General features: G+C 62.5%; 107 protein-coding genes (1 of these 107 running past the window's edge). 63 read left to right on the top strand and 44 right to left on the bottom strand.

Annotated features, from left to right (window positions below; translation table 11 throughout):
* Nucleotides 1-153: 153 nt before the first annotated feature.
* On the bottom strand, nt 154-1,482 hold the full coding sequence (locus AC0L2Y_RS22975; RefSeq protein WP_473559660.1) for a DNA polymerase IV: 1,329 nt from the start codon (nt 1,480-1,482) through the stop codon (nt 154-156).
* 68 nt (nt 1,483-1,550) lie between these two features.
* Here AC0L2Y_RS22975 and AC0L2Y_RS22980 point away from each other — a divergent pair, with 68 nt between their 5' ends.
* Nucleotides 1,551-2,126 (top strand): GNAT family N-acetyltransferase, encoded by a 576-nt coding sequence (locus tag AC0L2Y_RS22980; RefSeq protein WP_473559662.1) that lies wholly within the window; start codon nt 1,551-1,553, stop codon nt 2,124-2,126.
* Between the two features lie 104 nt (nt 2,127-2,230).
* A complete protein-coding gene (locus AC0L2Y_RS22985) occupies nt 2,231-3,715 on the top strand; it encodes a hypothetical protein (RefSeq protein ID WP_473559663.1) in 1,485 nt (494 codons plus the stop codon).
* Between the two features lie 66 nt (nt 3,716-3,781).
* Here AC0L2Y_RS22985 and AC0L2Y_RS22990 read toward each other — a convergent pair whose 3' ends face one another.
* On the bottom strand, nt 3,782-4,081 hold the full coding sequence (locus AC0L2Y_RS22990) for a DUF3572 domain-containing protein (RefSeq protein ID WP_473559665.1): 300 nt from the start codon (nt 4,079-4,081) through the stop codon (nt 3,782-3,784).
* Between the two features lie 172 nt (nt 4,082-4,253).
* Here AC0L2Y_RS22990 and AC0L2Y_RS22995 point away from each other — a divergent pair, with 172 nt between their 5' ends.
* The 8 genes from AC0L2Y_RS22995 to AC0L2Y_RS23030 all read left to right on the top strand — a co-directional run bounded on the left by AC0L2Y_RS22995 (nt 4,254) and on the right by AC0L2Y_RS23030 (nt 12,811).
* A complete protein-coding gene (locus AC0L2Y_RS22995; protein WP_473559806.1) occupies nt 4,254-4,670 on the top strand; it encodes a response regulator in 417 nt (138 codons plus the stop codon).
* Between the two features lie 33 nt (nt 4,671-4,703).
* Nucleotides 4,704-6,077: a PleD family two-component system response regulator gene (locus tag AC0L2Y_RS23000; protein WP_473559666.1), complete on the top strand. Its 1,374-nt coding sequence runs from the start codon at nt 4,704-4,706 to the stop codon at nt 6,075-6,077.
* Between the two features lie 462 nt (nt 6,078-6,539).
* Nucleotides 6,540-7,274, top strand: coding sequence for a FadR/GntR family transcriptional regulator (locus tag AC0L2Y_RS23005; protein ID WP_473559667.1), 735 nt, complete (start codon nt 6,540-6,542; stop codon nt 7,272-7,274).
* A complete protein-coding gene (locus AC0L2Y_RS23010) occupies nt 7,271-8,458 on the top strand; it encodes a PLP-dependent transferase (RefSeq protein ID WP_473559669.1) in 1,188 nt (395 codons plus the stop codon). Before AC0L2Y_RS23005 ends, AC0L2Y_RS23010 begins: the two co-directional genes overlap by 4 nt.
* 29 nt (nt 8,459-8,487) lie before the next feature.
* Nucleotides 8,488-9,765 (top strand): ABC transporter substrate-binding protein, encoded by a 1,278-nt coding sequence (locus AC0L2Y_RS23015; RefSeq protein ID WP_031212851.1) that lies wholly within the window; start codon nt 8,488-8,490, stop codon nt 9,763-9,765.
* Nucleotides 9,766-9,967: 202 nt separating this feature from the next.
* Nucleotides 9,968-10,891: a carbohydrate ABC transporter permease gene (locus tag AC0L2Y_RS23020; RefSeq protein WP_473559671.1), complete on the top strand. Its 924-nt coding sequence runs from the start codon at nt 9,968-9,970 to the stop codon at nt 10,889-10,891.
* On the top strand, nt 10,891-11,739 hold the full coding sequence (locus AC0L2Y_RS23025; RefSeq protein WP_473559673.1) for a carbohydrate ABC transporter permease: 849 nt from the start codon (nt 10,891-10,893) through the stop codon (nt 11,737-11,739). The genes AC0L2Y_RS23020 and AC0L2Y_RS23025 overlap by 1 nt, the downstream gene beginning before the upstream one ends.
* A gap of 4 nt (nt 11,740-11,743) precedes the next feature.
* Entirely contained in the window at nt 11,744-12,811 is a 1,068-nt protein-coding gene (locus tag AC0L2Y_RS23030) for an ABC transporter ATP-binding protein (protein WP_473559675.1), read from the top strand.
* A 68-nt stretch (nt 12,812-12,879) separates the two neighbouring features.
* Here AC0L2Y_RS23030 and rpmG read toward each other — a convergent pair whose 3' ends face one another.
* The gene (gene rpmG, locus AC0L2Y_RS23035; RefSeq protein ID WP_006201775.1) at nt 12,880-13,047 is read right to left on the bottom strand and encodes a 50S ribosomal protein L33; all 168 of its coding nucleotides are present in this window, start codon (nt 13,045-13,047) and stop codon (nt 12,880-12,882) included.
* A 230-nt stretch (nt 13,048-13,277) separates the two neighbouring features.
* Here rpmG and AC0L2Y_RS23040 point away from each other — a divergent pair, with 230 nt between their 5' ends.
* Nucleotides 13,278-13,502 (top strand): DUF559 domain-containing protein, encoded by a 225-nt coding sequence (locus AC0L2Y_RS23040; RefSeq protein ID WP_473559677.1) that lies wholly within the window; start codon nt 13,278-13,280, stop codon nt 13,500-13,502.
* 212 nt (nt 13,503-13,714) lie between these two features.
* Here the strand turns inward: AC0L2Y_RS23040 and AC0L2Y_RS23045 are convergent, their stop codons facing one another.
* From AC0L2Y_RS23045 to topA, 6 genes are all read right to left on the bottom strand, one after another.
* Complete coding sequence (locus AC0L2Y_RS23045; RefSeq protein ID WP_473559679.1) at nt 13,715-14,170, bottom strand: YqfO family protein; 456 nt, start codon at nt 14,168-14,170, stop codon at nt 13,715-13,717.
* Nucleotides 14,171-14,280: 110 nt separating this feature from the next.
* On the bottom strand, nt 14,281-15,456 hold the full coding sequence (locus AC0L2Y_RS23050; protein WP_352667885.1) for an MFS transporter: 1,176 nt from the start codon (nt 15,454-15,456) through the stop codon (nt 14,281-14,283).
* 16 nt (nt 15,457-15,472) lie between these two features.
* On the bottom strand, nt 15,473-16,207 hold the full coding sequence (locus AC0L2Y_RS23055; protein WP_473559680.1) for an NUDIX hydrolase: 735 nt from the start codon (nt 16,205-16,207) through the stop codon (nt 15,473-15,475).
* Nucleotides 16,208-16,280: 73 nt separating this feature from the next.
* Nucleotides 16,281-16,733 carry a DUF983 domain-containing protein gene (locus tag AC0L2Y_RS23060; RefSeq protein WP_352667881.1) on the bottom strand — a complete coding sequence of 151 codons (453 nt, stop codon included), beginning with the start codon at nt 16,731-16,733 and terminating at the stop codon, nt 16,281-16,283.
* Entirely contained in the window at nt 16,733-19,039 is a 2,307-nt protein-coding gene (rnr, locus tag AC0L2Y_RS23065) for a ribonuclease R (protein WP_473559681.1), read from the bottom strand. The genes AC0L2Y_RS23060 and rnr overlap by 1 nt, the downstream gene beginning before the upstream one ends.
* Nucleotides 19,040-19,045: 6 nt before the next feature.
* Nucleotides 19,046-21,661 (bottom strand): type I DNA topoisomerase, encoded by a 2,616-nt coding sequence (topA, locus tag AC0L2Y_RS23070; protein ID WP_473559682.1) that lies wholly within the window; start codon nt 21,659-21,661, stop codon nt 19,046-19,048.
* Between the two features lie 76 nt (nt 21,662-21,737).
* On the opposite strand from topA, the gene AC0L2Y_RS23075 reads away from it, so the two are divergent.
* Nucleotides 21,738-21,965, top strand: a complete 228-nt coding sequence (locus AC0L2Y_RS23075) for a hypothetical protein (protein ID WP_473559684.1) — start codon at nt 21,738-21,740, stop codon at nt 21,963-21,965.
* Nucleotides 21,966-22,108: 143 nt separating this feature from the next.
* Here the strand turns inward: AC0L2Y_RS23075 and AC0L2Y_RS23080 are convergent, their stop codons facing one another.
* Nucleotides 22,109-22,486 carry a COG4315 family predicted lipoprotein gene (locus tag AC0L2Y_RS23080; RefSeq protein ID WP_473559686.1) on the bottom strand — a complete coding sequence of 126 codons (378 nt, stop codon included), beginning with the start codon at nt 22,484-22,486 and terminating at the stop codon, nt 22,109-22,111.
* Nucleotides 22,487-22,696: 210 nt separating this feature from the next.
* Here AC0L2Y_RS23080 and AC0L2Y_RS23085 point away from each other — a divergent pair, with 210 nt between their 5' ends.
* Nucleotides 22,697-23,443, top strand: a complete 747-nt coding sequence (locus tag AC0L2Y_RS23085; protein WP_352493140.1) for a cytochrome c biogenesis CcdA family protein — start codon at nt 22,697-22,699, stop codon at nt 23,441-23,443.
* Between the two features lie 65 nt (nt 23,444-23,508).
* Here AC0L2Y_RS23085 and AC0L2Y_RS23090 read toward each other — a convergent pair whose 3' ends face one another.
* Complete coding sequence (locus AC0L2Y_RS23090; protein WP_473559807.1) at nt 23,509-24,402, bottom strand: SDR family oxidoreductase; 894 nt, start codon at nt 24,400-24,402, stop codon at nt 23,509-23,511.
* 129 nt (nt 24,403-24,531) lie between these two features.
* Here AC0L2Y_RS23090 and AC0L2Y_RS23095 point away from each other — a divergent pair, with 129 nt between their 5' ends.
* Nucleotides 24,532-25,479 (top strand): AraC family transcriptional regulator, encoded by a 948-nt coding sequence (locus tag AC0L2Y_RS23095; protein WP_473559687.1) that lies wholly within the window; start codon nt 24,532-24,534, stop codon nt 25,477-25,479.
* Between the two features lie 130 nt (nt 25,480-25,609).
* The gene (gene glmU / locus AC0L2Y_RS23100) at nt 25,610-26,971 is read left to right on the top strand and encodes a bifunctional UDP-N-acetylglucosamine diphosphorylase/glucosamine-1-phosphate N-acetyltransferase GlmU (protein ID WP_473559689.1); all 1,362 of its coding nucleotides are present in this window, start codon (nt 25,610-25,612) and stop codon (nt 26,969-26,971) included.
* Nucleotide 26,972: 1 nt separating this feature from the next.
* Here glmU and AC0L2Y_RS23105 read toward each other — a convergent pair whose 3' ends face one another.
* Nucleotides 26,973-27,326: an ADP-ribosylation/crystallin J1 gene (locus tag AC0L2Y_RS23105; protein WP_473559691.1), complete on the bottom strand. Its 354-nt coding sequence runs from the start codon at nt 27,324-27,326 to the stop codon at nt 26,973-26,975.
* 227 nt (nt 27,327-27,553) lie between these two features.
* Between AC0L2Y_RS23105 and glmS the strand changes: the two genes are divergently transcribed.
* A complete protein-coding gene (gene glmS, locus AC0L2Y_RS23110; protein WP_352565329.1) occupies nt 27,554-29,377 on the top strand; it encodes a glutamine--fructose-6-phosphate transaminase (isomerizing) in 1,824 nt (607 codons plus the stop codon).
* 80 nt (nt 29,378-29,457) lie between these two features.
* Nucleotides 29,458-30,210, top strand: a complete 753-nt coding sequence (locus AC0L2Y_RS23115) for a DUF502 domain-containing protein (protein WP_352491637.1) — start codon at nt 29,458-29,460, stop codon at nt 30,208-30,210.
* On the opposite strand, the gene recG is transcribed toward AC0L2Y_RS23115, so the two are convergent.
* Nucleotides 30,162-32,270, bottom strand: a complete 2,109-nt coding sequence (gene recG / locus AC0L2Y_RS23120) for an ATP-dependent DNA helicase RecG (protein WP_473559693.1) — start codon at nt 32,268-32,270, stop codon at nt 30,162-30,164. The two genes, AC0L2Y_RS23115 and recG, sit on opposite strands and share 49 nt — an antisense overlap.
* A 91-nt stretch (nt 32,271-32,361) precedes the next feature.
* Here recG and AC0L2Y_RS23125 point away from each other — a divergent pair, with 91 nt between their 5' ends.
* The 6 genes from AC0L2Y_RS23125 to AC0L2Y_RS23150 all read left to right on the top strand — a co-directional run bounded on the left by AC0L2Y_RS23125 (nt 32,362) and on the right by AC0L2Y_RS23150 (nt 39,408).
* Nucleotides 32,362-32,649, top strand: coding sequence for an FAD assembly factor SdhE (locus tag AC0L2Y_RS23125; RefSeq protein WP_473559695.1), 288 nt, complete (start codon nt 32,362-32,364; stop codon nt 32,647-32,649).
* Between the two features lie 13 nt (nt 32,650-32,662).
* Complete coding sequence (mfd, locus tag AC0L2Y_RS23130; RefSeq protein ID WP_473559696.1) at nt 32,663-36,160, top strand: transcription-repair coupling factor; 3,498 nt, start codon at nt 32,663-32,665, stop codon at nt 36,158-36,160.
* Nucleotides 36,161-36,339: 179 nt separating this feature from the next.
* Entirely contained in the window at nt 36,340-37,713 is a 1,374-nt protein-coding gene (locus AC0L2Y_RS23135; protein WP_473559698.1) for a class II 3-deoxy-7-phosphoheptulonate synthase, read from the top strand.
* A 149-nt stretch (nt 37,714-37,862) separates the two neighbouring features.
* Entirely contained in the window at nt 37,863-38,282 is a 420-nt protein-coding gene (locus AC0L2Y_RS23140) for a GFA family protein (RefSeq protein ID WP_473559699.1), read from the top strand.
* A 77-nt stretch (nt 38,283-38,359) separates the two neighbouring features.
* Nucleotides 38,360-38,719 (top strand): diacylglycerol kinase, encoded by a 360-nt coding sequence (locus tag AC0L2Y_RS23145; RefSeq protein WP_473559701.1) that lies wholly within the window; start codon nt 38,360-38,362, stop codon nt 38,717-38,719.
* A 101-nt stretch (nt 38,720-38,820) separates the two neighbouring features.
* The gene (locus tag AC0L2Y_RS23150; RefSeq protein ID WP_473559703.1) at nt 38,821-39,408 is read left to right on the top strand and encodes a hemerythrin domain-containing protein; all 588 of its coding nucleotides are present in this window, start codon (nt 38,821-38,823) and stop codon (nt 39,406-39,408) included.
* 3 nt (nt 39,409-39,411) lie between these two features.
* On the opposite strand, the gene AC0L2Y_RS23155 is transcribed toward AC0L2Y_RS23150, so the two are convergent.
* Together AC0L2Y_RS23155 and AC0L2Y_RS23160 are read right to left on the bottom strand one after the other, a co-directional pair.
* A complete protein-coding gene (locus AC0L2Y_RS23155; protein WP_376704302.1) occupies nt 39,412-39,999 on the bottom strand; it encodes a DedA family protein in 588 nt (195 codons plus the stop codon).
* Nucleotides 39,996-40,559 (bottom strand): DUF1003 domain-containing protein, encoded by a 564-nt coding sequence (locus AC0L2Y_RS23160; protein WP_473559705.1) that lies wholly within the window; start codon nt 40,557-40,559, stop codon nt 39,996-39,998. The genes AC0L2Y_RS23155 and AC0L2Y_RS23160 overlap by 4 nt, the downstream gene beginning before the upstream one ends.
* Nucleotides 40,560-40,642: 83 nt before the next feature.
* Here AC0L2Y_RS23160 and AC0L2Y_RS23165 point away from each other — a divergent pair, with 83 nt between their 5' ends.
* The 5 genes from AC0L2Y_RS23165 to gltX all read left to right on the top strand — a co-directional run bounded on the left by AC0L2Y_RS23165 (nt 40,643) and on the right by gltX (nt 47,241).
* Entirely contained in the window at nt 40,643-41,356 is a 714-nt protein-coding gene (locus tag AC0L2Y_RS23165) for a DNA-3-methyladenine glycosylase I (protein WP_473559707.1), read from the top strand.
* Between the two features lie 65 nt (nt 41,357-41,421).
* A complete protein-coding gene (locus tag AC0L2Y_RS23170; RefSeq protein WP_473559709.1) occupies nt 41,422-43,104 on the top strand; it encodes an NAD+ synthase in 1,683 nt (560 codons plus the stop codon).
* 27 nt (nt 43,105-43,131) lie between these two features.
* On the top strand, nt 43,132-43,545 hold the full coding sequence (locus AC0L2Y_RS23175) for a GNAT family N-acetyltransferase (RefSeq protein ID WP_473559711.1): 414 nt from the start codon (nt 43,132-43,134) through the stop codon (nt 43,543-43,545).
* 383 nt (nt 43,546-43,928) lie between these two features.
* Nucleotides 43,929-45,734, top strand: coding sequence for an ABC transporter ATP-binding protein (locus AC0L2Y_RS23180; RefSeq protein WP_473559712.1), 1,806 nt, complete (start codon nt 43,929-43,931; stop codon nt 45,732-45,734).
* A 133-nt stretch (nt 45,735-45,867) separates the two neighbouring features.
* A complete protein-coding gene (gene gltX, locus AC0L2Y_RS23185) occupies nt 45,868-47,241 on the top strand; it encodes a glutamate--tRNA ligase (RefSeq protein WP_473559714.1) in 1,374 nt (457 codons plus the stop codon).
* On the opposite strand, the gene AC0L2Y_RS23190 is transcribed toward gltX, so the two are convergent.
* On the bottom strand, nt 47,159-48,352 hold the full coding sequence (locus AC0L2Y_RS23190) for a DUF2865 domain-containing protein (RefSeq protein ID WP_473559716.1): 1,194 nt from the start codon (nt 48,350-48,352) through the stop codon (nt 47,159-47,161). The genes gltX and AC0L2Y_RS23190 overlap by 83 nt on opposite strands.
* A 27-nt stretch (nt 48,353-48,379) precedes the next feature.
* Entirely contained in the window at nt 48,380-48,619 is a 240-nt protein-coding gene (locus tag AC0L2Y_RS23195) for a hypothetical protein (protein ID WP_352491621.1), read from the bottom strand.
* Here AC0L2Y_RS23195 and AC0L2Y_RS23200 point away from each other — a divergent pair.
* Nucleotides 48,618-49,238, top strand: a complete 621-nt coding sequence (locus AC0L2Y_RS23200) for a DUF1287 domain-containing protein (RefSeq protein WP_473559718.1) — start codon at nt 48,618-48,620, stop codon at nt 49,236-49,238. The two genes, AC0L2Y_RS23195 and AC0L2Y_RS23200, sit on opposite strands and share 2 nt — an antisense overlap.
* Nucleotides 49,239-49,250: 12 nt before the next feature.
* On the opposite strand, the gene AC0L2Y_RS23205 is transcribed toward AC0L2Y_RS23200, so the two are convergent.
* The 3 genes from AC0L2Y_RS23205 to AC0L2Y_RS23215 all read right to left on the bottom strand — a co-directional run bounded on the left by AC0L2Y_RS23205 (nt 49,251) and on the right by AC0L2Y_RS23215 (nt 52,953).
* On the bottom strand, nt 49,251-51,575 hold the full coding sequence (locus tag AC0L2Y_RS23205) for an NADP-dependent malic enzyme (protein ID WP_473559720.1): 2,325 nt from the start codon (nt 51,573-51,575) through the stop codon (nt 49,251-49,253).
* A gap of 200 nt (nt 51,576-51,775) precedes the next feature.
* The gene (locus tag AC0L2Y_RS23210) at nt 51,776-52,153 is read right to left on the bottom strand and encodes a hypothetical protein (RefSeq protein ID WP_473559722.1); all 378 of its coding nucleotides are present in this window, start codon (nt 52,151-52,153) and stop codon (nt 51,776-51,778) included.
* 20 nt (nt 52,154-52,173) lie between these two features.
* On the bottom strand, nt 52,174-52,953 hold the full coding sequence (locus AC0L2Y_RS23215) for an SDR family oxidoreductase (protein WP_473559724.1): 780 nt from the start codon (nt 52,951-52,953) through the stop codon (nt 52,174-52,176).
* Nucleotides 52,954-53,072: 119 nt separating this feature from the next.
* Between AC0L2Y_RS23215 and AC0L2Y_RS23220 the strand changes: the two genes are divergently transcribed.
* Nucleotides 53,073-53,894, top strand: coding sequence for a UDP-2,3-diacylglucosamine diphosphatase (locus AC0L2Y_RS23220; protein ID WP_473559725.1), 822 nt, complete (start codon nt 53,073-53,075; stop codon nt 53,892-53,894).
* A gap of 127 nt (nt 53,895-54,021) precedes the next feature.
* Nucleotides 54,022-55,239, top strand: a complete 1,218-nt coding sequence (locus AC0L2Y_RS23225; protein WP_473559727.1) for an MFS transporter — start codon at nt 54,022-54,024, stop codon at nt 55,237-55,239.
* Here AC0L2Y_RS23225 and dgcA read toward each other — a convergent pair.
* Nucleotides 55,210-56,193: an N-acetyl-D-Glu racemase DgcA gene (gene dgcA / locus AC0L2Y_RS23230; protein ID WP_473559729.1), complete on the bottom strand. Its 984-nt coding sequence runs from the start codon at nt 56,191-56,193 to the stop codon at nt 55,210-55,212. The two genes, AC0L2Y_RS23225 and dgcA, sit on opposite strands and share 30 nt — an antisense overlap.
* 78 nt (nt 56,194-56,271) lie before the next feature.
* On the opposite strand from dgcA, the gene AC0L2Y_RS23235 reads away from it, so the two are divergent.
* From AC0L2Y_RS23235 to AC0L2Y_RS23255, 5 genes are all read left to right on the top strand, one after another.
* Nucleotides 56,272-57,456, top strand: coding sequence for an ABC transporter permease (locus AC0L2Y_RS23235; protein WP_473559730.1), 1,185 nt, complete (start codon nt 56,272-56,274; stop codon nt 57,454-57,456).
* Between the two features lies 1 nt (nt 57,457).
* Nucleotides 57,458-58,276, top strand: coding sequence for an ABC transporter ATP-binding protein (locus tag AC0L2Y_RS23240; protein WP_292660913.1), 819 nt, complete (start codon nt 57,458-57,460; stop codon nt 58,274-58,276).
* 13 nt (nt 58,277-58,289) lie between these two features.
* Entirely contained in the window at nt 58,290-59,663 is a 1,374-nt protein-coding gene (locus AC0L2Y_RS23245) for an MlaD family protein (RefSeq protein WP_473559733.1), read from the top strand.
* Between the two features lie 37 nt (nt 59,664-59,700).
* A complete protein-coding gene (locus tag AC0L2Y_RS23250; protein WP_473559735.1) occupies nt 59,701-60,357 on the top strand; it encodes an ABC-type transport auxiliary lipoprotein family protein in 657 nt (218 codons plus the stop codon).
* A gap of 337 nt (nt 60,358-60,694) precedes the next feature.
* Nucleotides 60,695-61,222 (top strand): c-type cytochrome, encoded by a 528-nt coding sequence (locus tag AC0L2Y_RS23255; protein WP_473559737.1) that lies wholly within the window; start codon nt 60,695-60,697, stop codon nt 61,220-61,222.
* Between the two features lie 317 nt (nt 61,223-61,539).
* Here AC0L2Y_RS23255 and AC0L2Y_RS23260 read toward each other — a convergent pair whose 3' ends face one another.
* Nucleotides 61,540-68,121 carry an apolipoprotein A-IV repeat region-like domain-containing protein gene (locus AC0L2Y_RS23260; protein ID WP_473559738.1) on the bottom strand — a complete coding sequence of 2,194 codons (6,582 nt, stop codon included), beginning with the start codon at nt 68,119-68,121 and terminating at the stop codon, nt 61,540-61,542.
* 285 nt (nt 68,122-68,406) lie between these two features.
* On the opposite strand from AC0L2Y_RS23260, the gene AC0L2Y_RS23265 reads away from it, so the two are divergent.
* The 3 genes from AC0L2Y_RS23265 (at nt 68,407) to AC0L2Y_RS23275 (ending at nt 70,303) form a co-directional block, all read left to right on the top strand.
* Complete coding sequence (locus AC0L2Y_RS23265) at nt 68,407-68,775, top strand: Hpt domain-containing protein (RefSeq protein ID WP_292660938.1); 369 nt, start codon at nt 68,407-68,409, stop codon at nt 68,773-68,775.
* Nucleotides 68,776-68,872: 97 nt separating this feature from the next.
* Nucleotides 68,873-69,193: a 2Fe-2S iron-sulfur cluster-binding protein gene (locus AC0L2Y_RS23270; protein WP_352491609.1), complete on the top strand. Its 321-nt coding sequence runs from the start codon at nt 68,873-68,875 to the stop codon at nt 69,191-69,193.
* An 81-nt stretch (nt 69,194-69,274) separates the two neighbouring features.
* Complete coding sequence (locus tag AC0L2Y_RS23275) at nt 69,275-70,303, top strand: NAD(P)/FAD-dependent oxidoreductase (protein WP_352491608.1); 1,029 nt, start codon at nt 69,275-69,277, stop codon at nt 70,301-70,303.
* 27 nt (nt 70,304-70,330) lie between these two features.
* On the opposite strand, the gene AC0L2Y_RS23280 is transcribed toward AC0L2Y_RS23275, so the two are convergent.
* A complete protein-coding gene (locus AC0L2Y_RS23280; RefSeq protein ID WP_352491607.1) occupies nt 70,331-71,812 on the bottom strand; it encodes an MDR family MFS transporter in 1,482 nt (493 codons plus the stop codon).
* A gap of 201 nt (nt 71,813-72,013) precedes the next feature.
* The gene (locus AC0L2Y_RS23285; RefSeq protein ID WP_352491606.1) at nt 72,014-72,631 is read right to left on the bottom strand and encodes a DUF922 domain-containing Zn-dependent protease; all 618 of its coding nucleotides are present in this window, start codon (nt 72,629-72,631) and stop codon (nt 72,014-72,016) included.
* A gap of 96 nt (nt 72,632-72,727) precedes the next feature.
* Here AC0L2Y_RS23285 and folP point away from each other — a divergent pair, with 96 nt between their 5' ends.
* Genes folP through folK form a run of 3 tightly spaced genes read left to right on the top strand, consistent with a single transcriptional unit; the run spans nt 72,728 to nt 74,444 of the window.
* On the top strand, nt 72,728-73,573 hold the full coding sequence (gene folP / locus AC0L2Y_RS23290; RefSeq protein ID WP_352565337.1) for a dihydropteroate synthase: 846 nt from the start codon (nt 72,728-72,730) through the stop codon (nt 73,571-73,573).
* A 3-nt stretch (nt 73,574-73,576) separates the two neighbouring features.
* Nucleotides 73,577-73,936, top strand: coding sequence for a dihydroneopterin aldolase (folB, locus tag AC0L2Y_RS23295; protein WP_023674838.1), 360 nt, complete (start codon nt 73,577-73,579; stop codon nt 73,934-73,936).
* Nucleotides 73,920-74,444 carry a 2-amino-4-hydroxy-6-hydroxymethyldihydropteridine diphosphokinase gene (folK, locus tag AC0L2Y_RS23300; protein WP_473559741.1) on the top strand — a complete coding sequence of 175 codons (525 nt, stop codon included), beginning with the start codon at nt 73,920-73,922 and terminating at the stop codon, nt 74,442-74,444. Before folB ends, folK begins: the two co-directional genes overlap by 17 nt.
* A 24-nt stretch (nt 74,445-74,468) precedes the next feature.
* Here folK and AC0L2Y_RS23305 read toward each other — a convergent pair whose 3' ends face one another.
* On the bottom strand, nt 74,469-75,017 hold the full coding sequence (locus AC0L2Y_RS23305) for a DUF924 family protein (protein WP_352491641.1): 549 nt from the start codon (nt 75,015-75,017) through the stop codon (nt 74,469-74,471).
* Nucleotides 75,018-75,037: 20 nt separating this feature from the next.
* Nucleotides 75,038-76,873, bottom strand: a complete 1,836-nt coding sequence (locus AC0L2Y_RS23310; protein ID WP_473559810.1) for a monovalent cation:proton antiporter-2 (CPA2) family protein — start codon at nt 76,871-76,873, stop codon at nt 75,038-75,040.
* Between the two features lie 229 nt (nt 76,874-77,102).
* Between AC0L2Y_RS23310 and AC0L2Y_RS23315 the strand changes: the two genes are divergently transcribed.
* On the top strand, nt 77,103-77,369 hold the full coding sequence (locus tag AC0L2Y_RS23315) for a hypothetical protein (RefSeq protein ID WP_473559742.1): 267 nt from the start codon (nt 77,103-77,105) through the stop codon (nt 77,367-77,369).
* 62 nt (nt 77,370-77,431) lie between these two features.
* Here AC0L2Y_RS23315 and AC0L2Y_RS23320 read toward each other — a convergent pair whose 3' ends face one another.
* The 4 genes from AC0L2Y_RS23320 to AC0L2Y_RS23335 form a co-directional block, all read right to left on the bottom strand.
* Nucleotides 77,432-77,986 carry a hypothetical protein gene (locus AC0L2Y_RS23320; protein WP_023674843.1) on the bottom strand — a complete coding sequence of 185 codons (555 nt, stop codon included), beginning with the start codon at nt 77,984-77,986 and terminating at the stop codon, nt 77,432-77,434.
* A gap of 87 nt (nt 77,987-78,073) precedes the next feature.
* Nucleotides 78,074-79,168, bottom strand: a complete 1,095-nt coding sequence (locus tag AC0L2Y_RS23325) for a YcjF family protein (RefSeq protein ID WP_473559744.1) — start codon at nt 79,166-79,168, stop codon at nt 78,074-78,076.
* Nucleotides 79,165-80,643 carry a YcjX family GTP-binding protein gene (locus tag AC0L2Y_RS23330; protein WP_473559746.1) on the bottom strand — a complete coding sequence of 493 codons (1,479 nt, stop codon included), beginning with the start codon at nt 80,641-80,643 and terminating at the stop codon, nt 79,165-79,167. Before AC0L2Y_RS23330 ends, AC0L2Y_RS23325 begins: the two co-directional genes overlap by 4 nt.
* 63 nt (nt 80,644-80,706) lie before the next feature.
* Nucleotides 80,707-81,210 (bottom strand): SixA phosphatase family protein, encoded by a 504-nt coding sequence (locus AC0L2Y_RS23335; RefSeq protein WP_352491600.1) that lies wholly within the window; start codon nt 81,208-81,210, stop codon nt 80,707-80,709.
* A 260-nt stretch (nt 81,211-81,470) separates the two neighbouring features.
* On the opposite strand from AC0L2Y_RS23335, the gene dksA reads away from it, so the two are divergent.
* Complete coding sequence (gene dksA, locus AC0L2Y_RS23340) at nt 81,471-81,887, top strand: RNA polymerase-binding protein DksA (protein ID WP_023674847.1); 417 nt, start codon at nt 81,471-81,473, stop codon at nt 81,885-81,887.
* Nucleotides 81,888-81,970: 83 nt separating this feature from the next.
* On the opposite strand, the gene AC0L2Y_RS23345 is transcribed toward dksA, so the two are convergent.
* A complete protein-coding gene (locus AC0L2Y_RS23345) occupies nt 81,971-82,723 on the bottom strand; it encodes a hypothetical protein (protein WP_473559748.1) in 753 nt (250 codons plus the stop codon).
* Nucleotides 82,724-82,926: 203 nt separating this feature from the next.
* Here AC0L2Y_RS23345 and cckA point away from each other — a divergent pair, with 203 nt between their 5' ends.
* Nucleotides 82,927-85,500: a cell cycle histidine kinase CckA gene (cckA, locus tag AC0L2Y_RS23350; protein ID WP_473559750.1), complete on the top strand. Its 2,574-nt coding sequence runs from the start codon at nt 82,927-82,929 to the stop codon at nt 85,498-85,500.
* A gap of 82 nt (nt 85,501-85,582) precedes the next feature.
* Nucleotides 85,583-86,293 (top strand): purine-nucleoside phosphorylase, encoded by a 711-nt coding sequence (locus AC0L2Y_RS23355; protein ID WP_352491597.1) that lies wholly within the window; start codon nt 85,583-85,585, stop codon nt 86,291-86,293.
* 47 nt (nt 86,294-86,340) lie between these two features.
* Here AC0L2Y_RS23355 and AC0L2Y_RS23360 read toward each other — a convergent pair whose 3' ends face one another.
* Nucleotides 86,341-86,736: a hypothetical protein gene (locus AC0L2Y_RS23360; protein ID WP_473559752.1), complete on the bottom strand. Its 396-nt coding sequence runs from the start codon at nt 86,734-86,736 to the stop codon at nt 86,341-86,343.
* Between the two features lie 301 nt (nt 86,737-87,037).
* On the opposite strand from AC0L2Y_RS23360, the gene urtA reads away from it, so the two are divergent.
* The 6 genes from urtA (at nt 87,038) to AC0L2Y_RS23390 (ending at nt 93,232) form a co-directional block, all read left to right on the top strand.
* Complete coding sequence (gene urtA, locus AC0L2Y_RS23365; protein WP_473559754.1) at nt 87,038-88,348, top strand: urea ABC transporter substrate-binding protein; 1,311 nt, start codon at nt 87,038-87,040, stop codon at nt 88,346-88,348.
* A 100-nt stretch (nt 88,349-88,448) separates the two neighbouring features.
* Nucleotides 88,449-90,065 carry an urea ABC transporter permease subunit UrtB gene (urtB, locus tag AC0L2Y_RS23370; RefSeq protein ID WP_473559756.1) on the top strand — a complete coding sequence of 539 codons (1,617 nt, stop codon included), beginning with the start codon at nt 88,449-88,451 and terminating at the stop codon, nt 90,063-90,065.
* A complete protein-coding gene (gene urtC / locus AC0L2Y_RS23375; protein ID WP_473559757.1) occupies nt 90,062-91,294 on the top strand; it encodes an urea ABC transporter permease subunit UrtC in 1,233 nt (410 codons plus the stop codon). Before urtB ends, urtC begins: the two co-directional genes overlap by 4 nt.
* A gap of 7 nt (nt 91,295-91,301) precedes the next feature.
* Nucleotides 91,302-92,048: an urea ABC transporter ATP-binding protein UrtD gene (gene urtD / locus AC0L2Y_RS23380; protein WP_473559759.1), complete on the top strand. Its 747-nt coding sequence runs from the start codon at nt 91,302-91,304 to the stop codon at nt 92,046-92,048.
* A gap of 70 nt (nt 92,049-92,118) precedes the next feature.
* Nucleotides 92,119-92,814, top strand: coding sequence for an urea ABC transporter ATP-binding subunit UrtE (gene urtE / locus AC0L2Y_RS23385; protein ID WP_352491592.1), 696 nt, complete (start codon nt 92,119-92,121; stop codon nt 92,812-92,814).
* A 217-nt stretch (nt 92,815-93,031) separates the two neighbouring features.
* On the top strand, nt 93,032-93,232 hold the full coding sequence (locus tag AC0L2Y_RS23390) for a hypothetical protein (RefSeq protein WP_352491591.1): 201 nt from the start codon (nt 93,032-93,034) through the stop codon (nt 93,230-93,232).
* A 45-nt stretch (nt 93,233-93,277) separates the two neighbouring features.
* Here AC0L2Y_RS23390 and AC0L2Y_RS23395 read toward each other — a convergent pair whose 3' ends face one another.
* The 9 genes from AC0L2Y_RS23395 to AC0L2Y_RS23435 all read right to left on the bottom strand — a co-directional run bounded on the left by AC0L2Y_RS23395 (nt 93,278) and on the right by AC0L2Y_RS23435 (nt 100,929).
* A complete protein-coding gene (locus AC0L2Y_RS23395) occupies nt 93,278-94,084 on the bottom strand; it encodes a DUF72 domain-containing protein (protein WP_473559761.1) in 807 nt (268 codons plus the stop codon).
* A 28-nt stretch (nt 94,085-94,112) separates the two neighbouring features.
* Entirely contained in the window at nt 94,113-94,583 is a 471-nt protein-coding gene (locus tag AC0L2Y_RS23400) for a GNAT family N-acetyltransferase (protein ID WP_473559763.1), read from the bottom strand.
* Nucleotides 94,580-94,990, bottom strand: coding sequence for a DUF302 domain-containing protein (locus AC0L2Y_RS23405; protein WP_473559765.1), 411 nt, complete (start codon nt 94,988-94,990; stop codon nt 94,580-94,582). The genes AC0L2Y_RS23400 and AC0L2Y_RS23405 overlap by 4 nt, the downstream gene beginning before the upstream one ends.
* Nucleotides 94,990-97,911, bottom strand: a complete 2,922-nt coding sequence (gene uvrA / locus AC0L2Y_RS23410) for an excinuclease ABC subunit UvrA (RefSeq protein WP_473559766.1) — start codon at nt 97,909-97,911, stop codon at nt 94,990-94,992. The genes AC0L2Y_RS23405 and uvrA overlap by 1 nt, the downstream gene beginning before the upstream one ends.
* A 694-nt stretch (nt 97,912-98,605) precedes the next feature.
* Nucleotides 98,606-98,899, bottom strand: a complete 294-nt coding sequence (locus AC0L2Y_RS23415) for a hypothetical protein (RefSeq protein WP_352491586.1) — start codon at nt 98,897-98,899, stop codon at nt 98,606-98,608.
* A gap of 93 nt (nt 98,900-98,992) precedes the next feature.
* Complete coding sequence (locus tag AC0L2Y_RS23420) at nt 98,993-99,598, bottom strand: ATP-dependent Clp protease proteolytic subunit (protein ID WP_254817374.1); 606 nt, start codon at nt 99,596-99,598, stop codon at nt 98,993-98,995.
* Nucleotides 99,599-99,624: 26 nt separating this feature from the next.
* Entirely contained in the window at nt 99,625-100,149 is a 525-nt protein-coding gene (locus tag AC0L2Y_RS23425) for an SRPBCC family protein (protein ID WP_473559768.1), read from the bottom strand.
* The gene (locus tag AC0L2Y_RS23430) at nt 100,146-100,460 is read right to left on the bottom strand and encodes an ArsR/SmtB family transcription factor (protein ID WP_352491584.1); all 315 of its coding nucleotides are present in this window, start codon (nt 100,458-100,460) and stop codon (nt 100,146-100,148) included. Before AC0L2Y_RS23430 ends, AC0L2Y_RS23425 begins: the two co-directional genes overlap by 4 nt.
* Before the next feature lie 79 nt (nt 100,461-100,539).
* Complete coding sequence (locus AC0L2Y_RS23435) at nt 100,540-100,929, bottom strand: cupin domain-containing protein (RefSeq protein WP_473559771.1); 390 nt, start codon at nt 100,927-100,929, stop codon at nt 100,540-100,542.
* A 209-nt stretch (nt 100,930-101,138) separates the two neighbouring features.
* Here AC0L2Y_RS23435 and AC0L2Y_RS23440 point away from each other — a divergent pair, with 209 nt between their 5' ends.
* On the top strand, nt 101,139-101,651 hold the full coding sequence (locus AC0L2Y_RS23440; protein WP_352448761.1) for a single-stranded DNA-binding protein: 513 nt from the start codon (nt 101,139-101,141) through the stop codon (nt 101,649-101,651).
* Between the two features lie 123 nt (nt 101,652-101,774).
* Nucleotides 101,775-102,200, top strand: a complete 426-nt coding sequence (locus AC0L2Y_RS23445) for an OsmC family protein (protein ID WP_473559773.1) — start codon at nt 101,775-101,777, stop codon at nt 102,198-102,200.
* Between the two features lie 8 nt (nt 102,201-102,208).
* On the opposite strand, the gene AC0L2Y_RS23450 is transcribed toward AC0L2Y_RS23445, so the two are convergent.
* Nucleotides 102,209-102,838, bottom strand: a complete 630-nt coding sequence (locus tag AC0L2Y_RS23450; protein WP_473559775.1) for a MarC family protein — start codon at nt 102,836-102,838, stop codon at nt 102,209-102,211.
* A gap of 74 nt (nt 102,839-102,912) precedes the next feature.
* Complete coding sequence (locus AC0L2Y_RS23455) at nt 102,913-103,443, bottom strand: hypothetical protein (protein WP_473559777.1); 531 nt, start codon at nt 103,441-103,443, stop codon at nt 102,913-102,915.
* 86 nt (nt 103,444-103,529) lie between these two features.
* Between AC0L2Y_RS23455 and AC0L2Y_RS23460 the strand changes: the two genes are divergently transcribed.
* The gene (locus AC0L2Y_RS23460) at nt 103,530-104,357 is read left to right on the top strand and encodes a helix-turn-helix transcriptional regulator (RefSeq protein WP_473559779.1); all 828 of its coding nucleotides are present in this window, start codon (nt 103,530-103,532) and stop codon (nt 104,355-104,357) included.
* Nucleotides 104,358-104,505: 148 nt separating this feature from the next.
* Nucleotides 104,506-107,292 carry a DNA gyrase subunit A gene (gyrA, locus tag AC0L2Y_RS23465; protein ID WP_473559781.1) on the top strand — a complete coding sequence of 929 codons (2,787 nt, stop codon included), beginning with the start codon at nt 104,506-104,508 and terminating at the stop codon, nt 107,290-107,292.
* Nucleotides 107,293-107,348: 56 nt separating this feature from the next.
* On the opposite strand, the gene AC0L2Y_RS23470 is transcribed toward gyrA, so the two are convergent.
* A complete protein-coding gene (locus AC0L2Y_RS23470) occupies nt 107,349-107,501 on the bottom strand; it encodes a hypothetical protein (RefSeq protein WP_254817366.1) in 153 nt (50 codons plus the stop codon).
* 195 nt (nt 107,502-107,696) lie between these two features.
* On the opposite strand from AC0L2Y_RS23470, the gene coaD reads away from it, so the two are divergent.
* From coaD to tgt, 7 genes are all read left to right on the top strand, one after another.
* Entirely contained in the window at nt 107,697-108,197 is a 501-nt protein-coding gene (gene coaD, locus AC0L2Y_RS23475; protein ID WP_352491576.1) for a pantetheine-phosphate adenylyltransferase, read from the top strand.
* A 75-nt stretch (nt 108,198-108,272) separates the two neighbouring features.
* Entirely contained in the window at nt 108,273-108,863 is a 591-nt protein-coding gene (locus AC0L2Y_RS23480; protein ID WP_473559783.1) for a peptidylprolyl isomerase, read from the top strand.
* Between the two features lie 28 nt (nt 108,864-108,891).
* On the top strand, nt 108,892-109,404 hold the full coding sequence (locus tag AC0L2Y_RS23485) for a peptidylprolyl isomerase (RefSeq protein WP_254817363.1): 513 nt from the start codon (nt 108,892-108,894) through the stop codon (nt 109,402-109,404).
* Nucleotides 109,401-109,799 (top strand): hypothetical protein, encoded by a 399-nt coding sequence (locus tag AC0L2Y_RS23490; RefSeq protein WP_473559784.1) that lies wholly within the window; start codon nt 109,401-109,403, stop codon nt 109,797-109,799. Before AC0L2Y_RS23485 ends, AC0L2Y_RS23490 begins: the two co-directional genes overlap by 4 nt.
* A 12-nt stretch (nt 109,800-109,811) precedes the next feature.
* Entirely contained in the window at nt 109,812-110,897 is a 1,086-nt protein-coding gene (queA, locus tag AC0L2Y_RS23495; RefSeq protein WP_473559786.1) for a tRNA preQ1(34) S-adenosylmethionine ribosyltransferase-isomerase QueA, read from the top strand.
* Nucleotides 110,887-111,168 (top strand): hypothetical protein, encoded by a 282-nt coding sequence (locus AC0L2Y_RS23500; protein ID WP_352491572.1) that lies wholly within the window; start codon nt 110,887-110,889, stop codon nt 111,166-111,168. Before queA ends, AC0L2Y_RS23500 begins: the two co-directional genes overlap by 11 nt.
* On the top strand, nt 111,165-111,392 hold the beginning of the coding sequence (tgt, locus tag AC0L2Y_RS23505) for a tRNA guanosine(34) transglycosylase Tgt (RefSeq protein ID WP_352491571.1). 903 nt of this gene lie beyond the right edge of the window; the window shows 228 of its 1,131 coding nt (coding positions 1-228); its start codon is at nt 111,165-111,167; the stop codon falls past the right edge of the window. Before AC0L2Y_RS23500 ends, tgt begins: the two co-directional genes overlap by 4 nt.

Consider the following 111,392-nt stretch of genomic DNA (forward strand, 5'->3'; position numbering starts at 1 on the left):
CGGACATATGGATGCAAGCGATCCGATCAGACCTGAGCCACACCTTGCAAGCAGGGGGCCGTCCACATATGGATCCTGGGGTCTGCGCGTCGCTTCGCTCCTTGCTTCGCCCCAGGATGACGACGGCGTATTGAGATCGGCAGCGTCAGACCACTAGTCCTCGATCGGTTCGGGCGGGTGCGCATCGCGGCCCTTGCCGAAGGTATAGCCAGTTTCCACCGCCCTGCGGCCGAACTTGCCGCGCAGCGTGTCGATAGCGCCTTCGGCCATGGCGCGCTTGCGTGACTGGACGTCGACCAGGTCGGGCGGGTCCGCCCTGTCATCGTCGGAGAGATCGCTGACGCCAATGCCGAGCAGCCGGTATTTCGTGCCATCCGCTTCCTTGTGCAGTAGCTCGAGCCCGGTCGAGAAAATGCGGTCGGCCAGCCGGGTCGGATCGCCGAGCTGGCGATTGCGCGTGCGGATCTTGAAATCCTGGGTCTTCAGCTTGAGGACGACGGTGCGTCCGGCAATGCCGGATTTTTTCAGCCGGGCCGAGACCTTTTCCGACAGCGCCCTCAGCACCGAAACCAGTTCGTCGACGGAGGCGATGTCGGTGTCGAAAGTGGTCTCCGCCGAGACGCTTTTCGCGTCCTGGTCGGGAACGACGCGACGGTCGTCCTCACCGCGCGAAAGCCGGTAGAGCCGGTCGCCCATCACGCCATAGCGGCGCATCAGGTCGCCGCGTTCCATGCGCTGCAGCTGGCCGATGGTGCGGATGCCGTCGCGCTCGAGCGTGGCGGCAAAGGCCTTGCCGACGCCCCAGATCAGCGTCACCGGCTGCTCGGCCAGGAAGCCGATCGCCTCGGCCTCGCCGATCACCGAAAATCCGCGCGGCTTGCGGAAGTCCGACGCCACCTTGGCCAGGAACTTGCAGTAGGACAGGCCTGCCGAAACGGTGATGCCGATTTCTTTTTCGACGCTGAGAGCGAAGCGCGCCAGCACCACCGCGGGCGGCAGGCCATGCAGGCGCTCGGTGCCGGCGAGGTCGAGAAAAGCCTCGTCGATCGAGAGCGGCTCGACCAGCGGCGTCAGTGCCTGCATCATGGCGCGCACCTCGCGGCCGACGCGGACGTATTTTTCCATGTCCGGCGGGATGACCACCGCTTCCGGGCAGGCTTCGAGCGCCTTGAACATTGGCATCGCCGAGCGCACGCCGTGGATGCGGGCGATGTAGCAGGCCGTGGAGACGACGCCACGCTTGCCGCCGCCGATGATCAACGGCCGATCCTTCAACGCCGGGTTGTCGCGCTTTTCGACCGCCGCGTAGAAGGCGTCGCAATCGACATGGGCAAGATGCAGCCGGTAGAGCTCCGGATGGCGGGCAAGCCGTGGACTGCCGCAGCGCTCGCAACGGCGTGCCTCGCTGCGCTGAAAACTCAGGCAGTCGCGGCAAAAACCGTGTTCGGGATTGTTGACAGGAGCCGCCATCGCTGCGAACATAAAGAGAACAAATGCAATGGTACGTCAGGACGGACGCCACGACAAGGCGGTGGGCCGGGAGAGAGCTCATGAATACGACCATAGCGCCGCTAGTGCCCGAGCTTTGGGCGGATTTCGAAGATCTTTTCGGTAAGCAAGGCGCCTGCTACGGCTGCTGGTGCACACATTTCCGGCTGTCGCCGGCAGCGCGCCGCGCGAGCAACCGGGAGCGGAACAAGGACCACATCAAAGCCCGGATCGAGGCCGGACCACCACCTGGCCTGCTGGCCTTCGAGGGCGGCCAGGCGGTCGGCTGGATGCAGATCGGCCCGCGCGCCGACGTGCCCGAGTGGAATAACCAGGGCAGGGGGTCGGCGCCGCTCGACCCCGCCGATGCCAGCGATCCAGGCGTCTGGGCGATCTCCTGCTTTTTTATCCGCGCCAAGGCACGCGGCAGGGGACTGTCGCACCGCCTGGTCGAAGGCGGCATCGACTTTGCACGGGAAAATGGCGCCCGGCTGATCGAGGCCTGCCCGATCGACCTGTCGAAGGATTCGCGCTCGATCGGGCTGTTCGTCGGCTCGTCGCGGGTCTTCGAAAAAGCCGGGTTCCAGCGATTGGTCGAGCGCAAGCCGGGCCGGCCGCTGGTGCGGCTGGTACTTTAGCAAGACAATTGCCTGGCGTACTGTCTTCGTCTTGCGGTTGTGATGGTATTTCCCTACCAGAAGCATGAAGCAATTTCGCCTTCCGAGATCAACGGAGAACAAACGTGAAGCGTGTTTTGGCACTTGTTTTCGCTCTCGCGCTCAGCGCGCCCGCCTTCGCCCAGACCGTTGACAATCAAGGCGCAAAACGGCTTTCCGACGATCTGGCGCACTATTTCGGCAAGAAGCCGTTCGACATTGGGTTCGTGAAAGTTTCAGTCGAGGGCAATGCCTACAAGATCGCTTTCGACTTCAAGCCGGTCACGGATTTGCTGGCAAAGCAGCAATCCTTCAAGTTGGACTCCACGCCTTACTTCGTTCTGGCGAAGCCGCGCAAAGATGGTCAGTGGGACGTTTCGGTGGACGTGTCTCCGAAGGGATCTGTTGATTTCGTCGGTCCGGAGGGGGCGCAGCACATCGACTTCTCCGTGTCGGACAACAAGTTCGCCGGTATCTATGACCCTGATCTAGCGGCCTTTGTGAACGCCTCGGGTTCCACTTCGGGCGTCACGATGAGTGTAAAAAGCCCGCTGCAGAATGTGGAAGTGTCTGCGGAAGGCGGCGCTGGCAGCATGAGCGCGACGAAATCAGCGAATGGCGGCATAGATTTTGCGTATTCACAGACAATGACCGCCTTTGCCGAAACCGTCAGACTGGACGATCCCAAGAGCGGTCTGAAATTCTCATACAATGTCAAGTCGCCGCACGCGGCGGTGGATGCGACGGGCAAGGGCATGCGGACAAAGCCGCTGCTCGATTTACTTGCCTTCGCCGTGGCCAACGAGGATGAGGCCAAGCTCAAGGCGAACCAAGCGGAGTTCAAGTCGCGTCTGCTCGCCGTATTACCGCTGTGGGAAAGAATAGACGGCACCTACAGCTTCAAGGATTTCGTGGTGGAGACCCAGCTCGGCAATTTCGGTGCGACACAGTTGAGCACGGCGGTCGGGATGGACGGTATCTTGCAGAACGGTCAGATAACCTATGCGATCAAGGCCGCCGGCCTGACGCTGCCGCAGCAGATGCTGCCCAGCTGGAGCGTCGCGTTGTTGCCGACGGATATCGACCTCAGTTTCGGCGGCGCCAACATCGATCTCGACAGCATAGCGAAAAAAGCCATCGAAACGCTTGATCTTAATAAAAATCCGCCGTTGCCGGGCGATTTCGGCGACCAGATTTCCGCTGATTTCCTGGCCAAGACCCCCAAGCTGGTCCTGGGGCACAGCACCGTGAAGAACGGCAATGTCGAAGTCGCGATGGAAGGTGAAATGACGTTCCCCGGCAAGAAGCCCGAGGCGAGCATAACCATCGATGTCGCGGGCTATGACAAGATCGTGGAGGCCCTGCAGACGGCGGCCAAGACCGAACCGGAAGCGGCACAGTATTTTCCGTTCGCACTCGCCGTCAAAGGGTTCGGCAAGGCACTGCCGGATGGTCGACTGGAATGGGTCGTCAACGCTAAGGCAGACGGTTCGGTCACGGTCAACGGCGCCATGCTGAAGCCGGCCGACCCCGTTGGGACGGACGACAGTGGGGATGAGGCAACGCCATAAAGCATCAGCACTGGCCCGTTGTCGGCGGCAAGTTCTTCGATCTGTCCGCTGTCTCGGGATCGCCGCTTATGTTGAATGCTCATGATTGTCGTCGCCGAGCGGCAGAGCGCGCAACGCCTTGCCCACTGCGGCGGGTGGCGTTCCGGTCTCCTCGGAAAAACGCATCAGCGTCGGCTCGTGGGCAAGGATGAACTGCAGCACGCCGGCCAGGAATCCCGGCTCGCCCGCCGCCTGGCGGATGGAATGGGCTTCGATGCCGGTGATCGCCAGGAAGCGGGGCAGAAGTTCCGGATCGGCGGCGACGAAGCCCAACGCCTTTACGGCAATGGTTTCCGCTTCCTCGCGCATTGACGCTGCGTTTGCCATCGCTACCTTCCTTCATGGGCGGAATCGTTCTGTTTTCGCAGTAGTGGCAAGTGTCGCCGGCAGCAAGCTCGCCGACCTGGAATCCGAACGCTTTTCGGGCAGCCGGTTTCCGTTTCGTCAATCATATTGCCGTATAGTGGGAACAGGTTTGGTGCGTGCCGACAAGGGGCGCATGACGGCACCCTTCGAGTGGAAGGCCAGCCGGGACGGGAAATCGATGCCTAAGAAGGTTATGATCGTCGAGGACAACGAGCTCAACATGAAGCTCTTTCGCGACCTCATCGAAGCGAGCGGCTACGAGACGGTGCGCACACGCAACGGCCTGGAAGCGCTGGATCTGGCGCGGAAGCACAGGCCGGACCTCATCCTGATGGACATCCAGCTGCCGGAGGTGTCGGGCCTCGAGGTCACCAAATGGCTGAAGGAGGACGACGATCTCCACGTCATCCCGGTCATCGCCGTCACCGCCTTCGCGATGAAGGGTGACGAGGAGCGCATCCGCCAGGGCGGCTGCGAGGCGTACATCTCCAAGCCGATCTCGGTGCCGCGTTTCATCGAGACCATCAAATCCTACCTGGGCGATGCCTGATGTATCTTTCCAGCCGAGCCGGAGCTTTGTGAAATGACCGCGCGGATCCTCGTCGTCGACGATATCCCAGCAAATGTCAGGCTGCTGGAGGTTCGGCTGCTCGCCGAATATTTCGAGGTTCTGACCGCCACCAACGGGCCGGATGCGATCGAGATCTGCGAGAACGGCAAGGTCGACGTCGTGCTGCTCGACGTGATGATGCCCGACATGGACGGGTTCGAGGTCTGCCGGCGGCTGAAGGGCGACCCGGCGACATCGCACATCCCGGTCGTGATGATCACCGCGCTCGACCAGGTTTCGGACCGGGTGCGCGGCCTCGAGGCCGGCGCCGACGATTTTTTGACCAAGCCGGTCAACGATCTGCAGTTGATGACGCGCGTCAAGAGTCTGGTCAGGCTGAAATCGCTCACCGACGAGCTGCGGCTGCGCGCCTCGACGACACGCAATATCGGCATCGAGGAGCTTTTGAGCCGCAACTTCGCCACCGATGATGCCGTGCCGAAGGTGCTGCTGGTCGACGAGCGCAAATCCTCGTTCGAGCGCATCCAGAAGATGCTGCGCGGCAGTGCCGATCTCGACGTCGCCAACGATCCGCACGCCGGCTTCTTCCAGGCCGCCGAGCTGCCCTATGAATGCGTGATGATCTCGACGGCCTTCGCCGATTTCGACCCGCTGAGGCTCTGCTCGCAATTGCGCTCGCTCGATCGCACCCGTTTCCTGCCGATCATCCTTCTGGCGGACGAGGGCGAGGAGGGGCGCATCATCCGCGGCCTCGAACTCGGCATCAACGACTATCTGATGCGGCCGATCGACCAGCAGGAGCTGACCGCGCGGCTGCGCACGCAGGTGCGCCGCAAGCGCTACAACGACCAGCTTCGCGCCAGCGTCACCCAGACCATCGAGATGGCGGTGACCGATGCCCTGACCGGCCTGCACAACCGCCGCTATCTCGACAGCCATCTGCAGACTCTGTTCGATCGCGCCGTGGCACGGCGCCGGCCGCTGTCGGTGATGATCACCGATCTGGACCGCTTCAAGAGCATCAACGATACGCATGGCCATGACGGCGGCGACGACGTGCTGCGCGAATTCGCGCGGCGTCTGCGCAAGAATGTCCGCGGCATCGATCTAGCCTGCCGCTTCGGTGGCGAGGAGTTCGTCGTGGTGATGCCGGACACGGACGGCGCGGTAGCCGAAAAGGTCGCCGAGCGCATTCGCGCCGAAATCGCCCAGCTGCCGTTTGCCGTCGGCACCGAAGGCAAGGCCGTCGAAGTCACCGTCAGCGTCGGCGTGTCGTCGGTGTTGAAAGGGGTGGACACGGTCGCGGCGCTGATGAAACGCGCCGACCTCGCGCTCTACGAGGCCAAGAGCGGCGGCCGCAATCGCGTCGTCGCCAAGGCGGCGTAGCACCACAGACGAATTAGCCAGTCAACCCGACAAGGTTACGAATTTACCTTAATCCAAGCGAGTTGGGAGGCTTGGTTAAGAAACTGTTGATTTTCATAAGTTGTTGCGCAAATGTGCAGCCCTTAGACGTAACCGGCACGAGGCTAGATCGCCGGTTCGACCCAAAGAATACCCCATGATGCTCAGGTCCGCCGCATCTCCTGGGTCCGTGGGGTCGGCCGGCCGGCGCTGGCACATAGTGGCCTCCTCGTACCGCTGCCAAACGCCGGCCGGCCCCCAATTTTCAAAACACATCAGGACTCTGCGTCAGCATCCAGAAAATGCTGGCTTTTTGTCGTGGCAGCTAGGCCATGCCTTGATCAGCACGCTGGGGGCGGTACGCATATGCCCGCAGCCGATTGACAGGGCCCAGTCTTCTATGCAGAAATTGGTTGGACCATTGAGCCATTTGGGACCCTTGGCATGACCGAATTCGGCCTTTCCCCCATACAGGCAACTGCTCGCGACGACGCGGTGCTCAAGGCGCTGGCCGGCTTTGTAATGCGGGAAGCTCTCGGACCCGGCCAGAGACTGCCGACCGAACGCATCCTTGCCGAGCGCCTCAAGGTGAGCCGCAACACCGTGCGCGAGGCGCTGACGCGCTGGGAAGGGCTCGGCCTGGTCGAACGGCGGCAAGGCAGCGGCACCTATCTCAAGGGAGTGGTCTCGCTGGACATGCTGCACATGCCGCTGACGCTGGCTGGCGGCAATGATTTCACCAGCCTGATGCAGACACTGGAAATCCGCCGGGCACTGGAAGCGGAGGCCGCCGCCCTTTGCGCCATCCGCGCGGACCAGGCCGAGATCGCCGAGATCGCGCGCAAGCTTGACATTATGGAGCAGGCCTTTCACACGCGCGCCGGCATGTCGGCGGAGGAAGACTGGGAATTCCATCAGTCGATCTATCGCACGTCCGGCAATCCGCTGTTCGAGCAGATCATAGCCGCCATGCACGAGCTGTTCCACCGTTTCTGGGAACATCCGCTCGGCGTGCGCGACTTCGGCCACGCCAGCTTTCCTTACCACCGCACCATCTACGAACGCATCGCCGCGCACGATCCTGAGGGGGCTCGGGCCGAGGCGCTCAAGCTGATCGCCACCGTCGAGGACGATCTGAAGCGCGGCGCGGCCAAACTCGAACTTTCAGGCCAGAAATGAGCGACCATTCCGCCGATTTCGAAAACGAGTATCTCGCCGAGGCGGCGACGCTTCTCGCCCATGACGCGCCTTTCCCCGGCGGCGCGGTGGTCCCGCCGATCTACCAGACTTCGCTCTTCACCTTCGCGAATTATGCCGAGATGGCCGACACATTCGCCGGCAGGCGACGCCAGCCGATCTATTCGCGCGGCGACAACCCGACGGTCATGGAGTTCGAGGCGCGTGTCGCCGCTCTCGAAGGGGCGGAGGCCGCGCGCGGCTTTTCCAGCGGCATGGCGGCGATTAGCGCCACGGTGCTTGCTTTCGTCGGTGCCGGCGAGCGGATGGTCGTCGTGCGCAATTGCTACGGCGACGCCTACCGGCTGTTCGAGCGGCTTCTGCCTCGGCTCAATATCAAGGTCGACTATGTTGACGGGTCCGATCCGGACGCGGTCGCCGCAGCACTTCCCGGCGCCAAACTGCTCTACCTGGAAAGCCCGACGTCGATGATGTTCGAGCTCCAGGACGTAACGCATCTGGCACGGCTGGCCAAAGAGCAGGGCATTATCACCTCGATCGACAATTCCTGGGCGACCCCGGTGTTCCAGAAGCCGATTTCGCACGGTGTCGACCTGGTGCTGCATTCGGCCTCGAAATATCTCGGCGGCCACAGCGATACCGTCGCCGGTGTGGTGGCCGGTTCGGCTGCCCATATCCGACACATCAACGAGCAGACCTATTCCTATCTCGGCGGCAAACTTTCGCCTTTCGAGGCTTGGCTGCTGCTGCGTGGCCTGCGCACATTGCCGCTGCGGTTGCCGCATCACATGAAGAGCGGGCTGACCATTGCCGAACGGCTGAAGGCGCATGGCCATGTCGAGCGGGTCAACCACCCGGCCTATTCCAACCATCCAGGCAAGGCGACGCTTGCCGGCTATGCCGGGCTGTTCTCGTTCGAAGTGACGGAAGACGTCGACATCCCGGCTTTCGTCGATGCGCTGAAACTCTTTCGAATCGGCGTCAGCTGGGGCGGCCATGAGAGCCTGGTCGTTCCGGCAAAGGCCTCGCTCGAGCAGACGCCGGGCCTGAATTCGATGGCGCGCTTCGGCGTCAGCCCGCGAACAATCCGCTTCAGTGTCGGATTGGAAAGTGTCGAAGACCTGTGGGCGGATGTTGCCCAGGCCTTCGACAGAGCAAAAAGATAAAGGAGCCGTTCAAAATGGGAGTGCTGAACATGAAAAAACTGAGCATCCTTCTTGGTGCCGTCGCGGGTCTGGCGATTTCCGCCGGCAGCGTGCTGGCCGATTCCACGGTCAAGATGGTCGAGGTCATTACCAGTCCGCCGCGTACCGAATTCCTCAAGAAGCAGATCGCCGAATTCGAGGCGGCCAATCCGGGTGTCAAGGTCGAGCTGGTATCGCTGCCCTGGGGACAGGCGTTCGAGAAGTTCCTCACCATGGTGCAGGCCGGCGACACGCCCGATATCGTCGAGATGCCGGAGCGCTGGATGGGTCTCTATGCGACCAACGGCCAGCTCGAGGATCTCGGGCCATACATGGCAAAATGGGACGATGCCAAAACGCTAGGCGAGCGTGCCAAGCAGTTCGGCTCGACGGTCGATAACAAGCAGTACATGATCCCTTACGGCTATTACCTGAACGCGCTGTTCTGGAACAAGAAGCTGTTCAAGGAGGCCGGCCTGGACGGCCCGCCGGCGACGCTCGATGAATTCGTCGAGGACTCCAAGAAGATCTCGGCGATACCGGGCAAATACGGCTACTGCCTGCGCGGCGGCCCGGGCGCCTTCAACGGCATGCATATGTTCATGAACATCGCCGCCGGCAAGGGGGGCTATTTCAACGAGGACGGCACCTCGACGATCAACGAGGAAGGCTCGGTCAAGGGCCTGCAGATGCTCGCCGACATGTACAAGAACGGCCTGGCGCCGAAAGATGCGGTGAGCTGGGGCTTTAACGAGACCGTCACCGGCTTCTATTCCGGCACCTGCGCCATGCTGAACCAGGATCCCGACGCGCTGCTCGGCATCGCCGACAAGATGAGCGCCGACGACTTCGCCGTGGCGCCGATGCCGGTCGGGCCGAGCGGCAAATCCTATCCGACGCTCGGTTATGCCGGCTGGGCGATGTTCGCCAATTCCCAGCACAAGGACGATGCCTGGAAGCTGATGGCGACGCTGTTGTCGCCCAAGGACAATCTGGAGTGGGCAAAGGAAGTCGGCGTCATTCCGATCCATAACGGCGCCGACCAGGACGCTCACTTCAGGACCGAGCAGTTCAAAGGCTGGTTCGAGGAACTGAACAACGGCGACAAATACGAGATGGTGACGCCGCCGACGCATCTGGAAAATCTCGGCAATTTCGTCGACCAGGTGGCGATCAAGAATTTTCAGGAAGTGCTGCTTGGCCAGAAGGCGGCCAAGGACGTGGCCGACGAATGGGCCAAGTTCCTGACCAAGGAACAGCAGGACTGGCTGGCCAAGAACAAGAAATAGCTTTTGTTCCTTTCCTTCTCCCCGCTTGCGGGGAGAAGGTGGCCCGATAGGGTCGGATGAGGGGCAGCGCTACGTTCTGCCGGGCTGGCTCCGCCCCTCATCTGCCTGCCGGCATCTTCTCCCCGTGAACGGGGAGAAGGGCGCTGTCGCCGTCGCTGCACCCGCCTGTCACCGTAGAGCCGCCTGCAACAGAGCTGTCCGTATGACCTATGCCGTGTCCGAAATACGATCCGCCGGCAGGCCGCGAAAGAAGCGGCTGTCCCATGCCGCGATCGAGCCCTGGCTCTATCTCAGCCCGGCGATCGTGCTGCTGGTCGTCGTGCTGCTGGTGCCGCTGGTCATCGGCATCGGCTACTCGTTCCGCAAATTCTCCGCTTTCAAATCCGAATATGTCGGGCTTGGGCAGTATCAGGCGATGCTGTCGGATACCGTGCTCGGGCAGGCGCTCGTCAACACGCTGTGGTGGACGGCAGCCAGCCTGTTCTTCCAATTTTTCCTTGGACTTGGCCTGGCGCTGCTGCTCGACACACCGTTCCGGGGCAGAAAGATCGTGCAGGCGGTGGTGTTCCTGCCCTGGGCGGTACCATCCTTCCTCTCGGGCCTGACCTGGGCCTGGCTGTTCAATCCGATCATCGGGCCGCTGCCGCATTGGCTCTATGCATTTGGACTGAAAGCCGAGCCAACCAACGTTCTCTCCGATCCCTCAACAGGCATGTGGGGACCGATCGTCGCCAATGTCTGGTTCGGCATTCCCTTTTTTGCCATTACGCTTTTGGCGGCGTTGAAGTCGATCCCGTCGGAACTGCATGAGGCGGCGGCGATCGACGGCGCCTCGCCGTGGCAGCGCTTCACCAAGGTGACGCTGCCGTTCCTGGCGCCGACCATCGTCATTACCGTCATGCTGCGCACCATATGGATCGCGACCTTCGCCGACCTGATCTTCGTCATGACCGAAGGCGGGCCTGCCGGTTCGACCGCAACGGTGCCGGTCTATATCTATGTCAGCGCGTTCAAGTCACTGGATAAGGGCTATGCCTCGGCGGTGGCGGTGCTGCTGCTTGTGCTGCTCATCGTCTATGCGATTGCGCTGATAGGCATCCGCCGCTCGCTGGTGAGGCACGTCTGATGATTGCCGGACGCTCCGTCTCCTCGCGCGTTGTCGGCGGCATCGGCCTTTACGGCGCCATCGGTGCCTATATGGCCTTCGCGCTGTTCCCGATCTTCTGGACGTTGAAGATCTCGGTCACGCCCGAGCGGCTGCTCTATTCCGAAGGCATCACTTTCTGGCCGTCGCAAACGACGCTGCAGAACTTCGTCACCGTGCTCGAAGCCACTGATTTTCCGCGCTACTTCCTGAACAGCGTTATCGTTTCGGTGTCGACGGCAGCCTTCGTAACGGTCATTGCCGCGCTGGCCGGCTATGCCATGTCGCGATTTTCCTTCCGCGGCAAGGCCACCCTGGCCATCCTGCTTCTGCTCACCCAGACTTTTCCGCTGGTGATGGTTATTCCGCCGATCTACCGCATCATGGGGCAGATCGGTCTCATCAACAGCCTGACCGGCCTCGTCATCATCTACACCGCCTTCAATACGGCCTTTGCGACCTTCCTGATGCAGTCCTTCTTCGACGGCATTCCGCGAGATCTGGAAGAGGCAGCCATGATCGACGGCTGCACGCGCCTGCAGGCGATGCGCAAGGTGATCGTGCCGCTGACGCTGCCCGGCATGGGGGCGACGCTCGGTTTCGTCTTTACCGCCGCGTGGAGCGAGTTGTTGTTTGCGCTGATGCTGATTTCCAGCGACGACCAGAAGACTTTCGCGGTCGGCCTGCTCACCTATATCGGCAAATTCGCGGTCGACTGGGGACAGATGATGGCTGCTTCCATCCTGGCGCTGATCCCGGTCTGCGTCTTCTTTGCCTTCCTGCAACGCTACCTCGTCACCGGCCTTACCGCCGGCGCCGTCAAGGGATAGATCGATGGCCTCCGTTACACTCGACAAAGTCCGCAAAGACTATGGAGCCGTGCGCGTTCTGCACGCTGTCGATCTCGAAATCGCCGACGGCGAGTTCGTCGTTCTGGTCGGCCCGTCCGGCTGTGGGAAATCGACCCTGCTGCGCATGATCGCCGGGTTGGAGGAGGTCTCCGACGGCGAAATCCATATTGGCGAGCGCCTGGTCAACGACATCGCGCCAAAGGATCGCGATATTGCCATGGTATTCCAGTCCTACGCGCTCTATCCGCACATGGATGTGTCGAAGAACATGGGTTTCAGCCTGATGCTGAGGAAGGCCGGCAAGCCGGCGATCGATGCAAGGGTGGACGGTGCCGCCAGGCGGCTCGGGCTCGATGCGCTTCTGCAGCGCCTGCCGCGGCAATTGTCCGGCGGCCAGCGTCAGCGCGTCGCCATGGGCCGTGCCATCGTGCGCGACCCGAAGGTCTTTCTCTTCGACGAGCCGCTTTCGAACCTCGACGCCAAGCTGCGCGTCCACATGCGTGCCGAGATCAAGGCGCTGCACCAGCAATTGAAGACCACTTCGGTCTATGTCACCCACGACCAGACCGAAGCCATGACAATGGCCGACCGCATCGTCGTCATGCATGACGGCCTCGTCCAGCAGGTCGGTGCGCCGCTCGATCTGTACGACCGGCCGGTCAACATGTTCGTCGCCGGGTTCATCGGCTCGCCCGGCATGAATTTTCTGCCTGCCGTGGTTGAAAAGGGCGCCAAGCCGGATGCCATCCTGGCCGACGGCCAGAAGCTGAGGCTGCCGGACGGCATGCCGCTAAGGGATGGCGATGCGATCACCGTCGGCTTGCGGCCCGAGCATATCCGGCTCGCCGACAATGGCGCGCTGAAAGGCGAGGTGGGCGTGGTGGAGCCGCTCGGCCTGTCGACCCAGTTCTATGCCAGGCTTGCCGGCCAGCAGGTCTGCGTCTTCGCCATGGGCCGCGCGAGCGTGAAGCCGGGTGAGGCCGTGCGCCTGTCGGCTGATCCGGCATCGCTGCATCTGTTCGATCCGGCAAGCGGCGGTCGCATCGGCTAGTCCTGCATCCCCGAAACGAAAAACGCCGCCCGGAAGGCGGCGTTTCGGTACTGCGAGAGAAAACCCGATTACTTGATCTTGGTTTCCTTGAACTCGACGTGCTTCTTGGCGACCGGATCGTATTTGCGGAACGACAGCTTGTCCGTCTTGGTGCGGCTGTTCTTGCTGGTCACGTAGAAGAAACCGGTGTCGGCGGTCGACAGAAGCTTGATCTTGATGTTTGCGGCTTTGGCCATGATGTTCGTCCGTTAATGTTCGTGGAGTTTTGGCCGCTGGAGCACGGGGAAACACCCGGACGCGGGAAACTTGCCGCGACACATAAAGAACGCGCCCGGAAAGTCAACCCCAGCTACGACAGCCTGTTTAGGCGCCGTCGGCGAAGCCGCCAATCTCCCTCCTTGTGGGGGAGATGCCCGGCAGGGAAGAGGGGGGCGACGTAGAGTGCCGACCTCTATAGTCTTCGAGCTTGGGAGTTTCTCAACATTCCGGGAGAAGTGACGATGCCGCACACGCCATTGCCTCCGCAACACCGCGCAAACGCCAAGCGGCCACAGGTGACGAAGTAAGGACGAAGCGTCTGCAACAGGATGGCTGGATTATCCTGCGCTTCTGGAACGACGATATCATTCGCGATATTGGCAATGTCTGCCAGCACATCGTCATCGAGGCTGGTCTGGCTGGCGCATCGTAAATCCTTTACCGACCTGCGCCACGCATAGGCCGGACATCACGGCAAGGCTGGCGGGACAGCGCCCCCCTCTGTCCTGCCGGACATCTCCCCCACTTGGGGGGAGATTGGCCGTCGCCTCGGATTTCGCCAATCACCAGCGTCGCGAGGGAGCGTTGTCGACGGGGCTGCCGATTTCCCTGGAAAAACGGGGAGAAAGGAGCTGACCGCAACGCTCATGCGTCCGCTGTGGCCAGCTCAACCTTGTTCCAGTCCCCCGTCGTGTTCCACCAGCGGTTCGGATTGGCGCGGTCGTCGAGGCCCTTGGAGCGGCTGGCAAGCAGTGGCTGAATGCGGATCACCGACTCCTGATAGCTGTGAAGCTGGTAAATCGCTTCGACGACGCGAGCGGCGAGCTTCTGGTCGTCAGGCAGTTCGAACGACACTTCGACAGTCCCTGGCCGCCTGCGCAATTCCGCCTCGGCGCCGGCGGCGGCACCTTCAAGTGGCCGGTAGCGTTCGATGCCGTCCGCCGACTGAAAGGCATTGCTGTCATATTTGCCCATTCTGAGCGGCGCGATCGCGACCACCGCCTCCATGATGCGGTCGATGTCGGCTGCCGGTGCCTGAAAGGTCACCAGCAGCAGCAATTCCATCCGCAGCGATTTCGTTTCAAAGCCACTATCGATCATCCGAGGTCTCCCTGCTTATGCACTTTGGGGGAGCATATACTCGAGCCCTCCTGACATGGTTGTGTCAGGAGTTGGTCAGCAGTGGGAGCGATGTCGGCAGCTGGGCCGACTCAGAGGATTTTGCGGAGCAGCCTGGTGCCGACCAGCACGATATAGCAGGCGAAGAACAGGCCGAGCGCCCAACCGAAGCCCGACGGCCCGAAAGCGTCCATGCCGATGCCGATTGCCTGCGGGCCAAGCACCATGCCGACGCCGTAGCAAAGCACGAAGGCGGCGTTGGCGGAGGCCAGTTCATGGCCGGAAAGCTGCGAGCCAAGATGCGCCAGACCGATTGTGTACATGGCAGCGACCACACCGCCCCAGACGAACAGAAGCGCTGCCATCAAATGCCAGTTCTGCGCGAAGAACGGCATGAAGACCGTGCCGGCAAGTCCGACGGTGGCACAGGCCATCAGCAGATAGCGGCGGTCGCTGACGCGATCGCTGATCATGCCGATAGGGATCTGCAACAGCACGTTGCCAAGCCCGATCATGGTGAGCAAAAGGGCGGCGTCCGCCTCTGAGTAGCCGATGCGGTTACCGTAGACCGGGAACAGGGCAAAGCCGCCGGTCTCGACCGCGCCGAACACCAACACGGCCGCGGTGGCCGTCGGCACCAGCCAGATATAACGTAGAAAATTGCTGGTTTCGCCGTCCGAGACGATCGTCGGGCTCTCGTTGCGTGCCGCCAAGACCGGTATGGCAGCGAGCGTAACCAAGGCGATGGTAACGCCGAAGGGGAGGAAGCCACTGCTGCCGAGATGGGCGAACAGCCAAGGCCCGGCGGCAAAGCCGAGAGATAGCACGGTGGCATAGATGCCGAGGACCAGTCCGCGCCGGTGTGGCGGCGCCGAGGTGCTGATCCAGAATTCCGACAGGATGAACAGCACCGTCAGCGCGATATGCAGCAGCACGCGCAACGGAAACCACATCCAGAAGGCTGGTGCGAAATGGAAACCGACAAAGGCCAGTGCCCCGGCGGCGATCATGGCAAGCATCGTCCAGGCGACCCCGAACCGCATGGCGAGCGGGGTGGCGAGCGGCGCGCCGGCGATCGAGGCGAGGCCCGCGACCGCGGTGTTGAGACCGATCATCGACGCGGAATGGCCACGCGTCTCCAGGATCACGCTGAGCAGTGGCATGCCAAGTCCGATGGCGATACCGACGACGCTGATCGACGAGATCGCTGCGACCATCGGCAGCCAGTGTACGCGTTCCTCGACCTCTCGCTGGGTATCCACTGTCATGAAATGCCTGGCTGCTCTAGAGAATTTCGCGGACGAAGCGATTGCGGACAAGCCGGTAGAACGGCACCGGACCGCCGGGGCTCAGCAGCGGATCCCGGGCGAGCCGCTTTTCCAGCTCCTCCAGGACCGTGCGCGTGATGTCTGGAATATCGGCTTGCCTGGCCTTGGCCAATGGCAACCAAACGACGTCTTCCAGCTCATCGGTCGGACCGCCATCCGGCAGTTGCACCGCGACATCGTCGCGCCATGCCGCGAGAAAGCGCGTATCGAAGCGGCGCACCCGGTTGGGCGGGGTGATGGCGCGTGCGACGAAGCGCAGCGCTTGCAGTGATGGGATGACGCCGTGCTCGACAAAGCCCTGCCAGTCGCTCTTGGCGGTCGCGAAGGTGCCTTTTTGGCCGATCAGCAAGCCGGCCTCCTCATAGGTTTCCCGGATTGCCGACAGGGCAATGGCGCGGGCACGGGCCGGGCTGGTGCGGCCGATGCCAGCGGTCAATCTCGCTTCTTCCTCTGGATGAAGTGCGGTGGCTGTCGGGATGCGGCTGTCGGCTGGGTCTGTGCGGCCGCCGGGAAACACGAATTTTCCCGGCATGAAGGCATGACCGGCGTGGCGCCGGCCCATCAGCACCAGGAACTCGTCGCTCTTGCGGTCGAGCAGGATCAGCGTCGCGGCGTCACGCGGGCGTATAGGCTTGGCATCGAGCGCGATCCGCTCAACCTTGTCGACTTCCGCCTTGGTCATAACGTCCATGCGCTCGACCTAGCGGAATCTTCTCCGATGCGAAAGTGGCGTCCAGCCATGCCGATTTGCGCCAGCCTCGGTTTCAAGCCTCGGGATGCGACTCGATCAGATCTTCTTCACCGCCAAAGCCGTGCATATAAAACGCCCATTGCAGGCCGATGACAGCGCCCTTGACCGGCTGCAGCAGGACGACGGCGAGAATGATGGTCAATGGCACCCAGATGGCGATGTGCTGCCAGGTAGACAGCGTCGAGGTCGCCTCGACACCCATGAAAGCACCGAGCACGATGTGGCCGACAATGACAACCACGAGATAGGCCGGCAGGTCGTCGGCGCGATGGTGGTGGAGCTCCTCGCCGCAACGATCGCATTTGTCGACGGTCTTGACGAAGGCGCGAAACAGCTTGCCCTCGCCGCAATGCGGGCAGCGGCCGAGCATGCCGCGCTTCATTGCCGTCCATAGCGGCCGGGCGGTCCGACCCGAGTGATGTTCGCCGCCAAAAACCCGTTCTTCCACCTGCAGTTCTGTTGGCATTACCGTCTCCTGCCGCGCGTGCCTGGGCGCGATTGCGACGCCCGGGCGCGGCCTTTGGCCTTGTGGAACGACCGTTTGGAGCCGGGCAGCGGCTTTGGCTCGGTCAGCATCTCGAAACGCATCGCGCCGGCCATCGGCGCCACCTCGATCAGGCGAACTTCGACGCGATCAGCAAGCTGATAGCCCTTGCCTGTGCGTTCTCCGAAAAGCGATCGAGCAGTTTCGTCGTATATATAGTAGTCGCCGCCCAGGGTTGAAACCGGAATGAAGCCATCCGCGCCATACTGCGGCAATTGGACAAACAGGCCCGATTTGGTCACGCCCGAAATGCGGGCGTCGAAACGGTCGTCGATGCGCTCGGCGAGATAGGCGGCGATCAGCCGGTCGACCGTGTCGCGCTCGGCGGCCATCGCGCGCCGCTCGGTCGCGGAAATCAGTGCCGAGACCTCTTCCAGCCGCTCCGCCTCGTCCTGCGTCAGGCCCCCCGGACCAAGGCCGAGTGCGGCAATCAGCCCGCGATGCACGATCAGGTCGGCATATCTGCGGATCGGCGAGGTGAAATGCGCATAGCGCTTAAGATTGAGGCCGAAATGGCCGATATTGGCGGGCGAATATTCGGCCTGGCTCTGCGAGCGCAGCACCACTTCGTTGACCAGCCCCTCATTGTCGGCGCCGCGCACGCGAGCGAGGATGCCGTTGAACTGGTTCGGCCGCATCTGCGCGCCGCGCGCCAGCGACAGGCCGAGCGTCTGCAGGAATTCACGCAGCGATTCCTGCTTGGCGAGAGAGGGCGCATCGTGGATGCGGTAGACCAGCGCCTGACGCTTCGCCTCGAGTGTCTCGGCGGCGGCGACGTTGGCCTGGATCATGAACTCTTCGATCAGCTTGTGCGCGTCGAGCCGCTTCGGCACGACGACCTTGTCGACGGTGCCGTCCTGCTTGAGCAGGATCTTGCGCTCCGGCAGATCGAGCTCGAGCGGCTGGCGCGTGTCGCGGCCGCGCTTCAGGATCGCGTAGGCGTCCCATAGCGGCTTCAGCACCGCATCGAGGATCGGGCCAGTCGTGTCGTCCGGTGCACCGTCGATCGCCGCTTGCGCCTGCTGATAGGCGAGTTTCGCCGCAGACTTCATCATGACGCGATGGAACGAGTGTCTGAGTTTGTGGCCATCGGCCGAGAAAGTCATACGCACCGCTATCGCCGGACGATCCTGGCCCTCGCGCAGTGAACAGAGGTCGTTCGAGATGCGCTCCGGCAGCATCGGCACGACGCGGTCGGGGAAATAGACCGAATTGCCGCGCTTTAGCGCTTCGCGATCGAGCGCCGTGCCGTAACGCACGTATGCAGCGACATCAGCAATGGCGACGGTGACAACCACGCCACCGGCGTTCTTCTCGTCGGTGTCGGGAATGGCGAACACCGCGTCGTCATGATCCTTGGCGTCGGCCGGATCGATGGTGAGCAGCGGCAGCTCGCGCCAATCCTCGCGGCCGGCAAGCGTCGCCGGCTTGACCGCCTCCGCCTCGGCGATGACGTCGGCCGGGAAAATATGCGGAATGTCGTGTGCATGGATGGCGATCATCGAGACCGCCTTTTCGCTGGTCAGCGACCCCAACACCGCCAGAACCTTGGCTCGCGGCAGCCCGTAGCGCGAGGCCCGCGCCGGCTCGACCTCGACCAGGTCGCCGTTCTTGGCGCCGTTCTGGAATTCCTTGTCGACGACCAGCTCCGGCTGGCGCCTTTCAACCGGCTCGATGCGGAACGTGCCGTCCTTCAGCACACGGAAAACGCCGAGAACCGCATCGGTGCGCTTCTCGAATATCTTCATCACCCGGCCGGTATAGGCCGGGCCTGCCGGATCGTCGGTCGGAAAGGTCTTGGCCAGCACCCGGTCGCCGATGCCCGGCGTCGGGCCATTGCCGCCGCGCGACACGCGGATCGCTATGACCGGAGGTTCGCCATTGCCGATCGCTTCGGTCGGGTGCGCCAGCAGCACACCGTCGGCGTCACGACCGAAGATGTCGAGCACCGCGACGTGGGGCAGGGCGCCGACACGGGCAAGCCGCTTGCGCTCCTTGGTCAGCAGGCCTTCATCCTGCAGGTCGCGCAAGACGTCCTTCAGCCAGATACGGTCTTCGCCGCGCAGCGCAAACGCCTTGGCGATGTCGCGTTTTCCGGCGCGGTCCGGATTTTCGGCGATGTAACGCAGTATCTCGTCACGCGAAGGCCGGTAATTATCCCTGACCTTGGCGCGGGTATCGGCGGTGCGCAGATCGCCGTGGCTTCTTCCGGAGATTTTGCGCGCCAACCCGTCCTATCCCTTTTTCCTGGCCGCCGGTTTCTTGGCCACAGCCGGTTTCTTGGCAGGCGCGGCCGCTTTGCGGAAGGGCTTCCTGGCGCCATTGCCGCCCTTGGCTTCCTTTTCCGCAATGAGCGCAACCGCATCCTCGATCGTCACCGATTGCGGATCCTTGCCCTTCGGCAGTGTCGCATTGACCTTGCCGAAATTCACATAAGGCCCGTATTTGCCGTCGCGCACGACGATCTTGCCGCCGCCGGCAGGATGCTCGCCAAGTTCCTTGAGCGCAGCGGCGGTGCCGCCATTGCGGCCGCCTTTGCCCTTCAATTGCTTCTCGGCGATCACCGAGACGGCGCGATTGAGGCCGATCGAGAACACGTCCTCGATGCTGTCGAGATTGGCGTAGGTGCCGTCATGCAGCACGAACGGCCCGTAGCGCCCCAGCCCGGCCGAAATCATCTTGCCGGATTCCGGATGCTTGCCGACGTCGCGCGGCAGCGACAACAGGGCGAGCGCCTTTTCATGATCGATCGAATCGACAGTCCAGCCCTTGGGCAGGCTGGAGCGCTTGGCATCCTTGCCGTCGCCGCGCTGGATATAGGGGCCGAACCGGCCATTGCGCAGCGTGATCTCCTCGGCGGTATAGGGGTCCTTGCCGAGCACTTTGGTGCCGTCTTCGCCATTGCCGTTCTCGCCATTGGGATTGGCGGCGTCGCCGAGCTGGCGGGTGAAGGAGCATTCGGGATAGTTCGAGCAGCCAACGAAGGCGCCGAACTTGCCGAGCTTCAGCGACAGGTTGCCGGTGCCGCATTTCGGACAGATGCGCGGGTTCGAACCGTCTTCGCGCGCCGGAAACACCAGCGGCGCCAGTTCCTCGTTCAATGCATCGAGGACGTCGGTGACCCGCAGCTCCTTGATGTCGGCGACGGCGCCGGAAAAATCCTTCCAGAAATCGCGTAGCACGTCCTTCCAGGCGAGCTTGCCGTCGGAGATTTCGTCGAGTTTCTCCTCGAGCGAAGCGGTGAAGTCGTACTCGACATAACGCTCGAAGAAGCTTTCGAGGAAGGCTGACAATAGCCGGCCCTTGGCCTGTGGCACCAGCTTGCGCTTGTCGATGGTGACGTAATCGCGATCCTCGAGCGTCTTCAGGATCGCCGTATAGGTCGACGGCCGGCCGATGCCCAGCTCTTCCAGCTTCTTGATCAGCGAAGCTTCCGAATAACGCGGCGGCGGCTCGGTGGTGTGCTGGGTAGCGTTGATCGCCTCGCGTGTGAGCTGCTCGCCGGCACGGACCTCGGGCAGGCGGCGGCTTTCCTCGTCTTCCGAATCTTCTTCCTTCTGCTCGATGTAGGCGGCAAGGAAGCCGTCGAAGCGAACAACCGAGCCGACAGCACGAAGCTCGGCGGTGCGCGGGCCGTTGATGGCCTCGATCTCGACCGTGGTGCGCTCGATCTCGGCCGGCTGCATCTGGCTGGCGATGGCGCGTTTCCAGATCATCTCGTAAAGCCGCGCCTGGTCGGCGTCGAGATACTGCCTGACGGAAGCCGGCGTGCGCATGAAATCGGTCGGACGGATCGCTTCGTGCGCCTCCTGGGCGTTCTTGGCCTTGGCGGAATAGTAGCGCGGCTTTTCAGGCAGGTATTTGGCACCGAATTCCTTGGCGATCGCATCGCGTGCGGCAGAGATCGCCTCCGGTGCCATCTGCACGCCATCGGTTCGCATATAGGTGATCAGGCCGGTGGTCTCGCCGCCGATCTCCATGCCCTCATAGAGCCGCTGCGCCACCTGCATGGTGCGGTTGGCCGAAAAGCCGAGACCCGATGAGGCTGCCTGCTGCAGCGTCGAGGTGGTGAAGGGCGGCCCGGGATTGCGCTTGGTCGGCTTGGCTTCGACCGACGCCGCCTTGAAGCTGGCGCCTTCCAGCATCGCCTTGATGTCGTCGGCCTGCGCCTTGTTGGAAATGTCGAGCTTTTGCAGCTTCTTGCGCTCGAAGGCGGTCAGCCGCGCCTCGAAATTTTCCTTGCGCGGCGTACCGAGAATGGCAGCGACCTGCCAGTATTCCTCGCGGATGAAGCGCTCGATCTCGGATTCGCGGTCGCAGACCAGACGCAGCGCCACCGACTGGACGCGGCCGGCGGAGCGGGCGCCGGGCAGCTTGCGCCACAGCACGGGCGACAGCGTGAAGCCGACCAGATAGTCGAGCGCGCGGCGGGCGAGATAGGCATCGACCAGCGGCGCATCGATCTGGCGCGGATTGGCCATCGCCTCCAGCACGGACGCCTTGGTGATGGCGTTGAAGACGACGCGGCTGACCGGCTTGTCCTTCAACGCGCGCTTTTGCTTCAACACTTCCAGGACATGCCAGGAGATCGCTTCGCCCTCGCGGTCCGGATCGGTGGCGAGGATCAGCCCGTCGGCGTCCTTGACCGCCTTGGCGATATCGGCGAGACGCTTTCCAGACGCGGTGTCGACGGCCCAGGACATGGCAAAGTCTTCATCCGGACGCACCGAGCCATCCTTGGCCGGCAGATCGCGGACATGGCCAAACGAGGCCAGAACCTTGTAGTTCTTGCCGAGGTATTTGTTGATTGTCTTCGCCTTGGCCGGCGATTCGACGACGACGACGTCCATACGGTCTCATATCAGTTGTGATGCGGCAGAAGAATTCCGCTGCGCGCGACGAAATCTCGTTCAATGTGTCGCTCACATGGCCGCGCTTTTGCATCCGGTCAAGGCCAAGCAGTCAAAATGCGGCCCTGTACCGAATGCGCAACCCAACGGCGCGCCATGCGATTTCCGCAATCCTGGACAAGGGAAATGGGCAGCCTATCGCTGGACAAACCCGGCAATTGATCCTGGAGAACGGGACAAACTCTCCCGCGGATATAAGAGAAACATCGAGCACGCGCCAGCCCTGCTTGAACAGATGCTGTGAAGGGCGTGATCGGTAGCCCGGCATTTTGCTCGGACAGTCGCAAGGAATTGCCGTGCCGAAAAGCTGGCCGCCGGGGCGGTTGGGTCGAGTTCCCAGCGACCAGCCGTGTTACCGCCTGTTACAGCGGATCAGAAGCTCAAGGCTTAGTCGGCCTTGGCGATATGCCAGACGCCGCCGACACCCTCGCCGGTGACGTCCCCGGCCTTCTTGTCCTTGATGAACGTGTAGAGCGGCTTACCTTCGTAGGCCCACATCCTGGTGCCGTCGGTGCGGTCGACGATCGTCCACTCGCCCTCGGCCTTGGCGTTGGCGTCAGCCTTCAGCGGCGGCCAATTGGCGGCGCATTTGTCGTAGCAGTTCGACTTGCCCGCCTCGTCCTTGTCGTAGGTGTAGAGCGTCATGCCGCTGGCGTCGGTGTAGATCTTGGTGCCGCCGACTTCTGCTTCCTTCCACGCCTCGGCGGCCAAGGACGCCGTGGTGCCGAGCAAAAGCGCGATCATGCCAATTGCGATCGTTTTCATGGACTTCTCCCTGGATCATTCGAAAAGCGCGCGGAACAACGCAGCTTCGTTTGATCAACGCTGCCTGGCCGCCCTTTCTTCCCGAGTTGTTTTCCATCGATCCAGGCGAGGGGCGACGACTTGCTATCCAATGTGATGGGGCCACGCGATGGTGATTGGCGGACGGCCGTTGTCGTAGCTATATGGCTGCGCAGTCATCGGGAGACGGAAATGGCATTGGACGTCGGCTATGTCAGCGCGATCGGGGCGGGAGCAATTTCGTTCCTGTCACCCTGCGTGCTGCCGCTGGTGCCGCCTTACCTGTGCTATATGGCCGGCGTGTCGGTCGACGATTTCCGCGGCGAGGCCGGCATTACGGCAAAGGCCGGTGCACGCGGCGCGCTGGTTAATTCCTCCATCGCCTTCGTGCTCGGCTTTTCGACCGTCTTCGTCGCGCTCGGCGCCGGCGCCTCGACCATCGGCCATCTGCTGCGAGTCTGGCAGGAGCCGCTGGCAATGGCGGCTGGCGTGCTGATCATCCTGATGGGGCTGAATTTCCTCGGCGTACTGCGCATCCCGCTGCTTTCACGCGAGGCGCGCTTCCAGTCACAAGGCAAGCCGGCCAGCCTGATCGCCGCTTATGTCATGGGCTTGGCCTTCGCCTTTGGCTGGACGCCCTGTATCGGCCCGGTGCTGGGGCCGATCCTGACGCTTGCCGGCGGCCGCGAGACGGTGGGCGAGGGCGCGCTGCTGCTTGCCGCCTATTCGCTCGGCCTCGGTATTCCCTTCCTCGTTGCGGCGCTGTTTTCAGGCGCCTTCATGCGCTTTCTCGGGAAATTCCGCGTCCATCTCGGCCGCGTCGAAAAAGCCATCGGTGCGCTGTTGGTGGTCGCCGGCGTGTTTTTCCTGACCGGCGGCGTGCAGACCGTGTCATACTGGCTGCTCGAGAATTTTCCGGTGCTGGGGCAATTGGGATAGGTTGCCGCCCGGCCGAAGCGCGAGGCCGTAGCTGCGGCGCGAGGCACAGTAGCTACGTGGTCCGCTCAACCTTCGAAATAGTCCGGCTGGTCGATATCGGCGATGAGCCCGGGTCCGCTCGGCGCCCACCCCAGCAACGCGCGAGTCCGTTCGCTCGAGGTCGGGACATCCATCGCCGCGAACATCGCGAACCAGCCAAAATGATCGGCGGCTTCTTCCCCGGACTTGGCGATGACCGGCACGTTCAGGCGACGGCCGATCACGCCGGCGATGTCCTTGAACGGCACGCCTTCTTCGGCGATCGCGTGATATCGCCCGCCACCGGCTCCATGCTCGAGCGCAAGCCGGTAGACGCGGGCGGCATCGAACCGATGCACGGCAGGCCAGCGATTGAGCCCTCCGCCGACATAGGCCGACACCCCCTTCATCCGAGCAAGGTCGATGAGAATAGGAACAAAGGCGTGATCGCCCTGGCCATGGACCGACGGAGGAAGGCGAACAACCGACGCGCGCACCCCGTGTGCCGCCAGCGCGGCGGCTGTCGCTTCGGAGGCGCGGGGATACGAGGCGGAAGCGGGAACAGGCGCATCTTCTTCGGTCGCGATACGGCCCCGGGCCTGGAGCGCGGTTCCGGAGGTGACGAGCAGGGGCCGCTCGGAGCCTTTGAGTGCTCCGCCCATCGCCTCGATGGCGCGCCGGTCCATTTCGCAGTTTTGCGCGAATTTCGAGAAGTCATGGTTGAAGCCGGTATGGATTACCGCGTCGGCGGCTGCCGCGCCCCTGCGCAGGCTTTCGAGGTCTTCGAGGTCACCTCGATGCACCTCGGCTCCGGTGGCTGCAAGCGACTTGGCCGACGCCTGAGAGCGGGCGAGGCCGAGCACACGATGGCCGGCGCCGATGAGTTCTTGAACGACGGCAGAACCGACGAATCCGGTCGCGCCGGTAACGAAAACACGCATCACGACTTCTCCCTGTTCATTTCTGACCGCGACCATGCTCGCGGCCCAGTTGTGTCGTGATAGGCGCTTGAGAAAATACGATCTATGCGGTAAAGTCCGTATTATCTTCGCAATCGTCCGGAATGACCCGTGGATCCCCTTTCAGATGTGCTCTCGCTGCTGAACCCGCGAAACTATATGTCGGCCGGTTTCGATGCTGGTGGTGAATGGTCGATCCAGTTCCCCGACCAGCAGCAAAGCATCAAGACCGGAGCGGTGGTCTCCGGCCGGTGCTGGCTATCTGTGGAGGGCGTTGCCGACGCAGTGCGCCTTGAGACGGGAGACTGCTTCCTGCTGCCGAGTGGACGGCCTTTCCGCCTTGCAAGCGACATGAGCTTGACGCCTGTTGAAGCCGTCAAGATTTTTCCGCCTGCGCGAGCCGGCGGTGTCGTGACCCACAATGGCGGTGGTGATTTCTTTCTGGTCAGCAGCCGCTTCGCGCTTGGCGGTAATCATGCCGGCATCCTGTTGCGGATGCTGCCAGCTATTGTGCATATCCGCAAAGAGTCGGACCAGTCGGCGCTGCGCTGGTCGGTGGAGCGGATGATGCAGGAGCTGCGCGAGCCGCAGCCGGGCGGCTTTCTGGTGATCCAGCACCTCGCCCACATGATGCTGGTTCAGGCGCTGCGGCTGCATCTTTCGGAAGGATTGAAAGGTGGCGTCGGCTGGCTCTTTGCCCTCGCGGACAAACAGATCGGCACGGCGATCAGCGCCATGCATGACAATCCGGCGCATGGCTGGACGTTACAGGAACTGGCGGAACGGACCGGCATGTCGCGATCGACCTTTGCGCTCAGATTCAAGGAGACGGTCGGCGCGTCGCCGATGGACTATTTGACGCGCTGGCGAATGCTGCTGGCCGGCGACCGGCTGACGAATTCCAGCGATCCCGTCGCCGTCATCGCGCTGTCGCTCGGCTACGAATCCGAAAGCGCCTTCAGCACAGCCTTCAAGCGGGTCATGAACTGTTCGCCACGGCAATACGGCCGTGGCCGAGCCCCCAGCTTCGCATCACGCAACGAGGCGGAAGCCGCCTGAGCCGATCGGCTTGAGCGTGTCGCGGGTTGGAGGTTCTACCGTCTCACCGGAATTTAACCGCATTGGTGCAGCATGCCGCCGGTGCTACTAACGCTTCGATTCCAGACCCCTTTCAACGGTTGCTGTCCCCATGAGCCAGAGATCCTGCCTGTCCATCATCCTCGCCGCTGGCGAAGGCACGCGCATGAAGAGTGCAGTGCCGAAAGTACTGCACACAATCGCCGGCCTGCCAATGGTTGCCCATGTCGTCAAGGCGGCCGAAGCCGCCGGCAGCGGCGATCTGGCGCTGGTGATCGGCCATGGCGCCGATGAGATGCGCAAGGCCGCACTCAAGTTTGCGCCCAAGGTCGACGTTTTCGTCCAGGAAAAACGTCTCGGCACCGCGCACGCCGTGCTTGCCGCACGCGCAGCAATATCAAAGGGTTATGACGACATCTTGGTGATGTTTGGCGACACGCCGTTGATCGATCCGGAAGCGCTCGCGGCGGCGCGGCTGAAGCTGGCCGAAGGTGCGGCCGTCGTCGTGGTCGGCTTCCGTACAGAGAATCCTTCGGGCTACGGCCGGCTTATCGAAAAGGCCGGCAAGCTCGTGGCCATCCGCGAGGAGAAGGACTGCTCGGACGAGGAGAAGAAAATCACCTTCTGCAATGGCGGGCTGATGGCGGTCGCTGGCAGGCACGCCCTGAAGCTGCTCGATCAAGTAGACAGCAAGAACGCCAAGGGCGAGTATTATCTCACCGACATCGTCGAGATCGCCGCTGCGCAGGGACTTGATGTCGTAGCCACCGAAGCCAGTTTCGAGAACGCGCTCGGCATCAACAACCGTGCCGAGCTTGCCCAGGCGGAAGGTATCTGGCAGACGCGCCGGCGGCGCGAGGCGATGCTTTCTGGCGTTACGCTGATTGCGCCCGAAACCGTGTTCTTCTCGCACGATACCGAGATCGGCGCCGACACGATTGTCGAACCCAATGTCTGGTTCGGGCCGGGCGTAAAAATCGCCACGGGCGCCAAGATCCATGCCTTCAGCCATATCGAAGGCGCCACCATTGCGTCGAACTGCGATGTCGGCCCGTTCGCGCGGCTGCGGCCCGGGGCCGATCTGAGAACCAAGGCCAAGGTCGGCAATTTTTGCGAGGTAAAGCAGGCGATCGTCGAGGAGGGCGCCAAGGTCAACCATCTGACGTATATCGGCGATGCTCGCATCGGCGCCGGTGCCAATATCGGCGCCGGCACCATCACCTGCAACTATGACGGCTATTCGAAATTCTTCACCGATATCGGCGAAGGCGCCTTCATCGGCTCAAACTCCTCGCTGGTGGCGCCGGTGTCGATCGGCAAGGGCGGCTACATCGCCTCGGGCAGCGTCATCACCGAGAGCGTACCCGACGATGCGCTGGCCTTCGGCCGTGCCCGCCAGCGGACGCTGCCCGGCAAGGGCAAGGCGTTGCGCGAGCGTTTTTCTTCGGCCGCGGCGGCCCGCAAAAAAGGGTAGACTAACGAAACTCGGCGACAAGCTGGATTTCGCCAACGATTGCATCGTTGAAGGCCGACAAGTCTTCGGCCGGGATCCAGTATTCCAGATGCGCCCGGCTACCGGCATGCTGGACGCTGTAACGGTCCAGAAAGCTGCGACGCACCTCGAAACGCGTCACGTAACCTGATCCGCTCGCGGGCACATTCCAGTCTCGGGCGATCTGGGTGGCATAGGCCTCGCTGGTGACTGGATAGAAGATCGGCTGATCGGCAAGTCGAGGAGGAAAGGCGCGCATCCCTGTCTTCTGGATCAACTCCAGTTCGCGGGGCCCAACCGGGCGCCAAAGCGTCACCGTGTCAATTCGTTCGTTCATAGCCGCATCATGTCTTTGACTGATTTCTTGAGCCGTTGAGCCGAGGTAGGATACATAAGCGGAGAAACTGAGCAATTGCAGTAACCGGATTGCAAGTGCGCCCTGTCATGGTGCATCTGTGCAGGATAGTCCGGCTGATACCGGACGAAATGGAATGTGATTTTTCGCGACAGCCCGGCAGTCTCTAAATAGCGCCGGGTTTGAGGTCGGAATCGGGGGCAAGCGCCATGTGCGGTATCGTTGGAATTATCGGTAACTCGCCGGTCGCGCCGCTTATCGTCGATGCGCTGAAAAGGCTCGAATATCGCGGCTATGACTCGGCCGGCGTCGCCACGATCAAGCACGGCAGGCTTGACCGCCGCCGCGCCGAGGGCAAGCTGGTCAATCTCGAGCGCCGGCTGAAGGACGAACCACTCGACGGCATGATCGGCATCGGCCACACGCGCTGGGCCACGCATGGCGTTCCGAACGAGAGCAATGCGCATCCGCATTTTTCTGACGGCGTCGCCATCGTCCATAACGGCATCATCGAGAATTTCGCCGAATTGCGCGACGAGCTGATGCGCGACGGCTACAGCTTCACGTCGCAGACCGATACCGAAGTCGTCGCTCATCTGGTGGCGCGCGAACTGGCCAAGGGGCTGAAGCCGGTTGAGGCGGCGCACAAGGCGCTGAAGCGGCTGGAAGGCGCCTTTGCGCTCGCCATCATGTTCAAGGGCGACGAGGATCTGATCGTCGGCGCCCGCAACGGCCCACCGCTCGCGGTCGGTCATGGCGATGGCCAGATGTTCCTTGGCTCCGACGCCATTGCGCTTGCCCCTTTCACCAATTCGATCACCTATCTGGAAGACGGCGACTGGGCGGTGGTGCGCCGCAACGAGGTCGATATCTTCGACATGGGCGGCAACAAGGTCGACCGCAAACGCCAACAGTCGCTCAGCACGAGCTTCATGGTCGACAAAGGCAACCGCCGCCATTTCATGGAAAAGGAAATCCATGAGCAGCCGGAAGTGATCTCGCACACGCTGGCGCATTATGTTGATTTCGTCGGCGGCGTCTCGAAGCCGCTCGACCTGCCGTTCGATTTCGCCAAGATCGACCGGCTGGCGATCTCGGCCTGCGGCACCGCTTATCTCGCCGGGCTGATCAGCAAATACTGGTTCGAGCGCTATGCGCGGCTGCCGGTCGACATCGATGTCGCTTCGGAGTTCCGCTACCGCGAGATGCCGCTGTCGAAGAACGATGCCGCTTTCTTCATCTCGCAATCGGGTGAGACCGCCGACACGCTGGCGTCGCTGCGCTACTGCCGCAAGGCTGGCATGAAGATCGGCGCGGTCGTCAATGTGCGCGAATCGACCATGGCGCGCGAATCCGACGTCATCCTGCCGACATTGGCCGGCCCGGAGATCGGCGTCGCCTCGACCAAGGCGTTCACCTGCCAGCTTTCCGTGCTAGCCTCACTGGCGGTGCGGGCCGGCGTGGCGCGCGGAACGATTTCGCATGAGCAGGAGAAAACGCTGATACGCGAGCTGTCGGAAGCGCCGCGTTATGCGAACCAGGTGCTAAAGCTCGACGGTCAGATCGAAAAGATCGCGCGCGACCTCTCGCACTACAAAAACGTGCTTTATCTCGGCCGTGACACCAATTTTCCGCTGGCCATGGAAGGCGCGCTGAAGCTCAAGGAAATTTCCTATATCCACGCCGAAGGCTATGCCGCCGGCGAGTTGAAGCACGGCCCGATCGCGCTGATCGACGAGAACATGCCTGTCATCGTCATCGCCCCGCATGACCGCATCTTCGAAAAGACCGTGTCGAACATGCAGGAGGTGGCGGCACGCGGCGGCAAGATCATCCTGATCACCGACAGCAAGGGCGCCGCACACGCTACGGTGAAGACGATGGAGACGATCGTTTTGCCGGACGTGCCGGAAATCATCTCGCCGATCATCTACGCGCTGCCGATCCAGATGCTCGCCTACTTCACCGCCGTGTTCATGGGCACGGATGTCGACCAGCCTCGCAACCTGGCGAAATCGGTAACGGTGGAATAGGTCTCGTTTAAAAACTTCGCCATTCCAAAGCGCCTTCGGGTTCAGTAGTGTCGCGCTGCAAACACACGCTGCGGTGAACCATGTCGGATGCTCTCAAGACCTCAGGCATGACCCGGCTGAGAAACTATTTCCTGACCGGCTTCGTCGTTTGCGCGCCGCTCGCGATCACCGCCTACATTGCCTGGTCGCTGATCGGCTGGGTCGATTCCTGGGTGAAACCCTACATTCCAGTGCGCTACAATCCCGACACCTACTTGCCGTTTCCAGTGCCGGGTTTTGGGCTGATCGTTGCCCTGATCCTCATCACCTTCATCGGCTTTATGACCGCCAATATCGTTGGCCGCGCCATCGTCAATTTCGGCGAGCGCCTGCTTGGCCGCATGCCGCTGGTGCGCGGCATCTACCGTTCGCTGAAGCAGATTTTCGAGACCGTGCTGTCGAACAAGGGCGACATGTTCCGCCAGGTCGGGTTGGTCGAATATCCGCGCAAGGGGGTCTGGTCGCTGGTTTTCGTCGCCAGCGAGAAGGAAACCGAGATCAACCAGAAGCTCGACCGGGAAGGCGATCCGCTGATTGCCGTGTTCATGCCCTGTACGCCCAACCCGACGACGGGCTTTCTGATGTATGTGCCGAAATCCGACATTGTGCTGCTCGACATGACAATCGAGGACGGAGCCAAGCTGATCGTGTCGGCCGGCCTGGTGGCGCCGGCCGTCAAAATGGTGACGGTGAACGGCGAGCAGATCCACGGCGCGCTTGCCAATCCTCCGCTTGGCACGATGCCTCAGCCGGCACGGAGCAGCCGCACGGCCTCGTCACGGCCGAACAGATAGAGCAACAGGCGCAGCGCCGTGCCGCGTTCGGACTGCAGTTCCGGATCGCGCGACAGGATCAGCCGCGCATCGTCGCGAGCGGCCTCGAGCAGGTCGGCATGCGCCTCGATGCGCGCCACCTGGAAGCCCGGCGTGCCGGACTGGCGGGTGCCGAGCAACTCGCCTTCGCCGCGCAGCTTCAGATCCTCTTCGGCGATACGGAAGCCGTCCTCGGTCTCGCGCATCACCGACAGACGGCGTTTTGCCGTCTCGCCGAGCGGATCCTTGTAGAGCAGCACGCAGGATGAAGGCTTGTCGCCGCGCCCGACCCGGCCGCGCAATTGATGCAGTTGGGCGAGGCCAAAACGTTCGGCATGCTCGATGACCATGATCGTCGCATCCGGCACATCGACGCCGACCTCGATGACGGTGGTGGCGATCAGGATACGGGTGTCGCCCTGCTTGAAGGCGCGCATCGCCGCGTCTTTGTCGGCGCCTTTCATGCGGCCGTGCACCAGGCCGATGCGGTCGCCGAACAGCGGCTTCAGCGAGGCAAAACGGTCCTCGGCCGACATCAGGTTGATCTCCTCGGATTCCTCGACCAGCGGACAGATCCAGTAGATTTTCTGGCCATCGGCGACGGCGTCGAGCATGCGGCCGATCAGTTCGTCGAGCCGTTCAAGCGGCAAGGTGACGGTGCGGATCGGCTGGCGGCCGGCCGGCTTTTCCGTCAGCTTCGACACATCCATGTCGCCGAATGCAGTTAGCACCAGCGTCCGCGGTATCGGCGTTGCCGTCATCACCAGCATGTCGGGCGCATCGCCCTTGGCCGTGATCGCAAGGCGCTGGTGGACGCCGAAACGGTGCTGCTCGTCGACGACGGCGAGCACGAGGTCATGGAACGTCACCGTTTCCTGGAACAGCGCATGGGTGCCGACGATGATGTCGATGTCACCATTGGCCAGCCCGGTCAGCGTGTCGGCGCGCTCGCGGCCCTTTTCGCGGCCGGTGAGGACGGCGACGCGCAAGCCGGACCGTTCCGCCAATGGCGCAATCGTTGCGAGATGCTGGCGTGCCAGGATTTCGGTCGGCGCCATCAATGCCGCCTGGCCGCCGGCCTCGACGGCACGCGCCATGGCAAGCAGCGCGACCACCGTCTTGCCGGAGCCGACATCGCCCTGCAAAAGGCGCAGCATGCGTTCGGGGTCACCGAGATCGGCGTTGATTTCGGCAAGCGCCATTTCCTGCGACATGGTCAGCGAATAGGGGAGTGCCACGCGCAGTTGTTCGACTATGCGGCCGTCGCCGACGAGTGGCCGGCCAGATAATCGGCGGACCTTGGCCCGCACCAGCGCCAGCGATACCTGGCCGGCCAAGAACTCGTCATAGGCAAGGCGTCGCCACGCTGCGCCGTCGACAGAGACGTCGATCGGGTCGGCAGGATTGTGGATGCGGTTGAGCGCATCGCCGAAAGCAGGAAAGGCGTGGCGGCGCCGGAACTCGCCGTCCTGCCATTCGGGCAGGACCGGCAGGCGGGCCAGCGCCTGGCCGACGGCCCGGCGCAGCACCTTGCCCGAGAGCCCGGCGGTCAGCGGATAGACCGGCTCCACCAGCGGCAAGTTTTCCGCGTCGCTAGCAAGGGCGATATGGTCGGGGTGAACCATGGTCGGGCGGCCGTTGAACCATTCCATGCGGCCTGAGACGACGACATGCTCGCCTACGGGCATTGCTTTTTCGAGATAGGCAGCATGGGCATGGAAGAAGGTGAGCGCGATCTCGCCGGTGTCGTCATGGGCGTAGACCCGGTACGGGACCGACCTGTTGCCGCGTGGCGGCGGCTGGTGGCGGTCAATGCGTACGTCGAGCGTAACGATGGCGCCCTCGGCCGAACCGGCGATGCCCGGGCGGTTGCGGCGGTCGATGACAGTATGCGGCAGCACGAACAAGAGGTCGCCGGCGCGCGCGGCCCGGTCGCCGAGGTCGGCTGCTACGACTTTTTCGATCAGGGCGCCAACTTTTGGCCCGACGCCGACAAGCGAGGTGATCGGGACAAACAGCGGATCGAGGAGGGAGGGACGCATGATGTCAGCTTATGTTGCGGCGACTGTAGCGCAAGGCTGACACCGCCTTCTATCCACGCTATATGCGCCGCCTGGGCAAGGATGTTGGAAGATGACCGGAACGAAACGATCAAGCGAGGGCCTCGATGCCCGCCGCCGCAAGCTTCTGTTTCGTTCGTGGCACCGCGGCATGCGCGAGATGGACCTTATACTCGGCAGCTTCGCCGACGCCGAGATCGGTGCCTTGACCGGCGACGAAATCGGCCAATATGAGAGGCTCCTCGACATTCCCGACACCGAATTCCTGCCTCTCGTCACCGGCGAACGCCCGGTTCCGGCGGATGTCGACTGTGCCGTCCTGCAAAAAATCCTGGCTTCGCGCCGGGAGATGACCTTCTGAACAACGTGTAGCCATGAGCCTTATCCCTACGATCGGTCTGCCGAAAGGCCGCGCCGGCCAGTTCATCGTCGATGGCGTCGCCGACGGCTACGAAGCCTTTGCGCTGGTGCAGGCTGCGCATGAGATCGCCCCTGACAAGCCGGTGCTGTTCGTGGCCCGCGACGGCCAGCGTTTGCCGGCGATCGTCGAGGCGCTTGCCTTTGCCGCGCCGGGCCTGCCTGTGCTGGAATTGCCGGCCTGGGACTGCCTGCCTTACGACCGCGTCTCGCCCGGCGCCGACGCCGCCGCAAAGCGGCTCGACTCGCTGGCAGCGATGATCGCGCTGGCGAAGAAGCCTCACCGCGCCGTCATTCTCACCACCGCGAATGCCTTGCTTCAACGCATTCCGCCGGCGGAACTCGTCGAGGCGCAGACCTTTCACGCCAAGCCCGGCAACCAGATCGACATGAACGCGCTGGTGTCACGGCTTGAGACTTCCGGCTTCGAGCGAGTGCCGACGGTGCGCGGCATCGGCGAATTTGCGGTGCGCGGTGGTATTCTCGATCTGTTCGCGCCCGGCTGGGCGGAGGCGCTGCGCCTCGATTTCTTCGGCGATACGCTGGAATCGATCCGTGTCTTCGATACCGCAACACAGCGCACGACCGGCCAGCGCAAGTCGATGGCGCTACAGGCAATGAGCGAGGTGGCGCTGACGCCGGAAACCATCAGCCGCTTCCGCCGCGCCTACATCGAAGCCTTTGGCGCGCCCTCGCGCGACGATGGGCTCTATGGGGCAGTCAGCGAGGGCAGGCGGTTTGCCGGCATGGAGCACTGGCTGCCGTTCTTCTATGAGCGGCTGGAAACCGTGTTCGACTATCTGCCTGATGCGCCCGTGGTGTTCGACCATCTGGCACATGAGGCACTGGCCGAGCGCCATGCGCTGATCCTCGATCATTACGAGGCGCGCAAAAAGCAGGCCGACGGCGCCTTGAAGGATGCCGTGCCCTACAAGCCGGTGCCGCCGGATTTGCTTTATCTGTCGCCCGAGAACCTGATTGCCTCGCTTGGCCCGCGCGAAGCGATAGACTTCACCTCCTTCGACGCGCCCGATGCCGGTGCGAAAAAGGTGTTCCATGCCGGCTCGCGCCATGGTCGCAGCTTCGTCGAGGAACGCGCCGACCCTAACGCCAACGTCTTCGACGTCGTCGTAAAACACATTTCCGACGAGCGCGCTGCAGGCCGCCGTGTCATCGTCGCCGGCTGGACTGAAGGTTCGCTCGACCGGCTCGGCCAGATCCTGGCCGAGCATCACCTTGGCAACCTGAAACCGGTGGCGACGCTTGCCGAAGCCGGAAAGCTTGAGCCAGGGCAGGCGGGACTGGCCGTGCTGCCGCTCGAATCCGGCTTCGAGACGGAGAAACTGGTCGTCGTCGCCGAGCAGGACATTCTCGGCGACCGGCTGATCCGGCGCTCGAAGCGCAAGAAGCGTGCGTCCGACTTCATCGCCGAGGCTTCGGCATTGTCCTCAGGCGATATCGTCGTCCATGCCCACCATGGCATTGGCCGCTTCATCGGGCTGCGCACCATCGAGGCGGTCGGTGCGCCGCACGATTGCCTCGAAATCCACTATGCCGGCGACGATCGGCTGTTCTTGCCGGTGGAAAACATCGAGCTGCTGTCGCGCTATGGCTCGGATTCAGCCGAGGCGACGCTCGACAAGCTTGGCGGCGGCGCCTGGCAATCGCGCAAGGCACGGCTGAAGAAACGCCTGCTCGACATGGCCGGGCAGCTGATTCGCATCGCCGCTGAGCGGCAAATGCGGGCTGCACCGGCGCTGGTGCCGGCGGACGGCCTCTATGGCGAGTTTGCAGCGCGTTTCCCCTATGAGGAAACCGATGACCAGCAAACGGCGATTGATTCGGTCATGGATGATCTGGGCGCCGGAAAGCCGATGGACCGGCTGATCTGCGGCGATGTCGGCTTCGGCAAGACCGAAGTCGCGCTTCGTGCCGCCTTCATCGCGGCGATGGAAGGCTTTCAAGTCGCGGTGGTGGTGCCGACGACATTGTTGTCGCGCCAGCATTTCAAGACCTTCTCGCAGCGCTTCTCCGGCCTGCCGATCCGCGTCGCCCAGGCCTCGCGGCTGGTCGGCGCCAAGGAACTGGCCGAGACCAAGAAGGGCGTCGCCGAAGGCCAAGTCGACATCGTCATCGGCACGCACGCACTGCTCGGCTCCGCGATCTCGTTCAAGAATCTCGGCCTGCTGATCATCGACGAGGAGCAGCATTTCGGCGTCAAGCACAAGGAGCGGCTGAAGGATCTCAAGACCGACGTCCACGTTCTGACGCTGTCGGCGACGCCGATCCCGCGAACGCTGCAGCTTGCCTTGACCGGGGTGCGTGAGCTGTCGCTGATCGCCACGCCGCCGGTCGATCGCATGGCGGTGCGTACCTTCATCTCCCCCTTCGATCCGCTGGTCATCCGCGAGACGCTGCTGCGCGAGCGCTACCGTGGCGGCCATTCCTTCTATGTCGTACCGCGCATCAGCGATCTCGCGGAAATCCATGATTTCCTGCGCGAATCCGTGCCTGAGCTGAAGGTGGCGGTGGCCCATGGCCAGATGCCGCCCGGCGAACTCGACGACATCATGAACGCCTTCTATGACGGCCAGTACGATGTGCTTTTGTCGACCACAATCGTCGAATCCGGCCTCGATATACCGACCGCCAATACGCTGATCGTGCACCGCGCCGATATGTTCGGACTGTCGCAGCTTTACCAGCTGCGCGGGCGCGTCGGCCGTTCGAAGGTGCGCGCCTATGCGCTGTTCACGCTGCCGGCCAACCGCAAGCTCACCGATACGGCCGAGCGTCGACTGAAAGTGCTGCAATCGCTCGATACGCTCGGCGCCGGTTTCCAGCTGGCCAGCCACGACCTCGATATCCGCGGCGCCGGCAATCTGCTTGGCGAAGAGCAGTCGGGCCACATCAAGGAGGTCGGCTTCGAACTTTACCAGCAGATGCTGGAGGAGGCAGTGGCCGAGGTGAAGGATTCCGGCGAGGTGCAGGACGGCGGCTGGTCGCCGCAGATCGCCGTCGGCACGGCGGTGATGATCCCGGAAAGCTATGTCCCGGACCTGCAGCTCAGGTTGGCGCTCTATCGCCGCCTTGGCGATCTCGAAAATACGGAAGAGATTGATGCTTTTGGCGCCGAGCTGATCGACCGGTTTGGGCCGCTTCCGGAAGAGGTAAAGCATCTGTTGAAGATCGTCTTCATCAAGGCGCTTTGCCGTAAGGCCAACGTTGAGAAGCTCGATGCCGGGCCGAAAGGCGTCGTCATCCATTTCCGCAAGCGGGAATTCCCCAATCCGGTCGGGCTGGTCAAGCTCATCGGCGAACAGGGCTCGCTGGCCAAGATCCGACCCGACCAGAGCGTCGTCTTCAGCCGTGACTGGGCGACGCCCGAAAAGCGGCTGGCAGGCTCAGCGGTTGTCATGACGCAGCTGGCGCGGCTGGTGGAGAAGGCGGCGTAGCCGGGTGTCGCTGGTGCTCTGGACAACAACCGCGCTGGCACTTTCGCCGCCGGCCGTCATTCGCCAGCGCTGAGATTCCGGTCTAGAATAGGAAATCGGCTTCGTGTATGGAGCCGCGACCCCACATGGGGCGGATTGGCGGGCGATGGCGTCCGCCTGAAAGAGCGTTGGGTGCTTCGATGACGAAATGGTCGCCGAATTCGTGGAGAGCTAAGCCGATCCAGCAGGTTCCTGCCTATCCGGACCTTGTCGCGCTGAGGAACACGGAAACCCAGCTCGCTACCTTTCCGCCGTTGGTTTTTGCAGGTGAGGCACGCAAGCTGAAGAAGCAGCTTGCAGCCGTCGCTGCCGGTGACGCATTCCTTCTTCAGGGCGGCGATTGCGCCGAGAGCTTCGCCGAGCATGGCGCCGACAATATCCGCGACTTCTTCCGCGTCTTCCTGCAGATGTCGGTGGTGCTGACCTTCGCCGGCGCTCAGCCGGTGGTGAAGGTCGGCCGTGTCGCCGGCCAGTTCGCCAAGCCGCGCTCGTCCGACAATGAGACCAAGGGCGGTGTGACGTTGCCCAGCTATCGCGGCGACATCATCAATGGCATCGAGTTCGATGCCAAATCACGCATTCCCGATCCTGCAAGGCAGGAGATGGCGTACCGCCAGTCGGCGGCGACGCTCAACCTTTTGCGTGCCTTCGCCCAGGGTGGCTACGCCAGCCTGGAGAACGTACATCAATGGATGCTTGGCTTCGTCTCCGACAGCCCGCAGGGCGAGAAATACGAGTCGCTCGCCAACCGCATCACCGAGACGATGGACTTCATGAAGGCCGTCGGCATTACCTCGGAGACCAATTACGCGCTGCGCGAGACCGATTTCTATACCAGCCATGAGGCGCTTCTGCTCGGCTACGAAGAGGCGCTGACCCGCGTCGATTCGACTTCGGGCGACTGGTACGCCACCTCCGGCCACATGATCTGGATCGGCGATCGCACGCGCCAACCCGACCATGCGCATGTTGAATATTGCCGCGGCATCAAGAACCCGCTCGGTCTGAAATGCGGGCCGTCGCTGACGCCGGACGGCCTGTTGCAGCTCATCGACCTGCTCAATCCGGAGAACGAGCCCGGCCGGCTGACGCTTATAGCCCGCTTCGGCTCGGACAAGGTCGCTGACCACCTGCCGAAGCTGGTGCGTGCGGTGCAGAAGGAAGGCCGCAGCGTGGTGTGGTCGTCGGATCCGATGCATGGCAACACCATCGAGGCCGCCGGCTACAAGACACGGCCATTCGACCGCATCCTGAAGGAGGTGCAGACCTTCTTCGAGGTGCATCGCGCCGAAGGCACGCATCCCGGCGGCATCCATGTCGAGATGACGGGCAAAAACGTCACCGAATGCACCGGTGGTGCCCGCGCCATCACCGCCGAAGAACTGCAGGATCGCTACCACACCCATTGCGATCCGCGCCTCAACGCCGACCAGGCGATCGAGTTGGCGTTCCTGGTGTCCGATCTGCTCAAGAAGAGCCATCCGGTCCAGCACAAGCAGGCCGTCAACGGCTGATACGATCTGAACTTTGATGTCATTGAAGAAGCGCCGGGCGAAAACCGGCGCTTTTTGTATTCAATCCCGCCGGTGTCGCATTTAATCGTGCCTAACGCGCACAAAACTGGAATCCTGCCAAGCGATGGCAATTGTATCGGGAGGCCGACATGGCTGACAGTCACACGGGATCATGCTTGTGCGGGGCAGTGCGGTTCCAGACACGAGGACCGCTGCGCGGTGTCATCTACTGCCATTGCTCGCAGTGCCGGAAGCAGAGCGGGCATTTCTATGCGGCGACCAATGTTGCCGACCGCGACATCATAATCACCGGCGCGGAGGGCATCACCTGGTACGAGGCTTCTTCGTTCGCCAGGCGCGGCTTCTGCAAGCGATGCGGCTCTCTGCTGTTCTGGAAGCCGAGCGACGATGGCTATGTTTCGGTCATGGCAGGCCTGTTCGACGCGCCAACCGGGCTCCAAGGAGAATGCCATATCTTCGTCGGCGACAAGGGCGACTATTACGCCCTCGATGACGGGCTGCCGCAGTTCGAGAAGTCGACGCCGTCGATCAAGGTGGCAGGCGACTGATTTTTGAAGAGGTCGCCTTATTCCCTTGGTCCAGCCATTGCGCTAATCCCCTGCCGGTGATTCCGAAGGGTTTTGGCATGCAGCGGCTGATCGACGCTTTTTACAATTCGGTGCGGGCGTTTCGCAAACTGGCCTCCAGCGAGGAGGCCTTCCAGCTGGAGCTGACGCTGCTTGTGCTTGCCGTGCCGCTCGGCTGGTTCCTTTCGGAATCGTGGCGCGGCTATGCGCTGCTGATCGGCGCCGTGCTGCTTATGATCATGATCGAGGTGCTGAACACCGGCATCGAGGCGGCATGCGACGCGTTCAGCCGTGAATTCAACATCGATATCCAACTGGCCAAGGATTGCGGTTCGCTGGCAGTGCTGATTTCGGTGGTGATCGCTGCCGGCGTCTGGGGCGTCGCCGTCATCGAGCGGATCCTCGGGGTACCGATCTGACCTATCAGGCACTACATTCCGTCACTGCATTTCTCGTTTTGACCAGGACCTTTTCCGAAAACCGGTACCACTTCTCGGGCTCATGGTCTGAGGAAACCGATATGGCCGATACCGCCGGATTTCTGCTGCTCGAACGTGAGGGCCTGCCGGACGATCTGCGCTGGCTGGTGGAAAAATATCCGCGCGAGGTCTGGCAGGCGCATGCCAACATCCACGGCATGGCCAATATGTGGCTGCAGCGGCACGACATGTTCCGCGAGCTTGGCGGCATGCTCACCAATGGTATCGGCGATTATCGAGAAGGTAGGCTGAACGCGCCGGAATTCGCGCGCTGGTTCGCGCCGCGCCTCAACCATTTCCTCGGCAATCTCGACGGCCACCACAATGTCGAGGACCATCATTATTTCCCGGTCTTCGCCAGGGCCGAGACCCGTCTGAAGCGCGGTTTCGAGATTCTCGATGCCGATCACCATACAATCCATGAGGGATTGGAGCGCAATGCCCAGGCGGCAAATGCCTTCATCCGCACGCTTCAGGAGAGCGAAGACAAACAGCGTTTCGCCGCCGATGCCTATGCTGACGAGAACAGCCGGCTGATCGCCATGTTAACCCGGCATCTTGCCGACGAGGAAGACCTGATCATTCCGCTGATCCTCGAGAAGGGTGATCGCGCGCTCGGCATTGATTGACGATCAGCTTCCCTTGTGGAGTTCCTTCTTGGCGACGATATGGGCGGCGAGCCAGCCGAGGATGGCCACAACGAGGCCGATTGCCAGAGCGATCAGCAACCGCTCGTGGCGGGCCAGCGCCTGGCCGACGATGTGCTCCGCGCCCAGCCCGAAGACATAACCGACAGTGCAGAACAGTGCCGCCCAGACTACCGACGAGATGGCGTTGAGGATGATGAAGCGCGCCGCGGCGATGCCCGACAGCCCGGCAGCGATTCCGCCGACCAGTCGCAGGCCATAGATGTAGCGGTTCGACAGCACGAAAATGTTGGGATGAGAGGTGACAAGGCGGTAGGCGTGGCTGAAGCCCGGCCGGGCTCGGAGCCTGATCACGAATTTATGATCGGCGAAGCTCCGTCCCAAGATGAAGAAGAACGTGTCGCCACCGAAGGCGCCGAGCGCGGCGGCGAGAAACGCCTGCCACGGGACGAAGACATGCTGATGTGCGAAAAAACCGCCAAGAATTGCGGCGCTTTCGCCCTCGGCGACGCAGCCCAGAAAAACCGCGACCAATCCATATTGCTCAATGAGACGATGGATGACTTCCGTCATGAAGACGTTCGCTGCTTCGACAGAATGTCGTCGATGCGCTTCACCTGCTCGGTCAGCCGGGCGATCTCGTCTCTCATGCCGATGATCTGGCTGTGGCGCAGTTCATCGAGCTTCTCGTGTAACGCCATAATCTCGATCTCGGCCTTGAGATTAACCTCATAGTCGTGGGCGGCGTCGATTCGATCGCGCTCCGTCTGGCGGTTCTGCGCCATCATGATCACTGGCGCTTGCAGGGCGGCGACCATGGAAAGCACGAGATTGAGGAAGATGAAGGGATAGGGATCGAAGGCAGCGCGCGACAAGAGCCAGACATTGCCTGCCGTCCACAGGATCAGGAAGCCAATGAATGCCAGGATGAAGGACCACGAGCCGCCGATCCGGGCGATGGTGTCGGCCAGGCGATCTCCAAACGTCTGGTGAAAGGCGACGGCCTTGTTGGTGTCCTTGGAGATCGTGGTGCGCTCGAGCGTAGATTGCAGCACCCGGCTTTCGAGCGCGCTGAGGCCGTCCGGCTTTCGCTTCAGCCAGCGGCTTGCCAGATCCTCGATCGTTTTGTTCATCGTCACCTCCGTCGTCAGCGATAGAGGTAGAAGCTGCCGGTTCAAACGGGAAGTGGTAGATTGACGCGATGGGGCAGGAAACAATGGTGGATTTTCGGAAAATTCGCGCCCGTGCAGCGAAACGCAAAGGCGGTGAGGCAGCGCTGACGTCGCTGCTGGGTCCTATGCCTGACAATGCCGCGGTGGCAAGCATTACCGACGACCGCATCCTGTCGACCATGGCCGAGCGGGTCTTTGCCGCCGGCTTTGTCTGGCGCGTCATCGAGCAGAAATGGCCGGGTTTCGAGGAAGCATTTCTTGGCTTCGAACCGAAGCGGCTGCTGTTCCAGCCTGACGATTTCTGGCACGATCTCACGGCTGACAAGCGCATCGTGCGCAATCCGCAGAAGATCAAGTCCGTACGCGACAACGCAGCCTTCGTCGAGCGCGTGTCGAAGGAGCATGGCAGCTTCGGCAAGTTCCTCGCCAATTGGCCGGCGGATGACCAGGTCGGATTGATGGCCTATCTCGGCACGCACGGCAGCCGGCTCGGCGGCAATACTGGCCAGTATTTTCTGCGCTGGCTGGAGTGGGACGCCTTCATCGTCTCGGCCGACATGGCGGCAGCGCTGCGCGACGCCGGGCTCGACATTGCGCAGAGCCCAACGTCGAAGAAGGATCTGGGCAGGATCCAGGCGCAGATCAACGCCTGGGCGGCGGAAACCGGGCTGCCGCGCCGACACATTTCGCGCATTCTGGCAATGTCGATCGGCGAGAACCATCCGCCGGAAGCCTTGCGCGAATATATGGGCGAATAGGATCGACTGTTTGGTCCAAACGAACGCCATTGCCCGACGAATTTTGCCGCGCTAAACCCACGGGCATGACAGACAAGACCGCTCCAGACATATTGCGCATCGCCGTCGCCCAGCTCAATCCGACGGTCGGCGACGTCGCCGGCAATCTTGCCAAGGCACGCGAGGCGAGGGCGGATGCCGCCCGCCAAGGCGCCGACCTCGTGCTGTTTACCGAGCTTTTCCTTTCCGGCTATCCGCCTGAGGATCTGGTGCTGAAGCCCGCCTTCCTGAAGGCCTGCGAGCGGGCGGCGGAGGATTTCGCCGGCGATACCGCCGACGGCGGCCCGGGTTTCATTATCGGCACGCCGTTGAAGCGCAAGACCGGCACCCACAATTCGATCATCTTTGCCGATGGCGGCAAGATCCTTGCCGAACGCTACAAGCTCGATCTGCCGAATTACGGTGAGTTCGACGAGAAGCGCGTCTTCCAGGCCGGCCCCGAGATCCAGGGGCCGGTCAATTTCCGCGGCGTGCGCGTGGGAGTGCCGATCTGCGAAGATATCTGGGGCGAGGTTGCCGTCTGCGAGACGCTGGCCGAAAGCGGCGCGGAAATCCTGCTGGTCCCGAACGGCTCGCCCTATTATCGCGGCAAGGTCGATGTCCGCCACCAGATCGTCATCCGTCAGGTCATCGAATGCGGACTGCCGATTATCTATGCCAACCAGCTTGGCGGCCAGGACGAGTTGGTCTTCGATGGCGCATCGTTTGCCATAGGCGCTGACAAGACGCTGGCCTTCCAGATGAGCCAGTTCGAGGAGACGGTCAACGTCACCACCTGGAAGCGAAAGAATGACATCTGGGTCTGCTCTGACGGACCGATGTCGAAAATCCCTGAAAAGGAAGAGGCCGACTATCGCGCCTGCATGTTGGGCCTGCGCGACTACGTCAACAAGAACGGCTTCAAGAATGTTGTGCTTGGCCTTTCCGGCGGCATCGATTCGGCGATCTGCGCGGCACTTGCCGTCGATGCGCTCGGCGAGGAACGGCTGCGCGCCGTGATGATGCCTTACCGCTACACTTCTAAGGACTCGCTGAAGGATGCCGAGGACTGCGCCCGCGCGCTCGGCTGCCGCTACGATATCGTGCCGATTTTCGAGCCGGTCGAAGGTTTCCTGCACGCGCTGACGCAGCTTTTCGAAGGCACCAAGGAAGGCATTACCGAGGAGAACCTGCAGAGCCGTGCACGCGGCACTGTCCTGATGGCAATTTCCAATAAGTTCGGCTCGATGGTCGTCACCACCGGCAACAAGAGCGAGATGTCGGTCGGCTACGCTACGCTCTACGGCGACATGAATGGCGGCTTCAATCCGATCAAGGATCTTTACAAGATGCAGGTCTATGCGTTGTCGCGCTGGCGCAACGCGCATGTGCCGCCGGGCGCACTCGGTCCGTCCGGCGAGGTAATCCCGAACAATATCATCGACAAGGCGCCCTCGGCAGAGCTCCGTGAGAACCAGACCGACCAGGATTCGCTGCCGCCCTATCCAGTGCTCGATGACATATTGGAGTGTCTGGTCGAGAACGAGATGGGCGTCGATGAGATCATTGCCCGCGGCCATGACCGGGCGACGGTGGCCCGCGTCGAGCACCTGCTTTACGTCGCCGAATACAAGCGCCGGCAGGCGGCACCCGGCGTGAAGATCACCAGGAAGAACTTTGGCCGCGACCGCCGCTATCCCATCACCAACCGGTTCAGGGATGGCGGGTAAGCGATTGGCCTGCGTAACGGTTTAGCCATGGCCAACTTTGAAATCAGCTTCGACCTATCGCGGATCGACTTCCGGGCGACATCCGACATGTTGAAGGCGAGCTATTGGGGCAGTGGCCGCAGCGACGAATTGCATCGCCGCGCCTTTTCCAACTCGCTTTGCGTCGGCGCCTATGTCACCGGCAATCAGGTCGGCTTCGGCCGGGCAATCACCGACCGTACGGTATTTGCCTATCTCGCCGACATCATTGTCTGGCCTGGGAATCGCGGGCAAGGCATCGGAACCCGGCTTGTCCAGGCGCTTATCGGTCATCCGGATTGCAAGACTGTCACGCATTGGAGCCTGTCGACCAACGACGCACACTCCATGTACGAGAAGCTCGGCTTCAGGCCTTCCACGGACGGCCGCTATATGCGCCTCGACCGTATCCCGGCAATTTGAACAGAGGCCTCACACAACCGGCTGTTGTTGCAAAATCGCCGCACTGGTTGGACCAGATGCGCTTTCGGCTATCTACTGACTTGGCGCGGCGTTGAGGCGTCTCTATAAACGCCTCTCCGCGATTCCCCTTCAGGAGGAACCGAATGCCAGGATTTGACATCGTTATGCGAGGCCGCGAAGCCTAGGTCTTGGTCAGTGCGCCGCGAGATAGCCTCGCGGCAAGGCTGAACCAAGGCAGGTATTTCGCCGCTGCCGGTCGCCGCCCCTCTACAGGGCCGCCAAATACGCCGAACCTCCGCATCTCCGGGCGCCAAACGGCGCCAACGCGGTTTTTTCAATTTCTACTTTCGTGGGATCGGGCTCGTTTGCGCCCGAATGACATCATGGCTCGTTTTCGAATAGATTTGCGCGCGGGCGCCTTCCGCAGCGTTCTTGGCTTCACGCTCAGCCATTGGCGGCGTCAGCCGTGGCGGCTTGCCGGCATTATGGGCACGTTCCTGCTGTCGACCTTGGCCGACGTGCTGACGCCGCTCTATTCCGGCCGGCTGGTCGATGCCGTCGCCAGCAGTGCTGCGGCCGACGATGTTGCGTGGAACGCGGCGACAGCTGCCTTTTCGATGCTGGTGGCCCTGGCGCTCACCGGTGTCGTGCTGCGCAATCTCGCCTTCATGGCCATTGTCGAGCTGACGTTGAAGATGATGGCGGATATCGCCGCCGACGCCTTCCACCGCGTCCAGCGCTTCTCCACCGACTGGCACGCCAACAGCTTCGCCGGATCGACGGTGCGCAAGATAACGCGCGGCATGTGGGCGCTCGACCTGCTCAACGACACGATCCTGATCGCGCTGCTGCCATCGGTCGTCATGCTCGTCGGCTCGACGCTGCTGCTCGGCTGGTTCTGGCCGCTTATGGGTGCTGTCGTCGCCACCGGTTCGGTTCTGTTCATCGCGGTGACGACGATGCTGTCGCTTGGCTATGTCGCGCCCGCGGCAAGGCTTGCCAATGCGTGGGACACACGGCTTGGCGGCTCGCTGGCCGATGCGGTGAGCTGCAATGCCGTGGTCAAGGGTTTTGGCGCCGAGGAACGCGAGGAGACACGGCTTGCCGAGGTCGTCGCCAAATGGCGCGGCCGCACGCGGCGCACCTGGGTGCGCGGCACCGTCAATGGCACCACGCAAGGCACGATGCTGCTGCTTTTGAGAGCAGCGGTCATCGGATTCTCCCTGCTGTTGTGGTCGTGGGGACAGGCGAGCGCCGGCGACATCGCCTTCGTGCTGACCTCATTCTTCGTGCTGCAAGGCTATCTGCGCGACATCGGCACGCATATCCGCAATCTGCAGCGCTCGATCAACGACATGGAGGAACTGGTCGACTTCCAGTCCGAACCGCTCGGCATCGAGGATCGGCCCGGCGCCAAACCGATCCGGATCACCGATGGCCGTATCACCTTCGACAATGTCACGTTCCATTATGGCAGCCACCGCTTGCCGCTCTATCGCAACTTTTCGGTGGATATCGCGCCGGGCGACCGTGTTGGGCTGGTTGGCCATTCGGGCTCCGGCAAAACGACGTTCGTCAAGCTGATCCAGCGCCTCTATGACGTGACTGCCGGAAATATCCTGATCGACGATCAGGACATTGCCGATGTCGCGCAGGCGTCGCTGCGCGCACAGATCGCAATCGTCCAGCAGGAGCCGATCCTGTTCCACCGGTCGCTGGCCGAAAACATCGCCTATGCCCGGCCGGCCGCCACGCAGGCCGAGATCGAGCACGCGGCGCGGTTGGCCAGCGCGCATGACTTCATCGCCAATTTGCCGAAAGGCTATGGCACGCTGGTCGGCGAGCGTGGCGTAAAGCTATCGGGTGGTGAGCGTCAGCGGGTCGCAATCGCACGCGCCTTCCTTGCCGATGCGCGCATTCTCATCCTCGACGAGGCAACGTCGAGCCTCGATTCGGAATCGGAGGTGCTGATCCAGCAGGCGATGGAGCGCTTGATGGTCGGCCGCACGACGCTGGTCATTGCCCACCGGCTGTCGACGGTGCGGGCGCTGGACAGGCTTTTGGTGTTCGATCGCGGCCGCATCGTGGAAGAGGGCTCGCATGACCAGCTAATCCGGCTGCAAGGCGGCATCTACCGCCGGCTGTTCGAACGCCAGGCGCTTGAACTGACCAAAGGCATGGTGATCTGACGGTTGCGGTGCCGCGCGTCATGATAGGCGTGCGGCGCTGCAGTCTTTTCTTCGCCTTTGTCATGTTCTATGTCTGCCGCCGAGCGCGGGGGCGCGTCTTGTCAACAGCAAAACCATCCGGTACGCCCCGCTCATGACAGTTACCGTCCGTTTCGCCCCGTCACCGACCGGCCGCATCCATATCGGCAATGCGCGCACCGCTTTGTTCAATTGGCTGTTCGCCATCAAGAACAAAGGCCGCTTTATCCAGCGCTTCGACGACACCGACGTCGCCCGTTCGACGCAGGAATTTTCCGACGCCATCCTTTACGACCTGCATTGGTTGGGCATCTTCCCCGATGCCACGGAGTATCAGTCGCGGCGCGTCGAAATCTACGATGCCGCACTGGAGAGGCTGAAGGAGGCCCGCCTCGTCTATGCGTGCTATGAGACGCCTGAAGAGCTCGACCTGAGGCGCAAGGTGCGCCGCACGCGTGGCCTGCCGCCAGTCTATGGCCGCGAGGCGCTGACGCTGGCACCCGAGCAGGTCGCAGAATATGAGGCCGATGGTCGGCGGCCGCACTGGCGCTTTCTGCTGCCCAACTTCAGCAGCGATCCGCTGCAGCCGGAGCGCACCGAAATCCACTGGAACGACCTGGTGCGCGGCGAGGAGACCGTCGACCTCGCCTCGCTTTCAGATCCGGTTCTGCGGCGCGAGGATGGCACCTACCTCTATACATTGCCTTCGGTTGTCGACGACATCGAGATGGGCGTCAGCCATGTCATTCGTGGCGACGACCACGTCACCAATACCGGCGTCCAGATAGCCCTGTTCCGGGCGCTTGGCGTGGAGCCGCCGGTGTTCGGCCACCACAATCTTCTGACAACAGCATCGGGCGAGGGGCTTTCGAAGCGCACCGGCGCGCTGTCCATCCAGAGCCTGCGCGAGAGCGGCATCGAGCCAATGGCGGTCGCTTCGCTGGCGGTGCTCGTCGGTACCTCGGAAAACGTCGTGGCGGTGCCGACGATGGCTGAACTTGCCGAGCGCTTCGATCCGGCGGCAACATCGAAATCCGCCGCCAAATTCGATCCGGACGAGCTCTTCGTGCTCAACCGCACGCTGCTGCACCACATGCCGTTTTCCGAGGCGCGCGACCGGCTGATCGTGCTCGGCATCTCCGGCGAGCAGGCCGAGCCTTTCTGGCTGGCGGTGCGCGGCAATCTCGACAGGCTGGCCGATGCGGCGATCTGGTGGCGTACGCTTCGAGACGGTCCAGAGGAGCCGGCGGAGTTTTCCGAAGAGGACCGCGACTTTCTTCGCCAGGCATTCGAGTTGCTGCCGGAAGAGCCTTGGAACGGCACGGTCTGGAAGGACTGGACCGGCAAGATCCGAGCGGCGAGCGGCCGTAAGGGCAAGGCCCTGTTCATGCCGCTCAGGCTGGCGCTTACGGGACAGCCTTCGGGTCCGGAACTTGCAGATCTGTTGCCGCTGCTGGGTCGGGAAGGAACGTTGGCCCGACGACCCTGACCTTGCGCTGCTCAGGCGGCGGCAACGATGTCGGCGAGGGCACAGGTATGGCGGCAAGCCGTCTGATCGCCTCGCGGTCTTGGCCGCCCTCCGAATTGGCCAAGGTCTCCGGGTCGGCGCCCGCATCAGGCCTGGCAACCGGCAGCGGAATGAACGGAGTGGCCCCCACGTTCGCTTCGGATTGTTCCGGGCTGGGCGGGGGCGGGTTGCCGGCGATGATTTCGAAATTCTGCGCGGCGTTGCAGCCGCAGGCCGGCGGCCGCGGCATGTCGGACTGCTTGTAGAAGTAGGCGGTCGGCAGTTCGATATAAGGCCTGCCGGTCACCGAAGACGTCATGGATGCCGAATCGCCGTTCATGCTGCGCGTGTAGAAAACCTGCATCTCGGTGCCGGGGCAGCTCGATTCGCAATTCTTCTGATCGCGCTCGAAATCGCCCAGCGAGGCAGCATTCGACATCGGGAAGAAATAGCCGTCGCAGGTCCGCACGCACATAGTGCGGAATTCGCCTCGCGGCTGGCCCAACTCATCGGCGTTGTTGAGCACGGTGCGGATGTTGCGCGGCTGACTTAGTTCTTCAGCCTGGTCGGGCTCTTCGGGCTGGCTGCCCAAAAGCTGGTCGAGCAGGTTTCGGTTGCCGTTTTCACGGCCGGCTTCACGGACCGGCGCGGGCGTCCGCGCCGCCGCATCATCGCGGCAGCCATTGGCATCAAGCAAGGTCAATATGCGCGCCCGATCGCGTCGCGAACCACCGCCGGCAAGATCGGCGCGCTTGGCCTGCAGGGCGTCGAGATTGGCTGCCATGCGATTGATGGTGGCGTCGAGTGCTGCGCATGTGTTGGCGTTGCGGCGAGACAGCGAAAAGCCGCAGCCGGCGCTGCTGGACCGGCTGACGGCCTTTGAAATCTGCTGGCGCTGCCGGACGATCGCGTCGTCATATTTCCTGAGCAAGGCCGGTTTGCCGCCGCCACCACGAGAAGTGGCGGCAAGATCGGCTTCAAGCTGGCGGCAGAGGCGCGGAGCGGCCTGCGCCTGAGTGACGGCAATGCCGCACAGTAGCAGGGCGCCGAGCAGCGCGGCGGCCCGCGTCAGCTTCCAACTTGCGCCCGTCATCCCTCCGAAACTCCGCCTGCCTATCGTTCAGAAAGCTACCGCGCTTGGGGTTAACCGTTTGTTTAGCATACCGCTGATTCCGGCTTCAGCCCAAATCGGCGATAGCTTGCGCCTGTGCGCAGCTTCGACCACGACCATGCTGTCATATTTACCACGCCCCACGACGTATTCGGACAGAGCCAGAACCGCGACATCCTGGCGTTGCACGAAAAAGGCGTATTCGCCCAGAAGAATGCCTGGATTCAGTAATGCCCGGAGGCTTGGCATGACCGCGATTACCCGTCGAGCCGCACTGCAGTTTGGTCTTTTGTGCCTGGCGATGCCGCTCGCCATGGCGCAGGAAAAGCCCGTCATGCCGGACTGGGGCACCAAATTGGTCGAAGCTGCCCGTGAGCAGATCGGCGTCACCACGCTCTACGATCCGACCTATACACGCTTGGCCTATCCGGGCGGGGACGTTGAGCCCAAGCGGGGTGTGTGCACGGATGTCGTGATCCGTGCCTATCGCCGCGCCTTCGATGTCGATCTGCAAGAATTGGTGCATGAGGATATGCGGGCCAATTTTGCCGCCTATCCGAAGGCTTGGGGCCTGAAAGCGCCCGACCGCAACATCGACCACCGCCGTGTGCCCAATCTTGCGGTCTATTTCGAGCGGCGCGGTGCTGCCTTGCCCGTCAGCCAAGACCCCGCCGACTATCGACCTGGGGATCTCGTCGCCCAGATGCTGCCCGGCAACCTGTCACATATTGCCATCGTGTCGTCCAATCGCTCCACTTTGGTGCCGACAAGAAGGCTGGTCATTCACAATATCGGCGGCGGCGCCAGGGAAGAGGACACTTTGTTTGCCTTCAGGCAGACAGGGCATTTCCGGTTCAAGCCAGTCTGAGAAGGCCCATGGCTAGCCCAGTTCGACGATTGCCTGCGCCTTATGCGCGGCTTCGACCACGGCCAGCGCGGTCATGTTGACGACGCCGCGCGACGTGACCGACGGCGTCAATATGTGCGCCGGGCTGTCTGTGCCGAGCAGGATCGGGCCGACATGCAACGCGTCCATCATCGTGCGCAGCGCGGTCAGCGTGATGTTCGCCGAATCGAGATTGGGAAACACCAGCAGATTGGCTTCGCCTTTCAGCCGCGAATGCGGATAGACGCGCTGGCGCAGCTGTTCCGATAGTGCCGAGTCGGCATGCATCTCGCCGTCGCATTGCAGGTCGGGCGCGATGCGCGCCAGTATCGCTGCCGCCTGCCGCATCTTCATGGCACTTGGCGAATCGCGGGAGCCGAAATCCGAATGCGACAGCAGCGCTGCCTTGGGCTCGATGCCGAAACGCTGGATCTCCTCGGCTGCTAGGACGGTCATCTCAGCAATCTCCTCCGCGGTCGGATCGACGGAGACATGGGTGTCGGTGAGGAAAATGATGCCGCGCTGCGAGATCAGCATGGAAAGCGTCGACAGGTCGCGATCCCTAATGCCGGCGCGCGGCCCGATGATCAGCGTGACGTTGCGCAAATGGCGCTCGAAACGGCCTTCGAGGCCGCAGACCATGGCGTCGGCGTCGCCGCGCTTCAAGGCAAGGGCCGCGATCACCGTATTGTCGGTGCGCACCATGGTGCGCGCCGCTTCCGTCGTCACCCCACGGCGGCCGGCAAGCTCGATCAAAAGGTCGACATAATGGCGGTAACGCGGATCGTCTTCCGGGTTGATCAAGCCGAAATCGACGCCCGGCTTGATGCGCAGCCCATAGCGTTTCAGCCGCACCTCGATGACATGCGGGCGGCCGATCAGGATCGGTTCGGCAATGCCTTCCTCGAGCACGACCTGCGCTGCGCGAAGCACGCGCTCGTCCTCGCCGTCGGCGTAGATGACGCGCTTGGCGCTTGACGTCTTGGCCATCGAGAATACCGGCTTCATGACCAGGCCGGAGCGGAAGACGAAGCGGTTCAGCTTGTCGATGTAGGCGGCGAAATCGGTGATCGGCCGGGTCGCGACGCCGGTCTCGCAGGCTGCCTTGGCGACAGCAGGGGCGATGCGCAGGATCAGCCGCGGATCGAAAGGCGAGGGGATCAGGAACTCCGGACCGAAGATCGGCGTCTCGCCGGAATAGGCACGCGCGGCAACGTCGGATGGCTCCTCACGGGCAAGCGCCGCAATCGCTCGCACGGCGGCCATTTTCATCTCTTCGTTGATAGCGCTCGCACCGCAATCCAGGGCGCCACGGAAGATGTAAGGAAAACAGAGTACGTTATTGACTTGATTGGGGAAATCGGAGCGACCGGTGCAGATCATCGCGTCGGGCCGTGCTGCCCGTGCCGCTTCCGGCATGATCTCGGGATTGGGATTGGCCAGCGCCAGGATCAGCGGCTTGGGTGCCATGTGTTGGAGCAATTCCGGTTTCAGCACGCCCGCGGCGGACAGGCCGAGAAACACGTCGGCGCCGGGCAGAACGTCGGCCAGCGTGCGCGCATCGGTCTCCTTCACATAGGGGTCTTTCCAGCGGTCCATCTCCTCGACGCGGCCCTTATGGGCGACGCCGAACCGGTCGGTGACCCAGATGTTTTCGACCCGCGCGCCGAGCGAGACCAGAAGGTTGAGGCACGCAAGAGCGGCAGCGCCGGCGCCTGACGTGACGATCTTGATGTCGGAGATGGACTTGCCGGCGAATTCCAGCCCATTGAGCACAGCGGCGGCGACGATGATGGCGGTACCGTGCTGGTCGTCATGGAAGACCGGTATGCCCATGCGGGCTTTCAACTGCTCCTCGACTTCGAAGCATTCGGGCGCCTTGATATCTTCCAGGTTGATGCCGCCGAAGGTTGGTTCCAGGGCCGAGATCGTCTCGACCATGCGCTCGATGCCCGGTGCGTCGATCTCGATGTCGAAGACATCGATGCCGGCGAACTTCTTGAACAGCACCGCCTTGCCTTCCATCACCGGCTTGGAGGCGAGCGGACCGATATTGCCAAGGCCCAGCACCGCCGAACCGTTGGTGACAACGCCGACCAGATTGGCGCGGGCTGTATAGTCGGCGGCGGTTGCCGGGTCGTCGCGGATTTCAAGGCAGGGCGCGGCGACCCCCGGCGAATAGGCAAGCGCCAGGTCGCGCTGATTGCCGAGCGGCTTCGTCGCCTGGATTTCAAGCTTTCCGGGACGGGGGTGCTTATGGAAATAGAGCGCTGCTTCGTCGAGGTCGGATCGGGCCGCCTTCTTGCTTTCGCCTGTCATGACGGCCGCCTCCTCAGTTCAGTCCGTTTGGTGTTTTGAGTCTCTTAGCATGCAGCCGAGGCTTTTCGAGAGGTGATATGTCGCAAGCGCGAGCTTACCGCTTTGCGCTATGCCGTCGGACCTGCGAGTCGTTGAAATGTGGGACGGCAGGCGGGGGGTGCCGCGGCGAGCTATGCCGCCGTCCTGTTCCAAAGCGGGCACTACTTTCCCGTCGAAAGGCGGCTCCGCAGGGCTTGCACATCTTCTCGGCAAAGGGGCGCGCTCTCGTCTGACAGGAAGAACAAAGCCTCGGAGACACCATCGTCCGCAAAGTTGAAGTCGTCGCTCATTATCAGTGCATCGGCGATGTAGGCAGCCGCTTGGACCGGCAGGATGCCGTCCGCCAGCCGACTAAGCAGTACGTCCACATGTTGACGATTAACGATCGTATCTGGTCCGTCAGTGATGATGACATGCCCCACGCAGCCAGGCGTAGTCGAGGCGGTCGCGCACTCGGTCACTTCGGTTTCGATCTCCTGCCAAAGTTCGTCGGCTGGTTTCTCACCGGTGAGGAAGGATATGAGGGACGAATGTTGCATTGCGACCTTGTGCTCCACCACTAGAACGCGCTGACGTAGAGACCGCCGTCCACCGGTATGTTCTGCCCGGTCAGGTAACCGGCATGAACCGAGCACAGGAAGGCACAGATCTGGCCGAATTCCTCGGGCGTGCCGAGTCGCTTGGCCGGAACATTGGCCGCGGCCTTGGCCTTGCGCGCGGCAGCGGCGGCCGGATCTTCGGGCGTGCCGGCCTCGTGCGGGCCGCGCAGCCGGTCGGTATCGAGTTTTCCCGGCAGCATGTTGTTGATCGTTACATTGCGGTCGATCACAGTCCGCGCGACGCCGGCCAGGAACGAAGTGAGGCCGGCGCGGGCGCCGGACGACAGGTCGAGGCCGGGGATAGGCACATAGACCGACAGCGAGGTGATGTTGACGATGCGGCCGAAGCCGCGCGCCGCCATGCCGTCGATTACCGCCTGAACCAGCTCGACAGGGGTCACCATGTTCTGGGTGACGCCTTCGAGGATCTTTGCCCGGTCGAGCGCGCGGAAATCGCGAAACGGCGGACCGCCATTGTTGTTGACGAGGATGTCGGGATCGGGGCAGGCGGCAAGCAGCGCCTTCTGGACGTCGGGGTTGGATACGTCGCCGACAATCTCGGTCACCTTGACGCCGAATTTCTCGCGCAGCTCGGCGGCGGTTTTGGCCAGCACGTCGGCGTTGCGGCCGTTGACGACAAGATCGCAGCCTGCCTCCGCCAGCGCCATGGCGCAGCCGCGCCCCAAGCCTTTGCTCGAAGCGCAGACGATGGCCTTCTTGCCGCGAATGCCGAGATCCATGGTGATTTTCTCCTCTGATTGCCGCGGCAACCTATCCGGATGGCTGGACCAATCGCAACCGTCATACGGTTGTTGCATGAATCGGGGCATAGCCTCACCGAAAGCAACGGTGACAAATAATGTCCGGCGCAGAGCCCCGCACTTTCCGCAGCATGTTCATCTCCGACGTCCATCTCGGATCGAAGGCGGCGAAGGCCGAGTTCCTGATCGATTTCCTGCGCCATCACGATGCCGATATCATCTATCTCGTCGGCGACATCGTCGACGGCTGGCGCTTGAGACGGAGCTGGCATTGGCCGCAGAGCCACAATGACGTCGTCCAGAAGTTGCTGCGCAAGGCGCGCAAGGGCGCCAACATCACCTACATCGCCGGCAATCACGACGAGTTCGCGCGCCAATTCCAGGGCGTTCATTTCGGCGGCATTGTCGTGGCCGACCGCGCCATCCATGAGACCGCCGATGGCAAACGCTTTCTTGTCATCCATGGTGACCAGTTCGACACCGTCGTCCACAATGCGCGCTGGCTCGCCTATCTCGGCGACTATGCCTATGACGCGGCGATGCTGGTCAACCGCGTCATCACGCGCCTGCGCCAGGTGCTCGGCCTGCCTTACTGGTCGTTCTCGTCCTGGGCCAAAGTCAAAGTCAAGAAGGCGGTGAATTTCATCGGCTCGTTCCAGACCGTGCTGACCGAGGAGGCGCGCCGCTCGCATGTCGACGGCGTGATCTGCGGGCATATCCACCATGCCGCGATCGAAAGCTATGAGGATGTGCAATACATCAACACCGGCGATTGGGTGGAGAGCTGCACGGCGGTGGTCGAGCATTTTGACGGCCGGATGGAGATCTTGCACTGGGCGCATGTCCTGCCGGAGACTCCGGTCGGCAGCGAGGTGCTCGTGCCGATCGACATCAAGGGCAGGGCAGTCCAGGCGGCTTGACCAGACCCGGCTTCATCTCGCCTCAATCGGTTAGTCCAGCGGTTTCATCGACTTTTTGGCCGTGTTAAGCAGCGACAGGTGTGGCGAGCCGACCCGGCTGAATGCCGTGCCGACGGATCGCCTGTCAATGTCCTCGCTGCCGCCGCTTTCACCCGAACAGCTCGTCAAGCCACGCCATTTCGAACTGCGCATGAGCTTGATCTTCTTCACGCTTTTCGTGCCGCTCGGGACGCATGTGCCGTATTTCCCGCTGTGGCTGCAGGCGAAGGGGTTCCATGCCGAGCAGATAGCCGTGATCCTCGCCGCGCCGATGTTCCTGCGCGTGGCGACGACGCCTTTTCTTACCGCTCTGGCAGACAAAGCGAGCGACCGCGCCAATGTCTATGTTGCGCTGGTCGCCGCATCGTTGATCCTGTCCGCCGGCTACTTCCTCCCGCCGACCTACGCAATGGTACTTGCCGTATCCCTGGCGCTGACGGTCGTCTGGACGCCGCATTCGCCGATTGCCGATTCGCTCGCCCTTTCAGGTGTCCGCCGCTTCGGCTCGAATTACGCAAGCATGCGCAAATGGGGCTCGATCTCATATCTCTGCGCCAATCTCGCCGGCGGTTTCATCCTCTCGGCAAGCGGTGCCGAGGCTGTCCCGGTGATTATCTTCGCGGCGCTGTGTGCCGCGCTGGCCGCCGGACTGATCGCGCCGCGCCTCGGCCGTCCGCGCCGCGCCTCGCCGCTTTCGGCCGCCGATATGCAGCAATCGGCACCGAAACTCCTCAACCGGTACTTCCTCTATTTTTCGACGGGCGTCGGGGTCATCACCGCCAGCCACGCATTTCTCTACGGCTTCGTGTCGATCTACTGGAAGTCGATCGGCATCAGCGATTCGGTTGTCGGGCTGCTGTGGGGGTGGGGCGTCGTCGCCGAGATATGCATGTTTGTCGTCTTCACCCGAGCTTTCGCCTCCTTCTCGGTCGTGTCGATCATGCTGATTGCCGGGACAGGCGCTATCGTGCGCTGGATCGCGTTCCCTCTGATCTGGCCGCTTGGGCTTGGCGTTGGCGGGTTTTTCGCGATCCAGACACTGCACGCCGTTTCGGTGGCGCTGGTGCTGATCGGCCTGCAAAAGATGATCGGTGAGACAATCGCGGAAGAACGCACTGGGGCGGCGCAGGGCATCGCCTATTTCTCCAACGGCTTCTTCATGGCCGTGGCGACGCTCATTTCCGGTCCTCTTTACGACCGCTTCGGCGCGAATGGCTTCTTTGCGATGATCCCCATCGCCCTGACGGGCCTGGCGCTGATCGGGCTTGCGGCGCGTTCAGCCCCACAGCGCCGGCTCGGGCGGTGACACCAGCGAACCTTGGTAGACGAGACCGAGAACGCGGTCGCGGGCCAACAGCAACGGACCATCGAGATCGACGAAATCGGCACCCTGCGCCAACAGCACGGCCGGCGCCATCGCAAGCGATGTGCCGACCATGCAGCCGACCATGACGCCAAGACCCAGTTCGCGGGCGCGGTCGCGAAGCACGAGTGCTGCGGTCAGGCCACCCGATTTGTCGAGCTTGATGTTGATGGCGTCGTAGAGGCCGACAAGCGCGTCGAGGTCCTTCGCCTCGTGCACGCTTTCGTCGGCGCAGATCGGCACCGGATGCGCGATGTGGCGAAGAATACCGTCATGTCCCGCCGGCAGCGGCTGTTCGATCAAGGCGATACCGTGCTCGGCGGCAAAGGCGAGGTTTGCGACGATATTGCCGTCAGTCCAGCCCTCATTGGCGTCGAGAATGATTCGGCTGTCGGGTGCTGCCGCCGTCACTGCACGGATGCGGGCGATGTCGTTGTCGCCGCCGATCTTGACCTTGAGCAACGGGCGCTGGGCGTTGGCGCGGGCTTGCGCCGCCATCGCTTCCGGCTCGGCGAGCGACAATGTGTACGCCGTCTCGAGTGATCGTAACGGAACGGTTCGTATCGTATGCGCCACCGGTGTTCCGCTGATCTTCGCTTCCAGGTCCCAGAGCGCGCAGTCGATGGCGTTGCGTGCCGCACCGGCAGGCATGGCATCGAGCAGGGCGATGCGGCTGATGCCGTGCGCGATCTCGCTGCGCATCGCTTCGATCGCGTCGCGCACACCCTCCATGGTCTCGCCATAGCGCTTGTAAGGGACGCATTCGCCGCGCCCTGTATGGCCATTTTCGCTGACGGCGCAGGAAATCACCTCAGCTTCGGTCTTCGAGCCGCGCGAAATGGTGAATGTCCCGGCGATAGGAAAGCGCTCGGCCTCGACCGAAATGACACGCGCCATATTTTTCTGCTCCGGCTGTGCAACAAGGAGGATGTCGGCAAATCGACAGGTCGGCCCCGTCAGGCTAAACAGGACGCCATGTTGACCATCCGCAAACGCGACGCAAGCGGCCCTGCCAAGGAGCCCGACCACCAGCCGCGCATCGCGATCGGCGAGGAGGGCGGTGTTCTCGGCTGCGTTTTCTCGGGAACCTGGACGACACGCACAGTGGCGCTGGTCGACGCCGAGATGCGCAAGATCGAGAAGCGCGGCGGTTTCAAGACGCTGGCGCTAGACCTTTCACAAATCGAGAAGATGGACACTGCCGGGGCCTGGCTGATCGACCGCCTGGTCAGCAGCTTCGAAAAGAAGGGCGTCGAGATCACGACGCAGGGGCAAAGCGAGATCGCCTCGATCCTGCTTGGCGCCGTCGGTGATGCGGTTCGACGGGAGCCCGAATCAGGTCCGGCAAAGCCGCCCAACTTCATCATTCGCGGGCTCGAGGCGGTTGGCCGGCGTGTTTATGAGATGCGCGACGATTTCCTGGCCGCAATGAACATCCTCGGCGCCACGATACGCGGCTCGCAGATGAAGCTTGGCCGCGGCCATGGCGTCAATATGGCGGCGATCTTCAACCAGATCGATCGCATGGGCGTCGGCGCCATACCAGTGGTGGTGCTGATGTCGGCTATCGTTGGCGCAATCGTTGCCCAGCAAGGCGCCTATCAGCTCAGCTATTTCGGCGCCGACATCTTCGTCGTCGACCTGGTCGGCGTGCTGATCCTGCGCGAGCTCGGCGTGCTGATGACGGCGATCATGATCGCCGGCCGCTCCGGTAGCGCGATCACCGCCGAGATCGGCTCGATGAAGATGCGCGAGGAGGTCGATGCGCTGAAGGTCATTGGCCTCAATCCCATCGGCGTGCTGGTGTTTCCGCGGTTGGTCGCGCTGGTGATCGCACTGCCTTGCCTGACGATCATCGCCAACTTTGCCGCGCTGGGCGGCGGCATTCTGGCTGCGTGGCTCTACTCCGACATTGCACCGGCGGCGTTCATCGACCGGTTGCGTGTCGCCATCGATCTCAGCACCATCTTTGCCGGCCTGATCAAGGCGCCGTTCATGGCCATGATCATCGGCATAATTGCCTCGGTCGAGGGCATGAAGGTTGGCGGCAGCGCCGAATCACTTGGCCAGCATGTGACCGCCTCAGTGGTGAAGTCGATCTTCGTGGTCATTATCCTCGACGGGCTTTTCGCCATGTTCTATGCAGCGATCGAGTTCTGACATGGCGCTGCCGGGCACAAACACGACCAAGGTGGCCGAGAAAGCCAAAGAAGACGAGATCGTGCTGTCGGCGCACGACATCACGGTGTCGTTCGCCGACCAGGTCGTTCTCGACAAATTGACGCTCGATATCTGGCGCGGGGAGATTCTCGGCTTCGTCGGTGCCTCGGGTGCGGGCAAATCTGTTCTCTTGCGCACCATCCTTGGCTTGACGCGCAAGCAATCGGGAACAATCAAACTGTTCGGCGTCGACGTCGAGAAGGCAACTGAAAGGGAGCGCCTTCGCATCGACATGCGGCTTGGCGTGCTGTTCCAGCATGGCGCCCTTTTTTCGGCGCTGACGGTCCTCGAAAATGTCCAGGTGCCGATGCGCGAATATCTCGATTTGCCGAAGAAGCTGATGGACGAACTTGCCATGCTCAAGGTCGAGCTGGTCGGATTGCCTCCGGATGCGGCGCAGAAATTCCCCTCTGAGCTCTCCGGCGGCATGATCAAGCGTGCCGCCTTGGCGCGCGCCCTGGCGCTCGATCCAGATATCGTTTTCCTCGACGAGCCGACGTCCGGGCTCGATCCGATCAGTGCGGCTGAGTTCGACGAATTGGTCGTCAAGCTGCGCGATACGATGGATTTGACCGTGTATATGGTCACGCACGACCTCGACACGCTGTTTACGGCGTGCGACCGCGTGGCGGTGCTTGGCAACAAGAAAGTGCTGGTCGAGGGCACGATCGACGACATGCTCAGGAGCGAGGAACCCTGGGTAAAATCCTATTTCCGCGGAAAACGCGCCCGGCAACTTGATCTTGCGACGCGCGCATAGCCATAAGTGAGCGATGGAAACCAGGGCCAACTACGTCATTGTCGGCATTTTCACGCTGGCCGCGATCCTCGCGGCTTTCGCTTTCGTCTATTGGACGGCGGCAATCGGCGAAAAGGGTGAGACGACGGTGCTGCGCGTGCGCATTCCAGGCTCCGCTTCGGGGCTTGGCCGTGGCAGCTTCGTGCTGTTCAATGGCGTTAAAGTCGGCGACGTGCGTCGTGTCTATATCGACGTCGACAATCCGACCGCTGCTATCGCCGACACCGAAATAGATCGGAATACGCCTATCACCAAGTCGACTCAGGCCGATATCGGGCTTGCCGGCCTCACCGGCCAGGCCAATATCGAGCTCAAGGGCGCCGATCCCAAGGAGCCAAAACTCCTCGACGAGGCGGAAAAGGAAGGCCGTGTCGCCGAGATCGTTGCCAACCCGTCGGCGGTCACCAACCTGCTGCAGACGGCGCAGAACATCTTCACCCGTGCCGACAAGGTCCTTTCGGAGCTCGAAGGCTTCACCAAGGATGTTCGCGGTCCGCTGACGCAGACCGTCGCCAATGTCCAGACGTTTTCCGATGCACTGGCCAGGAATGCGGACGGCGTCGACAAGTTCCTGGCCAGCGTCAGCTCGCTGGCGGACGAACTGAAGGGTGTTTCGGGCAAGCTCGACGGCACCCTGAAGGCGGCGGAAGGGCTACTCAACGCCGTCGACAAGGACCAGATCAAGAGCATCGTCGCCAACGTCGACACGGTCACTGCCAACCTCAAGGAAACCAGCAAGCAGTTCGACACCGTCATCAAGAACGTCGACACCGCGGTCGGCTCGATCAACGACTTCGCCCAGAAGACGCAAGGCACGCTGGCCAAGGTCGACGGCGTTCTCGACGGCATCGATCCGGCTGAGGTTCGCACCGCGCTGGCCAATATCCAGAAGGCCAGCGAAAATGCCAACGAGGCTGCCGCCGACATTGCCAAGGTGACCAACAAGTTCGCCAACCGAGCCGACGACATCGATGAAACCATCAAAGACGCGCACCAGCTCGCAGGACGCCTCAACGATGCCTCGGTGCGAGTCGACGGCATCCTTGCCAAGGTCGACAAACTGCTCGGCTCCGGCCAGGCCGACGGCGTCATGGCCGACGCCCGGGCGACGCTGAAATCGTTCAAGCAGGTCGCCGATACGCTGAACGCCCGTCTCGGTACCATCACCGACAATCTGGCGCGATTCTCGGGACAGGGGCTGCAAAACGTCGAAGCGCTGGTCCAGGACAGCCGTCGTTCGATCAACCGCATCGAAGAGGCGGTAACCGATCTCAGCCGCAACCCACAGCGGATCCTGTCCGGCGGCGAGGGCGAGGTCCGGCAGTTCGACGGCAGGGTGCGCCGTTGACTTCGATCCCCGACCACAGCAAGAACATAGCTTGCAGATGCGCGTTGTTTCCACGATCCGGGGGGGATCGCGTTTGAAGTCGATCAGCTCAGGCAGCATCACATCGGGTGGGTCTAAGGTTTGGGCGGTGTTGCTGGCGCTTTCGCTAGCAAGCTGTGCGGCCTTGCCGGGCGGCGGACCGGCGCCGCTGGATACGTTCGAGCTTTCGGCGCCGTCGCTGGAAGCGCGTGCCCGCAGCCGTCGCCAGATACTCATCGCCCAGCCGTCGGCGCTCAAGGCGCTGGATAGCCAGAACATCGTCATCAAGCCATCGCCGCGATCGATCCAGTATCTCAAGGGCGCGCAATGGGCCGACCGGCTGCCCATGATCGTACAGGCGCGGCTGGCAGAGACGTTCCAGCGCTCGGGCAGCTTCACCGGCGTCGGCAAGCCAGGCGAGGGGCTGGCGATCGACTATCAGGTGATCGTCGAGATCCGCTCGTTCGAGGTGCGTGTCGATGGCGGCCAACATGCCGAGGTCGAGCTGTTCGTGCGCCTGTTGAACGACCGCAACGGTGAAGTGCGCGCTTCGAAGACGTTTAGCGCCATCGCGCCCGTTTCGGGCGGCGGCAACCAGGCCTATGTCGGCGCGCTCGACGCCGCGTTCGGCGATGCGGCCGGGCAAATCGTCCGCTGGACCGATACGGTGATCTGACGCGGCCGGAACTGCCGGGCGCAGCTAGGATCAAACTCAATCATCTGACTGCCGCCAATGGCCGAGATGGGCGGTAAGTTTCCGTTCGGCTCATCTGCCAGGACGAGCACGTTGCGCCAAAAGAAGGCGAAGGCGTTGTGCGTCGGCTAGCGAGCTTCGTAACAGTTGCTCAACCGGACACGACAAGTGCCGACGGTCCAACTGATCGCTGATGGTTAATACGTCCTGGCCATGCTAAAATTTGACGCCCCCGACGTGGCCAAATCGGGGAATTGCGACCAGGTTACGACGCGGGAGGTCGATGGACAAACCACGAACAGACCACAGGGAGGAAGCAATGTTTCGGACACTAACTCATCTTGCATTCTTGACAGCGTCGATTGTTGCCCTGCCATCTTACGCGGCCATGGCCGACGACACACAGATTGCGCGCGGCGAATATCTGGCTACGATTGCCGGCTGCAGCGACTGCCACACACCCGGTTACTTCTTCGGGAAGCCGGACATGTCGCGCTTTCTTGGCGGTTCAGATGTGGGCTTCGAGATTCCTGGTCTTGGTGTCTTTGTCGCCCGCAATATCACGCCTGACAAGGAGACCGGTATCGGAAGCTGGACCCCGGAGCAGATCGTCACCGCGATCCAGACCGGCGAACGGCCGGACGGCCGCATGCTGGCGCCGATCATGCCTTGGCGCGATTTTGCGCATCTCACCGCGGATGACGCCATGGCGATCGCGGCATTCCTCCAAAGTGTGAAGCCGGTCAGCCATCAGGTTCCCGGCCCGTTCAAACCCGGGGAAACGGTGTCGGCTTTCATGATGCGGATTATGCCGCCGGGGGAAGCCGCAGCCGCTGCAACGAAGTAGGGCGGCTTTGATCGGAACGAGATTTCTCGCCGAATAGTGGGTGAATGTACCGCCTTGGAGATGGTGAGGCCGATATCGGAACGGCAGAAATGGGTCGAACTCGGTCGTTCAGAGTGTTTGGTTTTTGACCCTAGAGCATTCTGCCCAATGGTGTTACTTGGCACCGCAGAAATGCGGCTAAACAACAGATAGAGCAGGATGCCTCGTTCATTTGAACGCATCCTGGGCTGTCGCTTCATGTGTTGATAGGATGAAGATCGGCACGGCGCGAAAAAGGCGGGAAATTCCCGCCTTTTTCATGCTCCATTGTCGCCTGATCAATGCAGGCGGCCGCTGGCGTGGGCCAGCATGGTGTAGACCTTGCCGGTATCCGAGGTCAGGTAGGTCTGCGCCATGATGTTGTCGCGGTCGTTGCGCGACACGTCCTTGAGCAGCTTTTCGAAATCGTCGCAGTAACGATCGACAGCTGCGCGGAACTCCGCCTCCGACTGATATTTGCGGCGGATTTCGTCGAACGTCTGCTGGCCCTTCAGCGTGTAAAGTCGGCGCGTGAAGACGTCGCGCTCGCCGCGCCGGTAGCGGTTCCACAGCTCGATCGAGGCATCGTGATCGATGGCGCGTGCGATATCGACCGAGAGCGAGTTCAGCGATTCCACGACATGAAGCGGCGAACGCGCGGCGGGAGCCGGGCGCGGCGCTTCGGCGGGCGCTGCCGGCTTGGCGTCGTCTTCGCGCGATGCACCGGTCAGGAGGTCACGCACCCAACCGCCCTGCGGCGTGCGGCCGTTGGGGTCGCGCTGGCGCGGCGCTTGGTCTGCGGGACGTTCGAGGTCGAGCGTACCGCGCAGCGCCGTCTCGCCCGCAGGTGCCTGCGGTGCACGGCGCTGTTCGGGAGCCGGAGCCGGGCGACGTGGCGGTTCGGCGGCGCGTGCGGCAGGCGCTTGCGGCGCCGGACGCAGGTTGCGCTGTTCCGAACTGTCGGTGCCGCGCCCAGATTTGGCAACGATTTCAGAAAGCTCCTTCAGCGCGTTGATCTGCTCGGAAACGGCACGGCGGATAGCCGTGGTGGATTCCTTTGCCTCTTCCGGCATCTCGATGACGCCCTTCTTGAGCTCGGCGCGGGTGAGGTCGAGCTCGCTCTTGATCGAGCCGGCGGTACGCCGCATCTCCTCGGTCGCATCGGCAAATCGCTTGGTGGCCGAATCGACTACTTCGGAAATCGCGGTACGGATCTTGTCGGCGGATTCCAGCGTCTTGCCTTCGGCGTTCTGCAGTGTCTGTCCGACCAGATTCTCGAACGAGCGCATGACCCTTTCGAGATCTTCCGATTTCTTGACAAGGCCGACGGCGAGGTCCTCCAGCGACGATTGCCTTTCGAGCGTGTGCTCGAGATTGCTCTGGGCCGAGCTCAACAGGTCCGAGGCACTGGAAAGCAACCGGCTGTGCTCGTCGAACTTGGTGGCGATTGAAGCAACCTCGCGCAAGGTCGACGACGACAGCTCGGTGAGCCGCGTCGTGTTCGAATCGACCAGGCGCGCCGAACTGGCGAAGGTCTGCGCGGTCTTTTCCGTGGTCGCGGCGAAGCTTTGCGTGCTGCCGGTCAGGCGTTCGTCGACCTGGCCGAGATTGGTCGCGGCCTGCTCGATCAACTGACCGAGCTGCGAGCTGGAGGTGGTCATGCGGCCGATGAGGTCGGCAACGCTGTCGGCAAGCGTCGAGCGCGCACCTTCGACGGCCGACAGGGTTTCGGCCGTACGGCTGGCGAGGGCGTCGACGAGGGCAGCGTTTTGAGTGCGCAGCTTCTCGGTCGCACGTTCGGTGACCTCTTCCATGCTCTTTTGCAGCTCGGAGCCGCCCTGGGCGAAGCGCTCGACCAGAGGCCGTGCCGTCTCGTCCAGGATTTTCGATATTTCGGCCGAACGTGCCGCAAGCATCGTACTGAGCTCGCGAGTATTGGCACCGATGGTCTTTGCAGCGTCGTTGGTGCTCTGGCCGATATGCTGGCCGACCGCGGTGAAGGTTTCGGCGATCGTGTTGGCACGCGAGACCAGCTGCGCCTCGGCATTCGAAACCTGTTCGTTGAGCTTTTGGCCCATTGTCTCGGCGGAGTAGGCGAGGCGGTTCTCGACGCTGGCGACCTGCTCCTCGACGCGGGCGGCTGTAACAGCAGCACTCGATGCCAGGCGTTCGTCGGCACCGGCAAGCACCTGCTCGATTTCACGGGCATGGACGGCGAGTTCCTGGCCAGTCTGCCTGGCGCGTTCGGCAACCCGTTGCTCGGTGCTGGTGAAGGCGCCGACAATGGTGTCGGCGTGTTCGCCGATGGCGGTGCTGCTGTCGGCAATGCGGGACACCAGACGATGATCCGCCTCCTCGAAGATGCGGCCGATCTCGGACGCACGGGCCGAAAGTGCCTCGGAGCCTTCGGCAATGCGGGAAATAAGTTGTTGGTCGGCGGCATCGAAAATGCGACCCAGATCCGAGGCGCGTGCCGCGAGCGCTTCGGCGGATTCGCCGATGCGCACGCCCAGCCGCTCGTCGGCTGTTTCGAAATTGCGCAGGATGTCGCCGGCACGTGCGGCCAGCGACTGGGCCGTTTCGATGGCGCGAGAGACCAGCCTGTGGTCCGCCGCGTCGAAGGTGCCGGCAATCTCACTTGCTCTGGCTGCCAGCTGATCGGCCGTCTCCTGGGCACGCGCGAGCAAGGTGTTCGACGTGTCGTCGACGCGGGCAATCAGTGCGCTCGACGTATCCTCGGCGCGGGCGGCGAGGCGACGATCCGCCTCTTCAAAGGTGCGGGCGATGTCCTCCGCCCTGGCGAGCAGGGCCGCCGAGGTCTGCTCGGCGCGCTCGGCGATCTTGCGGTCGGCATCGCTGAATGCGGCGCCCGCCTGCTCATGCAGTGCGCTGGTGACTTCCATGACTTTTTCGCGCAGCGCCCCGGCGACGAAGACCGCGCTTCTTTCGAGCACACTGCGAACGTTGTCGACACCCGTCGACAGCGCCCGCTCCATGGTGCTGGCGCGCTCCTCGATGACGCCTGTCTGCCGGCTGAACACCTGCTCGATCTTTTCTACGTCGGCAGCGATTGCATCGGAGATGTCGGTGCTCCTGGCGGCGATCTGGTCGATATGGCCGGACAGCGAACGGTCGACATCCTTGCGCGTTTCGGCGAGCCTGGAGAGATCGTCCTGCAATGCGCGGGTCAGCATGTCGCGGCCCTCGCTCAGCTTGCCGACATGACCGGCGACGATCTCGTCGACCTCGCTGCGGCTCATTGCAAGCCTTTCCAGATCGGCTTCCAACGCGCGCCTGAGGATGTCGCGGCCTTCCGCCAGTTTCTCGACCTGGCCGGCAACCAGCCCATCGATGCTCGAGCGGCTTTCGGCCAGCTTGGCGAGATCGTCCTCGAGCGCCTTCGACAGCGTCGAGCGGTCCTGGACAAGCTTCTCTGCGTGGGTTGCGACAAGGTTGTTGACATTGCCGAGATCGGCTTCCAGGGCACGCGAAAACTGTGCGCGATTGTCGGTCAATAGCTGCGACTGGTCGGCGATGGCGCCCCTGATCGTGCTGAGATCGGCCTCCAAGGCCCGCTTGAGGATGTCGCGGCCTTCGGCCAGTTTCTCGACCTGGCCGGAAACCAGTCCGTCGATGCTCGAGCGGCTTTCGGCCAGCTTGGCAAGGTCGTCTTCGAGCGCCTTGGTCAAGGTTGAGCGATCTTCCGCCAGTTTCTCGGACTGCCCCGCAATAACATCCTTGATGGTGTTGAGATCGGCCTCCAAAGCGCGCTTGAGAATGTCACGGCCTTCGGCCAGTTTCTCGACTTGGCCGGAAACCAGTCCGTCGATGCTCGAGCGGCTCTCGGCCAGCTTGGCAAGATCGTCTTCCAGCGCGCGCTTGAGGATGTCGCGACCCTCGGCCAGCTTCTCGACCTGGCCGGAGACCAGCCCGTCGATGCTCGACCGGCTCTCTGCCAGCCTGGCGAGATCGTCCTCGAGCGCCTTCGAAAGGGCCGAACGGTCCTCGGCGAGCTTGTTCATATGATCGGAGACGACGCCCCGCACGGCCTCGAGATCGGTCTCCAGTGCCCGCGACAGCTGACCGCGATCCTCCGCCAGCTTCTCGGATTGACTGGCGATGACGCCCTTGACGGTGCTCAGATCGGCTTCGAGCGCGCGCTTGAGGATGTCGCGGCCTTCGGCCAGCTTTTCGACCTGTCCGGCAACCATCACATCGATGCTCGAGCGGCTTTCGGCCAATTTGACGAGATCGTCTTCGAGCGCCTTTGAAAGGGTCGAACGGTCCTCTGTGAGCTTGTTCATGTGATCGGAGACAACGCCCCGCACAGTCTCCAGGTCGCTCTCCAGTGCCCGTGACAACTGGCCACGGTCTTCCGCCAGCTTTTCAGACTGGCTGGCGATGACGCCCTTGATCGCGTTCAGGTCCGATTCAAGCGCGCGCTTGAGGATGTCGCGGCCTTCGGCCAGCTTCTCGACCTGGCCGGCAACCAGCCCATCGATGCTCGACCGGCTTTCGGCCAGCTTGGCAAGATCGTCTTCAAGCGTCTTCGAAAGCAGGCTGCGGTCATCGGCGAGCCTGCCAGAATGATCGGCGATCAGGCTCCTGATGTCGGACAGGTCGTTATCGAGCGACTGGGAAAGGCCGCTGCGGTCTTGCGCCAATTTCGCCGAATGCGCCTCGATGAGGCCATTGATGCCGGCGATGTCGGCTTCCAGCGCACTGGCGAGTATGGCGCGGCCCTCGGCGATCTTTTCGACTTGACCGGCGACTAGGCCGTCGATGCCGGCGCGACTCTCTGCCAGCTTGCCGAGGTCGGCCTCCAGCGCGCGCGAAAGGATGCTGCGGCCTTCGGCGAGCTTGCCGACGTGCCCGGCAACCATTTCATCAATCATCGTACGAGCTTGCACGAGTTTTCCAGAGTCTTCGTTCAAGGCCTGGGCAAGCCTGTTGCGACCCTCTTCAAGGCTTTCGAGATGGCTGCCCAGCGAAGCGTCGATCGCTGCGCGCGATTCGTTGACCTTGCGCAGATCCTCCTCAAGGGCGCGCGAGATAAGGCTGCGGCCTTCGGCAAGCTTCTGCACCTGGTTGGCCACCGCTGCGTCGATTTCGGCGCGACCCTCGGCGAACTTCGCCAGATCGGCCTGCATTGCCGCCGCCATCCGGTCGCGGCTTTCGGAAAGCTTGTGGCTGTGGTTTTCGACGGCTTCCTCGATGCCGGCGCGAGCCTCGGCAAGCCGCTGGATGTCCGTATCGAACGAACGCGATACGACATGGCGTGCCGCCTCCATGCGCCCGGCTAAATCGCCGGCGCGGGCCTCAAGCATCGTCGAGGTCGATGAAATGATGTCGGCCATGTCGGCGCCGATCTGGGTCTTGCCCTGATCAATCATCGCCGACAGCGTCTCCTTGCTGTCCTGGAAGGTGTGGGCGATTTCGCGCGCGCGCTCGACCAGCGTCTCGTTGATCTGGCGTGCGCGAGCCTCCAGCGCGGCGTTGAGCTTCTGCGTACCGGTGTCGAGCGCCTCGGCGCGGGTCTGGAACTCGCTGATAAGCGCCTGGCCACGTTCGGCAAGCGTCCGCTCGATGCCGTTGAGGCTGGCTTCGAATTCGGAATTAAGTGTGCGGGCGGCACCGCCGAGCAGCGACACCATGCCGCTCGTGCGGTCGTCGAGCAGGTCGGTCAGCGACCGCGTCAGGCCATCGGTGGTGTCCGTCAGCTTGGCGATGCGGGTGTCGAGCAGGCTGGCGAAGGCCTCGCCCGACGTCGACAGCCGATCGGTGATCGATTCGAGCCGGCCTTCCACCGAATCGAAGATCGACATCGAGCTTCCGTTGATCCTGTCGATCAGCGTGTCGCCGGATTCGTTGATCGTCATCGACAGCTTGGTCGAGGCGTTGAGAATGCTGTCGCGAATGATATCGCTGGCGGCGTTGATCTCGTCTTTCAGCGTCTCATGGGCGCCGGTGATCGAGGCGCGCACGCGCTCGGCATGGGTGACGACCGCTTCGCGCTCGCTGCCCAGCCCGTCGACCAGCGAGCGGATGCGCGACTCGTTCTCCGAATAGGAGCGCTCGATCTGGTTCACCTCGCTGTGAACCAGCGTTTCAAGCTCGACAGCACGCGCAAGCGTGCGTTCGATGCCTTCGCCCATGGCCGCCACCTCGCGGCGAACCGCTTGGCCGATCATCATGACGCGATCCTGGGCAAGATTTTCCGGCTCGGCCAGACGGAAGGCCACCTCGGTCATCGACTGCGCGGCAAGGCGCATCTCCTGAGCGCGGCGAATCATCACTGCGAATGCCCAGAACAGGATGACGGGCACGATTGCCGCAACCGCCAGGCCGATCAGCTCGGGACGGGCGAAAAACTGATCGAAGGTGCGGATGTTCCAGATGCCAGGTCCGAACAACAGGTTCGCAAGGCCACCAGCGCCGGCGATCCAGGCCAGCGAAACGAAAGCCACGACCCAATAGATCGTGTTCGAGGCGCGCCGATTGAGGGTGTGCAGGAGCGTCTTATAGTCTTTTTGACGATCGTCGTTGGCCGGCGAGAAAGCTGCCGGCTGCGAGCCATTGCGCGTTGCGACAGGACGCAACTCAGCCGGCTTGGCTTTTGGCGCGGGATTTGCGTTCTGGCTTTGATTGGCGACAGGTGCCGCGTTCTGGGTCTGGTCCGGGGCCGGCGGTTCGTTCTGGCTGCGACCTTCGCGTGCCAGCTCTTCGGCGGCTTGCGATATTTGCGCTTCCAGATCTTCCATGGATGCCGCCATGTCGAAGTCGCCGCCGGCATCGCCGCTCAGATCGATATCAAGTGCCTTTTCGAGTTCCCTGGCTACGTCGCTGTCGAGCGTTCTTGTCGTCGTTGGTTTCTTCGCCATGCCTTCGCTACCCTGTACAAGCTGCGGCGGGACTTATGGTTCTGCTTATTGATTCTGCCTAGCGTGTCCCGCGCAGGAGGCTGAAAATGGACCTGTCGTATCGTAATGACACAGCCGGGTAAAGAAAACATGCATTCCGGCCGATACGTAAAACTTTAAATATAAGGTTAACACAGCCGTGATTCCGGCGCCGTTATCGCGACATTTTTCCGGGCCAATCATTAACCCGTTGTCCACCGGATACGCCTAGTTTTTGCGGCGGTCGAAGAACGGAGTCTCAAAGTGATACGTGGCGAAAACGGCATTGCCTTCTCGATGCCAGGCGGCGACGTGTCGGGGACAGCCGGGGCGCGGCCGATCGACCTGGCGCATCTTGCGCGCCAGACGATGGGCGATCGGAGCCTCGAGCAGGAGGTGCTGGCTCTATTCGTGCAGCAGGCGCTGTCGGTGCGCGACAAGATCGTCGATGCGGATGTTAGGCAGCGGCTGTTATTGGCACACGGGCTCAAAGGCTCGGCGCGCGGGGTCGGCGCCTTTGCCATTGCCGATTGCGCCAGCGCGATCGAATGCCGGCCCGAAGACGCCAGCACGCTGAAGCGGCTTGGCTCGCTGATCGAAGAAGTGCGGGATTTCGTCGCCGCCATCAGCCGATAGGACTTATCTCCAAAACGCCACGCAGCGGCGCTTTCGCGCCGCAGTTGACTTGTCCGCCAGAGTGATTATGTCGGCTCAGACTCCCTTCAGGTGACAAATGACCAAGCTGACCTTCATCGCCCATGACGGCACGCATTTTGACGTGGATGCCGAAAACGGCTCGACCGTCATGGAAAATGCGATCCGCAATGCGGTGCCGGGAATAGAAGCGGAATGCGGCGGCGCCTGCGCCTGCGCGACCTGCCATGTTTATGTCGACGAAGCCTGGACGGCGGAGGTCGGCGAGCCGGAAGCCATGGAAGAGGACATGCTGGATTTCGCCTACGAGGTCCAGCCGAATTCGCGGCTGTCATGCCAGATCAAGGTGCGCGACGCCCTCGACGGGCTGATCGTGCGCGTGCCGGCCCGCCAGGGCTGAAGCCGATTTTTGCCGCTGCCGCTTGGCAGCGGGCCAATGGTCATGCAGTGTCGCGCGTTTTCCCATAAAGGCGCATCCTTCATGACCGCTATCACCAAGACAGACGTACTCATTGTCGGGGCAGGGCCTGTCGGCCTTTTTGCCGTATTCGAGCTCGGCCTCTTCGACATGAAGTGCCATCTGATCGACATACTCGACCGGCCCGGCGGGCAATGCGCCGAACTCTACCCGGAAAAGCCGATCTACGACATTCCGGGCTGGCCCTCGATCTCGGCGCAAGGTCTGGTCGACAAGCTGCTTGAGCAGATCGCGCCGTTCAAGCCCGAATTCACCTATAACCGCATGGTTTCGAGCCTGGAAAGACTGGAGGACGGCAGCTTCCGCGTCACTTCCGACGAAAACGAGGTGTTCGAAGCCAAAATTGTTGTGATCGCCGCCGGCGGCGGCTCTTTCCAGCCGAAGCGGCCGCCGATTCCGGGCATCGAACCCTATGAAGGCAAGAGCGTGTTCTACTCGGTGCGCCGGATGGAGGACTTTCGCGGCCATGACCTCGTCATCGTCGGCGGCGGCGATTCGGCGCTCGACTGGACGCTGAATCTGCAGCCGGTAGCCAAGAGCGTGACACTGGTGCACCGGCGGCCCGAATTCCGTGCAGCGCCCGACAGCGTCAACAAGATGTATGCCATGCAGGAGATGAAGCAGCTGGAATTCCAGGTCGGACAGGTGACCGGCCTGACCGGTGCCGACGGCCAGCTCGCCTCCGCCATCATCAGGGGGCCGGAGGGCGATATCGAAGTGCCGTGTACGCGGATGCTGCCATTCTTCGGCCTGACGATGAAGCTCGGCCCAATCGCCGAATGGGGCCTCAACCTTTACGAGAACCTGATCCCGGTCGACACCGAAAAATTCCAGACGTCGGTGCCCGGTATCTTCGCCGTCGGCGACATCAACTGGTACCCCGGCAAGCTGAAGCTGATCCTGTCGGGCTTCCACGAGGTCGCCTTGATGGCGCAGGCAGCCAAGCGCATCGTCAGCCCCGGCGAGCGCATCGTGTTCCAGTATACGACCTCGTCGACCAGTCTGCAGAAGAAGCTCGGCGTGGTCGGCTGAACCTCGCCATATTTTCGTCAGGCCGGTCTACTCCGCCAGGGCGGGGGCCACAGCCTCTGCATGGCCGCGCAGCGTTTTTTCCGGCATCAGCCTGAGCGTGATGAGCGACAACAGCAAGATCGCGGCCGCGGCAAGAAAGATCATCACGAACGGCATTGCCGAGGCGACATGGCCTGCCGGCTGCGTGCCTTCGCTGGCCAGCGGCAGGCCGTAGCCAAGGGCGACGGCACCAAGCATGGCGACGCCAAGCGCGCTGCCCAGCGAGCGCAGGAAGGTGAGCACGCCGGTCGCCACGCCAAGGTGCATGCGATCGACGGCGTTCTGGACCGAGACGGTGGCAACCGGAAAGGTCGTGCCTGTGCCCAGCCCTATGCAGGTCGTCAGCACCTCGACGACCAATAGTGAGGCATGCCCGGCGACCAGGCTGAGCACGCCGAGGCACAGAATCGAGAAAACAGTTCCGATCATGGCAATGCGCTTATAGTGGAAAAAGCGCGGGATCATTCGCGCGCTGAATGTCGCACCGGCCACCGTGCCGAGCATCAGCCCAAGCAATGCGGTGCCCGATTCGCTGACCGACAGGCCGACGACCGATTGCAGGTAGACCGGCAGATAGACCGACAAGCCGACATTGGCGGCCTGCAGCAGGAACATCGACAGCGTGCCGGCGAGAACGATCGGATTGCCGAGCACTTCGAGCGAGATCAGCGGTTCGGCCGCGCGCATCAGCCGCAGCGCGAACGCGCTCCAGAACACCGCCGAGCAGGCGAGCAGTCCAAAGATTTCAGGCGACAGCCACGGATACTCGCTGCCGCCCCAATTCAAGGCAAGTAGCAGCAGCGAGGTGGCCGCGACCAGAAGCAGCGCGCCGAGGCCGTCGATGCGGTGATGTTTTGCGGCGATCGGCAGCTTCTTGAGCGGGTTGTTGATGATCGCCATCGCCAGTAGGCCGAGCGGAATGTTGATCCAGAAGATCAGCGACCAATGCAGATGTTCGGCGAAGGTGCCGCCGAGCAGCGGCCCGGCGATGCTGGCGACGGCCCAGGTGCCCGAGATCCAGGCGGCGTAGCGGGCCCGCTCGCGCGGCGGCACGAGGTCGCCGATCACCGTCTGCGTCAGGGCGAACAGACCGCCGCCTCCAGCGCCCTGGATCGCCCGGCCGACAACCAGGACCAGCATGTTGGGCGCCGTGGCGCTAACCAGCGACCCGGCGAGAAAGATCAGGATTGCAGCATAGACGGTCGGCCGGCGACCATAAATGTCGGAGATCTTGCCGTAGAGCGGCGCCACGGCGGTCGCGGTCAGAAGATAGCCGGTCACGATCCATGGCAGATATTCGGCGTGCCCGAGCAGACGTGCCATCGTCGGCATCGCCGGCGCGACGATGGTCTGGTCGAGCGCCGCCAGCAGCATCGACAAAAGCACGCCGCCGATGATGGCGTTTTTTTCGGTTTCGGTCAGCGGCGCGCTGGTTTCCACCATCGCTTGCTTGTCGACAGCCTGGTCCATATCTGTTCATCCATTATGCCTGCGTGCACTTCCGCGACGGGCTGGGAAGCATCCAGTACGCCGATTGGCGTTTGCCGGAGGCTGATCCCTGCGAACCTGGCATATGTCGTTCGCTATAGGCCGATTTCGACAGCGGCTCGAAAGTTTTCCGAAGCTGGCACTATGTTTCGGCAAAATTGGCTTTGTCCAACGACGCGGAGATCAGCCGGGTGCGAGCCGGCCGTTCTCAATGCGCTCGATGCGATAGTGCAGAAGCCGCAGGATGCGGCTTTGGAAATTGACGCTTTCCACACGATCGAAGCGCATCTGCTCCTGGTCGTGCTTGGCGAGCATGGCCGCCGTGATTTTCGCGGCCTTGGCTTTGGCCAGTTCGCAGGTGTTTTCCGGGTAGCTCGCCTTCAAGGCGTCTTCGAGTTCGCGGCCATGGTTTTTGGCAATCTCGACGTGGCGTTCCTCATGGCGCTTGATGTCGGCGGACAACGTATCCCAGAACAGCCTGACGCCGGCATCGGCTTTGCGCGGGCGGCGCCACTCGGGAAGGATCACCTTGACCTTGACGGTGACGACAGCGTCGGCAATCCAGCACGAGCCCGGCTTTTGCGCATAGCTGACGCGGGTGGTGAACGCCATCTGGGTGGCGCCCGGATGCCGCGACCCGGTGCTTCTCACCTGAGGCCCGAGTTTCGACAGCTGGGTCTCGATGTCGTCGAGCGTCCTGCCGCCGATCGGGAAATAACTATATGTCTTGACGAGAGTTGCGGCGCCGGCCGGGAATGCGGTCAGAGCGAGCATCAGGGCGCAGAGGAGGGATCGTTTCATCGTGTTGCCTCTTTGCCCACCTTGCTTTACCGCCGTCTCCGGCGCAACGGAATTGATCCCTAGCCACGCCGCGGGATCGAACATGGTTGATGGGCAATGATGACAGGGCGATGGCAGTTGGCGCACGGACGCCATCTCGACCTTGGCGGCAAGGCCGTGGTTGTCGGCATCCTCAACATCACGCCGGACAGTTTTTCGGACGGCGGCCTGTTCGACGCCCCGGAAAAAGCGGTGGCCCAGGCGCGCCGCATGGTGGAGGAGGGCGCCTCCGTCATCGACATCGGCGGAGAATCGACACGTCCCGGGGCGTCTGCGGTCTCCGCAAAGGAAGAGCAGGCCCGCATATTGCCGGTCATCGAGGCGCTCGCGACGTCTGGCGGAACGCTGATCTCGGTCGATACCTATCGCGAGGACACGGCCCGGCTTGCCGTCCAAGCCGGCGCACATATCGTCAATGACGTCTGGGGCCTGCAGCGCGAACCGGGCATTGCCCGCGTCGCGGCCGAAACCGGCGCCGGCCTTGTCGCCATGCACACGGGTCGGGACCGGCAGAAACTGCCCGACGTGATTGCCGATCAGCTCTTCTTCCTCAGGAAGTCACTGGAAATCGCGCGGCGGAGCGGTGTTGCCGACGATCATATCGTGCTCGATCCGGGCTTCGGCTTCGCCAAGGAGACGGCAGCGGAAAATCTTGACCTGATGGCACGGTTTTCCGAACTTCATGCGCTGGGTTTTCCACTGATGGCCGGCACATCGCGAAAGCGCTTTATCGGCACCGTCACCGGCCGCGACGCAGCCGCAAGAGGTGCCGGGACCGCGGCCACCAGCGTCATCCTGAGGCTCAAAGGCGCGCATCTCTTTCGCGTCCACGATGTCGCAATCAACGTGGACGCGTTGGCCATCGCCGATGCTATGCTGGCACGTGAGATCGGGGAAAGCTGAGCCATGTATGTCATCCGCATGAAGAACTGCGCCTTCTTTGCCCGGCACGGTGTGCTCGACGAAGAAGAGACGCTCGGCCAGCGCTTTTATGTCGATGCGGCGCTCACGGTGGATCCCGGGCGAGCGCTGGTCGAGGATTCCATCGAGGACACCGTCAATTACGGCATCGCTTTTGCTGTCATCGAGAAGATCATTACCGGCGAACGGCGCTTTCTGATCGAAGCGCTGGCGCTCGAAGTGGCGAGGGCGCTGACGGCGCGGTTTCCGCAGATCAAAAAGGCCGAGATTACCGTGCGCAAGCCGAACGCCCCGGTGCCGGGTGTGCTCGATCATGTCGAGGTGACCGTTGTCTGGCCAGAATAGTAACAACAACAACACCGTCTATCTCAGCCTTGGCGGCAATCTCGGTGATCCGGCGAAGTCGATGGCTGCGGCACTGGGCATTCTGGATGCCAACGAGAGCACGCGCGTCGTTGCCGTTTCGTCGCTCTACCGCACGCCGCCCTGGGGCAAGCTCGATCAGCCGGATTTCCTCAACGCGGCGGCCGAAATCTCGACCGCGCTCGCGCCGCGGGCTTTGCTCGACCTTTGCCTCGACGCCGAGCGAAAACTGAAGCGGGTGCGCGAGGAACGCTGGGGTCCGCGCCTGATCGATATCGACATTCTGGTGTTCGGCGACCGCATCATCCACGAGACCGGACTGGAGGTGCCGCATCCGCGCATGCTGGAGCGCGCCTTCGTGCTGGCACCGCTGGCAGAAATTGCGCCGGAGCTTGTGGTCGACGGCAAGAGCGTGTCGGAGCGGCTAGCCGCCGTCGACACATCGGGCATTGAACGGCTGCCGTCGGGCCGCGATTGGTGGAAGGCTTGACGCTGCCGCCATCGATGGCCGAAGTCAGCCGGAAAACCCACCTCCGTCGAGGAACATTTGTTCGTCCGGTGTCGTCTCGCGGCCAAGCATCCTGTTTCGATGCGGAAAGCGGCCGAAGCGCTGGATGATGTCGCGATGCTCGATCGCATATTTCAGATAGGTCGGGGCTTTGGCGGCGGTAAGCTCCACCGATTTGAGCTGATCGGCGAGGTCCTCCGAATGCTCATAGGGCAGATAGAGAAAAACGCGGAGCTCTTCGTCGAGCGCCAAATCATGGCCGGCAGCGATCGCCTTCCCGGCGAAATACCGCGCCAGCGGGTCGGTGGCGTACATGTGGCCGGTGCTGCGAAAGCAGTTTCGCGGAAACTGGTCGAGCAAGATCATCAGTGCCAGCGACCCTTCGACGTGTTCGGACCAGCCGTCGCATTCGCGGCGGGCGGCGGCGAAGTGCAGATCGAAAAACCGGGTGCGGAAGTCGGTATCAAAGGCGTCGTTCTTCTCGAACCACGCGTCCTCCCCCGCGTCGCGCCAGAATCCAGTGACGGAGACAGCGCGCTCGTCCAGTTCGTTCATCATTCGCGTCTTCCCAATGTTCAATCGGCCGCCTCGGATTTCTGCAGCACGCCGGCGGTCTCCTCGTTGAGCGCCTGGCCCGCGCGCCGTGGCGTGCTGAGCGGCGTCGGGATGGGCGTGCCGATATTGCCTTTGAGGAAGCGCCGCCCGGCGCGGATGCCTTCAGCCTGTTGAAGTTCGAAACGGGCAGCATCGCGGCGGCGGACGTCCTCGACTACCTCGGCGACCTCTTCCGGGTCGACGCCGAGGGCTTCCAGGGTCGAGCCGCCGAAGACGAGCGCCGATTCGAACGTCTCGCGGAGCTGATAATCGACGCCGGCACGAATGAGCTGCAACGCCGTGCCGCGGTCGAAGGCGCGCGCCAGCACCGTCAGCAGGGGAAACTCCGCCTTGATCAGTTCCGCGATGCGCACGGCGGCATCGGGCTTGTCGACGCAGATCAGCACGGCGCGTGCGCGCCCGGCTCCCGCGGCACGCAGGATGTCCAGCCGCGTGCCATCGCCATAATAGACCTTGAAGCCGAAATCGGCCGCCGCCTGGATCATCTCGACCTCATTGTCGATGATCGACACATCAATCCCGCGCAACAAAAGCGGCTGGCTTGCGATCTGGCCGAACCGGCCAAAGCCGATGATCAGCACGCTGCCGGTCAGGCCCTCGGCGACATCGACGCCTTCAAGCGACTGCTCGTCGCGCGGTGTTAGATACCGCAGGGCTATGATTGCCAACGGCGTCAGCACCATGGAAATGATGACGATGGCGGTCAGCATCGCATTGGCCTGGCTATCGATGATCCCGACCGCTGCCGCTGCGGAATAGAGGACGAAGGCGAATTCGCCGCCTTGCGCCATGAAGACCGCGCGCTCGAGCCCTTCCCGGTGACCGGTTTTGAGGACGCGGGCGACGATATAAATGCCGATCGCCTTCATCGCCATGTAGGCGACGACATAAATGGCAATGAGCTGCCAGTTGACGACGACCACATGCAGGTCGAGCGACATGCCGACGGCGAGGAAGAACAGCCCGAGCAGAATGCCGCGGAACGGTTCGATGTCGGCCTCCAGCTGGTGGCGGAAGGTCGATTCCGACAAAAGCACACCGGCCAGGAAGGCGCCCATCGCCATCGACAGGCCGGAAAGCTGCATGGCAAGCGCTGACCCGAGAACGACCAGGAGGGCGGCGGCGGTCATCACCTCACGGGCGCGCGCATCCGCCAGGATACGGAAGAACGGATTGAGCAGATAGCGTCCTGCAAGCACCAGCCCGACGATCGCGGCAAGGCCGATGCCGACCTCCGTCAACCGATCCGACAGGCTCATATCGGCGCCGCCCGGCGCGAGGAAGGCGATCAGCGCCAGCAATGGCACGATGGCCAGGTCTTCCAAGAGCAGGATCGAGACGATGCGCTGGCCCTTGGGCGTGGCCAGTTCGCCGCGTTCTTCCAGCAATTGCATGACGATTGCCGTCGAGGTGAGCACGAAACCGGCGCCGGCGACGAAGGATTGCGCGATAGGAAAACCTCCCGCCAGCCCGACGCCGGTCAGCAGGACCGCGCAGACGCCGACCTGCAGCGCGCCAAGCCCGAAAATCTCGCGGCGCATGCCCCATAGCCGTGACGGCTGCATCTCCAGCCCGATGATGAACAGGAACATGACGACGCCGAGTTCGGCGACATGAAGGATGGCTTCCGATTCGGAAAAGATGCGCAGCCCGAACGGGCCGATCACTACGCCGGCCGTCAAATAGCCGAGGATGGAGCCAAGTCCGATGCGCCTGAAGATCGGTACCGCAACGACGCCGGCGGCAAGCAGCGCCACCACCTGGATCAGATCGCTGTTCGATGCCTCTGCCGCCATGCCTGCCATTCCGCTCTCTTGCAACAAGCGGCCAAGATAGGGGCTTCGGGGCGGATCGAACAGTGCGAATGCGGCGCATTGTGAAGGCGATATTGCAGGCGCACTGTACAGGATAATGGAGTGCCTGGCGTTGCTTGTTTCAGCGATCCGGCGCTAAGGACGCCCGGCTTCGGCCAGTGGAGGGCGAGCGACGATCAAGTCGCGGCCCTTTTTTGAGGAGATGACTGACATGAAGAAGTTCTTGCTGGTTGCCGTTGGCATCGCAGCGCTTGCCGGTTCTGCCTGTTCGAAGGCACCCGAGTGCACGACCGAGATGCTGACCAAGAAGGCACAGGATATGACTGTGGCACTTCAGGCTGCGATTATCAAGGATCCAGCCAAGGCAGCCGACCTCGGGGCCAAGGTCCAAGCGGTCACAACCCAATATCAGGGCGGCACGACAGCGGCCGAGGCCTGCAAGGCCTATGACGAGGTGATTGCCGCGATCAAGGGCTGAGCGCTAATTGCAAATCAAAAGAGGGCGGCGCCGTTTGGCCGCCGCCTTTCTCACGCTGAAAGTCAGTTCGGAGTTATGGAGCCGACCTCGACTGCATCGATCCGCTTCAGCTTCATGCCGATGACCGGGACCAGCTGCTGGTCGACGCGCACGGCAACGGTCACCGTCATCGAATTGTCGTCGGGTACAAGCGCCTGCATAACGCCGCGCAACTGATTGCGGTTGATGGTGAAAACCACCTTGTGCGCATCGACGACATTGCCGCCGATAATGTCGAGGCCGGAGCCGGCGGCCCCGCCCATAAAGCTGCCTTTGTACCCCTGCCGGCCCTTGTGTTCGATCGTTGCCGACATCTGCTGGGTGAACATGCCTACCCGGCAGCCGCCGTCGAGCGACATGCCGACCTTGCCGTCAGGCGTCGAGCCGATGAAGCTGCAGGTGAATTTCGTGCCCTTGTATTTGCCGGCAACGATTTCCCCGGGGCCGACCCATTTGCCTTCGACCGATCGAAAGAACTGCTTGTCCGGTTCCGCCGCCGAGGTCTTTCCGGCAATGCCGACGGTTGCGACAAGCGCGAGCGCCACGGGCAGCCCGCTGGACAGAATAACGCTTTTCATCGACGACACCCGGCAACAAAGAGACTGGTTTGGACGCTTCCGACCATGGACAAGATTGGTTAATGCTTTGTCACCCCAAGGCAATAGTCACGTTCCGGAAGCGGATGTTTCTTTTTCTTTCTTTGCTGCAAAGGAGGTCAGCGCGGAGAGGAAATCGCCCAATCCGGGCCGCTTGACAGCGTAAAAGGGCAGGGGCCTTGCCGTTTCCATCGCTGCAATGCCGATGCGCGCAGTCATCATGCCGTTGACGACGCCTTCGCCGAGCTTGGCCGAGAGCCGGGCGGCAAGGCCATGGCCGACGATCTGCTGGACGAAACTGTCGCCGACGGCGATCGATCCGGTGACCGCGAGATGAGCCAGAACGCTGCGCGCCAGGCGAAAAAAGCCAAGCGTGCCGGGGCGGCCGCCATAAAGTTCCGCCAGGCGGCGAATCAGCCGGCCGGCTTCGAACACGACATAAGCGACGTCGACCAGCGCGCGGGGGCTGACAGCGGTCACCAGGGAGACGCGCTTCGCCGCTTCGAGAATCATCACCCTGGCGCGGGCATCGAGCGGCCCGAGGATCTCGGTCTCGGCCAGCCGCACCAGATTGCCGCCGTCGATGATCTCGCCGCGCAATTCGGCCAGCGAGCGCCTGCCAGCCGCGGTTTCGGGCTTGGCCGCGACAAATGCCGACAACTCGTCGACCACGGCGCGGGCCGTCTTCGAATCGTCACGGGCAATCGCATCGAGCGCCCGCTTCTGCAACTTTTCGACCTCGGCAAGGCGGGCAATCGCCATAAACTCGCGCACGAGGATGAGCAGAAGCGCCAGGATGGCGATCGTGGCCATACCGGCGGCCAGCCAGCCCAGCCACTCGGCGCGCTCGAACAGGTCGCGAATCAGCTGGTCGGTCCAGAGGCCGACGGCGAGCGAAACCAGAACGCCCAGCGCGCCGAAGAACAGGCTGCCAAGCAGCGAACGTTTTCGCGGCGCAATCGCCGGCGGCGGTTCGGCAGCGACGATATCAGGCTCGTCGAACACGTCGGTCTCCGCCGGTGTGACCACGGCAAGATCCGCCTTCACGGTACGCGGCTTTCGCGCCGGCGCGGCCTCGGACGCAGCACGGCGAGCCGTCGGATCTTCCTTCTGCTGGGGCTCCGGCTCGATGCGAAAGGCCGCCGGTCTGCGGGGCGCACTCATGCGAGATGATCTCCAATCAGGAACTGCAGCGCGCGGTCGAGCCTGATATGTGGCAGCGAGAGCGTGACGCCCTCGGCGGTGCGCTCGAGTTTCGGCGGGCGAAAGCGCACGAAGCGGATCGCGGGGTCGTCATTATTCTGCCGGCGGGCCGATTCGGAAACGTCGAACACCGCATCAATTTTCTCCGGCAAGTCCCCGGGAAATATGGCTGTTTCGGTCTTTCCGTCAAAGGTTTCGCCATTGATTTTTTCGTCACGCAATGGCGTGCCGATAATGACCGGCAAAGTCTCGCGGCCCTGCTTGACCGTGCCTTCACGGGTCGCGCGCATGGCCGCCATGGCGACGACGTCGACGTCGGCGCCGGTGAAATTCGCCCGCGCCACGGCGCGGTCGGCAAGCCGCCGCACGATCGCCTGCAGGCGGTCGTGGCTTTCGTGGTGCAGATGGTCGGCCTTGGTCGCGGCCACCAATATGCGGTCGATGCGCCTCGAAAACAGGTCGGTCAGGAAGTTGCCCCGGCCGGGCCGGAAACAGGACAGGATTTCGGTGACTGCACGTTCCAGATCGGCCATCGCGCCGGGGCCGGCATTCAATGCCTGCAATGCGTCGATGAGCACGATCTGCCGGTCGAGACGCGTGATGTGTTCGCGAAAGAACGGTTTGACGACATGGGTCTTGTAAGCCTCGTAGCGCCGCTCCATCATAGCCTGCAGCGATCCCGAGCGGGCGCGTCGGCCGCCCGGATTCGGCAGTGGCGCGAAGGTGAGAGCTGGCGAGCCTTCAAGATCGCCGGGCATCAGGAAGCGGCCGGGCGGCAAGGTCGAAAGCGCCCGATCGTCGAGCTTGCAGGCCTTGAGATAGGCGGCGAAACTCTCGGCGAGACGGCGCGCCGTCATTTCGTCGGCATCGGCGCTGGGGTCGACCGGATTGGAGAGCGTCCGCCATTCCCTCGAAAGATCGACACGCACCGGCAACACGGCCATCTCGAAGGCCTCACGCGAAAAATCGGCGTAGGACTTGCCGAGCAGTGGCAGGTCGAGCAGCCATTCGCCGGGATAGTCGACGATGTCGACCGACAATTTGCCGGCGGAAAACATGCGGCTCCAGCCAGAGGCCGATTCGTATTCGATGGTGAGCCTCAGCTCGGAAATCGCACGCGTCGAATCCGGCCAGACGCGATCGTCGACAAGAGCCGCGATGTGATCCTCGTATTGAAAGCGTGGTACGGCGTCGTCCGGCTGCTCTTCCAGAAAAGCGCGGGCGATGCGCCCCGATTTTTGTGCCTCAAACAGCGGCAAGCGTCCGCCATGCACCAGATTGTGCACAAGGGCCGAGATGAACACCGTCTTCCCGGCGCGGGACAGCCCGGTCACGCCAAGACGCAGCGACGGAGCGAAAAGCCCGGCAGCGCGGCCTGACAACGTATCCAAGGCAATCTTCGCCTCGTCGGTGAAAGTCGTCAGCGATGATGCCAAAATCTGTTCTCGCGGGCCGGTCAGGACCCGATATAGGCTTTGATGCGCGGCTTTGAAATGGCCTCAGATATCGGCAAGCGTCAGGAAGGCTTCGAGATAGCCGGCGCCCGGCGCAGCCGCGGCAAGACTGCCGTTGAACCGCACCACCGCAAGTGCGGAGGTCGGGAAGCCGTGATTCAGCATGGCCCGCGCGGTCTCCTCGCCGTCGCCTGAGAGCGCTATGGCGAGATCCTCAATCATCGGATTGTGGCCGATGACGAGCAGGGCATCCAGCCCGCCATTCTGCCGGATGGCAGCGAGGTACGCGGCGGCATCGTCGTTGTAGAGCGTGTCAAGGAACAGCACCCGGCCCGTATCCGCATGGCCAGCCAAGCTTTCCAGCGTCTGGCGGGCGCGCCTGGCGCTTGAGCAAAGCGTGAAGCCCGGTGCGTATTTGCGGGAACGCATCAGCACGCCCATCGCTTCGGCATCGGCGAAGCCGGATGCATCGAGCGGGCGGTCGAAGTCAGCCACGCCAGGCAGCGCCCAGCCGGCCTTCGCATGCCTCAGCAGGTAAAGTCTGGTCACCGGATCCCCGTTGTGCCGGGCACCGAACCCGTCAACACGCCGCAGGATTTGCCATCAGAAGAGCTCGGTGCGCAATGGCAAGCGCCCCTCAAGCATAGCGAATCATGTACGGATTCGGTCGTATTCTTTGCAAAAAGGGCATCGCAGATGCTGGTTTGTCCGGGACTAACAATTGCGTGAAACTGTCGTCGATTGACCTTGTGCAGCTTTCGGTCCGCGAATATATAGGCGCCAAATTTGGGGTTTGTTGGGTGAGTCGAATGAACGATATCGTTACCGCCGATTACGTACCCTCCGAAGACGAGCCGTTCATGAACGAGCGGCAGAAATCCTACTTTCGCATGAAGCTCGTCACCTGGAAGAACGACATCTTGCGCGAAGCGCGCGAAACTCTCGAAATCCTGCAGCAGGAAAACGCCAACCACCCCGACCTCGCCGATCGCGCTTCCTCGGAAACCGACCGCGCCATCGAACTTCGCGCCCGCGATCGCCAGCGAAAACTTATCTCGAAGATCGATTCCGCCCTCCAGCGCCTTGACGAAGGCACTTACGGTTATTGCGAGGAGACGGGCGAGCCGATCGCGCTGAAGCGGCTCGACGCGCGCCCGATCGCGACCTTGTCGATCGAGGCACAGGAGCGCCATGAGCGGCGCGAGAAGGTCTACCGCGACGACTGAGTCGCCGGGAAAAACAGCGGCATCGGTAAAGCGTTCAAAATGGCCGGTTTTCCGGCCATTTTCATTGGCCGTTCGCTATCGGCCTATCTTTTCTGATTGGACAACTCGCCGAGGAGCTTCGTCATCTCGTCGTCGAGAGAGGGCGATGCCTTCGCCACCGGCTTGCTCGGCGTTTGGCTGAAGCGTGGCTCGTCGAGGGAAACTTCCAGCTCCTTCATCAGCGCATCGTCAATCGACTCATGCTGTGCCGGCGGCTCGTATCTTGCCGGGGAGTCCTGTCTTACCGGCGGCTGCGCATGCCGCGAGGCATTGGCGTTGACGGATCCATAACTTGGCAAGGGTGTGACGTTCGATGCCGGTTTCGGCGCCGGCGCCGGCATTGTTACCGGCATCGTCGCCGTCTGGCGGGCTCGGACAGGGGTTGCGGCCACGCTTGCCGGCTGCGGCGGCGCTTGCCTCGCCGGCGCGGCTGTGGTCTGAGCTGGCCTTGCTGCCGGCTGGTGGCCGTTGTCTCCGGTCAATGCCGGGCGGCGCAGCGCCGAGAGCCTGATGTCGCGCTCGACGACGACGTCGGTCGGACCACCGATCAAGAGCAGGTGCTCGATATCGTCGCGGCGCACCAGCACCAGCCGCCGGTGACTGTCGACCGCTGTGGCATCCATGACAGCCAGCCGCGTCTTGCGGTTCCTGCCGCCGGCGACGAATGTTCCGAATGTCAGACTGCGGACCAGCCTGATGATAACAAGAATGATGAGCAGAAGGACAAGTACTGCAAACGTCCATAGGATTGCTGCGGCATAACCAGGACCCGCCACGCCATCCAGCCATTGCAGCATTGGTTCCCCCAAAATCAGCTTTCGAAGAGAGGCGACACTAGACTGTTGCGGCAGGCCACCGCAAGTTGCCTTTCACGCTTCGTGAACAGCTTGAAACGCTGGGAGCCGAACGGCGTCATTTTTAGCGGACATCTGCAGCCGGGCCTTTTCCCGACCCTGAGAATATGATTCAACCGACACCGGTATTCACGAGCAGGGGGCACATGGCCAAGGAAGCGCGCGGCGATTTCTATCCGGTACCTATCGTCGACCAGAACACGCGACCGGGAGCGGTCACCCGGCTCATCGTTTTCATCGTCGTCCTGACAGGGGCAGCGATCGTCTTCGGCCTTTTCCGCGAGCGACTTGGCGATCCATTCCTGCTCGGCATGCTTGGCGTGCTGGCGATGATCGGCGTCGGCTTTCTATTCGCCACTGCGATCGGCTTCGTGCACATCACGCCGCGCTCGACAAGCGACGAACTGTCGAAAGCTTTCGTCGATTCGATGTCGCAAGGTCTCCTGGTCACCGACACCAAAGGCCGTATCATCTACGCCAACCGCACCTATGCCGATATGACGGGTGCCGAGTCGGCCGCCGACCTCAAGACCGTCGAAGGTTTGCTTTCAGACGTTCCCGAGGCCTCGGTGACCATATACCGGCTGGCGTCAGGCCTGCGGGACGGCCAGCCGGGCGACGGCGAGTTTCGGCTCGCGCAGTCCATTCGGCCAGGCGCCGAACCGGGCGCGCGCTGGTACCGCGTCCGGGCCCGCGCGTTCAGCGTTCCCGGCCAGCGGCTGCCCGTGCTTGCCTGGCAGCTTGCCGATATCTCGCAGGAACGGGCCGAGCAGGAGCGGTTCTTTCTCGACCTGCAAAAGGCCATCGACCACCTCGACCATGCGCCGGCCGGGTTCTTTTCCGCCGACCAGGAAGGCCGCGTCACCTATATCAACGCGACCCTTGCGGAGTGGCTTGGCATCGACCTGGCCAGCTTCACCCCCGGCGCCATCACGCTGCCGGAGATCGTCGCCGGCGACGGCATGGCGCTGGTCCGTTCGGTCAAGGCCGACGCGGGTACCACGCGCAATGCCGTTATTGACCTCGATCTGACGACGATGACCGGCGAGGCGCTGCCGGTGCGCTTCATGCATCGTGTCTCGGCCAGCCGAGAGGGCCTCAACGGCCCGACTCGCACCATCGTGCTCAACCGGACGCAAGGCGAGGACGCTTCGGCCGACCTCCGCGCATCGGAAATACGCTTCACGCGGTTCTTCAACTCAACGCCGATGGCGATAGCCGGCGTCGACCATGCCGGCCGCATCCTGCGCACCAATGCGCCGTTCCTGTCGCTGTTTTCCTCGGTCGTCGACCGCGACGCGGTCGATCGGCGTGTGCGACTGGATACGGCGATCCACGAGCGAGACCGGCCGGCTTTCGCCGCGGCGTTCGAAAAGGCACGCCAGCAACAGGCTGACATCGAGCCGATCGATACGGTGCTGCCCGGCAATGAGGAGCGCCACATACGCTTCTACGTCAATGCGGTCGCAGACGGTACCGGTGGCGAGGGCGCCGAGGAATCGGCCATCGTCTATGCCGTGGAGACCACTGAGCAAAAGGCCCTCGAGGGCCAGATGGCGCAGAGCCAGAAGATGCAGGCGGTCGGCCAGCTCGCCGGCGGCATCGCGCATGATTTCAACAATGTGCTGACCGCCATCATCATGGCCTCGGACCTGCTGTTGACCAATCACCGGCCGTCCGATCCGTCATTCCCGGACATCATGAACATCAAGCAGAATGCCAACCGGGCGGCCTCGCTGGTGCGGCAGTTGCTGGCCTTCTCGCGCAAGCAGACCCTGCGGCCGGAGGTGCTCAACCTGACCGACGTGCTCGCCGATCTCAGGATGCTGCTTGCCCGGCTGGTCGGCAACGACATCAAGCTCAAGATCGACCATGGCCGCGACCTGTGGCCGGTCAGGGTCGATATCGGGCAGTTCGAGCAAGTGGTGGTCAATCTGGCGGTCAATGCGCGCGATGCGATGCCGGCCGGCGGCGACCTCACCGTACGCACCCGCAACGTCAGCGCCGGAGAGTGCAAGACCTTTTCCTACCGCGAACTTACTCCGGCCGACTATGTGCTGGTCGAGGTCGAGGACAGCGGCAGCGGCATCGCGCCTGATGTGCTGAAAAAGATCTTCGAGCCCTTCTTCACGACAAAGGAGGTTGGCAAGGGAACCGGCCTCGGCCTGTCCATGGTCTATGGCATCATCAAGCAGACAGGCGGCTTCATCTTCTGCGATTCCGAAGTCGGCAAGGGATCCGTGTTCCGCATCTTCCTGCCGCGGCACATTGCGGAGGCAAGGAAGGCGGGCGAGGCTGGGGAAGTGCCGGCCGCCCCTGCCAAGATCGCCGACTCAGCCAAGGATCTGTCGGGCTCGGCCACGGTGCTGCTGGTCGAGGACGAGGACGCCGTGCGCATGGGCGGCATGCGGGCGCTGAAATCGCGCGGCTACACCGTCCACGAGGCGTCGTCGGGCGTCGAGGCGCTTGAAGTCTACGAAGCGCTCGGGGGCAAGGTCGACGTCGTGGTGTCGGACGTGGTGATGCCGGAAATGGACGGCCCGACGCTGCTTGGCGAATTGCGCAAACGGCAGCCCGACATCAAGTTTATCTTCGTGTCCGGCTATGCCGAAGACGCGTTCGCCAAGAACTTGCCGGCAGACGCGCATTTCGGCTTCTTGCCGAAGCCGTTTTCGCTCAAGCAGTTGGCCACCATCGTAAAGGACATGCTGGAATCCTGACCCTTCCAATGCTCTGCTTGCGCAATGTCGCGAGGCTGCCATGATTGCAGGCGAAACGGGCGACGGGTTTTGGAAAGCTGCCGTGACGCCACACAACGAGGCAAGCAAGGGCGACTACGCAAGCACGGTGCTGCTGCCGGGCGATCCGCAGCGCGCTGAATGGATGGCGCAGACCTTTCTGGAAGCGCCGCGCTGCGTCAACCGCCGCCGCGGCGCGCTCGGCTTTACCGGGTTGTTTCGCGGCAAACCTGTCAGCATCCAGTCCACCGGCATCGGCGTCCCGTCGTTCCTGGTCTATGTGCATGAGCTGCTGGACTCTTATGGTGCGAAAACGTTGATCCGCACTGGTACGTGCGGTGGCCTGACCGCCGAGATGGCGCTGCGCAGCCTGGTGATCGCACAATCGGTGCGCGGCGAAAATGCCGAGAGCGGCCAGGTTTTTGGGCTCTATCGTGCCGATGCCGGCCCCGATCCTGCATTGTTGGCCCAGGCGTTGGCCCGGGCTGCTGAACTCGGCATCGACTATCGGGCCGGGCTGACGATCTGCAGCGACATTTTCTATCATCCGCAGGGGCGCGAACGCTTTGCCGAAGCGCAGGCCCAGGGCGCGCTCGCCGTGGATATGGAAACCAGCGCGCTCTACCGCATTGCGGCCGATTTCGGTGCCCGGGCGCTGTCGATCCTGACCGTCGTCGATAACGTGGCAACCGGCGAGCAAACCGACTATTCCGAACGCCAGGGGCTTTTCACCGATATGACCCGGCTGGCGCTCGATCTGGCGGCGGAGAGCTAGGCGGCTTTCCGCTTCGGGGGGAAACCTCGCCAGGTGCCGTACTTTTTTCAACGCTTCGTGCAGGTCGAGGCGGTAAAGGCGCCGTCTGGCTGCTTCATGATGATGTCGAAGGACGGGGTGGTTCCGCTTTCCAGCGTCGCTTGCGTAAGCGAGATCGAGTTGCCGCCACTGGTGTAGCCGCCCAGCGGACCTAGCCAGGTGATCACGCCGTCTGCATCCATCTGGTAATTGTAGCTCTGCGGCGGGATCCCGAAGCTCACCGGACCGCTATAGACGTTTCCCTTGATGGTGATGTCGCCGAGGCTGAGGAACATGCCAAGCAGATAGACTTCGCAATGATAGGAGCCGTCCGGCAACTTGCCGTCGCTGAAGCCGGCGCGCGCTACGATCGTCGTCGCCAGCAGAAGAATGGCGGTGAAAATGCAAGAAGTTCTAAAGGCCATGGCGTCGCTCGCTTAAGGGTTCGAGCTTGCCTCATTTCGCTCCGGCGCTGCAATCCTCGCCAGCGCTCATATGATGCTGCTCAAAATTCGGGCATTGGTCTATATGTGAGTAAAACTTAGGCTGATATGGATGATCCTTTCTCGTTTCGAACATAGCAGGCGAGGTTCATCTCCTGCGGCTAATACATTAACCGACTGACAGAGCTGGGAAATCTCAAATCCCCCGACCTTGCTCCGGTGATTGGCACAGCCGTTGCATGGTCTGTTCCGATGCAGTTAACCAGCTTGGGAGTTTAAAAGTATGAGGGGCAGTTTCTCGACAATAGCAAAAATGTTTTCGGCCGGTGTGGTCACCGCCGGCCTGCTGATGAGCGTTCCCGCCAAGGCGGCCGACGACACGATCAAGGTCGGCATCCTCCATTCGCTGTCGGGAACCATGGCGATCTCGGAGACGACGCTGAAGGACGCCATGCTGATGCTCATCGAAGAGCAGAATGCCAAGGGTGGCCTGCTCGGCAAGAAGCTCGAGGCGGTGGTCGTCGATCCGGCTTCGAACTGGCCGCTGTTCGCCGAAAAGGCGCGCGAGCTGATCTCGAAGGACAAGGTCGCGGCGGTGTTTGGCTGCTGGACCTCGGTGTCGCGCAAGTCGGTACTGCCGGTGTTCAGCGAACTCGACAACATCCTGTTCTACCCGGTCCAGTATGAGGGCGAGGAAAGCGAGCGCAACGTGTTCTACACCGGTGCGGCGCCGAACCAGCAGGCCATTCCGGCCGTCGATTATCTGATGAGCGAGGATGGCGGTTCGGTAAAGCGCTGGGTGCTCGAAGGCACCGACTACGTCTACCCGCGCACCACCAACAAGATCCTCGAGGCTTATCTGAAAGCAAAGGGCGTTGCTGCGGAAGACATCATGGTCAACTACACGCCGTTCGGCTTTTCCGACTGGCAGACCGAAGTCTCGGCGATCAAGAAGTTCGGCTCGGCCGGCAAGAAGACCGCTGTCGTCTCGACCGTCAACGGCGACGCCAACGTGCCGTTCTACAAGGAGCTCGGCAACCAGGGCATCAAGGCCGAGGACATTCCGGTCATGGCCTTCTCGGTCGGCGAGGAAGAGCTTGCCGGTCTCGACACCGCGCCGCTGGTCGGCCATCTCGCCGCCTGGAACTATTTCGAAAGCATCGATACGCCCGAGAACAAGAAGTTCATCGCCGACTGGCACAAGTTCATCAAGAACGACAAGCGCACCACCAACGACCCAATGGAAGCCCACTATATCGGCTTCAACATGTGGGTGAAGGCGGTCGAGAAGGCCGGTACCACCGATCCGGACAAGGTCATCGACGCCATGGTCGGCGTCTCGGTGCCGAACCTGACCGGCGGTTATTCGACCATGATGCCGAACCATCATATCACCAAGCCGGTGCTGATCGGCGAGATCCAGGCCGACGGCCAGTTCGAGACCGTCTCGCAGACGCCGGGCCTGGTGATGGGCGACGAGTGGTCCGACTATCTGCCTGACTCCAAGGACCTGATCTCCGATTGGCGCGCGCCTCTGTCTTGCGGCAACTTCAACGTTGCCACCGGCAAATGCGGCGGCAAGGGAACCAACTGATCCTCCCGGTCTGTCCTCCCAGACCCGCAAGCCTCCGGGCAGGCTCCTCCTCCAGCCTGCCCGGAGGCGACATTCAACCTTCAACAGCCACCAGAAACCAATGATCTTGATCCGCGCGATTGGCCTGATGCTGCTGCTCCTCCTGGGGACGCTGTCGCCGTCGAACGCCAGCGAAGCCGATCTGCGCGCTGTCATCGCCAAATTCGCCACCGCTGCCAATTTTCCGGCGATCGAAGCCGTGGTGCGCGAGCTTGCGGCATCCGGCGATCCAGCCGTAGAACGGCCGCTTGCCGCGCTTGCGGAGGGCAGCCTTTACGTCCGCAAGGCCGATTCACTGGTCTTTGTCGGCAAGGAGAGCGGCGGCGGCATCGAGCTGCTCGATGCATTCACCGGCGAAAAATCGGGCGAAGCTGCCAAGGCCGACATCACCAAGATCAAGGTCAACAATACGCTGCGCCGCGTTATCCGCGACGCGCTGGGCACGCTGACGCTTGGCTCCAAGGATCCGGCCGTACGCATTGCCGCCGCCGACACAATGTTCAAGACGCCGGACGCGGCGAACATCGAGCCGCTCGACACCGCGATCGCCAATGAGAGCGTGGCAAGCGTCAAGGCGCTGCTCGAACAGGCACGCGCCGCCTCGGTTCTCGTTTCAGACAGGCCGGAGGCCGACAAACTGGCGGCTATCGCGCTTATCGGCGCGCGCGGCGACCGCGATGCGGTGTCGCTGCTCACTTCGGTGGAGGCCAATTCCGAAGGTGCGGTGAAGGACGCGGCGACGGCGGCGATCGCCAACATCAATTCGACGCTGGCGCTGTGGGATGCCGGCCAGAATATCTGGTACGGCATATCGCTCGGATCGGTGCTGCTGCTGGCGGCGATCGGCCTGGCCATCACCTTCGGCGTCATGGGCGTCATCAACATGGCGCATGGCGAGATGGTCATGCTCGGCGCCTATACGACCTTCGTCGTGCAGGAGGTGATCCGCAATTCCTTTCCCGGCCTGTTCGACTGGTCGCTGGTCATTGCCCTGCCGCTGGCCTTCCTGGTAGCGGCGCTCGTCGGCCTTATCATCGAGCGCGGGCTGATCCGCTTCCTCTACGGCCGGCCGCTCGAAACCCTGCTGGCGACCTGGGGTGTTTCGCTGATCCTGCAGCAGGCCGTACGCACCATCTTCGGGCCGACCAACCAGGAGGTCGGCAACCCGTCATGGATGTCCGGCTCGTTCAATATCGGCCAGCTTGCCGTGACATGGAACCGGCTCTGGATCCTGGTATTCGCGCTCGGCGTGTTCGCGGTGCTGCTCTACGTGATGAAACGCACGCCCTGGGGGCTGCAGATGCGTGCCGTCACCGCCAATCGCCGCATGGCCGCCTCGATGGGTATCAGGACGCCTTGGGTCGATGCGCTAACATTTGCACTCGGCTCCGGCATTGCCGGCATCGCCGGTGTCGCGCTCAGCCAGATCGACAACGTCTCGCCCAATCTCGGCCGCGGCTACATCATCGACAGCTTCATGGTCGTCGTCTTCGGCGGTGTCGGCAATCTTTGGGGCACGCTGGTCGGCGCCTTTTCGCTCGGCATCGTCAACAAGTTCCTCGAACCTTATGCGGGAGCGGTGCTCGGCAAGATCGTCGTCCTGGTCCTGATCATCCTGTTCATCCAGAAACGCCCGCGCGGTCTGTTCGCGCTCAAGGGCAGGTCGGTGGAAGCATGATCACGGGACGCTTCTTTGCCGCCGGCGCCGACCGCCGCGTCGCCATCACCATCTTCATCCTGCTGGCGGTTGCCATCATCGTGCCGCTGCTCAATCTTGCGGTCTCGCCGACAAGTGCGTTTTACGTGCCGTCCTATATCGTCGCGCTCACCGGCAAATACCTCTGCTACGCGCTGCTCGCCTTGGCGCTCGATCTCGTCTGGGGCTATTGCGGCATCCTCTCGCTCGGCCATGGCGCTTTCTTTGCGCTCGGCGGCTATGCGATGGGCATGTATCTGATGCGCCAGATCGGCTCGCGCGGCGTCTACGGCAATCCGCTGCTGCCGGATTTCATGGTGTTCCTGAATTACAAGGAATTGCCATGGTTCTGGTATGGTTTCGACCATTTCTGGTTCGCGGCGGTCATGGTGCTTGCGGTGCCCGGCTTGCTCGCCTTCGTCTTCGGCTGGTTCGCCTTCCGCAGCCGCGTTACCGGCGTCTATCTGTCGATCATCACCCAGGCGATGACCTATGCGCTGCTGCTTGCCTTTTTCCGCAACGACATGGGTTTCGGCGGCAATAACGGCCTGACCGATTTCAAGGACATTTTAGGCTTCAACGTGCAGGCCGACATGACGCGCTCGGCGCTGTTCGCGGCCAGCGCCATCATGCTGGCGCTCGCCGTCTTCGTCACCTGGGCAATCGTCGGATCCAAGTACGGCAAGCTTTTGATGGCGGTGCGCGATGCCGAGAGCCGCACACGCTTCCTCGGCTGGCGGGCGGAGAACGTCAAACTGTTCGCCTTCACCGTGTCGGCGGTGATGGCCGGCATCGCCGGTGCGCTTTACGTGCCGCAGGTCGGCATCATCAACCCTGGCGAATTCGAGCCGTCCAATTCGATCGAGGTGGTGGTGTGGGCGGCCGTCGGCGGGCGCGGCACCATCGTCGGACCGATCATCGGCGCGCTTCTGGTCAATGCCGGTAAATCCTGTTTCACCGGCGTGCTGCCGGAATTCTGGCTGTTTGCGCTGGGCGGACTATTTGTCGCCGTCACGCTGTTCCTGCCCAAGGGCATCATCGGCATGTGGGATTCCTGGCGGGGCAACGCCAAGGCGCTGCGGGCGGCCTCCGTCGCCGAGGAAGCTGGCATCGATCCCGATGCGCCGGTGCCGCCGAAAACCGACCGCTCGGCGGCGAGAAGGCCGGGCGACTGGTCGGCCTCCGGCGCCGAACCGCAGCCGGCGGAGTGATGGCCTGATGTCGAAGAGCAACACCATCCTCTATCTCGACGGCGTGTCGGTTTCCTTCGACGGGTTTCGCGCCATCAACAACCTTTCGATGGTGCTCGACAAAGGCGAGATGCGGGCGATCATCGGCCCCAATGGCGCCGGAAAGACGACGATGATGGACATCGTCACCGGCAAGACGCGGCCCGATGCTGGCGAGGTTTTCTTCAACGGTGAGGTCGACTTGACCAAACACGACGAGGCCGAAATCGCCATGATGGGCATCGGCCGTAAATTCCAGAAGCCGACCGTCTTCGAAAGCCACACGATCGAGGACAATCTGATGCTGGCGCTGAAAGGCCCGCGCTCGATCTTCCCGGCACTGTTCCATCGTCGCTCGGCCGCGGACGTGCGGCACATCGACGACATTCTCGGGATCATCCGGCTTGGCGACAAGCGTGACGAGCTCGCCGCCAATCTGAGCCACGGCCAAAAGCAATGGCTCGAGATCGGCATGCTTCTGGCGCAGGATCCGAAGCTGCTGCTGGTCGACGAACCGGTTGCCGGCATGACCGACGCCGAGACCGAGGAAACCGCGCGGCTGCTCAGGGACATCGCGCGCGACCATTCGGTCATCGTCGTCGAGCACGACATGCATTTCGTGCGCGAGCTCGGCGTCAAGGTTACCTGCCTGCACGAAGGCTCGGTGCTTTCCGAGGGCAGCCTCGACTTCGTTTCGGCCGACGAACGTGTCGTCGAAGTCTATCTGGGGAGATAAGCATGGTCTGGCGCGTTCCGTTCCATCATTTCGACCTTTCGTTCTTCACGCGTTGGAGAAAGCGCTGACCATGCTTGAAGTCTCCAATGCCACGCTGCACTACGGCGCTGCCCAAGCGCTGCGCGGCGTCTCGCTGAAGGCCGGCGCCGGCAAGATCACCTGCGTGCTCGGCCGCAACGGCGTCGGCAAGACCAGTTTGATGAGATCGATCGTCGGCCATCATCGGCTGACGAGCGGAAGCGTTGCCTTCGAGGGGAAGGCGCTCGACCGGAGCGCGGCGTATGATCGCGCCCGGTCGGGCATCGCATTCGTGCCGCAGGGCAGGGAGATATTTCCGCTGCTTACGGTGCGGGAAAACCTCGAATCGGGTTTTGCGCCGTTGAAGCGCTCCGATCGCAACATTCCCGGTCACGTCTTCGAATTGTTTCCGGTGCTGAAGCAGATGCTCGCGCGCCGTGGCGGTGACCTTTCCGGCGGCCAGCAGCAGCAGCTTGCCATCGGCAGGGCGCTGGTGATGCGGCCGAAACTGCTGGTGCTCGACGAGCCGACCGAAGGCATCCAGCCGTCGATCATCAAGGATATCGGCCGCGCCGTCCGCTATCTGCGCGACCAGGCCGGTATCGCCGTGCTTTTGGTCGAACAATATCTCGATTTCTGCCGGGAATTGGCCGACGAGGTCAACATCATGGACCGCGGCCAGATCGTCCATACCGGCCCCGCCGAGGATCTCGACCGTGCGGACGTCCGCAAATTCCTGACTGTCTGAATTCTTATTGATTCCATTACTTTGCAACTCTGGCGCGCTGCAGATTGCGTGCTAGATTTTGCTTGGCCTTGGTGAGTCGGCCGCTTTCCGTACCAGTTTCAACTTGGCAGATCAGGGGAAGGCGCGGCCCGCGTCGGCACGCTTGCGCGCAAGCCGTTCCCTTCCAGCGATCTGTTGTCGTCCAACATTTCGGGTGCTTGGGAGCCAGGGCCAGTCGATGGAGCGCTATGTCGAGGACTACCAGAAACGACGGCTCACGGAGCGCGTCGACATCCTAACAGCCATCAACATTCTGAAATCGCAGGGGTATGAACACGACGAACTCATCGCGGAGATCACCAAGGTCTTCTATGTCGATCTCGATGCTTTCAATGAGATCGTCAGGGTTGATCGGCGTCCGGACGAACGCGCCGCATAGCCGGTAGTTTCGGACCCTGCCAGGCGGACCACCGACAGCGAGGCGTCAGCCGGCGACCCGCTTCATCAGCGCGATGGCGCCGAATGGAGCGCGGACCTTGCCCTCTGTGATGAAGTAGACGAACACATCGCGTGGCTTGACCGGCGCGTCGGTTGAAGGATCGGCGCGCGGCAGATCGGCCGGCACCTTGCCTTCCGCCCAAGTCTTGGCGCGGGCCGCCCATTCGTCGAGCGCCTTTCGCGTGTAGCAATCGGGATTATCGTCGCTGCCGGTCTGCAGCCGCGCATAGATGAAATCGCCAGTAGCGTCGGCAATCCCCGGATATTTGGCGTGGTCGGCATAGACGATGGCGGCCTTGTGCTTTCGCGCCAAGGCGGCGAATTCCGGCACGATGAAGCTGTCGTTGCGCACCTCGATCGCGTGGCGCAGCGCAACGCCGTCCTGCTTTTCCGGCAACAGCTTGAGGAAGGCCTCGAAGTCGTCCGGGTCGAATCTCTTGGTCGGCGCGAACTGCCACAGAATCGGCCCGAGCTTGTCGCCAAGTGCCGCGACGCCCGACCCGAGGAAGCGCATAATCGATTCCCCGGCCTCGCCAAGCACGCGGCGGTTGGTGACGAAGCGGTTGCCCTTCAGCGAATAGACGAAACCATCCGGCGCCTCGTTCGCCCATTTGACGAAGGTCGGTTCCTTGAAGCTCGAATAATAGGTGCCGTTGACCTCGATAGTGGGCACCTGCCGGCTGGCATAATGCAGTTGCTTGGCCTTCGACAATTTGTCCGGGTAGAAGGACGTGTCCCACGGCTCGAAGGTCCAGCCGCCCATGCCGGCGCGGATTGTTCCTGATTGAGTCATAGTCGTCCTCCCGGTTTTCAGAAAAGGATCACGCGATGGTGGTCGTCTCGATGGCTTTCGCCATGTCGACGACCGTCCATCCTGGCCGATATGGATTGGGCCGGCGACCCGTTTCGCGAAAGCCGTAGGCCTTATACAACGAAACGTTCCGTTCCATTCTGGAATTGGTGTAGAGTCGGATTTCAGGCAAGCTCCACAGGCGCGTCTGTCGCTCGGCCCCGTCGAGCAGCCCGATCCCGAAACCCTTGCCCTGAAAGGCGGGCGCAACGGCGACGCTGAAGATCATTGTATGGTCCGCATGTCGTTCGAGAACGATCAGGCCGGCCGTCTGTCCATCCTGCTCCGAAAGCCAGACCTCGCCGCGGTGGATGCGCGGCGCATAATCCTCGGTGACGGGGATCGGCGGCGCTCCGAACAGGGCAGTGTAGGGCGCGTAGGCGTCGGTGGTGAGCGAGATCACCGTGGGGAGATCATCGGCCCGAGCGGCTCTCATGATCAAAACTGGCCCGCGCCGGCAGCGGCCGCAATCACGTTGTCCATGCCCGCCGCTATCGCGGCGACGGCATTGCAGCTGGCGTCGCCCAAGCCGTGGCGCTCAGCGAGCCAGTGCGCGTCATTGTAGGAGAGCCAGACCTTGCCTTGCTCGTCCTCCCAGGCCAGTGCCTTGACCGGCAGATCGATGCCGGCAAGCTGCCGGTCCTGCATCAGCGGCGTGCCGCCTTTCGGATTGCCGAAAATCAGGAGCTGGGTTGGACGCAGTGATGCTTCGACGCTGCGCGCGCCGCCGGCGTGATCGATGCGGGCGAAGACCAGCAATCCAGCACGTTCCACAGTCTCGACCAGGCGATCGATCGTTTCGGCCACGCCGAAACGGCTTTGGACCGTGATGAGACCGTTCTTTGCCATCACTCCGCCGCTTCGCGCTTGCCTCCGGGGCGCCGCTCCAGCAATTCCCTCAGGAACTGCCCGGTATAGCTGCGCTTTTCGCGAACGATGTCCTCAGGCGTGCCGGACGCCACCAGCTCGCCGCCGCCGTCACCACCTTCGGGGCCAAGATCGAGAACCCAGTCAGCAGTCTTGATCACCTCTAGATTGTGCTCGATGACGACGACCGTGTTGCCCTGGTCGACCAGCTCGTGCAGCACTTCAAGCAGCTTGGCGACGTCGTGGAAATGCAGGCCGGTGGTTGGCTCATCGAGAATGTAGAGCGTCTTGCCCGTCGCCTTGCGCGACAGTTCCTTGGCGAGCTTGATGCGCTGCGCCTCGCCGCCCGACAAAGTCGTTGCCTGCTGGCCAACATGGATGTAGCCGAGGCCGACCCGCTTGAGCGTCTCCAGCTTGTCGCGCACGCCGGGCACGGCGGCGAAGAAATCGACGCCTTCCTCGACCGTCATGTCGAGAACGTCGGCGATCGACTTGCCCTTGAACAGGACGTCCAGTGTCTCGCGGTTGTAACGCTTGCCGTGGCAGACGTCGCAGGTGACGTAGACGTCGGGCAGGAAGTGCATCTCGATCTTGATGACGCCGTCGCCCTGGCAGGCCTCGCAGCGGCCGCCCTTGACGTTGAACGAGAAGCGGCCCGGCTGGTAGCCGCGCGCCTTGGCCTCCGGCAGGCCGGCAAACCAGTCGCGGATCGGCGTGAAGGCGCCGGTATAGGTGGCAGGGTTGGAGCGCGGGGTGCGCCCGATCGGCGACTGGTCGATGTCGATGACCTTGTCGAGGAATTCCAGCCCCTCGATGCGGTCGTGCTCGGCCGGATGCTCGCGCGAGCCCATGATGCGGCGCGACGCCGCCTTGAACAGGGTCTCGATCAGGAAGGTCGACTTGCCGCCGCCGGACACGCCGGTGACGGCGGTAAACGTGCCGAGCGGGATTTCGGCGGTGACGTTCTTTAGATTGTTGCCGCGCGCGCCGACGACCTTCAGCCGGCGGTTCTTCTTGGCCTCGCGCCGAACGGCTGGCGTCGCCACTTCGAGCTCGCCCGACAGATACTTGCCGGTGATCGAAGCGGGCGTCGCCATGATCTGCTGCGGCGTGCCCTGGGCGATGATGTGGCCGCCATGAATGCCGGCAGCCGGGCCGATATCGACGACATAGTCGGCGTGCAGGATGGCGTCCTCGTCGTGCTCGACGACGATGACCGTGTTGCCGATGTCGCGCAGATGCTTCAGCGTATCGAGCAGGCGGGCATTGTCGCGCTGGTGCAGACCGATCGACGGCTCGTCCAGCACGTAAAGTACGCCGGTCAGGCCGGAGCCGATCTGCGAGGCAAGACGGATGCGCTGGCTCTCGCCGCCTGAAAGCGTGCCGGAGTTGCGCGACAGCGTCAGATAGTCGAGACCGACATCGTTGAGGAAGCGCAGCCGCTCGCGGATTTCCTTGAGCACGCGCACCGCAATCTCGTTCTGCTTGTCGTTGAGCGAAGCGGGCAGATCGGTGAACCACTGGTCGGCCTTGCGGATCGACAGCTCGGTGACCTCGCCAATGTGCTTGCCGGCGATCTTGACCGCGAGCGCCTCGGGCTTCAGCCGATAGCCGCGGCAGGCCGGGCAGGGCGTGGCCGACATGAAGCGCTCGATCTCCTCGCGCATCCAGGCGGATTCGGTTTCCTTCCAGCGGCGCTCGAGGTTGGGGATGACGCCCTCGAAGGTTTTCGTCGTCTTGTAGGAGCGCAGGCCGTCATCGTAGTGGAAGGTGATTTCGCGCTCGCCGGTGCCGTGCAGGACGGCTTGCTTTGCCTCGTCGCTCAAATCCTTGAACTTGTCGCCGAGCTTGAAGCCATAGGCAACGCCCAGCGCTTCCAGCGTTTGCGCATAATAGGGCGAGGTCGACTTCGCCCACGGGCTGACGGCGCCCGCGCGCAGCGAGACATTCTCGTCGGGCACGACCAGGCTGGCATCGATGGCGCGCTGGCTGCCGAGCCCGTCGCAGGTCGGGCAGGCGCCGAACGGATTGTTGAAGGAGAACAGCCTGGGCTCGATCTCGGGAATGGTGAAACCGGATACCGGGCAGGCGAACTTTTCCGAGAACAGCATGCGTTCATGTGTCTCGTTCTTCGATTTGTTGACCGAATCCTCGCCGGTCTGGCTGGCGCCAAGCGGCCTGTCGGCAAATTCCGCTACCGCCAGTCCGTCGGCCAGCTTCAGCGCGGTCTCGATGGAATCGGCGAGCCGCGTCGCGAGATCGCCGCGCACCACGATGCGGTCGACGACAACGTCGATGTCATGCTTGTACTTCTTGTCCAGCGCCGGCACGTCGGCGATCTCGTAGAAGACGCCATCGACCTTGACGCGCTGAAACCCCTTCTTCTGCAGCTCCAGCAGTTCCTTGCGGTACTCGCCTTTGCGGCCGCGCACCATCGGCGCCAGGATGAACAGCCGGGTGCCTTCCTCGACCGCAAGCACCCGGTCGACCATCTGCGAGACCGTCTGGCTCTCGATCGGCAAGCCGGTGGCCGGTGAATAGGGTACGCCGACGCGGGCGAACAAAAGCCGCATATAGTCATAGATCTCGGTGACGGTGCCGACCGTCGAACGTGGGTTCTTCGAGGTGGTCTTCTGCTCGATGGAGATCGCTGGCGACAGGCCGTCGATCTGGTCGACGTCCGGCTTCTGCATCATTTCGAGGAATTGCCGTGCATAGGCCGACAGGCTCTCGACATAGCGGCGCTGGCCCTCGGCGTAGATGGTGTCGAAGGCAAGCGACGACTTGCCAGACCCCGACAGGCCGGTCATGACGATCAGGCTGTCACGCGGCAGGTCGAGATCGACATTCTTCAGATTGTGTTCGCGTGCCCCGCGAATAGAGAGATATTTATGGTCGGCCATCGCCGGTCGCCGCCTCAGAATCTGGAATTCGTGGGATGGGCGGGTTTTCCCGACCATCCCCTATGTAGGCAATTTCGCCGCCTTTTCGAGAGACGCCACAACTCTCGACTAAAGCGTTTAACCGCCTTTCGCGCGAACGGGCAAGCGGAAAGAACAAAGGCCGAACACGCTCCTGACAAAAGCTGCCCGTACAGCCGGCTTCACAAAGCGTCTCGCGATCACATTTTTCGGTAACCGGCTATTCAAGGTTGACGTCCCTGCGTCACGGGGGCAGACTCCAGACGTCAACGAAGCCGGCCGTCTTTCGATGGCCTCGCGGCCTGGGGCTAGCCTGCGAGACGCCGCGGGTTATGCGATGAGCGCTTCGACGACAGTCGCAACGAACAGAAGGAGAGCAGAGGCATGACTCCACCGGATAGTTCCTTGAGGCTCCACGTGTCGCTGGAGCCGCGGCAGGTATAAGTGACCAGGTCAGGCGTTTTGCGCTACCTGCCAACGTTGACTTGCCGATCCCCACAACAATCAGAGACTGCTAGTCGGATCGTCGGCTGAACGCCGCGAAGCATCCGAAATGAAAAGCCGGCATGAAACTCCCGGCAATTTGGATTTCAGATCCAAGAAGCCCCGTCAGCTGCACAAGCAATGGCGGGGCTGTTCGTTTGAAGCGCACATTTGTGGTGCATACCAGGCGAGCTTACCGGCTGGGGGGCCTGATCCCGCCGGTAGCGACATCGATGGTTATGCTACCGGAAATCCGAACGTCGGTATCGCCGATCTTGAACGTGCCGTTGCCGCTGCTGGGAAGCGCCTCGTCGGGCTCGGGCTGCGGGGCTGGCCCCGCGATGCGATAATCGCTGGTCACACCGGGCAGGGCGCCCTTTTGCGAGGACGTCGAATTATCTTGGGCAAGTGCCGCGCCGACCAACATGTTCGTGCCCACAATGGCGGCAATGGCAAGGCATAGGCTGGATGAACGGCTGGCGGTCATCACCTGACTATAGTGCGGCGATAGCGCCGAAGCCAGACCGGCGGCGCTGAAAGTTGCCAGCCCTCATGTCGCTCAGTTCGGTTCGAAGGTGCTTCATGCGGCCTGCTTGCGAGTGTCGAAAACATGGTCGACGAGGCCCCAATCCTTGGCCTCCTGCGCAGTCATGAAAAAGTCGCGGTCGAGCGTGCGTTCCACTTCTTCGTAGGTGCGGCCGCAATGGTGGGCGTAAAGATCGGTCATGCGCCGCTTGGTGCGAAGGATGCCCTCGGCATGGCGCTGGATATCGGAGGCTTGGCCCTGGAAGCCGCCGAGAGGCTGGTGCAGCACGATGCTGGTGTTGGGTAGCGCGATGCGCCGCCCCGGTGTGCCGGCCATCAAAAGGAACGAGGCCATCGAGGCGGCGAAACCCATACAAACGGTGGAGACCGGGCAGCTGATATACTGCATCGTATCGTAGATGGCGAAACCGCTGGTCACCACGCCGCCCGGCGAGTTGATGTAGAGCGAGACCTCCTTGTCGGGGTTGTCGGATTCCAGCGACAGAAGCTGGGCGCAGACCAGCGCCGAGGTGCCATCATCGATCGGCCCGTTGATGAAGACGATGCGCTCGCGTAGCAGCCGCGAAAATATGTCGAAGGCACGTTCGCCGCGGCTCGACTGCTCGATCACCATCGGCACCAAATTGGCAAGGCCGCTCATTATTTTTCTCCGTAGGCTGATCGGGTTCAGGCCGCGCGCAGAAGGAGGCGCGGGGTGTTTGCGGCGATCTGCTTGTGCTTGAGAGTGCGCGCTTCAAACGAAAGCCGGCAACCGGCGCATGCTATCGCGATCTCCGGCACTGCTGCCCGAGCAAAACCATCATGGACGATGCGCAGATGCGTGCCGCCGGAAACGGTGCGGTCGAGCGTAAAGGTGACGATGCTGTCCACTGGGCTGTCGTTCATTGGGCTGTCCAGGGGGCTGCCGGGCGGCACCTGCGTATCGCCGGGCGCCGGCCGCTCCCGCCAGGAGTAGCGCAGCAGCCGTCCGGGATCCGCGTCGAGGATTTCGCACTCGATCGGCGCATTCGGCGCTTTAAAGGCAAAGCGGTTGCCGATTTCGGGCTTGATGTCGTTCGGCATCATCCAGGCCGCGAGCAGATCCGGCACCGTCAGCGCCCTCCACACTTTTTCCGGCGGCTCGGGCAGTTCGCACTCGAACTCGATCTTGTCTACGGCCATTTCCGCGCGTTCTTTGCCTCGGCTGGTCATTGGTCCATGTCCTTCAACACCGTCTTGAGCCTTTCGATGCGCTCTGGCCAGAACGCACGGTAGCGTTCGATCCAGCCGAGCAGCGGCGCAAGCCCCTTCGGATCGACGCGGTAATAGGCGTTGCGGCCGGCCCGCCGCTCGACGACGAGGCCGGCGCCGCGCAGCACGGCGAGATGCTGCGATACCGCCGGCTGCGATACCGGCATGCCAGTGCGCAGTTCCGACACCGTCATCTCGCCGTCGGCGAGCCGCTCATAGACGGCGCGACGCGTTGGATCGGCCAGTGCCCGAAAAATCTCTGCTTCGATCATTCCGAAAGCATAAGTCTATACTTATCGGTTTGGCAAGCCGCTTTTTAAGACAGGCGGTGTTTTTACGACGGGCGCGATTTTACAAAGGCGTCGGAAGCCAGCGTCTCACCATGTCTGGAGATCCGCTAAACGTCGCCTCGAAAACGGGTGACGCGAGCACGGCATGGATATGAAGCAGTTCGGAGCCGACGTTCCGGAAGCCATGTTGCCTGAGCGCGGCAACAACAAGCGACTGTCCGGCAGTCAAGACGAGATGCTCATCATCGATCCACATCTCGGCCCTGCCGGCGATGACGGTAAGCACTTCCTCGACCGGGTGCCAATGTGTCGGGGCGCCAACCGTGGGTTCGACCCATTGTTCAAATATGCAAAGTTGAGTTGCGCCGTTGCAGGCCGAGACATGCATGCGGGTCTTTACTCCCGCCCGCCATTCTTCTTGCGGCTGATCGTCATGCTCGACCATCTTCATTGAGTTCGCCTCGATCTCAGGGTTCGTGGAAATTCGACGCCAGGACACTACTTGTTACTGACATCTATTGACAGTGCAGGGCCTTTAACTTAGAACGAATAGAGAACAAAAACCTTGTGGGAAAAGGCAGCCACAGCAGGCAGGGATTATCCATAGCCTGTAAGGTGCAGCGACAAAAATTTGGTTTCGGATGAGCGCGGAGAAGTGTCATGGCGGGTAGCGTCAACAAGGTCATTCTGGTGGGCAACCTCGGGGCGGACCCTGAAATCCGCCGCCTGAATTCGGGTGACCCGGTCGTCAACATCCGCATCGCAACGTCGGAAAGCTGGCGCGACAAGACATCCGGAGAGCGCAAGGAAAAGACCGAGTGGCACAATGTCGTGATCTTCAACGACCAGATCGCCAAGGTGGCCGAGCAGTATCTGAAGAAGGGCATGAAGGTCTATGTCGAGGGCCAGCTGCAGACGCGCAAATGGCAAGACCAGACCGGCAATGACCGCTATACGACCGAAATCGTGTTGCAGAAATTCCGCGGCGAGCTGCAGATGCTCGATGCGCGCGGCGAGGGCGGCGGCCAGGTCGGCAACTATGCTGGTGGTGGTGCGAGCCGCGGTTCCGATTTCGGCCAGTCCGGCCCGGGCGAAAGTTTCAATCGCGGTGGCGCCAACAAGGGTGGCGGCGGTGGTTCGTCGCGCGAGCTGGACGACGAAATTCCGTTCTGATTTCTCGGGGCAGACTGCCCTTGCGGCGAAAAGCGCCGGCATCTTGGCCACGAAATGGCGTCCCGAAAATCTGTCTTGGATTTTCGGGACGTTGTGCGTTTGAGCGGTGAAAGGACGTATCAGTTGAAAGCAAGGGTCAAATGGGTCGAGGAGCGCACTTTCATTGGCGAGTCCGCCAGTGGGCACAAGCTGGTGCTAGGCACTGCGTTTGGGCCGGAGGGCAAGACACCGGGGCCGAGCCCAATGGAACTGGTGCTGATCGGCACCGGCGGCTGCTCGGCCTATGACGTGGTCCATATCCTGGAAAAGGGGCGCGAGGCAGTTGAAGATTGTGTGGTCGAACTCGATGCCGACCGTGCAGAAGCCGATCCCAAGGTGTTCACCCGCATCCACATGCATTTTGTCGTCAAGGGCCGGGCGCTGTCACACGACAAGGTGAAGCGGGCAATCGGGCTTTCGATCGAGAAATACTGCTCGGCCTCGGCAATGATGGCCAAGACTGCCGAGATTACCCACGACTTCGAAGTCATTGAAACGACGGCGACGTAGGGCAGCTCCTAAGTCGCCATCAGCGCCTTGATGCCGTCGGCGACGAACTGTACGGCGAGCGCCGCCAGGATGACGCCGAGCAGCCGCGTCAGGATCGAACGGCCGGTTTGCCCGAGGATACGGTCGATGCGCTCTGACAGCACGAACACGAGGTAGGTGATGGCGAGGCAGATGGCGATGATGCCGACAAGGGCTGTCTGCGCGCCCAAACCCTGAAACGAGCTTGAGAGCAGGACGGTCGCCGAAATCGCGCCGGGACCGGCAATAAGCGGGATCGCCAGCGGAAAGGCGGCGATGTTGTGGATCATGTCCCTGGTGATGGCGACGTCGCCGATCTTCTCCTTGCGGTCCTGCCGGCGCTCGAACACCATTTCGAAGGCGATGAAGAACAGCAGAAAGCCGCCGGCGACGCGGAAGGCCGGCAGGGTGATGCCGAAGACTGACAGGATCGACGCGCCGGCGATTGCGAACAACGCCACCACCAGGAAGGCGATGACCGAGGCGCGCACGGAGACCTGGTTGCGTTCCTCGCGGTTCATGCCGCGGGTCACGGCGAGGAAGAGCGGCGCCAGGCCGGGCGGATCGATCGTCACAAGTATGGTGACGAAGGCGTTGAACAGGCTGTCGAAGCTCGGCATGCTGACCCTCCCCGCCGGCAATGCCGGATATCGGGATTGGTAGAGCAAAGCGGAGCCAGTGGAAACCGTGCGGATCACGGGCTCGCGGCGCGCCGCGCCAGGAACTCGACTTCGAGACGCCAGGTGGCGCCGTCGTCCTGTGAGCGTTCGCCCAGCCAGCGGAACGAATTTTCGGTGATGCGCGAAAAGCTCCAGCGCACAGCAGATCCGGTGCCGTCTGCGCCTTGCTGGATAATGGTGTCGCCCTCGGCACGGCCGAGCTGGCGGCTGTAGTACTGGCTGCGCGGATCGCTCCAGAAGATGTGCCAGGCGTCGACGTCGGGGTCGTAGACGCGCAAAGTCGTGCCATAAAAGGTCCATTTGCCGAGCGACGGCGAGGCGCCGGCGTCACGGGCGGGCAGGATCCATACGTCCTGGATCGCGCGGCCTTCGAGCACCCAGCCGAAATGCACCTCGCCGCGCCCGGTCGGCACCTGGCCGTCCTCGAGATGGCGCGTGGCGTCGAACGTCCAGGCGCCGACGAAGCGGCCGTAAAGGTTCAGTTTCTCGGCAAGGGCCGGTACGGGTCCATCGCTGTGCAGGGCCTTGGCAAAGGAATTGGACATGGCTTCGCTCTCATCTTGTCAGGAGACCGGCAAGCATAGAGGCCGACAGGGGTTCTGCGCTTGGGAAAAATTGCTATATTTCGGCGATGGCGACGAGCGCGCACAGGCTGGCGTCGGGCCGAGGCTGGCAGGTGTCGGATGTTATCTGCACCGCCAGCGCCGCCGACAGGCCATTCGAGGAGGAGCATCGGGATTTCTGCATTGCCGCCGTAACCAGCGGCACCTTCCGCTATCGTGCGCGCCAGGGCACGGCGATGCTGGCGCCGGGCGCGCTCCTGCTCGGCAATCCCGGCACATGCTATGAATGCGGGCATGAGCATGGCGCTGGCGACCGCTGCCTCTCCTTCCATTTCGGACCGGCCTATATGGAGCGGATCGTCGCCGACGTGCCGGGCGCGAAGACGCTCGATTTCGGCAGGCCACGCCTGCCGCCCTTGCCGGCGCTGGTGCCGCTGCTCGCCGACGCGGAGGCGGCGCGCGAGATGGCCGACACCGGCGCGTTCGAGGAACTCGCCCTGCGCATTGCTGGTGCAGCGGTGACAGCGGCTTACGGCGCCACGGAAGGACAAAGCGCGCCGAGCCGTCGTGACCAGAAGCGTGTTGCCGAAGCGGTGCGGCGCATCGAACTCGATGCCGACCGGCCGATCTCGCTTGCCGAACTCGCCGACGAGACCGCTACCAGCCCCTACCATTTCCTGCGCACCTTCCGGCACGTCGCCGGCATGACGCCCTACCAGTTCCTGCTGAGAGCGCGGCTGCACAGGGCAGCCGTGCGGCTGCGGACCTCGGATCAGACGATTTCGGCGATCGCCTTTGCAGCGGGATTCAACGATCTATCAACCTTCAATCGTCGTTTCCGGCGGCTGATGGGCGAGGCGCCAGGTACTTATCGCGCCCGCCGGCGATGCCCGTGAAAGGGTGCCACGGCCATATCGTCGCAATTGGTTTATCCTTTTGAATTTGCCGCTAAAAACCACACTGGAAAACTGCCGCGATTGTTGGAGTTTCGGGCCGGCTTCCTATATAAGCACCAAGTGATTCCTGATTAGATTGTGATCCGATTTGACCGACCAAAAGACACCGCGCGGCGCCGACGGCGGCCCCACCGGCATCGAGCCGATATCCATCATTGAGGAGATGCAGCGCTCCTATCTCGATTACGCCATGAGCGTGATCGTCAGCCGTGCGCTGCCGGACGTGCGCGACGGCCTCAAACCGGTGCATCGCCGCATCCTCTACGCCGCCTATGAGAGCGGCTATCACTGGAACCGCAAATATGTGAAATCGGCACGCCCGGTCGCCGACGTGATGGGTAAATACCATCCGCACGGCGACGCCTCGATCTACGACGCTTTGGTGCGCATGGCACAGGATTGGTCGCTGCGCGTGCCGCTGATCGACGGGCAGGGCAATTTCGGCTCGATCGACGGCGATCCGCCGGCGGCGATGCGCTACACGGAATCGCGGCTGACCAAGGTCGCGCACGAGTTGCTGGAAGACATCGACAAGGACACCGTCGATTTCCAGGACACTTACGATGCGTCGGGCAGCGAACCGAAAGTCCTGCCGGCGCGCTTTCCGAACCTGTTGGTCAACGGCTCCGGCGGTATCGCCGTCGGCATGGCCACCAACATCCCGCCGCACAATCTGGGCGAGGTCTGCAACGGCGCCATTGCCCTCATCGACAATCCGGCGATCGACCTTCCGGCACTGATGGAGATCATTCCGGGGCCAGATTTCCCGACCGGCGGCATCGTGCTTGGCCGTTCCGGCATCTACAGCGCCTATTCGACCGGCCGCGGCTCCATCGTCATGCGCGGCCGCGTCAACGTCGAGGCGCGCGGCAACGACCGTGAATCGATCGTCATCACCGAGGTTCCCTATCAGGTGAACAAGGCGTCGATGATCGAGAAGATGGCCGAACTGGTGCGCGACAAGCGCATCGAAGGCATTTCCGACATTCGCGACGAGAGCGACCGCCAGGGCTACCGCGTCGTCATCGAACTGAAGCGCGACGCGGTCGCCGATGTCATCCTCAACCAGCTCTACCGCTTCACGCCGCTGCAGACGTCGTTCGGCGCCAACATGGTGGCGCTGAACGGCGGCAAGCCGGAATTGCTGACGCTGACCGACATGCTGAAGGCGTTCGTCGCCTTCCGTGAAGAGGTGATCAGCCGGCGCACGAAATTCCTGCTGCGCAAGGCGCGCGACCGTGCCCATGTGCTGGTCGGCCTTGCCATCGCCGTTGCCAACATCGATGAAGTCATCAAGCTGATCCGCACGGCGCCGGACCCGCAGACGGCGCGCGAGCAGTTGATGGAGCGTCGCTGGCCTTCGGGCGACGTGGAATCGCTGATTCTGTTGATCGACGATCCGCGCCATCGCATCAACGAGGACGGAACCTACAATCTCTCTGAGGAGCAGGCCCGCGCCATCCTCGAACTGCGCCTGCAGCGCCTGACCGCGCTCGGCCGCGACGAGATCGCCGACGAGCTGAATACGATCGGCGACGAGATCAAGGATTACCTGGACATCCTGTCGTCCCGCGCCCGCATCCAGCAGATCGTCAAGGACGAACTCATCGCCGTGCGCGACGAATTCGGCACGCCGCGCCGCACCGAGCTCGCCGAGGGCGGGGCGGACATGGAAGACGAGGATCTGATCCAGCGCGAGGACATGGTCGTCACGGTCAGCCATTCCGGCTACATCAAGCGCGTACCGTTGTCGCTCTACCGGGCGCAGCGCCGCGGCGGCAAGGGCCGCTCCGGCATGTCGACCAAGGAAGAGGATTTCGTCACCCGGCTGTTCGTCGCCAACACGCACACGCCGGTGCTGTTCTTCTCCTCGCGCGGCATCGTCTACAAGGAAAAGGTCTGGCGCCTGCCGATCGGCAACCCGCAATCGCGCGGCAAGGCGTTGATCAATATGCTGCCGCTCGAACAGGGCGAGCGCATAACCACCATCATGCCGCTGCCGGAGGACGAGACGAGTTGGGGCGAGCTCGACGTCATGTTTGCCACCACGCGCGGCACCGTGCGCCGCAACAAGCTTTCGGACTTCGTCCAGGTCAACCGCAACGGCAAGATTGCCATGAAGCTGGACGAGGAAGGCGACGAGATCCTCGGCGTCGAGACCTGCACCGACAACGACGACGTGCTTTTGACGGCAAGTTCCGGCCAGTGCATCCGCTTTCCGGTCAGCGACGTACGCGTCTTCCAGAGCCGCAATTCGGTCGGCGTGCGCGGCATTGCGATGGCCGATGGCGACCGGGTGATCTCGATGGCGGTGATCGAGCATGTCGATGCGCCGCCGGCCGAGCGTGCCGCCTACCTTAAGCGGGTGGTGGCCGAACGCCGGCTCGCTGCCGACATCGCGGCCGGCGAGGAGGAAGAAATCCAGCTCACCAATGAAGAGGTCGGCGAAGAGGCGGAGCTTTCCGACGAGCGCTATGAATTCCTCAAGGCGCATGAGCAGTTCGTGCTGACGGTGACGGAATATGGCTACGGCAAGCGTTCGTCGTCCTACGATTTCCGCCTGACCGGTCGCGGCGGCAAGGGTATCCGCGCCACCGATGTCTCGAAAACGGCCGAAATCGGCCGTCTGGTGGCGACCTTCCCGGTCGGCAATGACGATCAGATCATGCTGGTTTCGGATGGCGGCACCGTTATCCGCGTCCCGGTGAACGGCATTCGTTTCGCCAGCCGCGCCACCAAGGGCGTTACCATTTTCAATACCGCAGAGGGCGAGAAGGTCGTTTCGGTGGAGCGAATTTCAGAACCGCAAGCGGATGAAGAGATCGAAGAGAGTGTCGATGCCGAAGGTGGGGAGCCTGATACTACCGTCGAGTGAGTTTGCCACGACGGCGCCAGCCCTGTGGGCCGGCGTTGTCAAGAAACCCGGGCAATCTAGAAGTGGCGATAAGGCTTGCGGTTGCCGAAGCCTTCGAACCGCTTGGTATTGGCCTTGGCGCGGACGCGCTGTGCTTCCTGATGCAACCCGAATACGGTAGCGATCAGCATGGCGACGGTCATTGCGGTGGCGAGCATGTAGATCAGCATGTGCGTGTTCTCCTGCGCCTAACAACGATTAGATGGGTGTTTGGTTTCATCTTCTGCAGCTGCGACTTAGTGAACCCTGCGTGAAGCCGTTGTGAGCGGCACATTCATCTGTCGTTCACGTCGCCAAAACGTTCATGGGGCGGGCCTGCCTATCGGATTTGCCTTTAGGGGAGAGGCTCGCTAGAAGCACCTGCCATGACCGAACGCATCGCCCTTTATGCCGGCTCTTTCGACCCGCTGACCAACGGCCATCTCGACGTGCTGAAGGCGTCGCTGGCCGTGGCGGATACCATCTATGCGGCGATCGGCATCCATCCCGGCAAGAAGCCGCTGTTTTCCTTCGAGGAACGGGTCGATCTGATCGAAACGGCCGCGAAGGCGGAATTCGGCAGCGACGGTGCGCGTATCAAAGTAGTCGCCTTCGACGGGCTGGTCATCGACGCGGCCAGGAAGCATGGCGCCTCGATCATAATCCGCGGCCTGCGCGACGGCACCGATCTCGACTATGAGATGCAGATGGCCGGCATGAACGAGACCATGGCGCCGCAGCTGCAAACGGTTTTCCTGCCCGCCAGCCCCTCGGTGCGCACCATTACCGCCACACTTGTGCGCCAAATAGCTTCGATGGGAGGCGACATCCGCCCCTTCGTGCCGGCGGCCGTGGCCGGCGCGCTCACCGCCAAATTCGCGAAATAAATGCATGTCGCCCAAAAGTGGAACCCGGCTTTGGGTAACGACATGCATGAACGAAGATAGTCGGAGAAAGATCCCATGCAGCTGAAAAAGCTTGCCTTCTTGCTTGCCGTGCTTGCCGGTCTTGTGACCGCATCCGTGTCGGCGTTTGCCGCCGATCCGGAAAACACCATAATCGTAACGCTGAAGGACGGCGACGTGACCATCGCGCTGAGGCCCGACCTTGCGCCGAAGCACGTCGCGCAGATCAAAAAGCTGGTGCGCCAGGGCGCCTACGACAACGTCGCCTTTCACCGCGTCATCGACGGCTTCATGGCGCAGACCGGCGACGTCAAGTTCGGCAACATGAAGAGCGGCTTCAATGCCGACGCCGTCGGCACCGGCGGCTCCGATCTTCCCGACCTGCCGGCCGAATTCTCCAGCACCGAGCACTACCAGCGCGGCGTGGTCGGCATGGCCCGCTCCGACGATCCGAATTCCGCCAATTCGCAATTCTTCATCATGTTCGCGCCGGCACCGCCGCTCGACGGCCAGTACACCATCGTCGGCAATGTCGTCAGCGGCATGGAGCTGGTGGACCACATCAAGAAAGGCGAAGCGGCGCAGAACGGGACGGTGACCGACCCCGATCGCATGATCAAGGTGCGCATCGCCGCCGACGGCAAGTAACCCCAAGTTTCAAAAGGATATTTCTGACATGGCCGAAATCAAGGACCGCGAGAACGCGCTTATCATGGATACGACCAAAGGCAAGGTCGTCATCGAATTGTTTCCAGATCTGGCGCCCGGCCATGTGGGCCGTATCAAGGAGCTGGCGCGCGAAGGCGCCTATGACGGCGTGGTCTTCCACCGCGTCATCGACGGCTTCATGGCGCAGACCGGCGACGTCAAGTTTGGCAATTCCAACAAGCCGTCTTTCGCGCCGTCGCGCGCCGGCACTGGCGGTTCCGACAAACCCGATCTGAAGGCAGAGTTCTCCAATGCCAACCATGGCCGCGGCACCTGCTCGATGGCCCGCTCGCAGAACCCGAACTCGGCCAATTCGCAGTTCTTCATCTGCTTCGACGATGCCGCTTTCCTCAACCGCCAATACACGGTATGGGGCCAGGTCATCGAAGGCATGGACAATGTCGACAAGATCAAGCGCGGCGAACCGGTGCAGGATCCCGACAAGATCGTGTCGCTCAAGGTCGCGGCCGACGTGAAATGACCGGCCGGGTTGTCGCGGCCATCGCATTTGTGCTCGTCGCGGCGGCCACTCCGGCGCTGGCGACGGAATCGATCGTCTGCAGCGCCGACGGCGGCGCGGCATCGATCGATGTTTTGATGGGACACACGGCCGTCATTGCGGTGGCGCGTGTGTGGCTGGATGCCGGCGGCAAGACATGGACCACGGACGGCCAGCCGGGTTCAACGAAAGTCATCGTCGGACAGGCATTCGAAGACGACGACCGTATGCTGATCGATCTCACTGATGAGGGCCTCAGCTCGATCATCGCCAGATTGCGGCTGGTCAAGGCCAGTGAGCAGTCCAGTTTCGCGATGGGCGGTACGCTGAGCATAGACGGTGTCGGCGCTTGGGCGGTGACCTGCCCGGAACCTTGAGGCGGGGATTTCTTGCGCGTCGATCTTTTCGATTTCGATCTGCCGGACGAGCGCATCGCGCTTCGCCCAGCCGAGCCGCGCGACAGCGCCAGGATGCTGGTGGTCAGGCCGGGTGAGGGGCTCGAGGACCGGACGGTGCGCGACCTGCCGTCCCTGCTCAAGGCCGGTGATGTGCTGGTCTTCAACGACACCAAAGTTATTCCGGCGCAGCTGAAGGGCATCAGGCGGCGCGGCGAGGCGGCGGCGCAGGTCGAAGCCACGCTGCATATGCGGACGGCGCCCGACCGCTGGCTCGCCTTCATGCGCCCGGGCAAGCGCGTCACCGCCGGCGATCGCATCCATTTCGGTCATGACGCCAATTCCTGCTTTCTCGGCCAGCTCGACGCGACCGTGATCGAGAAGGGGGAAGGTGGCGAGGTGCTGCTCGGCTTCGACCTGTCAGGTCCGTTCCTCGACGAAGCGCTGCACGCCGTCGGGCATATCCCGCTGCCGCCCTATATCGCCTCCAAGCGTGACGACGACGAACGCGACCGCCGTGATTACCAGACCATTTATGCCAGGGAGGAGGGCGCCGTGGCCGCGCCGACGGCAGGGCTGCATTTCACGCCGGAGCTGTTTGCGACGCTCGACGCCAAGGGCATCGAGCGCCGTTTCGTCACGCTGCATGTCGGCGCCGGCACGTTTTTGCCGGTGAAAGCGGATGACACCGCCAACCACAAGATGCACGCCGAAACCGGCTCGGTCAGCCCGGAAACCGCCGAGGCGCTGAATGCTGCGAAAGCAAGAGGAAGGCGCATTATCGCTGTCGGCACGACATCGCTGCGCTTGTTAGAGAGCGCGGCTGGCGATGACGGCAGGCTGGCCGCGTGGTCGGGCCCGACCGACATCTTCATCACGCCCGGCTACCGCTTCAAGACCGCCGATATGCTGATGACCAATTTCCATCTGCCGCGTTCGACGCTGTTCATGCTTGTTTCGGCCTTCTGCGGTTTGCAGACGATGCGCGCCGCCTATGGGCATGCGATCGAGAACCGCTACAGGTTCTATTCCTATGGAGACGCAAGTCTTCTGTTCAGGGAGGATAATGATGGACGATGACCTGGAAACCTTCGACCGCGAAGCCTTGATCGCCGAGGTCAGGAAACTGCGCGCCGGCATCCGCCAACACCGCGACGCCACCGGCCATGATCTGTGCTGGCATCATCCCGACCTGTGGTCGCTTTTGCCCGAAAAGACGGAGCCGGCGATTGCCGTGCCGCCGTGGCCAAAATTCATGCGCGGCTGCATCCGCTACCGGCAATCACTCGACAAGCAGGCTCCAGATGCGCCGGTATTCGACAAGGAGTTCGATGGCCAGGGAATTCAATGACTGCCGCATTCACCTTTAACGTGCTGGCGACCGACGGCAGGGCGCGGCGTGGCGCAATCACCATGCCGCGCGGGGAAATCCGCACGCCCGCCTTCATGCCGGTCGGCACGGGCGGCACGGTGAAGGCCATGTATATGGATCAGGTGCGCGGCGTCGGCTCGGACATCATCCTCGGCAATACCTACCACCTGATGCTGAGACCCGGCGCAGAGCGCGTGGCGCGG

It is taken from the genome of Mesorhizobium sp. WSM4830, from assembly GCF_055811495.1.

What these genes read in the sequence shown, in the direction of transcription:
- AC0L2Y_RS22975 (WP_473559660.1), bottom strand. Translation starts at nt 1,482, where the DNA reads ATGTTCGCAGCGATGGCGGCTCCTGTCAACAATCCCGAACACGGTTTT.
- AC0L2Y_RS22980 (WP_473559662.1), top strand. Translation starts at nt 1,551, where the DNA reads ATGAATACGACCATAGCGCCGCTAGTGCCCGAGCTTTGGGCGGATTTC.
- AC0L2Y_RS22990 (WP_473559665.1), bottom strand. Translation starts at nt 4,081, where the DNA reads ATGGCAAACGCAGCGTCAATGCGCGAGGAAGCGGAAACCATTGCCGTA.
- AC0L2Y_RS22995 (WP_473559806.1), top strand. Translation starts at nt 4,254, where the DNA reads ATGACGGCACCCTTCGAGTGGAAGGCCAGCCGGGACGGGAAATCGATG.
- AC0L2Y_RS23000 (WP_473559666.1), top strand. Translation starts at nt 4,704, where the DNA reads ATGACCGCGCGGATCCTCGTCGTCGACGATATCCCAGCAAATGTCAGG.
- AC0L2Y_RS23005 (WP_473559667.1), top strand. Translation starts at nt 6,540, where the DNA reads ATGACCGAATTCGGCCTTTCCCCCATACAGGCAACTGCTCGCGACGAC.
- AC0L2Y_RS23010 (WP_473559669.1), top strand. Translation starts at nt 7,271, where the DNA reads ATGAGCGACCATTCCGCCGATTTCGAAAACGAGTATCTCGCCGAGGCG.
- AC0L2Y_RS23015 (WP_031212851.1), top strand. Translation starts at nt 8,488, where the DNA reads ATGAAAAAACTGAGCATCCTTCTTGGTGCCGTCGCGGGTCTGGCGATT.
- AC0L2Y_RS23020 (WP_473559671.1), top strand. Translation starts at nt 9,968, where the DNA reads ATGACCTATGCCGTGTCCGAAATACGATCCGCCGGCAGGCCGCGAAAG.
- AC0L2Y_RS23025 (WP_473559673.1), top strand. Translation starts at nt 10,891, where the DNA reads ATGATTGCCGGACGCTCCGTCTCCTCGCGCGTTGTCGGCGGCATCGGC.
- AC0L2Y_RS23030 (WP_473559675.1), top strand. Translation starts at nt 11,744, where the DNA reads ATGGCCTCCGTTACACTCGACAAAGTCCGCAAAGACTATGGAGCCGTG.
- rpmG (WP_006201775.1), bottom strand. Translation starts at nt 13,047, where the DNA reads ATGGCCAAAGCCGCAAACATCAAGATCAAGCTTCTGTCGACCGCCGAC.
- AC0L2Y_RS23045 (WP_473559679.1), bottom strand. Translation starts at nt 14,170, where the DNA reads ATGATCGATAGTGGCTTTGAAACGAAATCGCTGCGGATGGAATTGCTG.
- AC0L2Y_RS23050 (WP_352667885.1), bottom strand. Translation starts at nt 15,456, where the DNA reads ATGACAGTGGATACCCAGCGAGAGGTCGAGGAACGCGTACACTGGCTG.
- AC0L2Y_RS23055 (WP_473559680.1), bottom strand. Translation starts at nt 16,207, where the DNA reads ATGGACGTTATGACCAAGGCGGAAGTCGACAAGGTTGAGCGGATCGCG.
- AC0L2Y_RS23060 (WP_352667881.1), bottom strand. Translation starts at nt 16,733, where the DNA reads ATGCCAACAGAACTGCAGGTGGAAGAACGGGTTTTTGGCGGCGAACAT.
- topA (WP_473559682.1), bottom strand. Translation starts at nt 21,661, where the DNA reads ATGGACGTCGTCGTCGTCGAATCGCCGGCCAAGGCGAAGACAATCAAC.
- AC0L2Y_RS23075 (WP_473559684.1), top strand. Translation starts at nt 21,738, where the DNA reads ATGGCCGCGCTTTTGCATCCGGTCAAGGCCAAGCAGTCAAAATGCGGC.
- AC0L2Y_RS23080 (WP_473559686.1), bottom strand. Translation starts at nt 22,486, where the DNA reads ATGAAAACGATCGCAATTGGCATGATCGCGCTTTTGCTCGGCACCACG.
- AC0L2Y_RS23085 (WP_352493140.1), top strand. Translation starts at nt 22,697, where the DNA reads ATGGCATTGGACGTCGGCTATGTCAGCGCGATCGGGGCGGGAGCAATT.
- AC0L2Y_RS23090 (WP_473559807.1), bottom strand. Translation starts at nt 24,402, where the DNA reads ATGCGTGTTTTCGTTACCGGCGCGACCGGATTCGTCGGTTCTGCCGTC.
- glmU (WP_473559689.1), top strand. Translation starts at nt 25,610, where the DNA reads ATGAGCCAGAGATCCTGCCTGTCCATCATCCTCGCCGCTGGCGAAGGC.
- AC0L2Y_RS23105 (WP_473559691.1), bottom strand. Translation starts at nt 27,326, where the DNA reads ATGAACGAACGAATTGACACGGTGACGCTTTGGCGCCCGGTTGGGCCC.
- glmS (WP_352565329.1), top strand. Translation starts at nt 27,554, where the DNA reads ATGTGCGGTATCGTTGGAATTATCGGTAACTCGCCGGTCGCGCCGCTT.
- AC0L2Y_RS23115 (WP_352491637.1), top strand. Translation starts at nt 29,458, where the DNA reads ATGTCGGATGCTCTCAAGACCTCAGGCATGACCCGGCTGAGAAACTAT.
- recG (WP_473559693.1), bottom strand. Translation starts at nt 32,270, where the DNA reads ATGCGTCCCTCCCTCCTCGATCCGCTGTTTGTCCCGATCACCTCGCTT.
- AC0L2Y_RS23125 (WP_473559695.1), top strand. Translation starts at nt 32,362, where the DNA reads ATGACCGGAACGAAACGATCAAGCGAGGGCCTCGATGCCCGCCGCCGC.
- mfd (WP_473559696.1), top strand. Translation starts at nt 32,663, where the DNA reads ATGAGCCTTATCCCTACGATCGGTCTGCCGAAAGGCCGCGCCGGCCAG.
- AC0L2Y_RS23135 (WP_473559698.1), top strand. Translation starts at nt 36,340, where the DNA reads ATGACGAAATGGTCGCCGAATTCGTGGAGAGCTAAGCCGATCCAGCAG.
- AC0L2Y_RS23140 (WP_473559699.1), top strand. Translation starts at nt 37,863, where the DNA reads ATGGCTGACAGTCACACGGGATCATGCTTGTGCGGGGCAGTGCGGTTC.
- AC0L2Y_RS23145 (WP_473559701.1), top strand. Translation starts at nt 38,360, where the DNA reads ATGCAGCGGCTGATCGACGCTTTTTACAATTCGGTGCGGGCGTTTCGC.
- AC0L2Y_RS23150 (WP_473559703.1), top strand. Translation starts at nt 38,821, where the DNA reads ATGGCCGATACCGCCGGATTTCTGCTGCTCGAACGTGAGGGCCTGCCG.
- AC0L2Y_RS23155 (WP_376704302.1), bottom strand. Translation starts at nt 39,999, where the DNA reads ATGACGGAAGTCATCCATCGTCTCATTGAGCAATATGGATTGGTCGCG.
- AC0L2Y_RS23160 (WP_473559705.1), bottom strand. Translation starts at nt 40,559, where the DNA reads ATGAACAAAACGATCGAGGATCTGGCAAGCCGCTGGCTGAAGCGAAAG.
- AC0L2Y_RS23165 (WP_473559707.1), top strand. Translation starts at nt 40,643, where the DNA reads ATGGTGGATTTTCGGAAAATTCGCGCCCGTGCAGCGAAACGCAAAGGC.
- AC0L2Y_RS23170 (WP_473559709.1), top strand. Translation starts at nt 41,422, where the DNA reads ATGACAGACAAGACCGCTCCAGACATATTGCGCATCGCCGTCGCCCAG.
- AC0L2Y_RS23175 (WP_473559711.1), top strand. Translation starts at nt 43,132, where the DNA reads ATGGCCAACTTTGAAATCAGCTTCGACCTATCGCGGATCGACTTCCGG.
- AC0L2Y_RS23180 (WP_473559712.1), top strand. Translation starts at nt 43,929, where the DNA reads ATGGCTCGTTTTCGAATAGATTTGCGCGCGGGCGCCTTCCGCAGCGTT.
- gltX (WP_473559714.1), top strand. Translation starts at nt 45,868, where the DNA reads ATGACAGTTACCGTCCGTTTCGCCCCGTCACCGACCGGCCGCATCCAT.
- AC0L2Y_RS23190 (WP_473559716.1), bottom strand. Translation starts at nt 48,352, where the DNA reads ATGACGGGCGCAAGTTGGAAGCTGACGCGGGCCGCCGCGCTGCTCGGC.
- AC0L2Y_RS23200 (WP_473559718.1), top strand. Translation starts at nt 48,618, where the DNA reads ATGACCGCGATTACCCGTCGAGCCGCACTGCAGTTTGGTCTTTTGTGC.
- AC0L2Y_RS23195 (WP_352491621.1), bottom strand. Translation starts at nt 48,619, where the DNA reads ATGCCAAGCCTCCGGGCATTACTGAATCCAGGCATTCTTCTGGGCGAA.
- AC0L2Y_RS23205 (WP_473559720.1), bottom strand. Translation starts at nt 51,575, where the DNA reads ATGACAGGCGAAAGCAAGAAGGCGGCCCGATCCGACCTCGACGAAGCA.
- AC0L2Y_RS23210 (WP_473559722.1), bottom strand. Translation starts at nt 52,153, where the DNA reads ATGCAACATTCGTCCCTCATATCCTTCCTCACCGGTGAGAAACCAGCC.
- AC0L2Y_RS23215 (WP_473559724.1), bottom strand. Translation starts at nt 52,953, where the DNA reads ATGGATCTCGGCATTCGCGGCAAGAAGGCCATCGTCTGCGCTTCGAGC.
- AC0L2Y_RS23220 (WP_473559725.1), top strand. Translation starts at nt 53,073, where the DNA reads ATGTCCGGCGCAGAGCCCCGCACTTTCCGCAGCATGTTCATCTCCGAC.
- AC0L2Y_RS23225 (WP_473559727.1), top strand. Translation starts at nt 54,022, where the DNA reads ATGTCCTCGCTGCCGCCGCTTTCACCCGAACAGCTCGTCAAGCCACGC.
- dgcA (WP_473559729.1), bottom strand. Translation starts at nt 56,193, where the DNA reads ATGGCGCGTGTCATTTCGGTCGAGGCCGAGCGCTTTCCTATCGCCGGG.
- AC0L2Y_RS23235 (WP_473559730.1), top strand. Translation starts at nt 56,272, where the DNA reads ATGTTGACCATCCGCAAACGCGACGCAAGCGGCCCTGCCAAGGAGCCC.
- AC0L2Y_RS23240 (WP_292660913.1), top strand. Translation starts at nt 57,458, where the DNA reads ATGGCGCTGCCGGGCACAAACACGACCAAGGTGGCCGAGAAAGCCAAA.
- AC0L2Y_RS23245 (WP_473559733.1), top strand. Translation starts at nt 58,290, where the DNA reads ATGGAAACCAGGGCCAACTACGTCATTGTCGGCATTTTCACGCTGGCC.
- AC0L2Y_RS23250 (WP_473559735.1), top strand. Translation starts at nt 59,701, where the DNA reads ATGCGCGTTGTTTCCACGATCCGGGGGGGATCGCGTTTGAAGTCGATC.
- AC0L2Y_RS23255 (WP_473559737.1), top strand. Translation starts at nt 60,695, where the DNA reads ATGTTTCGGACACTAACTCATCTTGCATTCTTGACAGCGTCGATTGTT.
- AC0L2Y_RS23260 (WP_473559738.1), bottom strand. Translation starts at nt 68,121, where the DNA reads ATGGCGAAGAAACCAACGACGACAAGAACGCTCGACAGCGACGTAGCC.
- AC0L2Y_RS23270 (WP_352491609.1), top strand. Translation starts at nt 68,873, where the DNA reads ATGACCAAGCTGACCTTCATCGCCCATGACGGCACGCATTTTGACGTG.
- AC0L2Y_RS23275 (WP_352491608.1), top strand. Translation starts at nt 69,275, where the DNA reads ATGACCGCTATCACCAAGACAGACGTACTCATTGTCGGGGCAGGGCCT.
- AC0L2Y_RS23280 (WP_352491607.1), bottom strand. Translation starts at nt 71,812, where the DNA reads ATGGACCAGGCTGTCGACAAGCAAGCGATGGTGGAAACCAGCGCGCCG.
- AC0L2Y_RS23285 (WP_352491606.1), bottom strand. Translation starts at nt 72,631, where the DNA reads ATGAAACGATCCCTCCTCTGCGCCCTGATGCTCGCTCTGACCGCATTC.
- folP (WP_352565337.1), top strand. Translation starts at nt 72,728, where the DNA reads ATGATGACAGGGCGATGGCAGTTGGCGCACGGACGCCATCTCGACCTT.
- folB (WP_023674838.1), top strand. Translation starts at nt 73,577, where the DNA reads ATGTATGTCATCCGCATGAAGAACTGCGCCTTCTTTGCCCGGCACGGT.
- AC0L2Y_RS23305 (WP_352491641.1), bottom strand. Translation starts at nt 75,017, where the DNA reads ATGAACGAACTGGACGAGCGCGCTGTCTCCGTCACTGGATTCTGGCGC.
- AC0L2Y_RS23310 (WP_473559810.1), bottom strand. Translation starts at nt 76,873, where the DNA reads ATGGCGGCAGAGGCATCGAACAGCGATCTGATCCAGGTGGTGGCGCTG.
- AC0L2Y_RS23315 (WP_473559742.1), top strand. Translation starts at nt 77,103, where the DNA reads ATGAAGAAGTTCTTGCTGGTTGCCGTTGGCATCGCAGCGCTTGCCGGT.
- AC0L2Y_RS23320 (WP_023674843.1), bottom strand. Translation starts at nt 77,986, where the DNA reads ATGAAAAGCGTTATTCTGTCCAGCGGGCTGCCCGTGGCGCTCGCGCTT.
- AC0L2Y_RS23325 (WP_473559744.1), bottom strand. Translation starts at nt 79,168, where the DNA reads ATGAGTGCGCCCCGCAGACCGGCGGCCTTTCGCATCGAGCCGGAGCCC.
- dksA (WP_023674847.1), top strand. Translation starts at nt 81,471, where the DNA reads ATGAACGATATCGTTACCGCCGATTACGTACCCTCCGAAGACGAGCCG.
- AC0L2Y_RS23345 (WP_473559748.1), bottom strand. Translation starts at nt 82,723, where the DNA reads ATGCTGCAATGGCTGGATGGCGTGGCGGGTCCTGGTTATGCCGCAGCA.
- cckA (WP_473559750.1), top strand. Translation starts at nt 82,927, where the DNA reads ATGGCCAAGGAAGCGCGCGGCGATTTCTATCCGGTACCTATCGTCGAC.
- AC0L2Y_RS23360 (WP_473559752.1), bottom strand. Translation starts at nt 86,736, where the DNA reads ATGGCCTTTAGAACTTCTTGCATTTTCACCGCCATTCTTCTGCTGGCG.
- urtA (WP_473559754.1), top strand. Translation starts at nt 87,038, where the DNA reads ATGAGGGGCAGTTTCTCGACAATAGCAAAAATGTTTTCGGCCGGTGTG.
- urtB (WP_473559756.1), top strand. Translation starts at nt 88,449, where the DNA reads ATGATCTTGATCCGCGCGATTGGCCTGATGCTGCTGCTCCTCCTGGGG.
- urtC (WP_473559757.1), top strand. Translation starts at nt 90,062, where the DNA reads ATGATCACGGGACGCTTCTTTGCCGCCGGCGCCGACCGCCGCGTCGCC.
- urtD (WP_473559759.1), top strand. Translation starts at nt 91,302, where the DNA reads ATGTCGAAGAGCAACACCATCCTCTATCTCGACGGCGTGTCGGTTTCC.
- urtE (WP_352491592.1), top strand. Translation starts at nt 92,119, where the DNA reads ATGCTTGAAGTCTCCAATGCCACGCTGCACTACGGCGCTGCCCAAGCG.
- AC0L2Y_RS23390 (WP_352491591.1), top strand. Translation starts at nt 93,032, where the DNA reads ATGGAGCGCTATGTCGAGGACTACCAGAAACGACGGCTCACGGAGCGC.
- AC0L2Y_RS23395 (WP_473559761.1), bottom strand. Translation starts at nt 94,084, where the DNA reads ATGACTCAATCAGGAACAATCCGCGCCGGCATGGGCGGCTGGACCTTC.
- AC0L2Y_RS23405 (WP_473559765.1), bottom strand. Translation starts at nt 94,990, where the DNA reads ATGGCAAAGAACGGTCTCATCACGGTCCAAAGCCGTTTCGGCGTGGCC.
- uvrA (WP_473559766.1), bottom strand. Translation starts at nt 97,911, where the DNA reads ATGGCCGACCATAAATATCTCTCTATTCGCGGGGCACGCGAACACAAT.
- AC0L2Y_RS23415 (WP_352491586.1), bottom strand. Translation starts at nt 98,899, where the DNA reads ATGACCGCCAGCCGTTCATCCAGCCTATGCCTTGCCATTGCCGCCATT.
- AC0L2Y_RS23420 (WP_254817374.1), bottom strand. Translation starts at nt 99,598, where the DNA reads ATGAGCGGCCTTGCCAATTTGGTGCCGATGGTGATCGAGCAGTCGAGC.
- AC0L2Y_RS23425 (WP_473559768.1), bottom strand. Translation starts at nt 100,149, where the DNA reads ATGACCAGCCGAGGCAAAGAACGCGCGGAAATGGCCGTAGACAAGATC.
- AC0L2Y_RS23430 (WP_352491584.1), bottom strand. Translation starts at nt 100,460, where the DNA reads ATGATCGAAGCAGAGATTTTTCGGGCACTGGCCGATCCAACGCGTCGC.
- AC0L2Y_RS23435 (WP_473559771.1), bottom strand. Translation starts at nt 100,929, where the DNA reads ATGAAGATGGTCGAGCATGACGATCAGCCGCAAGAAGAATGGCGGGCG.
- AC0L2Y_RS23440 (WP_352448761.1), top strand. Translation starts at nt 101,139, where the DNA reads ATGGCGGGTAGCGTCAACAAGGTCATTCTGGTGGGCAACCTCGGGGCG.
- AC0L2Y_RS23450 (WP_473559775.1), bottom strand. Translation starts at nt 102,838, where the DNA reads ATGCCGAGCTTCGACAGCCTGTTCAACGCCTTCGTCACCATACTTGTG.
- AC0L2Y_RS23455 (WP_473559777.1), bottom strand. Translation starts at nt 103,443, where the DNA reads ATGTCCAATTCCTTTGCCAAGGCCCTGCACAGCGATGGACCCGTACCG.
- AC0L2Y_RS23460 (WP_473559779.1), top strand. Translation starts at nt 103,530, where the DNA reads ATGGCGACGAGCGCGCACAGGCTGGCGTCGGGCCGAGGCTGGCAGGTG.
- AC0L2Y_RS23470 (WP_254817366.1), bottom strand. Translation starts at nt 107,501, where the DNA reads ATGCTGATCTACATGCTCGCCACCGCAATGACCGTCGCCATGCTGATC.
- coaD (WP_352491576.1), top strand. Translation starts at nt 107,697, where the DNA reads ATGACCGAACGCATCGCCCTTTATGCCGGCTCTTTCGACCCGCTGACC.
- AC0L2Y_RS23480 (WP_473559783.1), top strand. Translation starts at nt 108,273, where the DNA reads ATGCAGCTGAAAAAGCTTGCCTTCTTGCTTGCCGTGCTTGCCGGTCTT.
- AC0L2Y_RS23485 (WP_254817363.1), top strand. Translation starts at nt 108,892, where the DNA reads ATGGCCGAAATCAAGGACCGCGAGAACGCGCTTATCATGGATACGACC.
- AC0L2Y_RS23490 (WP_473559784.1), top strand. Translation starts at nt 109,401, where the DNA reads ATGACCGGCCGGGTTGTCGCGGCCATCGCATTTGTGCTCGTCGCGGCG.
- AC0L2Y_RS23500 (WP_352491572.1), top strand. Translation starts at nt 110,887, where the DNA reads ATGGACGATGACCTGGAAACCTTCGACCGCGAAGCCTTGATCGCCGAG.